The sequence below is a fragment of the Williamsia sterculiae genome (assembly GCF_900156495.1).
Classification (GTDB): domain Bacteria; phylum Actinomycetota; class Actinomycetes; order Mycobacteriales; family Mycobacteriaceae; genus Williamsia_B; species Williamsia_B sterculiae.
In genome coordinates this window covers 1-112671 of the sequence record NZ_FTNT01000006.1, presented here as the reverse complement: position 1 = coordinate 112671, position 112671 = coordinate 1, and the positions used below count along the sequence as shown (strand labels likewise).

Genomic DNA, 112671 nt, shown 5'->3' with positions numbered 1-112671 from the left:
CGGGCAATGGACCGACGTGGCCCTGTCGTTCGGTCTGACCCCCGTGGGTTACTACGACGGGCTCGAGCAGCAGGGTACGGGCACGCCGCCCTGGTACGGCGACAAGCTGAAGAAGTCCGTTCCGGTCGACCCTTCGGGTGATCTCGTCGCGTCCGTCGCCAAGCTGAAACCCGACCTGATACTGGCACCCGGGTTCGCCTCGATGGCGGGTGGTTTCGATGCGTTGACCAAGCTCGCCCCCACCATCGACAAGATCAGTGGACAACAGGTCGACCCCTGGCAGGACATGGTCGCGCTGATGGGCACCATCCTCCATCGACCGGATGAGGCAACACGGATCACCGCCGGAGTCGACCGCACCATCACCGACGTCGCGCGCAGGTTCCCGGGATTGCGTGGCAAGACCTACACCTTCGCGTTTGCCTACGGTTCCGATCAGATGTCGGTGTTGGCGGACCCTTCCGACGGCGCGGGCAAGCTGTTCGGCCAACTGGGCCTACGCATCTCGAAGCAACTGACGCACGAGGCCGCCGAGTCCGGTCAACCGCGGGTACAGGTGAGTACCGAGAACTTCTCCCTGCTCGATTCTGATCTGCTTGTGCTGGCAGCGCAGACGCCACAGCTGCAGAAGCGTGTGGAGGGGTTGGGTGGATTTCGAGGTCTGGGTTCGGTGCGACGCGGGGCTGTGGCCATGCTGAACACGGTGCAGATCACCGGTTTGAACGAGCCCTCACCCAATTCGATCCCGTATGCATTCGGCCAGATGACGTCGGCACTGGCGGCCGTGTCGCGCGGGTGAGGTCACCTATTGTGGCCGTGTCATGTCGAAGTGTCCCTCGTCGGAGATGGTGTAGTAGCTCGACGCACCGCCGGCGCGGAGGACGGGGTCGGCAAGCGCGGTCTGATAGACGCCGTCGACCAGCAGCGTTCGATCGATGTGCACACCCACCACCTCACCGAAGACCATCGTGGTGACGGTCGGGTCACCGGAGGCGCTCCGCAACGGCACGATCTGACTGGTGCGGCACTCGAAGACCACACGTGCCTGCGCGACATGCGGTGCGTCGATGATTGTCGACTCCGCCGGGGTCAAGCCCGCCAGCGCGAACTCGTCGACGTCGGCGGGCACAGTCGCGGACGTCGCGTTCATCGCTCCTGCGAGTTCTCGGGTGACGAGATTCCAGCAGAAGTCGCCGGTCGCCCCAGAGTTGCCGAGGGAATCCTTGTCACCGTTGCTGGCGAATCCGATGATCGGGGGGATGTAGTTGAACGCGTTGAAGAAGCTGTACGGTGCCAGGTTCAACACTCCGTCGGCCGAACGACTCGAGATCCAGCCGATCGGTCGCGGCGCGATGATCGCGTTGAACGGTGAGTGTGGCAGGCCGCTGTCACCCGCGGGTTCGAAGAAGTGAAAGTCCCGGTCTGCCGCATCGTCGTAGCTCATCCCTCCATTGTGCGGGGTACCCGCAGGCGGCCGTCTCCCACGGCACGATTCGCAGTGAGGTACATGGGAACGACGAGGTCACCGGCGGCCGAGACGACGTCGACGGGGAAAGAAACGAGAGAACTCGTCGGGCGTCACGAATTCGTGGCAGCGGTGGTCCGTGGAGAATCAGTGCGCTTCTTCGAAAGCCTCGATCACTTTCAACGGGATGCGACCACGATCACTCACCTCGATACCGTTCGCGTTGGCCCAGTCGCGAATAGCTTGAGTCTGTTCTTTGGAGCGGGTGCCGGACCCATTGGACTGTACTTTCTTGGCCGCCCGTGATCCCCCCGAGCGCGAGATCTCGACGTACCGTGTCAACGAGTCACGGAACTGCGCCGCATGCTTCGGCGATGTGTCGAACTCATAGTGCTTTCCGTCCAACGACCACTTGACGGTCTCGAATTCGTCGAGAATCTTTCCGTCGAGGTCGTCGATGAATTGAACAACCTGCTTCTTGGCCACTGTTGGTCCTTCCTCGCTGAATGTCCACAAGTGCGGCGTTCCCAGACGGGCACACCACCGATGAGAAACACGACGCCTCCGTCTGTGATGGCGTCTTCAATGTTTGTCTTTCGACCGAACTATCGTCGGCTTGCGTGACGTTTTGCGGTAATCATACATGCACCTATTAGTGCCGTTCCGGCGAACACGCGGTGCCCCGTCACGATATCCAAGGTCGTATCATCGGTTGCCCCGGTGGTCCGAGATAACTTATCTGCGCTCGATTATCGAGTAGCAGCGAGAACATAAATACAGTTACCGTCGTCAGGTCATGGTGTTGCAACCCACAGTGGGGCTGCGGACGGAGCAAGGTACAGTTGAGGCAATTGGCGGACGGCCCCGCGGCGCGGAGCCTGCTGGAAACCGAGCGCGTGAGCGCGCCCGAACAGTGTCCCGGCCCGCCAGCGTCGATGAACGCTTCTTCGCACTGCGCACTCGCGCGAACTGTGGAACGCCCTCATGCGGCGAAACGGCGTGCGTACCCGCCCGCCGCCATTGTCATGCCGAGTATGCGGACATCCCGTGATTCCGGTGTGACAGTCACGAAAGGCTTTGACCCCTTGTCCACCGACATCAACATCACCGCTGCCGCCACCGCGGACGCGACCGACAGCCCGACCACGAAGACCTTCGCCGCGCTGGGCGTCCCGTCCGCGTTGGTCGCAGCGCTGGCCGCCGACGGTAAAGAACACGCATTCCCGATCCAGGAATCGACCCTGGCGGACACCTTGGCCGGGCGCGACGTCCTCGGCCGCGGTCGTACCGGCTCCGGCAAGACCCTGGCGTTCGCCATCCCGGTGGTCGCCAAGGTGGCCGCGACCGGTGCCGCACGACCGGAGCACCCCGCCGCGTTGATCCTGGCACCCACCCGGGAGCTCGCCACCCAGATCGCCGCTGCGGTGGAGCCGTTGGCCCGCGCGGTCGGCATGACCGTCAGCACCGTCTTCGGCGGGGTCAACCAGCGCCGTCAGGTCGACGCACTGCGCCGTGGGGTCGACATCCTGGTCGCCTGCCCCGGTCGTCTCGAGGACCTGATGGGACAGGGCCATGTGCGCCTCGACCGGGTCTGCATCACCGTGCTCGACGAAGCGGATCACATGGCCGACCTCGGGTTCCTGCCCGGCGTCACCCGGATTCTCGCCGCCACACCGCCCAATGCGCAGCGGTTGCTGTTCTCGGCCACCCTGGACAACGGCGTGGACAAGCTGGTCAAGCGCTTCCTGACCGATCACCGCACACACGCCGTCGACTCGGCCAGTTCTCCGGTCACCGCGATGACCCACCACGTGTTCTCGGTTGCCGACCAGGCGGGTAAGAACGAGGTCCTCGACGCGCTGGCGTCCGGGTCGGGCCGCCGCATCCTGTTCACCCGCACCAAACATCAGGCCAAGAAGTTGGCCAAGAAGATGACCGCGTCGGGAATCCCGGCGGTCGATCTGCACGGCAATCTGTCGCAAGCCCAGCGCGACCGCAACCTCGCCGCGTTCTCCGACGGCGGCGTGCGCGTGCTGGTCGCCACCGACGTGGCTGCCCGTGGCGTGCACGTCGACGAGGTCGAGCTGGTGGTGCACGTGGACCCGCCCGCCGAGCACAAGGCCTACCTGCACCGCTCGGGTCGCACCGCTCGGGCAGGCAGTGCCGGCGACGTGGTCACCCTGTGCCTGCCGGACCAGCGTCGCGACCTGACGTCGCTACTGCGCCGAGCCGGGGTGAAGGCCACGCCCACCCCCGTGACCGCCACGTCCGTGGAGGTGTCCGACCTGGTCGGCGAGGTCGCCGAGCGCGTGACGCCGGCACCGGTCGCCGCCACCCCGCAGCAGAGCCGCCCGCGGCGTGGCTCGGGTAATGCCTCGGGATCCGGGGCGCGGCGCGGAGGTCGCGGGGGTCAGGGTGCTCGTAGCCAGGGCGGACGGTCGCAGGGCGGACGCGGCGGCGCCGGGCACGGACGCGGCGGCCCGGCACGACGTGCGGAGCGTCATCGCGCCAACTGATCGGCGCGAGCGGATCGTCAGTGCGATCCGGCGACCACCAGCACGATGAAGCCCACCACGAGCAGCACGCCGACCACCATGATGGCGACCTGGATCCAGCCGAGGATCCGACCGGCGACGGCGAGTCCGTCGCCGGTCTGCGTTCCACCGGCACGGACGATCTCCCGTGACGCCATGCGTCCCAGGACCACCGCGGGTATGCCCAGGATCAGGAAACCGGTGACGAATCCGGCGATACCGCAGATCAGTGCGGCGATGGCCTTCCCGTTGGTGGTGACCACCGCCGGCGGGGCATAGGCGTACACCGGCGGTTGATACCCGACCGGGCCGTAGGCCGACTGTTCACCCGGATATGGATGGGTCTGCCAGTCCGCCGCATCCGGCGGCGCCCACTGGTCGGCGGACGGCTTCTGCAGTGGATCGCTCATGGCACGATGCTATGTGTCCGGCGCCGGTTTCGGATCCCGCGCCCGCAATCCTGCTTCTGGGGGATGACTCGATCAGTCACCAGGGGCGGGGTCGGTGCCGTCCACGGTGACGACCCGGCCGCCGGAGACCGCGAACCCCGTCTGTGGCCGGCTGGCCATGCAGGTCAGCCCGCGTTCGGAGTTCAGGCAGGTGAACGTGTCCACCGAGATCGACTTGCCCTGGGGCAGCCGGGTCGCGGTCGCGTAGACGGTGTCAGACGACGAGCATGCCTGGGGTCGCGCGCCTGCCCCGTCCAAGACCAGCTGGGTGCGCGCTTTGGTGCACGTCGACGGGGGACTGGCGGTCAGGTTTCTCACCCCGCTCACCGAGCACACCAACCGGGGTGAGTCACCCGACTGGGTGGCGCAGGTGAGACCGTCGGCGGTGAACGCGAACTCGGAAATGGTCCGCGACGTGCCACCGTCTTCGGTGGCACCGCGGTGATAGTCGCCGTTGTCGACCCGCTTGGAGCTCGACAGCAGCGCACCCAGCGAACCCGCCCGCGGGGTCCGTGCCTGCAACGTCTGTTGCGGCGGGGTGGTGGTGTCCTCGGGTGCGGTCTCGCTCGACAGAGCGTCCTGCCCCGGGATGTCGATGCTCTTGGGTCCGTTGTTGCCGCCGCATCCGGCGAGCATCAGGATCGCCAGCAGCACGCCCGCCACTCCTGCGGTCCGTCGCTGCATGCCCGACGGTCGCCGCCAGATGTTCACCCGCATGTCCCCCCGTACCCTTGCATCTGTGTCGACACCCAAGATCGTCCTGTTCTACGTCTTCACACCCCTCGCCGATCCCGAGGCGATCCGACTGTGGCAGCACGCACTGTGTGAATCGCTCGGTCTGCGGGGGCGCATCATCGTCGCACCCCACGGCATCAACGCCACGGTCGGCGGCGACATCCGACCGGTGAAACGGTACGTCAAGGCGACCAGGTCCTATCCTGCCTTTGCCGGAATGGATGTCACATGGTCCGACGGCGGCGGGGACGACTTCCCGCGGTTGTCGGTGCGCACCCGGCCCGAGATCGTCAGTTTCGGCAGGCCCGACGAGATCAGTGTCGACGAGCGTGGCGTGGTGGACGGCGGGAACCGGTTGCAGCCGACGCAGCTGCACGAGTTGATGGCGGATCGCGACGACGTGGTCCTGTTCGACGGCCGCAACGCGATCGAATCCGCGGTCGGGCGAATGCGGGGTGCGGTGCGTCCCGACGCCACCACCACCGCGGACTTCGTCGACATCCTCGACAGTGGTCGCTACGACCACCTCAAGGATCGACCGGTGGTGACCTACTGCACCGGTGGTGTGCGATGCGAAGTGCTCTCGGCATTGATGACCGCGCGGGGGTTCCGTGACGTGTACCAACTCGACGGCGGCATCGTCCGCTACGGCGAACAGTTCGGCGACCGCGGCCTGTGGGAGGGCGCCCTCTATGTCTTCGACGGCCGGATGACCACCCGGTTCGGTGAGGGTGGTGCGACGGTGGGCCGTTGTCGGGTGTGTGCGTCACCGACCGACAATGTCGCGAACTTTCCCGACGAGCTGGGCCGCGAACTCGCGGTGGTGTGCGCGGACTGTCTGGCTCGGGCCGCGTCGTGACCGCTGGTGTGCCGTCGAGTGCGCCGACTCCGGTACTGGTGGTCGCGGGCTTTCTCGGCGCCGGAAAGACCACGCTGCTCAACCATCTGTTGCGCACCGCGGACGGCACCCGGATCGGCGTGGTGGTCAACGACTTCGGAGCCATCAACATCGACGCGCTGTTGGTCGCCGGACAGTCCGAGTCGACGTTGAGCCTCGGCAACGGGTGCATCTGCTGCAGCGTGGACGATTCCGAGTTGGCCGACGCCCTCAGCGACCTGGCCCGCCCCGCGCTCGCGCTCGACCTCATCGTCATCGAGGCCAGCGGGTTGGCCGAACCACGGAATCTGGTGCGTATGGTGCTCGGTCTCGACGACCGGCGGTTGCGCTACGGCGGTCTGGTCTACGTGGTCGACGCGGCCAACGTGGTCGCGACGCTCGCCGAGCATCGCGGTCTCGGGGCGCACCTCGCACTCGCCGACCTGATCGTGGTGAACAAGGCGGACCTCACCCGCGATGTGGACGGCGTGCGGTCGCAGATCCGGCGGTTCAACCCGACCGCCGCGCTGTTGCGGACCGTCGGTGCCCGGGTACCCACCGAACTGCTGGTCGATCCGTCGCCGCGCGCCCCGTCGTCGGGACCCGAGCAACTCGGCTTGGACGCGTTGATGCGGGAGTTGGAGACGGACGACTGCGCTCGGGACGACGACCACTCCCATGACCACCTGCACGACGCATACCAGTCGGTCTCCTTCGCCACCCGTCAGCCGCTGCGCCCTCGGGCACTGGCACGGTTCCTGGAGCGACCGCCGGACGGGGCGTACCGGATCAAGGGCGTCGCCGACTTCGACATCCCCGGCCACCGTGATCGCTACGAGGTGCACGCGGTGGGCGGACACGTCGGCATCCGCGCCCGTCGATGGCGTCCCGACGAGGATCGCCGGACGCGGCTGGTGGTGATCGGTGCGGGACTGGACGAGGCGGTGGCTAGGCACGCGCTGGCCGAGTTGCAGCGGCCCGACGACGAGCCCGTCGACCGGCAGTCGATGGTGACGATCACCCGCTATCTACCCGCGGCGGGAACCGCCGAACCGTGGATCGCGCCGGATGCGGCCGACGCGGAGCCGTTGTGACGCCGACACCGGTGTCCGACAAGCGCATCGCCGACACCCTCCTGGACCTGCTCGATCGACGTTCCCCGGCATCGTCCATTTGTCCGTCCGACGTGGCCCGCGCGCTCCGCGACGACGACTGGCGCGCGTTGATGCCCGCTGTCCGTCGCGTGGCCGACCGGCTCGCTGCCGACGGTCGATGTGAGGTGACGCAGCGCGGCGAGGTCGTCGAAGCGGAATCCGCGCGTGGTCCGATCCGGATCCGACGGCCACGCCAGTAACGAGGCATGCACCGTCTGATCACGGCGACCTAACGAAAGCCGGGGGAGTCGGCAGAGATTTCCCAAAAGTCTCGATCGCTGGTTCACTGTTGTCGATGTGACTGATGAGACCTTTGTGCCTTGTGTGACTGAAGTGTCGCATGAGATTCGACTCGACCAGTCGCGACACGTCGACCAGGAAGGAGAAGCCGTGCGCCACGCCGCGCGGTGACCACCATGAGCAAAGCCCCCCGCACTCGTGTGACAGTTCTCGCCGGTTCCGCCTGCCTGGCCGCGGTCGCACCATTGCTGATCGCGCCGGGTTCGGCGTCGGCGGCCCCTACGACCTCGACTCCCAGTGCACCGGCCACCGCCGCCCCCGCTGCGAAGGGCACCGCACTGACCGGCAAGACCGTCTTCCTCGATCCCGGCCACCAGGGTGGTTCGGCGGGTCAAAAGCTCGACAAGAAGGTCCCCGACGGTCGCGGCGGCACCAAGGACTGCCAGACAACCGGCGCGACCAGCGTCAACGGTGTGCCCGAGCACACGGTGAACTGGGATGTCACCCAGCTGGTCAAGGCAGGTCTGGAGAGCCAGGGCGCCAAGGTGTTGCTGAGTCGGCAGAACGACACCGGGTGGGGTGGCTGTGTGGACGAGCGGGCCAAGGCGGCCACAGCCTCCAAGGCCGACGTCGCGGTGAACATCCACGCGGACTCGACGTCGGCCTCCGCGGATCCGAGCAAGAGCGGGTTCCACGTCATCGTGCCGCAGCTGCCGATTCCCGATGCAAACGTCAACAAGGTCCAGTCGACCACCGGGCTCGCCGCGTCGAAGGTGATGCGCGATGCGTTCAAGAAGACCGGGTTCACCCCGGCGAACTACGCCGGTGTGGTGGACGGCCTGCAGACTCGCTCGGACATCGCGGCCGTCAACCTGACCGGTGTGCCCGACGTCTTCATCGAGATGGGCAACCTCGCGAACCCCACCGAGGCCGCGCAGCTGACCGGTAAGGACGGGCAGCTGAAGTACGCGCTCGCGATCACCGACGGCATCGTGCAGCAGGTGGTCGGGCAGAAGGCCACCGCGTCGACGACCGCGCCCACGACGACCACGCCGTCGACGAGCAGCCCGAGCCTGCCGCAGGGGCAGAGCGTGCCGGGAACCACCGGAACCACGGGCACCACCACTGCGCCGAGCACGGGTACCTCGCAGAGCGGTATCGACGTGACCGGTCTGAAGTCGGTGATCCCCCTGGTGCAGGAGCTGATGAAGAGCAAGAACCCCAACGCGATCGCCGGAGTGCTCGCCGGTGAGGGACAGGACACCTCGTCACAGGTGCTCAAGGCCATGCTCTCGGTGCTGTACTCGGCATTCGGTGGCAAGCTCCCGATCTGATGTGAGGTCGCCCGTAGGGTTGGGCCATGAGTCTTCGTGACCTGCTGACCATGCGACCACCGGTGCCGTCCCTGCGCGGCCGTCGGGTGCTGATCACCGGCGCCGCGGGCGGTATCGGTCGGGCGACCGCCGCGGCCGCGGCCGCCGAGGGTGCGCAGCTGATCCTGACCGACATCGCCGCCGACGCGCTCGACGTGGCGGTCGCCGAGTTGGTGGCCGATGGCGGCGAGGTCGCGTTCCATCGAGCCGGGGACGTCGCCGACCACGCGTGGGTGCAACGGTTCGCCGATCAGGTGACCGCTGAGGTCGGCGTGCTGGACGTGGTGATGAACGTTGCGGGTGTCTCGGCCTGGGGCACCGTGGAGAACCTGGACCACGAGCGTTGGCGTCGGATGATCGACATCAATCTGATGGGGCCCATCCACATCATCGAGTGCTTCGTGCCGCAGATGGTGCGGGGCGGCCGCGGTGGGCAACTGGTCAACGTCTCCTCGGCGGCCGGTTTGTTGGCCTTCCCGTGGCATGCGGCGTACAGCGCGAGCAAGTTCGGCGTCCGGGGACTGTCGGAGGTGTTGCGCTACGACCTGCGCAGGCACCGGATCGGGGTGTCACTGGTCTGCCCGGGCGCGGTCGCCACCCCGTTGGTGGAGACCGTCGACATCGCGGGTATCGATCGCGACAACCCCAAGATCCGGCGCGCCGTCGGGCGGTTCCATGATCGCGCCGTCAGTTCCGAACAGGCCGCGGAGGCCATACTGAACGGGGTTCGTAGGAACCACTTCCTGGTCTTCACCTCGCCCGACGTCCGGTTCGGTTACTGGGTGTCTCGAAAATGGGCCCTGCCCTACGAGATCGCGATGCGCGCGGCGAACGACCAGTTCGACCGGTTGGCCAGGGCCGTGACCGCATCGGAGACCGTGTGAGCGCAGGCGACGCGTTCCGCAAGGATCGTCGCAACGCGCCCGACGACTTCTTCGCGGCCGAGGCGGCATCGTTGCGATGGTTGCGCGACGCGGGCGCGCCGGTGGTCGGCGTGGCGTCGGTCGGTGACGACCACATCGAGCTGACGCGACTGGCGTCAGCGGCGCCGAGTGCGTCCGCCGCCGAACACTTCGGTGCCGCACTGGCCGACATGCACGCCGCCGGCGCACCCGCATTCGGCAGTCCGCCGGAGGGCTTCACCGGGCAGCAGTACATCGGAAATCAGCCGCTGAGCTCCACGACCCACTCCTCCTGGGGTGTTTTCTACGCCGAGGAGCGGATACTGCCGTTTCTCGACGTCGCGGTGTCACGGCGCAATGTGTCCGGCGCGGACGCGGAGGTGGTTCGCGCCGTCTGCGCGGACCTGTCGGCGGGCGACTTCGACGACGATGAGCCACCTGCCCGCATCCACGGTGATCTGTGGACCGGGAACGTGATGTGGACTCCGGATGGTGTGGTGATGATCGATCCGGCTGCTCACGGCGCGCACCGGGAGACCGATCTGGCGATGCTCGCGTTGTTCGGTTGCCCGCATCTGGAGTCGGTGTTCGCCGGCTACGCGGGTCGGTGGCCGTTGCGTGGGGGCTGGCGCCGACGGATCCCGCTGCACCAATTGCATCCGTTGGCCGTCCACGCGGCGAGCCACGGACCCTCGTACGGCCGTGAACTCGGCCGTGCCGCGCGCCAGGTACGGGCGCCCGAGGCGTGAGGGGTCAGGGTTCGCGGCGGTGAGGTCGCCTGCTCGCGGGCTGCACCCACAGATCGTCGTGGTCGTCGACCGGCGGGGCCGCGCGGCGTCGGCGCGGCTGTTCCCGGGGCTCATCGATCGGTCGCTCACCGCGCGCACGGCGGGCACGCGGCGGCGCGGCGCGGCGCGGGTCCGACGGCTCGGTGGCCAACACTGTGGTGGGACTGTCGTCCGGGGTGCCGGTGGAGGTTGCGCGGCGGGCCGGGGGAGCGCCGCGACTCGGCCGGCCGGTTGGTTGTGGGTCGCGTCGCGCGGGCGCGGTGGTCCGGCCATCGGCTCCGCGCCGTTCGACGCGGTCACGCTGTTCGGTGGTGCGGGCACGCTCGTCGGACGAGGCGCGCCCGTTCGCCCGGACCCGCTCGCCGCGACGTGCTTGGGTCGCAGTGGTTCGCTCGGCACCCTGGCGGTCGGAGGCGGACCGGCGTGGGGTGGTTCGACCGGTGCCCGCGCGCGAGGTGGCGCGGGATCTGGTGGCGGTGGCCCCGCCGGTCGGTCGGGTGGTGAACCAGCGCGCCCCGGCGAGCGCGACGACCAGCACGAAGGTCCAGCCCATCAGCGGGAACAGCTTCGCGATGGGCAGCAGAACGTTGATGATCAGACCCTTGACGCCCTCGGTGGTGCCCGCATTGGCGGCGTAGAGCGCGATCAACGCGATTCCGAAGAGCAACAGCGGTGGTTGTGCCGCGGCGGTGAACAGCGCGCGACGCCGGACGGCGAGTACCGCGGCCACGCAGCCCAGGAAATAGAGGACTTTGAAGGTCGCCCCCAGCGAACCGCTCGGCGCGTCGATGGCTGCTCCGACGGCACTGGGTACGACGGCGATGAGCACCGCACCCCACCACGGGACGCCACGATAGGCGGGCAGCACCGACTGCTGATCCCGGGAGACTCCCGGACCGGAACGCTGGGCTGATCGCACGCTTAGACGGTACCGGGTGAACATCGGAAAACCCGTACCGGTTGTCCGGCTAGTCGCGTGCTGTGGGCGGCGCCACCCCGGTCTCGCCGTTCGTCACGACGGTCCGCGTACGGCGTTCGACGGTCTGCAATCGCGAGCCCTCGTCCTCGTTGATCAGGCCCAATGCCTCCAGTTCACCGAGCTTGCGCGCGGTCACCGTGACGCGGCTGTCGATGGTCCCGACGGCGGAGTTGAACGACTCGACCGCCTTGTCGAGCGATGATCCGAGCCGGTTCAGGTGGCCGCCGACCGTGTTGATGCGATGATGCAGTTCGCGACCCAGACCGAGGATGTGTGCGGCGTCGCGGGACAGGGCGTCGTGTCGCCACCCCAGTGCGACGGTCCGGAGCAACGCGACCAGGCTCGACGGCGTGGCGATCACCACGTTCCGTGCGAAGCCGAACTCCAACAGGTCGGGGTCGTGACGGCAGGCGGCCTCGAGAATCGGATCGGCGGGAACGAACATCACCACCAGATCGGGACTCACCCCTGTCCGGGTGGAGACCGCCGACCAGTACTTCTTGTGGGCCAGCGCGGAGACATGCGCTCGCATGGCCCGAGCGTGCCGCCCCAGCTCCTGTCGCTCGATGCCGGGATCGTCGGTGGCGACCGCGTCGAGGTAGGCCGCCAGTGGCACCTTCGCGTCCACCACCACCGTGCCGTCGTCGGGTAACCGGACCACGAGATCGGGTCGTACCCCGGCCTCGTCACTGCCGGCACCGTTGACCTGCTCGTCGAAATCACAGTGTTCGCTCAACCCGGCCAGCTCCACCACCCGCCGCAGGTGGAGCTCACCCCACCGGCCGCGCAGCTGCGGTGCGTGCAGGGCGTTGGTGAGGCGATGTGTCTGCGAACCCAGCTGGGTGGTCGCCATCCGCATCTCGCCGACCTGCTGGCTGAGACCTGCGTAGGCGCCGATCCGGTTGTGTTCGGTGCGGCGTACCTCGTTCGCGAGCTGATCGAGAGTGGTCAACAACGGTTCGACGATGTGCGAGACCTGTGAACCGATCGCACCGGACTGGCGACGTGCGGCGTCCTCACTGGCCGACGCCAGTGATCGGACCAGCAGCTCGTGATTCGACGCCCCGGCGTCGATTTCAGCCCGAGCGGCGGCCACCCGCGCCGACGCCCGGGACTGCACGGCCAGACCACCGATCACCAGCCCGATCACCAGACCCAGCAGCAGTCCGAGCCCGACATGCGCATCCATGCCCGGCATGATGCCGGTCGGGTCCGACAGCGTCGGTCAGGACACGGTGGCCGTGTCCCGGTCTCGGGCGGGGTGTGCCTCCCTGGCCAGCAACGACGACTTGATGTCGGTGCCGTAGCGGAACCCTCCCAGGGAACCGTCGGTGCGCAGCACCCGATGACACGGCACGAACAGCGCCGTCGCGTTGCGGGCGCACGCGCTTGCCGCCGCACGGACGGCGGGTGGCCGTCCGGCGCGGTCTGCGAACTCCTGATAACTGACCGGATCACCCGGGGCCACGGTCCGCAGCACCTTCCAGGCGTGCAGCAGGAACTCCCCACTGTGCTGGCGGACTGGGATCTCGTCGATGGCGTCGAGCTGTCCGGCGTAGTACCGGCTCACCGCTGCGCCGGCCGGGCCGGCGTCCGAGCTCGCGGTCACCGTGGCCGGTCGCAGAGAGGGGTGGATCAGGGCGCGGAGTTCCTCGACGACGTCGGTCCAGCCGGACGCGAGGACCGCACCATCAAGGTCACGGATCAGCGTGAACGGGCCGTCGGGGGTGGTCAGCGTGGTCCACGTCGGGGTTGTGGTGGTCACGGCAGGAGCGGTCATCGGGAGGTCCTCTCATCGGGAGACAGCATGGGTTCGGACGTGTGGAGATGGCGGTGCCACAGATGCATGGACGCATACGACCGCCACGGTGACCAGTGATCGGTGTGGCGTAGGTCCAACCCCGCCGCGTCGGCGGAGCGTCGGATCACCAGGTCGGTGTCGAGCAGGATGTCGGGATCGCCCAGCGTGCGCATGGTCACGTAGTCGGCGGTCCACGGACCCACGCCGGGCAGGGTCAGCAAAGCGCTGCGGAGGTCGTCGCGTCGCATCCCGGGGTGGATCGCCAGGCCACCGTCGGCGATCGTGCGTGCGGTGGCGATGATCGAGTCGACTCGCCGTCGTGGCCCGGTGAGCACCTCCGCGCCGCGGTCGGCGACGGCGACTGCTGTGGGAAACACGTGGGTCACCGCACCCGACGGTTCCGCCAGCGGTTCGCCCAGCGCGCCGACCAGCCGGGCACCGTGCGTGCGAGCCGCCTTGAGACTGATCTGCTGGCCGATCATCACCCGCAACAACAATTCGGTGGACCCCACCGATCCGGGCACCCGGATGCCGGGCAGCGCCGCGACCGACTCCGCCAACGCAGGCGTCGCGGCCAGCACCTCGTCGGCCGCGGCGACATCGGCGTCGAGATCCAACAACCGTCGCACCCGGTTCACCGCGGTGCCCATGTCCCGCAGATCGAGTCGCGAGAACGTCGCGGTGATCTGCGTCGACGACAACGTCAACTCGACCACGGCGGGCCCGTGCGGCAGGTCGAGACTGCGTCGGTAGGAGGTCCCGTCGAACTCCTCGACCCCGTCGATCACATGTGCCGCCAGGAACCATTCCAGCCAACGCGGGGTGAACGGTTGGCGCACCGGCAGATTCACTGTCACCGACCCCACGCCCGCGTCGGATGCGCCGTGTGCCGCCGCCGCGCGCGTTCGGCGTAGGTCGGAGGGATTCATCGCGAACACCTCGCGAATGGTGTCGTTGAACTGACGGATGCTGCGAAATCCCGAGGCAAAGGCGACGTCGGACATCGGCATCGTGGTCCGTTGGATGAGTATTCGGGCGTTGGTGGCGCGTTGCGCCCGCGACAACGCCAGTGGCCCCGCCCCGAGTTGCGCGGTCAGGATGCGGGTCAGATGCCGCCCCGAGTAGCCGAGTCGTGAGGCCAGACCGTCCACCCCGTCCCGGTCGACCACTCCGTCGGTGATCAACCGCATGGCACGGGCAGCGAGGTCATCGGACAGATTCCACCGAGGGGAACCGGGGACGGCGTCGGGCAGGCACCGGCGGCAGGCGCGGTAACCGGCCTGCTGTGCGGCGGCCGCGGTGAGCACGAAATCGACATTCTGCGGCTTCGGGGTGATGGCGGGGCAGGACGGGCGGCAGTAGATCCCGGTGGTCGCGACCGCGACGAAGAACTGGCCGTCGAACCTGTTGTCGCGGGCGCGCACGGCGCGGTAACAGCTGTCGAAGTCGAGCAGACCGATGGTGGTCGGGTCGGTCCTCGCCAGCTCCGCTCGGGTGATCGTCATGGCACCAGCCTCCCAGTCAGGCGCCGACTGTACTAGCGGAAATCAGCCATCACGATGGAGCCGAACTCCCGCGGTGTCCCGATGAGTTCATCCCGCGTTTTACTGGGCCTACGGGTCGATGCGTGCCAGACTGGAAACATGCACGTAACACGACGGAGGCGCAAGGAGAAGCCGCTCTCGGAATTCCCGGGATGGGGTCTGGAGATCATGATCGGCCTCTGCGGCGAGAATCAGATCCGCTCGGTCATCGAGTCCGAGCGACATTCCCCTCGTGAGGAGAACCCGGTCGAACAGTCCGCAACACATCCGATCGACGGCGCGACCGCCGACCTCGACGCCGTCAGCGGCCTCGTCGGCTTCATCGGCCGTTTCCGCAGGCACTGACGCCGTAGCGGTCAACCGGTCGTCGCCGGGCGTACGACCAGCACCTTGTCGTCGTCGCCGTTGTCGGTGGTGATCAGTAATGATCCGTCCGGGGCCCGGGTAATGGAACGTAGTCGTCCGTACTGGCCGACCAGGACGTCCGCACGCGCCGTTGTCCTCATCGAGTCGTCGGACAGTCTCAACAGCACCAATCGCTCACCCTTCAACGCCGCGGTGACCACCGCACCCGACCACGACCCCCACTGCGGTCCCAGAAAGTCCATGTCAGAGATCGCCAGCGTGGTGGGCCCGGTTGTCCACACCGGCAGGACGGCATCGGGATGCCGGGTGGTGTCGGTCATCGGTGTGGATTCGTCGTAGTTCGAGGTGCCGTTGTTCGGATCCCATCCGTAGTTCGCCCGGGGCACAAGCCGATTCAGTTCGTCGTCGAAGGTGGGCCCGTGTTCGGTGCTCCACAGTTGGTCGGTGTCGGGACGGAAGGCCAGACCCTGCGGGTTGCGGTGACCGAGCGACTGGATCGGCGTGCCCGGGAAGTCGTCGGCGGTGGGCGTCCCGGTGGTCGTGATGTGCAAGATCTTGCCACCCAGTACTTTCGGGTCCTGCGCGACCGTCGGTTCCGCGGTGTCCCCGGCGCCGACGAACAGCGTCGAGTCGGGCGCCTGCAGCAGCCGGCATCCGCTGTGGCGTCCGGACGGGTTCAGCGGTAAGCCGGTGATGACATCTCCCGCGCGGGTCATCGACGACCAATCGTCGGCCGCGGTCCAGCGCCGCACCCGGATGTCGAGCGTCGAGCCGTCGCGGTGCGTCTGGCAGGTGAACACGGTGCGATTGCCTGCGAAGTCGCGATCGAGCACCAACGACATGAGACCACCCTCACCCATGACGGCGAGGTCGCCCAGGTCGGCGCGCACATCGTGGACACGTCCGTCGGCGTCGCGGGCGACCACCCGGCCACCGCGTTCCCCGGTGATCATCGTGCCCGCAGGATCCAGGGCGACATCCCAGGGATGGCTGAGACCGGCGATCGCGGTCTCCACCCGGACTGCCGGCCCCGGCGTGGTCGATGGTGCGGCACCGGGTGTAGCGGTCGAATCACGCTGTCCGCAAGCGCACATCAGAAGAAGCAACCCACTGACGAGGTTGAGGAGAGGTGCCGTGCGAGGCCGAAGCGATGAGATCTCGATGACCCCACCGTAGGCGACCGCACACGATCGCACGCGTACATTGGAAAGCGTATGGGTCGTTCGCCCGATGACGGGTCGACGGCCATCGTGAGTCCAGTCGGCGGCTCGTCACGACAGGAGTTCGCATGGCAGACAAGCTGACCGGACGTACCGTGGCCTTTCTGGTCGCACCCGAGGGTGTGGAACAGGTGGAGCTGACCGAACCGTGGAAGGCTGTGGAGAACGCCGGTGGGGTGCCTACTCTGGTGTCCACCGATTCGGGGACACTGCAGGGTTTCAACCATCTCGACAAGGCGGACACCTTCACCGTGGACACCACGGTGGACGCGGTGACCGCGGCCGATTTCGACGCATTGGTGCTGCCCGGCGGAGTGGCCAACCCCGACTACCTGCGCACCGTGTCGGACGCGGTGGACTTCGTCAAGGGATTCTTCGAGGCGGGCAAACCGGTCGCGGTCATCTGCCACGGACCGTGGACCCTCGTGGAGGCCGACGTGCTGCGTGGCCGTCGGATCACGTCGTGGCCCAGTGTGCGCACCGACATCACCAACGCCGGCGGCAACTGGGTGGATGAAGAGGTGGTCACCTGCACGGCGGGACCGAACACCTTGGTGTCCAGCAGGAATCCGGACGATCTGCCCGCTTTCTGCGAGCAGTTGGTCGGTGTGATCGCCGAGTCGGGCGACCCCGTGGTCCCGAGTCCCTCATGAGCGGGTCCATCAAAGTCGGCTACAAGCTGATGGCGGAGATCTTCGACCCCAAGGAGATCGTTAGGCAGGCGGTCGCGGCCGAACGGGCCGGTTTCGATTTCGTCGAGGTCAGCGACCATTACCACCCGTGGTTGTACAGCCACAAACACTCCGGGTTCGCCTGGTCCATGCTGGCCGCGATCGCGGTACAGACCGAGCGGATCGAGCTCGCGACCGGGGTCACCTGTCCGTTCATGCGCTATCACCCGGCGATCATCGCGCAGGCGGCGGCGACCACCGCGGTGCTCTCCGACGGGCGGTTCGTCCTCGGGGTGGGATCCGGTGAGCGATTGAACGAGCATGTCACCGGCCAGGGATGGCCATCGGTGCGGGTGCGCCACGAGATGCTCCGTGAGGCACTCGAGGTCATCCGATTGCTGTGGGAGCCCGGCTATCACAGTTATGAGGGCAAGTACGTGACCGTCGACGACGCACGTGTCTTCGACCTGCCGGATCGGTCACCACAAATCGTCGTCGCCGCGGGTGGTGACCGGTCCGCGGCCCTCGCCGCGGACCTCGGCGACGGATTGTTCGTCACCGAGCCGCTCTCGGAGTTGGTGCAGGGTTACCGGGATGCAGGTGGCAGCGGCCCGCTGTACGCCGAGGTACCCATGTCCTATTCGTCGGACCGGCAGGCGGCCATCACGTCGGCGCATGAGAAGTTCCGCTTCGGCTTGACCGGGTGGAAGGTGCAGGCCGAGTTGCCCAATCCGATCAACTTCGAGGCCGCGACCAGTGCGATCCGCGAGTCCGACATCGCCGAGGCCATGCCCTGCGGGGATGACCAGTCGGCGATGGTGCAGGCCGCGCAACAGTTCTCCGACGCGGGATTCGACCACCTGACCCTGCTCAACGCCGGTCCCGACGTCGACGGCTTTCTCGAACTCGCCGCGGGCGGGTTGATCGACGAGGTCCGCGCGCTCGGTTGACCCGGGTCCGGGCTCGGCGGATATGACACGATCGGGGTATGGCGAACCCCGGCGACACAACGGATCCTGAGTCCCGTGGCACGGTGACCCGGGCCTCGGTCTTCCTGTCGGGGTTGCGTGGCACCGCGACGGTGAGTCTCCAGGTGATCCTCGTCGCGGGCGGGGCCGCTGTACTGCTCTGGGTGATCGGTGAGCTGTGGGTTGCGGTGTTACCGGTCCTGCTGTCGCTGGTGGTGTGCACGGTGCTGTGGCCGCCGACGCGGTGGTTGCGCAACCGCGGTCTGCCCCCGGCGGCCGCGGCCCTGTTGACCCTGCTGTTGGCCATGCTCGTGGTGGCCGGTGTGATCGCGGCGATCGCGCCGTCGGTGGTTCAGCAGTCGAGTGAACTCGCCGACCAGGCGTCCGATGGCATCACGAAGGTCCAGGAGTGGGCGCAGGGTCCGCCACTGAACATCACCGACGACCAGCTGAACTCAGCGGTCACGTCGCTGACCCAACGTCTGCAGAGCAGTAGCGCCACCATCGCATCGGGTTTCTTCACCGGGATCAGTGCCACCACCTCGGCGCTGGTGACGATCTTCTCGGCGTTGGTGATCACGTTCTTCCTACTCAAAGACGGAACCCGATTCCTGCCCTGGCTGCGTCGCAACACCGGCCAACCGGTCGCCGGACACCTCGGTGAGGTGCTCAGCAGGGTGTGGGCAACTCTCGGGGGCTTCATCCGCACGCAGGCGTTGGTCAGCCTGGTCGACGCCTTCTTCATCGGACTGGGTCTGGTGATCCTGGGCGTGCCGCTGGCCTACGCGCTCGCGATCGTCACCTTCATCGGCGGGTTCGTCCCCATCGTCGGGGCGTTCGTGGCCGGTGCCCTGGCGGTGTTGGTGGCGCTGGTGTCCAAGGGCGTCGTCACGGCGCTGATCGTGCTGGCCATCATTCTCGCGGTGCAGCAGTTGGAGGGGAACGTCCTGCAGCCGTGGTTGCAGTCGAAGTCGATGAACCTGCACGCGGTGATCGTGCTGTTGGCGGTGACCGTGGGGTCGTCGCTGTTCGGGATCGTGGGGGCGTTCCTGGCCGTGCCCGCAGCCGCGTCGGGCGCGGTGGTGATCCGGTATCTCAATGAACAGATCGCGCTGCGCGCGGGGGAGCCGCTGCCCGAACCCGACGACGAACCACCGCCCAAGGCCGGGTGGTGGGCCGCGGCGAAGTCGCGCCTGGGTCTGGCGTCGCGTGGGGACTCGGCCTCGGATGGTGGTGGAGAGACCGAGCAGCCAGTCTGACCGGCAGTCGATTCGGGCGGGCCGGTGATGATCACTAGACTGGTCGTCCGTGAGCCTCACCCTCGGAATCGTCGGACTTCCCAACGTCGGCAAGTCGACCTTGTTCAACGCACTGACCCGCAACGATGTGTTGGCGGCGAATTACCCCTTCGCCACCATCGAGCCCAACGTCGGTGTGGTGGAGCTGCCCGACGCCCGGCTCGACCGACTGTCCGCGATCTTCGACAGCGCCCGGATCCTGCCCGCGACGGTGTCGTTCGTCGACATCGCGGGCATCGTGAAGGGCGCCTCCGAGGGCGAGGGGATGGGCAACCAGTTCCTGGCCAACATCCGTGAGGCCGACGCCATCTGTCAGGTGGTCCGGGTCTTCGCCGACGACGACGTGGTGCACGTCGACGGTCGGGTGGACCCGGCGTCGGACATCGAGGTCATCGAGACCGAGCTGATCCTCGCCGATCTGCAGACGCTGGAGAAGGCGTTGCCACGGTTGGAGAAGGACGCCAAGAAGAACAAGGACCTCGCCGACACCGTCGCCGCCGCACAGGCCGCGCAACAGGTGCTGGATTCGGGCAAGACGCTGTTCTCCCAGCGTGATTCGCTGGATCTGGCGGCCGTACGCGATCTCCATCTGATGACCACGAAGCCGTTTCTGTACGTGTTCAACAGCGACGAGTCGGTGCTGACCGACGAGGCTCGTAAGCAGGAGTTGCGCGATGCGGTGGCGCCTGCGGACGCGGTGTTCCTGGACGCGAAGGTGGAGAGCGAACTGCTCGAACTCGACGACGAGGACGCCTCCGAGCTGTTGGAGTCGATTGGACAGACCGAGCCGGGGCTGCACTCGTTGGCACGCGCCGGTTTTCACACCCTGGGCCTGCAGACCTACCTGACCGCGGGACCCAAGGAGTCGCGGGCCTGGACGATCCACCGCGGCGACACCGCACCCAAGGCGGCCGGGGTGATCCACACCGACTTCGAGAAGGGCTTCATCAAGGCGGAGATCGTCTCCTTCGACGACCTCGACACCGCCGGTTCGATGGCCGCGGCCAAGGCCGCGGGCAAGGTGCGCATGGAGGGCAAGGACTACGTCATGCAGGACGGTGACGTGGTGGAGTTCCGGTTCGGATCAACGTCTACGTCAAAGGGCTGACGTCCGCTTCCACGAGGGCGATGCGCGATGGACTTCGACGAGTATCCACCGGAGCTGGTGCGCGCCGTGGGCCTGGTGGTCATGTCCGCAGCGTGGGCCGAGGACAAAGCGGGCGAGCTGGTTCAGTTCAGCCACCAACGGTCGACCGGCACCTGGGGACCGGCGAGAGGCTGGGCTGCATCAGGTCGCCAGCTGGTGGAGGCGTTCGAAAAGGTGGTTGGCCCGGTGCTTGCGAAGCGCCTGCAGCACTTTCTCGACTACCGCAATGAGGTCGTCCACGGCGTCTTCATCCGCGGTGAGTTCGTCCCGCTGTGGGACGGCGAGGTCAACCCCGAGTGGGTGTCGATGAAGCGCCAGATGGGGAAGGACGACCCGGCCAGCATCGCCTCGGTGCCGTGGACCGTCGACAGCCTGCTCGAACTGGCACGCGACCTCTCCACGTTGGAGCTCGAGATCGACAACGAGATCAGCTACGCGATGGGCCTGAGAACGAGGCCGTCCGAGGAGTGACGCGGCCCTACTCTCGAACGTCTCGGCCGCCGCCCTCGGGCAGGTCGCCTCGGTAGGTGAGCGCCTCGCAGTTGCGACAGACCCAGGTGCGGCACGGGACCGGGCGCTGATTGGCCCAGCCGACGAGGTGCGTTCGGGGCGGTCGCCAGTCGGCGCCGCAGACAGGGCAGCGGCGCGGCTTTCACTCGATCAGGCGGGACACGGGCGACCTCCCTCGGCCCGCGACGAGTGAGTCCCACCGTAGCGGCGGCGCCCGACACCTTGCCGAGCTATCGGTCCCGCTGCCAGGGGGGCGTGTGAACGTCCTCGCCTCGCGCCAGCTGGCTGGAAAAGCGCCACGGCAAGTGCCCCATCTCGGGCCAGGCAAACCCCAGCGCCTTCCAGTTCTGAAACCCGGCGCGATCGAAATGTATTGCGGCAGGTCGGTAGATAGCCCGGTTGGCGGGACGTTCGAGCAGAACCGCGAACTCGATCCCCGCGCAACGGACAATTCCTCCGAAGCATTCGGGTCCGTCCTGTAGCACGCGCACGGCTATGGAGCGCGTCTTGACGCCCTCGGCTGTTGTCCGCGGAGGGGCGAGGTACATGCCTGCGCCGCTTGGCCACGGCTCTCCGCGCCAGAGTATTTCCGCCAGCTGCGAGCGGGGATACCGCAGGCCGAACCGATAAGCCGGAGAACCATCGGCGAGCGGCATCGTTTCCGTTGACAGCACCCCCCAGATCACTTTGAGCAACCAGAGTTCGATCGCTTGCCCGTGAACGAGCGTGAATGAACAGGGGAACTCGCCGTCCGGCCCGTAGTCAGCGACGAGGCTCAGCTGGTCGGCCACCAGCGCCCGGAAAAAGTGGGACGCGATCTTGTCGAGCGGGCTGAGTGCGTTGTTGTGGCGTCGACACAGGATCCGTGATGCGAGAGCCCCCACACCGACGGTTCGCGCCTCGCCTCGCGGAACCCAGGTTGTGCCCCCAATCGTGACGCCAGTGTCTTCATGGCGGATTTGCTCGAGGATGTCCTCGGTGATGTAGTGCTCGCGCGAGAGGTCTCGCGAGCAGTCGTTCGAAACGTTCCCGTAGCAGCTGGGGTGGGCGTAGCCCGTGCGCTCGTCCGTGAGCAGTGGCGGGAGCGGGTTAGCTACCCACGATAGGTCCGCGGCGCGGTGACAGCTGCGGGCTCTGCGGCCCGAGCCGCACACGCACGGATCGTCCGGCCGAGGTCCGTAGCCCCAGTCATTCCGCTCGAACTCGTCTATGCGGATTGACTCTCGTAGGTCACGCACGGCAACACCTCGGCCTCGGCTGCGCGCAGAAGTTGCCTGCACGTTCTGTTGCTTAAGTGTCAGGTATGACGACACCGAACCCCTGTACGACGCCCACCCGACACGCCGACCCGCGCTGCCGGCCTGTGCAGGGGTGGCGCGCACGCAAGGGCGTGCTGGCCTCGCGCGGCGAGGTTGAAGGGCCCCGGGTCGCTGAGGCCGACGCCGCCCTGGCGTTCTGGGCTGTGCACAAGCGCCTGACGGCCGCGGTCGAGGCCGGGACGATGCCCGCCGAGAACGTCGAGAACGTCGAGAAGGTCCTCGACCAGCTCGCCGAGGTCCCGCCTCGCAGCTAGCGGCCTAGCAGGGGATCACAGCCCCGAGACACCAGGAGCCACCGATGGCGACGACACTCGTTCCCACCACCCCCAGCCCGCGCATGCTCGTGCGCAAGTTCGTGGGCCCTCCGTGGCCGGACTTACAACCTGACGCCGAAGCTGCGGCGGTGTACGCCGCCCTCGACCAGCTGCCGGTTATCTGCCGGTGGGAGCAGCTGGAGGCGCTGTGGGCCTACCACACAGTCGATCTCGCCCAACAGGCGCGGCAGCAAGCCATCGTTCTTCGCGGTGCTCGGGTCCGGCTGACCGGGTCGACTGACGACGTGCGGCGGCTCGTGACTCAGCCGTGCGTGACTATCGACCGCTGCCTGCACCCCAGCTCGGTCGGCAGGGACGCCGGCGTCGGTCAGCAGGCGCCCGGCGACCTCGCGCTCGACCGTGACAGGTTCGAGCATCGCGAGATTGTGGGCGGCGCGGGCGTGGGTCTCGGTGCGGCTGGCCGCGGTCAGGTCGCACTCGTCGTAGCCCCACACGGTCACCGGGTCGAACGGGTCCAGCGACGTCGGCCGCGTGCCGGTCTTAATCTCGTCGCCGGGGTCACCGCATCAGTCGGCGCCCCAGATGCCGACGGAGTCGCCGAGGCCGTAGTTGCGGCGGCGCACAGCCAGACCCGCTGTGAGCCAGCGAGGTACGGCGTCGTCCTGCGGCCAGTCGGTCGCGGCGTAGAGCGCGCCCCGGCCGGGGGTGACCAGGGGAGCGGCGTAGTCGACCGGCAGCGGCTCGGTGGTGCGGGTCGGTTCGGGGAACGTGGTCGTCATGAGTCGGTCCTCATCTTCTCGACGCGGCGCCGCAATGCGGTCGAGTTTCGCTTCAACGTGTAGTCGAGTCGGCTGCAAGACTGGAACACCTCATGCAGGCGTGAGGTCCGTCTCGGAGAAGTCCGCACCGACGAAGAGCAGCGGCTCGCCGGATTGACTGGCGAGCGCGTACGCGAAGCAATCGCCGAAGTTGAGACGGGCTGAATGACCTGAGCCGCGCCCGAAGTCGCGATAGGCGTTGCGTGCGACCCGGGCGAGGTCCGCGGTGACCGGTTCTATCACCACCCCCCAACTGTCGAGCAGCTGATCGAGTTGGCGGCTGAGGGCGGGATCACGGGCCTGATCGACCACGATCGTCAGCTCTTGATATGTGCCGGCAGACATGCGCGGCGCATCGCTGTGGGCGAGAGTGTTGTCGAGCGCCTCCCACCCCGGTTCGGCCTTGATGACGGCCACCACAGCAGAGGTGTCGACGATCACCGTGGCAGCCCGGCCGTGTCGTAGAGAGTCTCGGTGTCGAGATCTATACCGATCGCGGCCCGCTGCATCAATCGGATCAGACTCAGACGCGTGGTCTGGTCGTCCTCGCGCCGCAATTCGGCGAGCAGCCGCTCGAGTGCCAACTCGATGGCGCTCGTCTGGTTGCGACCCGTGCGGCGAGCCACCTCACGGGCCAGCTCGTGCACGTGCTCGTTCTTGATGTTCAAGCCCATGGTAGAACTCTACCCGCTCACGGTAGAAGTTGATCGTTCTAGGCCATCGACGGACGATGACCGCACCCAACCTAGGAGGTGACCCAGGCCTTCGCGATGTCGAGACGCTGCCAGCCGCCGTTGGCGCCGGTCTTGTCCAGCGGGTAGCCCGAGGGCAGGGCGGTCTTGGCCAGGATCGCGCGTAGCTGAGCGTCGCTCAGACCCGGATGCGCGGCCCGGATCAGGGTCTCCGCACCTGCCGGTACCTGGACCGGGCGGCGGGTGTCACCGGTGGCGCCGAAGGAGTAGGTCTCGCGCTGCCGGTACGACCCCAGCGCTGTACTGGTGGAGACGTAGGGCTGCTGGCAGCGGACCACCGTGCCGATGGGTGCGCCGACCTTCGCGGCGAGCACCGTACGTGCCTGCTGCTTGGCCTCCGACAACAGGGCGCTGAACTTCTTGTCGCCCAACAGCTCCGTGACGACCGACTCGGACAGCATGCGTCCGCCGATCACGTCGAGCGGGTAGTGCACGCCCAACACCACACGGTGGTAGCCGTACTCGGCACCGCGGTACAGGACCTGCGGGCCGACCTCGGGGAACAACGTGGCGATCAGGAAGGCCTCGGCGAAGCCCCAGGTGGTGTGACCCGACGGGTAGGAACCGCTGCCGCGCACCGCCTCGTAGAGGTCGGGACGACCGTCACTGTAGTGACGGATCAGCTGCGGGGCGACCTCGAACGGGCGCGGGTTCTGGAAGTACTTCTTCTCTGCCGACGTCCCCACGCGCGCTTCGACGATCGCCTCCTCGCCGACGAGGAGCTGCGACACCTTCGGCAGCTGTCCTGCCGCGAGCGCCTGGCTGAAAGCGGTGCCGAGCCGCGACCCGAGTGAGTTGAAGATCGTCGCGGTGCCGATGTCGTAGTTGTCGCGGACGGCATACTGTGCCGTCGCGGGCGAGGCGGTGTTGTTGATGACGACCGTCTCCGCGAGGTTCTGGGCACGAACAACGGGGGAGATGCGCGAGAAGGCGTCGAGGACACCGATGTGGTCCTTGGGCTTCGCGGTGGCGAACGGATCGGCCAACTGTGCGGCGGTGTAACCACTGACACCGGGGATCGCCGTGGGGGCGAAGGTGCACGGCGCCGGCGCAGCTCCTGCACTCGCAGGCGTCAGTAGACCGACACCTGCCGCCACCGATACGGCCAGTGCCGCAAGCCGAACGCGCATCCTCATCGCTCCTGTCTCGCCCATGTGAACCGATCCCCGACGGAGCGGCCCGACTGTATGGCTCGGATGAGCATCACAGCGGCGAGCAACGGAGAGTCGTCATCGAGATGAATTTCAGATGACGGGCATGATGATCCTGCGGTTCGTGAGCTCCGAAGTGTGCTGAGCGGTGTGCCGACCATCCGCGCCGCCGAGATGTGGCGAATGAACACGCGTGGTGCGTGGATGTCCGATACTGCATCCGTGACGTCCGTGCGCTCGTGGTCATCAACCGTGTGGGTGGTACTGCTCGCCGTCGTGGGGATGTCGGTCGCATCCCCCACGAACAGCACTGCCGCGCCGTCGTCCGGGTGGATGTACACGATGGTGGCGTTCAGCAACGCCAGCGACCGCGACATGGATGTCTACCAATCGTCCGACGGCACCCACTTCGACGTCGTTCAGAAGTCTGCGTACCGACCGTCTGCAGGTCATGTTCGGGACGCCAGCATCTTCCGGAACACCGACGGCCTCTACTACGTCACCTACACCACCGCTTCGGGCGCGAATATCGGGTTCGCCCGCAGCAGTGACCGGGTGCACTGGACGCCGATCGGCGACCATCCGGTTCCGTTCTGTTGTCTGCTGTTGCCGGGAACGGGTGACGGCAAGGGTTTCGGTTCGTCGAGCGGGTGGCCGTCGCTGTCGCCGTTCACCGCCAAGGCATGGGCGCCGGATTGGTTTGTGGAAGGTGGCCGGGTGAGCGTCATCCTGTCGATGTCCACCGGTGGCGGGTTCGTACCATACGTGATGCACGCGCTGGAACCGACCCTGCGACAGTGGAGTGCACCGGTTCCCATCATCGGGATCGGCGCCGACCACATCGACACCACCGTGGTCAAACTGGGTGGGGTCTACCACGCGTTCACCAAGAACGAGACGAAGAAGGTCGTCGAGCATGCGGTTGCGCAATCGCTCGGTGGCCCGTATCGGTTCGTGGCGCCGGGTGCCTGGGGCCCGTATGTGGAGGGTCCCGCCGTGGTGAAACTGCCGAACGGGAACTGGCGGATGTACCTGGACGCCTACACGCGCGGGAAGCTGCTGTACAGCGACAGCACCGACGGATTGCGTACCTGGTCACCGACAACTGAACTCCCCGGCCTCTCCGGCACCGCCCGACATGTAGGCGTGATGCGCGAGCCGGCCTGACGCGACTACGCCGCGAGATCAGCTCCCCAGTGCGAGCTTCCACAGTGCGTCGCGCGCAGCGGAGTCGTCCTTGCGCCACGGTGGGTAGTGCGTCGGTCTCACCTGGCGGTCGTGCCAGAATGCGCCCGGTGTGGCGAGCGCGGCGTCGGACGCGGCCAACCAGACGATGGTGTCGGCCCCCTCGGCGGGTGTGCGCAGGATCGGTCCCATCACCCTGCCGAAACCCGGGATCGAATCGGTGATCCCGGGGGTGTCTGCCCAGCCGGGATGCATACTGCACACTGTCGGATCGTCGGGTCCGGACATTGCCTCGGCCAATTGCTCGGCGATCACCACCTGCATCCGTTTGGTGCGGGCGTAGGCGGTCAACCCGGAATACGTTCCGTCGACGTACTCGAAGTCGGTGAAGCGCAGCGGGACCGGGTACATCCCGCCACTGGACACGAAGATCACCCGGGAATGACCGTCGAGGAGCGGGCGCAATCCCTGGGTCAGCGCGACCGGTCCGAGAACGTGCGTCGCGAGTGCCAGCTCATGCCGCTGTGCGGATTCCGACCGTTCGGGTGGCATCACCCCGGCGCAATGGATCAACGCATGCACCCGGGTCAGCTGGGTGGTCAATGCGGTCACGAGTTCAGTGACGGAATCGAGGTCGCTGACGTCGCATTCATGGACCGCGACCTCCGCGTCGGCAACCTGCTGACGGACGTTGTCCGCCGATGACGCGAGACGGTCGAGTGACCGGCCGACGAGATGCACGCGGGCACCGAGTCGGGCCAACCCGATCGCGGTGGCGGCACCGAGACCGGAACTGCCTCCGGTGATCACGATGTCGACCGGATCGGCGAACGGCGCCGGGTCGGCGGGCCAGAAACGACGTCGGACGGCACAGCCGATCGCGGAGTAACCGGGTACGACGGCAAGATCCAGTGCGCGGTCGACCACGGTGGCGAGGGGATTCACGGTTCAGTCGACGGTCATCTCGCCGAGCTGCGACCAGTCGTCCTGGTCGATCTCGGCGTTGATGACGTCCGGGGTGCGCTGCAAGTACTGTGGCAGGTCACGCTGCGCCTTGGCGAAGTGATCAGAGCCCACATGAGCCTCGGCGGCATCGTCCTCGAAGGCCTCGATGAGCACGTAGGTGTTCGGGTCGTCCAGGCCGCGTGACCAGTCGAACCACTTGTTGCCCGGTTCGGCACGGGTGGCGTCGGTGAACTCTTTGGCCAGTTCAGGCCACTGGTCCGCGAATTCGGGTTTGACCGGCCACTTGACCGTGATGAATATCATCACTCCACTGTAGGCATCACCGGTGGAGGTGGAGTCGCCGTCGCGGGTCATCCGCGTGGTCGAGCACTGGCTGCTCCGATCCTGACGGTCCGCTCAGAACGGTGGTGGGACACATTCGTCATCGTCGTCCCCGGCTCGGCGGTTGCATTCGCGTTCGTGGCGGCGTCGGGCGTGTTTGTCTTCCAGGCGGGGTCGGCGTCTGGTCGGTTGCTCCGGTGCCGGTGGTGGTGGCCCGTTGGGTGGGGCGGTGAACTCGATGTGGTCGAGTTGCGGGTGGAGGTCGTAACCGGTGTGGGCGGGGCCGTCGACGGTCAATCCTTCGGGGGTGGTGACCGTGGTCGCGGGGTGGCCGTGGTCGTCGATGGTTTGGTCGTCGAGGAACTCGGTGAACGTTTTCACCCCATGATGGAACGGGCATTTGGAGTTCATGTTGTCGGCGGTGGTCTGCCCACCCCGTTCGGGGTTGGTGTGGTCGTATTCGGTGACGTGATCGGCGTCGCACCGCATGGCGGGTTGGTCGCAGCCGGGCCACACACAGTACTGGTCGCGCATCCACATAAACCGGGCCAACGCGGTCGACGGCCGGTACGGGTCCGCGGGTTGGGCGGCCGGCGCGGACGTGGGGACGGGTCGGATGACCGTGTCCGGACGTTCGGCCAGGTCACGGATGTGGTCGGGTGACACGACCCCGTACCCGGGCAGGAATCCCGGCCGACCACCGTGGTCGGTGGTGAGTGTGGTCGGGTCGGTGACCACATGAATCATCGCAGTGGTGGCCTGCCCCGACGTGGTGGTGGTATCCCACCCTGTTGCGGCGGTGCAGTCGGGGTCACCGCACAAACATTCCCACGTCGCACCGGTGGTCAACGCGACCAACGCATCCGACCGCCGCGCCGCCTTCGTCCGCGGATCATTCACACAGACGTGGTCGGCGGCGGCATGCACCCGTTGCGCCAACAACAGGGTGTTCTCCGCAGTCATCGACGCACCCACCACACCCATACCGTCGGCGTCGTTCTCCGTCCAAAACGCGCGGGCGTCTTTCGCGGCCTCACGGCGCTGCCTGACCGCATCCGGGTCGTGGGTGTAGACGATGCGGTCGACCATGTCGCGTAACCGGTTCGTCGACCACGAACCCCGGCGTCGTAAACACTCCGAGATCTCGCGATCCACCGTGGCCGCGATCTGAGGGTCGGTGATCAGGTCGGTGCGGGACACGATCGTCCGTATGTGTTGCGGGGCGACCTTTCCGTCCCGCAGGCACAACAACACCTGCGGCAACCGATCACGTAGCGCGACCGCGCGTGCCAACAACCCTTCCGCGGACACCTGCCCGATCGACAACACCGTCGCGATACGGGTGGCACACAACGCGGTCGAATCGATCATCCGGTAGTCGGTGAGTATCTCCTCACCCACCAACTGGGTATCCAACTCCGCAGCGAGCCGATACCGCTGCCACTCCAGAAACGACTGCCCCTGGGTCGCATGAACCATCTCCGCGAGCAGATCGTTGACCGGGACACCGGACACATCACCGAGCAGCCCCAAGACTGCCGGTGACCCACCCGCCCAACGACTCTCGCTCATGTGTTCGATTGTAGAGACGGGGTCTGACAATCCCCGGCGCCGAGTCCGGACATCGGTGACAGTGTGAAATGGCGTCGATGGTGAGACTTAGATCGACGCGGGGTCGACGCTCTGTGTCGAGCGGGACGAATCCCGAAGGCCTTGTACGACTGGCGTCCGTGCGCGACAGCTGAGCGAGGTGGTGGCGCTCGAACTCGGGGCTCCTCAGATGAAGTCGAACCCGTCTCCCGTCTCAGTCAGCCCGTACCGGTGTGTCTACAACGTAGATGATCCGCAACACCTAGGGCGTGTCTCCTCATGTGTCTCGGTGTCCGCGGGACGATCTTTGAGTGAGTCGCGATGTGGTCGTATCGGATGTTCAATGGAAACGGATCACGTCGTCGACGGGTTGGCGCGGGCGTCCGTTCCGTGACGATCGCCGGGTGATCGAGGGCATCATCTGTCGCTATCGGGTAGGAACGCCTTGGCGTGACGTGCCGCATTCTTTCGGCGGCATCGCAAGCGTCGCAATGCCAGTGGCGGCCGCCCCGTCGGTTATGACCACGAAGACTACAATGGACGCAACGCCGTTGAGCGAGGATTCAACGAGATGAAGCAGTGGCGCGGACTCGCCACCCGGTACGACAGACTTGCCCTGACATATCGAGGCGGTGTCGTTCTCCGCGCAATCACGCTCTGGCTGCGCTACTCCGATGGTCTGCGACGATGAACAAGTGAGTAACGCGTCGCTTGACCCCGCCCTGGTGCCCGAGCTGCTGGTCGGTGACGTCATGAGAAGCATCGATTTCTGGTGTGGGCTCTGCGGGTTCAAGATCAACTACCAGCGTCCCGAGGAGGGCTTCGCCTACATCTCGTTGGGGTCGGCTCATGTCATGCTTGAGCAGCAAGGCATCGGCCGAAACTGGATCACTGCACCCCTGGAACCACCCCTCGGGCGAGGAATCAACTTCCAGATCAGCGTACGGGACCTCGCCCCAATCCTCACCGCCCTGCGAGACGCGGATTACGCGACTTTCATGGAGCCTGAGACGAAGTGGTACCGCATCGACGAACGCACCGAAACCGGCGTTCATCAGTTCCTCGTCACCGATCCTGACGGTTACCTCATCCGATTCCAAGCGTCAATTAGCGACCGACCGATCACTCATTAGGAGACACACCTAGGTCGGCCGTGACCCAACAACGATTCCACCCTCTTGACCTCAACCACGGTTGAGGGAGTTGACTGCAGCGATGGAGATGATCTCGGTACGACTGCCCACGCGCACTCTTGCCGAGACCGCCGACTACTTCGAGTCGTGGGGGTGCGTTATCACACCGGCGATGGCCGGGGAGGTCACCGTGCGAATCGGCCACAGTCGCATCACCTTTGTCGGCGACAGAGAATTCGTCGGTGACCATCACCTCGCGTTCACAGTCCCCACGGGAGCCTTCGATGCCGCCAAACACTTCATCTCGCAACGGGTGGCGTTGCTGCGGCGGAACGGGATTGAGGACTTCGAATGTCCGGTGTCGTGGAACGCGCGATCCGTGTACTTCGACGGCCCCGACGGACAGCTACTCGAATTCATCGAGCGGCGCGACCGTGCCGACCGTATCGATCACCCCTTCACGACCCGCGATCTGGTGTCGGTCAGCGAGATAGGTATCGCCGTCCCCGATGTGCTCGAGACTGTCTCGCAGTTGGAAGCCTCCGGTCTCAGCCCCTACGGCGACCCGCCCACACCGGGATTCGCCGCCGTTGGCGACGTGGACGGACTGCTCATCATCGTCCCGCACGGCCGCGTATGGCGGCCGACGGACAACCGAGTGGCCGCCCAGGCACACGTCGACGTCATCTCCGACGCCGGCGTCGTCTGGCCGCCTCAGTCGTCGCGATCCGCCACCGCAGCGTCGTAGAGCTCCTTGGACGTCGGTAGGTCGTCGGGATCACCCCAGCTCTCCGGATCCCACAACTTGGACGCGTGAAGGGCCTTCCCGCAGTGGACGAAGGTCTCCTCGATGTCGACGACGATCGCGACATCCACCCCACCGTCCCACAGGCCGAGGATCTCCGGGTCGGTGACCACCGTCGCGTGGCCGTTGACCCTGAGCACATGTGTCACCCGGGGCACGCAGAACAACAGTCCGACACCGCTGTGGTGCAGCAGGTTACGCATCGAGTCAACCCGCCGATTGCCGCGACGTTGCGGGAGAGCAAGCCGTCGACCGTCATCCAGGATACGTACCCCCGACCCCTGGTGATCCCCGCGCGGCGACACCGTCACCGCCCCACTGTTGCCGGTCGTTGCCATGAACACGATGGGCGCCGCCGCCAGGAATCGAGCGGCGACCGGATCGATCCGATCGGTGCCCTTGTCCATGATCGCCGGATGGGGTTCCGGCACCACATCGCGCAGCGCCCGCTCGTCGCGGATCCGGCTCGGATCGGTCGGCGAACCGTCAGGTGTCCGTCGCTGCGGTAACGGGTGGTGACGTCCGGCGGGCACCACCATCGGGCTCTGTGAGACCGGATCGGGGATCACCCGGGCGCGCATGCCGAACACCTCCGACACCAGGTCCTCGGTCATCACCTCGTCCGGTGCGCCTGCGGTGATCACGCGGCCCTCGTTCATCGCGATGAGGTGATCGGCGTACCGGCACGCCAGATTCAGGTCGTGCAACACCACGACGACGGTGGTCTGACGCTCGACGTTGCGATCCACCAACAGGTCCAACACCTCCACCGCGTGCGCCACGTCCAGGTACGTCGTCGGTTCGTCGAGCAGCAGGACGTCGGTGTCCTGGGCCAGCGCCATCGCGATCCACACTCGTTGCCGCTGACCGCCGGACAGTTCCGCCACCGGACGATCGGCCAGCGACAACACACCGGTCGACCGCATTGCCGACAGCACGGCATCGTCGTCGGCGGCATCACGACCGCCGAACCACCCCTGATGCGGTGAACGCCCACGCTCCACCAAATCAACCACGGTGATGCCGTCCGGAGCGATCGGTGACTGGGGGAGCAACCCGACCCGACGGGCGAACTGTCTGCGGGGCACGTCCCGGACGTCGGTGTCGTCGAGCCGCACCACGCCACCTGCAGGGGCGAGGATCCGGCCGAGTCCGCGCAGCAGCGTCGACTTGCCACACGCATTCGGACCGACCAGCGCGGTGATCCGTCCCGGCGGTATCCGCACCGACAGGCCGTCGATCACCACCCGATCGTCGTAACGCAACACCAGATCCGATGCCGACAGGTGCGATGACGTCATGGAGTACCTCCGGAGCGGGTGCGGGCGAGCAACCACAACATGTAGGGCGCACCGAGGGCGCCGGTGACCACGCCGACGGGTAACGCGACGTCGGCGATGAGATGACGAGCGACGAGATCGGACACCGAGATCAGCAGAGCGCCGATACCGGCGGCGTGCAGCACCGAACCGCGCCCCGGGCCGGCGATCCGCGCGGCGGTGGGCCCGGACATCAACGCCACGAAGGAAACCGGCCCCGCCGCGGCGACCGCGGTGGCGACCAGCAACACACCCACGACGATCAGGCCCACCCGCGCGCGAGCGACGCCCAGACCCAATCCGATGGCCAGGTCGTCGCCGAGCTCCAGCCGGGGAAGCACCACGGCGCAACCGATCGCGGCGGCCGGGATCAGGACCGCACACGACACGATCAACGGGACCGTGCTGGACCATGTCGCCTTGGCCACGCTGCCGGTCAGCCACACCAGGCTCTGCTGCGCCGACGTCAGCGACGCCCGGATCATCTGGTACGACACGATTGCCATCAGCACCGAACTGATGCCGACGCCGATGAGGACGAATCGCGAATCCTGCAATCCGTCCTTGCGGGCCAATCCCATGATGACCGCAGCCGCGACCACGGCGCCGACCACGGCGGACCCCGAGACCGCCGCTCCCGACAGTCCCAACGTGACACTGGCGGTGACCGCGCCGACGGCCGCACCCGCGCCGATGCCGACGACATCGGGGCTGGCCAGGGTGTTGCGCAACACCCGTTGGAAGACCGCACCGGCCAATCCCAGTGCGGCGCCGACGAACATCGACGTCAGCGCCCGTGGCATCCGCAGCCGCAGCACCACCAGGTCGGTTCTCGTGGTGCCCTGACCCACCAGTGTGGACACCACATCGCCGAACGTCATCCGCTGCGTACCGACTGACAGCGTCACCACGAACACCGCCACCAGCAGCAGGGCGATGATCAGACCCGACACGCACAACCGGCGGGCGCGCCTGCGTCGTGAGTCGGCCATCACCGAGATGGCACGATCGTCGGGCAGGTCGGTCATGACGGTGCTCATCGCATGAACCGTTGGCGTCGGATCAACACCACGAACAGCGGTACGCCGATCACCGCACTGACGATGCCTGCCTGTACCTCCCCGGGTGGGGCGATCACCCGGCCGATGACATCGGCGAGCAGTAGCAGCGTCGGCCCGGCCAGCGCGGCCAGCGGGAGCACACCTCGATGATCGGTGCCCGCCAACCGACGCACCAGGTGGGGGACGGCCAGACCCACGAAGGCGATCGGTCCGGCCGCGGCCGTCGCCGAGCCGGACAGGATCACCAGGGCCACACCGCAGACGGCCCGGTCGACGCCCACGCGGCGTCCGAACGACCGGGCGACCTCGTCACCGAGCACCAGTGCGTTGAGTCGTGTGCCGCAGGTCATGGCCACCACCAGACCAATGGCCACGAACGGTGCGACCTGCGTCGCCACCGAGAGGTCACGGCCGGCCACCGATCCGACCTGCCAGAACCGGTAGTCGTCGAACGACGTGGGGTCGGTCAGCAGCAACACGGTGGTCACCGAACCCGCTCCGGCGGCCAACGCCGCACCGGCCAGCGCAAGCGTCGCCGGGGTCACCGTGGCGCGCCGGCCCAGACCGGCGACACCGGCGACGATCAACGCGGCGACGGCGGCACCCGCGAAGCCGAACCACACGTACGCGTTCACCGAATCGAGGCCGAACGCGGCGATGGCCAACACCACCGCGAGCGACGCCCCACTGTTCAGGCCGAGAAGTCCGGGCTCGGCGATCGGATTGCGGGTGACACCTTGGGCGATCACCCCTGCCACCCCGAGCGCGCAACCCGCCAGGATCGCGATGAGGGTGCGAGGGACGCGCACCTCGGTGACGACGAGCGCCGCCGGACCGGCGGGATGCGCACCGCGCAGCACATCCCAGATGGTCGACGGTGGAACCGAACCGGCACCGACGGCCAGACTCAGCACCACCGCGACGGCCAGCAGGGCCACCGACACGACTGCGGTGGACCAGGTGTGGCGTCGACGTGGCGGCGACTCCGGGTGTGCCACCCGTGCCGTGTCAGCGAACTGCGTCGTCACCGCGCCTTCGCCGCGGCGTCGGCCAGGCGCTGCACGGTTCGCGCCAAGGCGTACTCCCAGCCGGCGACCGAGGCGCTGGAGAAGGCCTGCGACACGTTGCGATCGTCGAGCAGCACCCCACGGCCCGCCGCGACGGACGGGACCGCGCCCCACAACGGATCATCGGCGATGGCGGTGGCATCCGCGGAGATCGGCTGCATGACGGTCACGTCGGCGTCCAGGAGGTTCATCTTCTCCCGAGAGATGGGCACCGAGAAGCTCTTGGTCGGCTGGGACTCGATCTGCGGCGCGTTGACCATGCCCAGTTCCTTGAGAAACGCGAGACGACCGGAATCACCGGTGTAGGCGGCGTACTCGCCCAGTGTGTTACGCGCCCCGGACACCACCGTCGCCCCCTGCAACTGTGGATACTGTTGGCGGGCCCGCGCGAAACGGCCCTCCATCTCTGCCTGCTTCGCCGCCGCGGCCCGCGGGGCGCCGAGGGCCGCACCGATCATCTTCAGCTGTTGGCGCCAGGTGGTCTTGTAGTTGTCGCCGCCCGAGGGCATCTCCACCACCGGCACACCCAGCTCGGCCAGTTGGTCGTGACGCTGCTTGGAGCCCGACGACCGGGTGTCCAGGATGAGGTCGGGGTTCAGCGCCGCTATGGCCTCGGTGTCGGGTTCCAGGGTGCCGATCTTGGTGGGCGACGAGGTGTACTTCTCGGGTACCCAGGCACCCAGACCGTCGCCTCCGACGGCCAACCAGTCCGCCTCACCGACGGGTTGTACGCCGAGCGACAACGCGGTCTCGGCGTCGCTCCAGCCCAGGGCGACCACCCGCTGTGGGCGTTTGTCGATGGTGACATCGCCGAAGGCCGTCGGGATGGAGACCGGGAAAGCCCCGGGCTCGGCGGAACCCGAGGCCGACGGCGTGGGATTCTCGTCGGTGGCGGTGCCGCATCCGGCCAGCAGGGCCGCGCCCACGGTGGAGATGGACAGCACGGTGCAGAGACGTCGGAGCATGGGGGTCGACTCACCTTCACCTTCGATTGTGCGCACTCGGACCGCGATCTATGGATCCACTAGGTAGGTAAGGCTAACCGACAACGTGACGGTGTTCGGTCGGCGGGGGTGGCCGGCATCCTGGGCTGTGACCACGCCCGGACCCATGGACGTAGCCTGAACCCATGACGCAGCAGCCCGGCGACACCCCTGAATCCGACGACCTCTCCGCGGACGTCAAGCCCCGCAGTCGCGACGTCACCGACGGCCTGGAGAAGACCGCCGCCCGCGGCATGTTGCGGGCGGTCGGCATGGGTGACGACGACTGGCAGAAATCCCAGATCGGGGTGGCGTCGTCCTGGAACGAGATCACCCCGTGCAACCTGTCGTTGGAGCGTCTGGCCAAGGCGGTCAAGGTGGGGGTGCGCGACGCCGGTGGCTACCCGCTGGAGTTCGGCACCATCTCCGTCTCCGACGGCATCTCGATGGGCCATGAGGGCATGCACTTCTCACTGGTCTCCCGCGAGGTGATCGCCGACTCGGTGGAGACGGTGATGAGTGCCGAACGACTGGACGGGTCGGTGCTGCTCGCGGGATGCGACAAGTCACTGCCGGGAATGTTGATGGCGGCCGCACGCCTCGACCTGGCCAGCGTCTTCCTGTACGCGGGATCCACGTTGCCCGGGTACGCGACACTGTCCGACGGTTCGGAACATCAGGTCACCATCATCGATGCCTTCGAGGCGGTCGGCGCCTGCAGTCGGGGTCTGATGTCTCGCGACGACGTGGACACCATCGAACGCGCGATCTGTCCGGGCGAGGGTGCGTGCGGCGGCATGTACACCGCGAACACCATGGCCAGCGCCGCAGAGGCGCTGGGAATGTCGTTGCCGGGCAGCGCTTCCCCGCCGGCCCCTGATCGTCGACGCGACGGATTCGCGCAGGCGAGTGGGGTGGCGGTGGTGGAGTTGCTGCGCCGCGGCATCACCGCACGCGACATCCTCACCAAGGAGGCGTTCGAGAACGCCATTGCAGTGGTGATGGCGTTCGGGGGGTCCACCAATGCGGTGCTGCATCTGCTGGCCATCGCCAACGAGGCGGAGGTGGAACTCAGCCTCGACGACTTCACCCGGATCGGCTCGCGCGTCCCGCACCTCGCCGACGTCAAGCCGTTCGGCAAGCACGTGATGACCGACGTCGACGGCATCGGAGGCGTGCCCGTGGTGATGAAGGCACTGCTCGACGCCGGACTGCTGAACGGGGATTGTCTCACCGTCACCGGTCGGACCATGGCCGAGAACCTCGCGCACATCGCCCCGCCGGACCCCGACGGCAAGGTGCTGCGCGCGATGCAGGACCCGATCCACCCCACCGGCGGGATCACCATCCTCAAGGGCACGCTCGCGCCCGGTGGTGCGGTGGTCAAGTCGGCCGGATTCGATTCCGACGTCTTCGAGGGCACGGCACGGGTGTTCGAGCGCGAACGCGCCGCGATGGACGCGCTGGAGAACGGGACCATCACCCACGGAGACGTGGTGGTGATCCGGTACGAGGGGCCGAAGGGCGGTCCGGGGATGCGGGAGATGCTCGCCATCACCGGTGCCATCAAGGGCGCAGGCCTGGGTAAGGACGTGCTGCTGCTCACCGACGGTCGTTTCTCCGGTGGCACCACCGGTCTGTGCGTGGGTCACGTGGCGCCGGAAGCCGTCGATGCCGGTCCGATCGCCTTCGTCTCCGACGGTGACCGGATCCGTCTGGATGTCGGCAAGGGCACCCTCGACGTGCTGGTCGAGGAGGCCGAGCTCGAGCGTCGCCGCGAGGGCTGGACACCGTTGCCGCAGCGCTATTCCCGCGGAGTGCTGGCCAAGTACAGCAAGTTGGTGGGCTCGGCGTCCGGGGGAGCCGTACTGGCCTGACGGCGAATTGGGCTGACGCGGACCGGCGCCGCACGGGTGGTGCGGCGCCGGTCCTCTGCTCAGGTGCCCTTGACGTTCAAGATCTGCCGTAGCGTGTACTCGACCTCGACGAGGTCGACGGCATCGGCCATCACCTGATCGATGTCCTTGTAGGCGGCCGGGATCTCGTCGACCCAGGCGTCCCCGTGGCGGTACTCGATACCGGCCATGGCCTCCGCGAGATCGTCGGCGGTGAACCGGGCCCGCGCCTCGCGACGCGAGAACCTGCGACCCGCACCGTGCGGTGCCGAGCACAGACCCGCGGCGTTGCCCTTGCCGCGCACCACATACGACCGCGATCCCATCGAACCGGGGATCACCGCACGCACACCCTCGTGGGCGTCGACCGCACCCTTCCTGGTCAGCCACACATCCTTGCCTCCGTGGCGCTCGCGGACGGTGTAGTTGTGGTGGCAGTTCACCCGGTCGACCTCGAGCTCGTCGACCGTCCGACCCGACCAGTGCGCCAACGCCTGACGGAACCGGTCCATCATCTCGGCCCGGTTCTCGAACGCGAAGGCCTGCGCCCAGGCCAGATCCCGCAGGTACACCTCGAGATCGGGGGTACCCGTGGGCAGGTAGGCGAGGTCGTCGTTGGGCAGGGTGATGTGCCACTGTCTGCACAGCTTCTGAGCTCGCTTGATGTGCCGCTTGGCGATTCTGTTACCCACCCCACGGCTACCCGAGTGCAGGAACATCCAGACCGTGTCAGCCTCGTCGAGGCACAGCTCGATGAAGTGGTTGCCCCCGCCCAGCGATCCGAGCTGCTCACGCCACTTGGGTGAGTGACCCAGATCCACACCGCGTTCGGTGGCCATGGTCTCCAGGGCCGCCACCCGCCCCTGTGTGAAGGCGTACCGTCCCAGGTTGCTGTTGTAGTTGCCCGGTGACAGCGGGATCGCCGACTCGATCGACTTCCGCAGGGCGGCGAGATCGCGGTCGGCGATGTCGTTGTGGGTCAACGTGGTACGAGCCGCGATCATGCCGCATCCGATGTCGACCCCGACCGCGGCCGGGATCACCGCGTCGACGGTGGGGATGACGGTGCCGACCGCCGACCCGAGGCCGAAGTGGGCATCGGGCATCAGGGCGACGTGCGGGTGGACGAACGGCATCGACGCGGTCTCCAGCGCCTGGGCGATGGTGTTGTCGTCGACGCTGGAAGCGAAGCTCAGCAACTTGTGGTCGCCGACGCGGACGGGCATGACGGGTATCCTCTCGGAGTGGTCGGTTCAGGAACACCGATGAGTGTGCTCCTGGACCCGACCATCCGCCAACGGTTTTCCGTGCCGCGGTTCATCTCAGCGCCAGGCGCCCCGCGCGTACTGCGGTGGGTACGGGGCCCGGTCGGCCGGCACACCGAGTTCGTGTGCGGCACGCTGCGGCCACCCGGGTTCCCGTAGCGCCGCACGGGCCAGCAACACCGCCGCCACGTCGCCGCGGGCGACGATCTCCTCGGCCTGCTCCGGATCGGTGATCAGACCGACTGCGGCCGTGGGTAATCCGGATTCGCTGTGCACCGATTCGGCGAATTCGACCTGATAGCCGGGACCGACGGGAATATCGGCGAGCACGTTGCCGCCGGTGGACACGTCGATCAGATCGACCCCGTGGTCGGCCAGCACCGCGGCGAGTTTGCCGCTCTCGGCGGCCGACCATCCGTCGTCGACCCAGTCGGTGGCAGACAGGCGCACGAACAGCGGTTTCTCCGCCGGCCAGACCGCGCGGACCGCATCGGCGACCTCCACGACGATGCGCGTACGCCCGTCGAAGCCACCGCCGTAGGCGTCGTCGCGGGTGTTGGACAACGGCGAGAGGAACTCGTGCAGCAGATATCCGTGGGCCGCATGGATCTCCACCACGTCGAACCCCGCGGAGTCGGCGCGTCGGGCGGCGTCGGCGAATGCCGCCACCACCTCGGCGATCTGGTCGGTGCCGAGTGCGGTCGGGGTGTCGTACCCGTCGAACGCCACCGCCGACGGCGCATAGGCGGTCCAGCCGCCCTCGGACGCGGGAACACTGCCCTCGCGTCCGGCGAAGGGAGAGTAGGTGGACGCCTTGCGGCCGGCGTGGGCGAGCTGGACCGCGCTGACCGCACCCCTGTCGTGCACGAAGTCGGTGATCCGACGCCACGCGGCGGCCTGGTCGTCGTTCCAGATGCCGGCGTCCTGCGGGCTGATACGTCCGGCCGCGGTCACCGCCGCGGCTTCGGTCATCACCAGGCCGAAGCCACCGGTCGCGCGTGCACCGAGATGGACGAGATGCCAATCGGTGGGCACACCGTCCTCGGCGACACAGCTGTACTGACACATGGGTGACAACCAGATCCGGTTGGGCACGGTCAGCGAACGGAGTCGGAGCGGCTGGAAAACGTCAGGAATGGTCACGCTGCGCTGCAACGGGTGATGGCGTGATTCGATTCCGGGAACGCGTGCGCCGGGGGTGTGACGTGCGCATCAGTAGGGTCGGGGCATGGCACTGACACGGACCCGAGGACGACGAACAGCGGTGGCGGTGGCGGCGACCGGCGTCGCGGTGGTGACGGTCGTCGCGGGTTGCTCCGACGCGGGATCCGGTCCGTCCGCGCCGTCGTCACCCGCGTCACCCACGGCCGTTGCCGCGGAACCCGGGGTCGCGCCGGCGTTGGCCACCCCGCCCGCGGGCCGGGTCGTGAGGGTCGGCAACGAGCCGGAAGGGCTGGTCGTCGACGCGGACGGCAACGCCGTGGTCGGGGTGCGGCGCCCCGATGCGCTGGTGCTGTTCGACGCCGCCACCGGGACCGTTCGGAAGACCGTCCCCACCCAGGGCGCACCGCGTCACCTCGCGCTGGCCGGACCGAACGGTCCGGTGCTCGCGGGACTGGAACAGACCAACGAGGTGGTCGAGTTCTTGACCACCGACGGCACGATCGGCTCGCGGGTCGGCAACGTCGGCGAGACCCCGCACGACGTGATCCGCACCGCCGACGGCACCTCGGTGGTGACCAACGAGCACGGCGGTGGCGTCATCTTCCTGCGCGACGGGAAGGTGGTGAAGTCGCTGCCCGCCGGGCCGCCGCAGCCCGGTGGGGTGGCGCCGGTGGGCGACTATGCCGTCGTCGCCGACGTCCAGGGCAACGGTGTCTGGGTGTACGACGCCGCGAGGACGCAACAGGTCGCGCAACGCCGGATCGGGGATCGGCTGACCCATGTGGTCGCCACCGATCGCTCGATGGTCGCGCTGGCCGACACCGACGGCGACGCCGTCCTCATCGAGCGGATCACCCCGCAGATCGAGGACGTCGCGGCGATCCCGGTGGCCGGCAAACCCTACGGCCTGGCCTACGACCAGAAACGCAGGCGGCTCTACGTGGCGGGCAGCGCCGACAACCGACTCACCGTGATCGATCTGGCGGATCCGACCGCGCCGAAGGTGATCGGGCACCTGCCGACCGCGCGTCAGCCCAACTCGGTCGCAGTGGATCCGAAGAGTGGATCGGTGCTGGTCACCGGTAGTGCGGCCGGTGCAGACAGCGCCATCGAGATCATCCCGCCGGATCAGCTGCCGTGACCCGCGCGGGCGTAGGGTGGCGGCTGTGATGCACATGGGTGAACCCTCGGTCTGGGGTTCATGGACCCTCACCCCGATCGTCTGGGCGCTGATGGCGGTGGCGAGCGCGGGCTATCTCGGGGCCGCGACCCGACGGCCGGGATGGCCGGTTCTGCGGACCCTCAGCTGGGTCGCCGCGATGCTGTTCCTGGTGGTCGCGGTGAACTCCAGCCTCGCCATGTTCGGTCATCACCTGTTCTGGGCGCACATGGTCATCCATCTGGTGATGATCACGGTGGTGCCCTTGCCGCTGGTGCTGGCCCAACCCATCCGACTGGCACTGGAGGTGCTTCCCGACGCGGCGGCCGCACGGGTGCGCGCGGTGTTGACCGCCCGGCCCACCCGGCTGCTGACCTCGCCGGTGGTGGGTGTCCCGCTCTATGCGGCGGTGCTGGTCATGACGCACCTCACCGGGTTCCAGCAGGCCATGACCGCGCACATGTGGGTGCACGACCTGGAGTTGGTGCTGTACCTGGTCAGCGGTTACCTGCTGCTGTTGCCGCTGATCGGTGGCGAGTTCAGCGGACATGATCTGTCGTACCCGATCCGGTTCTTCGCACTGTTGCTGGCGATGGGACCCGACACGCTGGTCGGGGTCACCCTGATGATGACCGACCATCAGCAGGCACCGGGCTTCGCCGATTCCCGCATGGGATGGCCGCCGGGTGGATTGGCCAACCCGGACGCACTCGCCGATCAGAGCGCCGCCGGCGCGATCATGTGGTTCGGCGGTGACGGGCTGATGATGACGCTGCTGGTCATCGTGGCATGGCAGTGGATCAAGGCCGAGGGATCACGAGCGGACGACCGGCCCGCGCGGCGTGCGTCGTGGATCGAGTCCGCGCGACGTCAATCGCTCGGTGCCGGTGAGGGCGCGAGCGACGTCGACCTCGACGATGACGACGCGGCCCTGGAGCGGTACAACGCCATGTTGGCGCGGTTGAACGAACGTCAGTCGCGCTGAGGAGTTCCCGCTACGCGGCGAGGGCCTCGCCGATGGGGGTGTCGCCGTGGTTGAACGCGATGAATCGGTGCACGGTCGATGGCGTGTCGATGACGGCGGCGATCACCGCGGCCACGTCGTCGCGGCTGACCTGCGATGACGAGTCGGCGTGGACGTCGATAGTGCCGGTGCCCTCGTCGTCGGTGAGTGAACTCGGCGCCACGATCGTCCAGTCCAGAGCGGACTTGCGCAGGTGTTCGTCGGCTTCGGCCTTGGCCTCGGCGTACGCATAGAACGAGCTGTCCTCGGAGACGCCGTGGTTCAGCGAGGCCCCGAAGTACGACACCAGCACGTAGCGCCGCACCCCCGCCTCGGCTGCGGCGTCGATCGAGCGGATGGCCGCATCCCGATCCACGGCGTAGGTACGCGAGGCATCCCCGCCACCGGCGCCCGCCGACCAGACCACCGCATCGCTGCCCGAGAGCAGCGCCGACAATCCTGCGGTGTCGAGTTCGGAGACGTCGGCCACCCGGGCATTCGCACCCGTCGCGGTGACGTCGCCGGTCTGGTCGGGGTTGCGGATGATCGAGGTGACGTCGTGTCCGGCCTCGCTGAGCAGCCGCGCGAGCCGCAGGGCGATCTTGCCGTGTCCGCCGATGATCGAGATGTGCGCCATTGCTACCTCCCGGTTGATCTGAATGTCTGCACAGCACGAACATGCCGTCGGTGGGTTGCTATTCCTCGCGTGGTGAGGTCAGGCAGGACGATGCACGACCAGAGGGAGCACAGCGCGGGCTCCCGCCGACCGCAGCACCGAGGCCGCGACCGTCACCGACCATCCGGTCGACGAGCTGTCGACCAGCAGCAACACCGTCGCTCCCGCCACCTCCGGCGGGTCGGTGAGCAGGTCACGCCACAGCGCCGCCTCCTCGGCACCCGACGATTCGCGATCGGGGCGCGGGCGGTCGGCCACGGTCCAGGTCCGCTGCGGTAACCGACCCACGGCGGCGACGTGGTCGGCGACGGCGACGGTCAATGTCGGGTCGGTCACCCCCAGCGCGACGATCACGTCCGGACGCGCCGACCACTCGGAGCGCCACCCGGCCAGGGTGCTCACCGCCGCGTCGGCGATCTCCGACACCGCTTCGGGCCCACCCGCGTGCGCATCGCGCAGGGTCTCGGCCCACTCCGGTGCATCGGCATGGATGAGCACCCTGCCGGTCTCGGCGAGCTGCCCGGCCGGGATCCGACCCCGCGACCCGAACGCACCACCCGGCCACATCTTGCGCGGCTCCCACCGGTGCGCCGCGGTGCGTAGTTCCGCGGCGATCACCCGCGCGGTGGTCGGGTCCACGGAGTCGGTCAGGCCGGGTGACAGCTCGCCGCGGCACACCGAACAGCGTCCACACGGCGACGTGTCCGGATCGTCGAGTGATTCGGTGAGCAGCGCCATCAGACAGCGCTCGCCTCGGGTGTACGCCGACATGATGTCGGCTTCGCGCCGGCGGGTGGCGATGATGCCGTCGTAGTGGTCACCGTCGTAGGTCCACGGAATGCCGGTACCGTGCCATCCCGCTGTCGTGCGCTCCACCGCACCGTCCACCGCGAGTTGTTTGAGCATCAGCTCCACGCGGGTGCGGCGGATACCCGTGCGCGCCTCCAGATCCGGTACCGACATCGGGTCGTCGGGACCGCCGAGCGCCTCGAGCAGGGTGGACATCTGGCGCGGGTCGGGGATGGTGGCGGTCGCGAAGTAGTCCCACACGCCACGATCGGCGGTCGACGGCAGCAGCACGACCTCGGCGGTGTCGATGGCGCGGCCCGCGCGGCCCACCTGTTGGTAGTAGGCCACCGGTGACGGGGGCGATCCGACATGCACCACGAAACCCAGATCGGGCTTGTCGTAGCCCATCCCCAACGCCGATGTGGCGATCAACGCCTTGATCTCGTTGTCGCGCAGGGAGTCCTCCAGACGATGCCGGGTGTCGGCGTCCAGGGCACCCGTGTACGCGGCCACCGCGACGTCGTCTCCGTGCACGGCGCGCACGGCTTCGACGAGTCGGTCGGCGTCGGCGACGGTGAGTACATAGACGATCCCGGACCCGGTCAGCCGCTCGATGTTGTCGACAACCCAGCCGTATCGGTCCAGCGGTGTCATGTCGGGAAGCACGTTGAGTCGCAGGGACGTGCGGGCGAGCGGCCCGCGCAACACCAGGGTCGCCGACCCGAGCTGCGCGGCGACGTCGGCGGTCACGCGGGCATTGGCGGTCGCGGTGGTCGCCAACACGGGGGTGTCCGGGTTCAGCCGCTGCAGCACGTCGGCCACACGGCGGTAGTCGGGCCGGAAGTCGTGACCCCAGTCCGACACCGCGTGCGCCTCATCGACAACCAACAGTCCGAGATCGCCCCCGACGCTGTCCAGGACCCGGCGGCCGAAACCCGGGTTGGCCAGCCGTTCCGGCGAGACCAGGAGCACGTCGATGTCCCCGTCGCGCAACCGTCCCTCGATGGTCTCCCAGTCGCCGACGTTCGACGAGTTGACCGTCGCGGCCCGCAGGCCCGCCCGTTCTGCGGCGGCGACCTGGTCGCGCATGAGGGACAGCAGCGGCGAGACCACCAGCGTGGGTCCGGCGCCCTCGTGACGCCGGATGGCGGTCGCCGTCCAGTACACCGCCGACTTGCCCCATCCGGTGGCCTGGACCACCAGTACTCGCGAACCCGGGGTGACCAGGGCGGTGACGGCGCGCAGCTGGTCGTCCCGCAGCGCGGCGTCGTCACCGGCGAGCGCCGCGATGACGCGGTCGGCGACCTGCGTGCGGGTCGGGGAGAGGTCCATGGAAGCCACCGTAGAGGTCCCGTCGGACAGCGATCGGCGGGTGTGCCGCGGCGGTTAGGGTCGAGGTCATGGGCACTGATCCGACCCGGGCAGCGGGTCCGACCGACACATTTCTCCGCAACGATGCGCAGAGCTTCCTGTCGGATGCGGTGCGCGGGCTGGTGGCGGCGAATCCCGACATCGTGTGGCGCCGCGATCCCGGTTTCCTCATCCGCCGTACCCCGTTGCCCGACGGTCGGGTCGCTCTGGTCTCCGGTGGCGGCTCCGGACACGAGCCGTTGCACTCCGGTTTCATCGGCGACGGGATGCTCACCGCCGTCTGCCCCGGCCTCGTCTTCACCTCACCCAACGCCCTGCAGATCGCCGCGGCGACCCGCGCCGCCGACACCGGTGCCGGTGTACTGCACATCGTGAAGAACTACACCGGCGATGTGATGAACTTCCGGGTCGCGCGGCGGCTGGTGGCCGACGAGGGGATCCGCACCGCCACGGTCCTCGTCGCCGACGACGTCGCCACCGAGTCGGACACCGGTCCCGGTCGTCGTGGGACCGGCGCCACCGTCGTGGTGGAGAAGATCTGCGGGGCGGCCGCGGATCGCGGTGACAGCCTCGACGACGTCGCCGCCCTGGGGCAGCGGATCGCGGACGGTGCCCGCAGCATGGCGGTGGCCACCGCCGCGCCGACAGCCCCGGGTGCGCACCGACCGTCCTTCGACCTGGCGATCGGTGAGATGGAGGTCGGTATCGGTATCCACGGCGAGCCCGGGCTGGACCGGGTGCCGCGGCGTGACGCCACGGACACCGTCGCCGACCTGCTCGACCGGATCGTCACGTCGCTCGGTCTGCGGGCTGGTGAACGGGTGATCGTCGTGGTCAACGGCCTCGGTGCGGCCCATCCGCTGGAGTTGAACCTGGTGTTCGGTGAGGTCGCGGCGAACCTGGAACACCGCGGGGTCCGGGTGGACCGCTGTCTGGTGGGCACGCTGGTGACCGCCCTCGACATGTCGGGGGTGTCGATCACGGTGGCCCGGTCCGACGACGAGGTGAGCGAACTGTGGGATGCCCCGACCACCGCACCCGGGTGGCCGCGGACCGCGGTCGGGGTGGGCGCACTGGTCGACGGCACGATCGCCGAACCCGACGATTCCGCCGACACCGGCGCGGTGTGTCCGTGGGTGACGCGATTCGTCGAGCGGGTGCGGGATTCGGTGGAGGAGCTGACCGATCTCGACCGCCGGGCCGGCGACGGGGACTTCGGTACCAACCTGGCCGCGGCCCTCGGTCATTTCGCCGTGCCGCTGCGCGGCAGCGATCACGATGTCCTGCACGCCCTGAGCACGTCGTTCCTGGTCCGGGCGGGCGGTACCTCCGGGGCGGTGTTCGGCATCCTGTTCCGAGAGCTGGCCCGGGCGGCCGGGCAATCGGGCGATCGTACCGAGTACCTGCGTCCGGGTGCGGCTCGCGCACTCGCCGAGATCGTGGAACTCGGTGGGGCGCGGGTGGGCGACAACACTGTCGTCGATGCCTTGAGTCCGGCCGTCGACGCGCTCGACGATCACCTCGATCTGGCCGCGGCCGCGGACGCCGCGACCCGTGGGGCCGATTCGACGCGCGACCGCGCCGCGGGCAAGGGACGGGCGAGCTATCTGGGCGATGCCACGCGCGGGGTGGTCGACCCCGGCGCCCTGGTGATCGCCTGGTTGTTCGCCGCGGCTGCGGACACGCCATGAGGCCCCGACCGGGCTGGCGAGAGCGGGTGCTGGGTCGAGAGGTGCACGACACGGGGGTCCCGGTCGGCGCCACCGTCGACGTGGTCAGCCTGCGGGTCAACCCGCTGCTGCGGATAGCGATCCTCATCCTCGCCTGGGCCACGGTGTCACCGCTGGGCGTCACCGGTCACGCGCTCTATGGACTGATCCTGATGCTGGTCGCCACGGTGACCATGATGTCGGCAGCGATCCCGGACACCCGCCTGGGTCCGCTTCCCCGGACCGTGGTGCTGGCGGTCGCCGCTGTCGCCGGGGGTCTGCTGTTCGCCTGCTACCCGACGAGTGTTGCCACCGCGGTGCCGTTCTTCGTCTGCGGTAACGCCGGGTTCCGTCTGCCGCGACGACCGGCGATCGGTGTCGCACTGTTGGGCAGTACCGTCGCGGTGATCGCCACCGTCGTCACCTTCGGTTCCGAGCTGGTCATCGTCTCCCTGACCGTGGGGCTGCCGGTGTTGATCGGGATGAACCGTCGCGAACGTATCCGTGCCCTGGAGTTGGCGCACGAGATGGTCGAGCAGACCCGCCGGGCAGCGGCATCCGAGGCGCACGCGGCGGCCCTCGACGAGCGCGCGCGCATGGCCAGGGACCTGCACGACGTGCTCGCGCATTCGTTGTCGGGGGTCAACATGCAGCTCAACCTGGCCGATGCGCTGTTGGAGGACAAGCGGATCGACGACGCCCACCGCACCGTGCTGGAGGCGCAGACGATGGTGGCGCGAGGTCTGACCGAGGCGCGGGCGGCGGTCTACGCGCTGCGTGCGGAGACCCTGCACCTCATCCCGGCGGTCGAGGCGATGATGGTCGGGGACCACGAACACCTCGAGGTGGACGGTGAGGAACCGCGGCTGTCGGGAACGACCACGCAAGCCCTGATCCGGATCGTGCAGGAGGCGTTGACCAACGCCCGCCGCTACGCACCGGGGGCGCGGGTCGCGGTACGGATCGCGACGGTCACCGACGGTTCGCTGGTCGTCGAGGTCCACAACGAGGCGGGCACCGTGCCCGCGGACTCGACGGGCGGCGGCGGAATGGGGCTGGTGGGCATCCGGGAACGGGCCGGGGCCATCGGCGCCCACGCCACGGCCGGTCCCGACGGTGGACAGTCCGGGGGCGGATGGACGGTACGCGTCGACGTTCCGGTGTGAGGCGTTGGGATCAGGCCGCGCACAACGGTGGCGGGCGGGGGATACGTGCCCGACACTCGCCACGCATCCCGTCATCAGACACCTGTGATCTCCGTCAGAGAGGACTCACCGTGACGACCACTCCCGTCGCCCATGCCGCCACCGATGCCGAACTCGACGCCCGTTTCGGGCCGGTGTTCCAGCGGATCGCCGCGGGTGCGGTGGACCGGGAGGTCGATCGGACGCTGGCCTACGACGAAATCGGTTGGCTGCGTGAGGCCGGGTTCGGTGCGTTGCGGGTGCCGGTGGAGTTCGGGGGATTCGGGGTGTCGCTGCGGCAGCTGTTCCGGCTGCTCATCGACCTCGCCGCCGCCGAATCGAATCTGCCGCAAGCCCTGCGGGTGCACTGGAGCTTCGTCGAGGATCAACGGCTGGCCCGACCCGGTGCCGAGCGGGAGCGATGGCTGCGGGCAGCGGCCGACGGGCTGCTGGTCGGTAACGCCATCACCGAGCCGGGGGTGGGCGCGGTGGACCGTTACCGGACCACGCTCAAACGCGACGGTGAACGGTGGCTGCTCAACGGCACGAAGTACTACAGCACCGGCAGCCTGTACTCCGACCGGATCCTGGTCGCGGCCGACCGCGACGGTGAACGGGTGTCGGTGCTCGTCGATGCCGACGCGGACGGGGTGGTCCAGCACGATGACTGGAACGGATTCGGTCAGCGGTTGACGGCCAGCGGAACCACCGAATTCCACGACGTCGCGGTGGCCGACGACCGGGTTCTGGGTCCCGGATACGGGACGGCCGGACGGACATACGGCACCTCCCTGCTGCAGCTGGTGCAGCTCGCGGTGCTCGCCGGCATCGCCCAGCGCGCCACCTCCGACGCCGCCGAGTGGGTGCGGAGGCGCACCCGCAGCTACACCCACGCCGCTGCCGACCTGCCGCGGGAGGATCCGCTGGTGCAACAGGTGATCGGGAAGCTCTCCGCCGCAGCATATTCGGCCCGTGCCACGGTGTTGTCGGTGGCCGACGTGCTGGACCGGGTGCTCGATCAGGGCGCCACCGACGAGGCGTTGCTGGACGAGGCCGAGCTCGCGTCGGCCCAGGCGCAGGTCGCGGTGATCGGACTGGTGGTGCCTGCGACCAGCGAACTGTTCGAGGTGGGCGGCGCATCCATCACCTCCGAACAACTGCGACTGGACCGGCACTGGCGCAACGCCCGCACGATCTCGGTGCACAACCCGGTCATCTTCAAGGAGCGAGCCATCGGGGACCACGTGCTCAACGGTGCCGACCTGCCCTACGCGTGGAGCGCCGGCGCGCGTAGCTGACACTCGCCGCGCCTCCGGCGGTGTTACGGTCGCCCGGTGCAGCGGCTGACCGCCACCGACGCCCAGACCCTGTGGATGTCGGCGAGCATCCCCAATGACCAGTTCCTGCTGTACTGCTTCGCGGGTCGCGGCGCCGTCGACTCGGCTCTCACCGACGAGTTGTTGGCCAGGTCGGCCCGCATCGGTGAACTGGGACAGGTGGTCTGCGAGGTCCCCGGTGCCTGCGACCACCCGTGGTGGGTGGACCGGGTGCCGCAGCGGTCGCAGATCGTCGTGCACGCAACCGATCTCGGCTGGGACGAGTGCCTGCGGTCGGTGACCGGGATGATGGCCGACCAACTCGACGCCCGACGGCAGGTGTGGCGGCTGCACCTGTTCGCCGGAGTGATCGGCACCCCGACGGTGTCCGGTGCGGCAACGGTGGCGGTGCTGCAGATCTCGCATGCCGCGGCCGACGGGCGGGTGAGCGCGGACATCGCTCGAGCACTGTTCGGTGGTGACCTCACCGGCGTACCGGTGACCGACGAACGACTCGGGCGGTGGACGGCCGCGGCTCGCGGTCTCGGCCGTATGCCGGGGCAGGTGGTCCGGTTGTTCGCCGGTGGTCGGACGGTGGCCCGCGCCGACGCGCACTATCGGGACGATGTCGCCGCCGAACGGATCCCGACCCCGACGCCGGGGAGGCCGCGCAGTGGGTTCAATGCAGACCCGGGTTCGGTGCGGTGGGCGCACTGCATCGTGCGCGACGCCGCCCTGCTGCGGATGGGTGGACGACACGCGGTGACGGTGGGTGCGCTGACCGCGGTCGGCGCCGCGCTCTGCGACATCGCCGTCGAACCGGATACATTCGACTGGTCGGCAGAGGTGACCGTCGGAAAGCCCGGAGAGCGTTCGGCGCGCAACCACTTCCGCAACGTCGGCATCGATCTGCACACCGACGTCGGCGACGCCGACACACGAGCGGGATTGATCGCCGCCGACCTCGCCGGAGCCCGACGTCGCGGCGAGCATCCTGTCTTCGCCCGACAGGCCGCGGTGAACCGTGCGGTACCCGCCGCGCTGTTACGGCTCGGGGTGCGTCAGTTCGATCCGACGGTGGTTCCCCACACCGTCACCGGACACACCGTGGTGTCGTCGGTGAATCGCGGGGTGGCCGACCTGACGCTCGCGGGTGCCCCGGTCGCCTTCACCGCGGGTTTCCCGGCGCTCTCGCCGGTGCAGTCACTGACCCATGGGGTACACGGTCTCGGCGACACGGTCACCGTGTCGGTCCTCGGCGGGGCCGCGGCGCGACCGGTGTTCGCGCGATATGTCGCCGCACTGGAACGGGCCCTCGACAGTTTGGTGTGAGGGATCGGCCGTCAGTGTTCGTGGCGGTGCTCGTGTCCGTTGAGGGCGGGGTTCAGTTGCGGATCGGTGGATTGGCTCGGTGGTTTCGCTCGCACCAATCGCTTGGGCAGTCGGCCGGCCAGCTCGCCGAGGGGGGCCACGGCGCTGTTCAGCAGGTCGACCGCTTCGCCCAATTCATCCACGGTGTCACCCATCTTGACCAGGTTGGGGGCCAGATGGCTGATCACCTCGGTGAGCTCGGTGATCCGGTCCAACGGACCGTCCGGGGCGATGGCCCGCTCCACGGCACCGCCCTGCCCGAGAAGTTGGTCGAGCAGACCCTCCTCGACCACCAGACGATCGAGCAACCCGCCCTCGGCCGTGATCTTCTCCAACACCCCGTCACTCGCGGTGAGTTTGTCCACCACGCCGCCTTCGCTGGTCAGACGCTCCAGGATGCCCTCGTTCTCGGTGAACTGGTCGACCACGCCGCCGGGACGGGTCAGACGATCCAACGGACCCCCCTTGGCGGTGAGCCGGATGAGGATGCCCCCGTCCTCGGTGATCTGATCGAGGAGTCCCCCTTCCTCGGTCATCTTGTCGAGGATGCCGTCACGTGCGGTGAGCCGGTCGACGACGCCTCCGGGTGCCACCAACCGGTCGACGGCACCGCCACGGGCCAGCAGCAGACCCAGCGGACGGTCCTCGTTGAACAGCTCGGCGACGTAATTGAGCATGGACAGCGGGGACCGCGTGGCGACGACGTCGGAGTCGTATCCGCCCAGGGCCGCGGTGACCTCCCGCTCGACGTTGTCGACGGCGAGACGCGCGATGGTGATACCGGATTCGACGGTCGCCAACGCCACCCCGGTGATCGCGAAACCGATCCGAAAGGGCAGTCCGACGACTGCGCTGGTGTCCATGCCATCAGCCTAGGGCATGGACAGAGGCATGGATCACATCTCGGCAGGATGGCCGTCGGCCGGAATCACTTCGTGACGGGGCTCCTGGGTCACTTCGTGACGGGAGCCTTGGCCTTCGCCTTCTGCGCCTTCTTGAACTCGCGCACCTTGGTCAGCGACTCGCTATCGACCACGTCGGCGACGGAACGAAACCCCTTCTTGCCGTAGTCGCCGACCGCGGACTGCCATCCCCTGGGGGTGATGTCGCGCTGTTTGGCCAGCAGTGCCGCGAAGATCTTCGCCTTCGCGTCGCCGAAACCGGGGAGTGCCTTCAACCGCGCGACCAGGTCGGCACCCGAGGTGGCCTCGGTCCAGATCCGTTCGGTGTCTCCCTCGTACTGATCGACGACCACCGAAGCCAGGGCCTGTAACCGGCCGGCCATCGAGCGTCCGTAGCGGTGGATGGCCGGTGGGGTGGAGCACACATCGGCAAAGGAGTCCGGGTCGGCGGTGGCGATGGCCGCCGGGTCGAGGGTGCCGAATCGGTCGAGCACCTTCAACGGGCCTGCGAACGCACGCTCCATCGGGAACTGCTGGTCGAGGAGCATGCCCGCCAACAGCGCGAACGGATCGCTCGACAGCAACTCGTCGGCGCGGGGTTCCTGAGCGATGTGCAGCGGTCCGGGCATGGGAGAAGTCTAGAGCGCGGCGCGCGGGTCGGAGGTGGACCGATCCACCAGGTTCGCGTCGGCAGACGTCGAGGCGCTGATCCGGGCGGGGACGTCGGTGAAACCACCGCTGTCCAGCGCGGCGAGGAGTTGGTCGAGAAGCCATTCGAGGCCCGCCTGGTCCGGGCTCAGGCTGGTCTGCTCGTGGCCGATCAGCAAATACATCGCCCATTCGGCCACCAGTTCGGCCTGCCGCGCGTCGCCGAGGACCTGCTGCGCGGCGGACCGCAGGATCTCCTGACGCGCCTCGTCCACCTGTGTCTGGGTTTCGCGAATCCGCGGGTCGATCTGACTCCACACCCGGATGGCGCCGTCGGTACCGGACGGTTGGCGGAGACTCACCGCGATCATCCGGCCGATCCGCGCTCGCGGATCCGATTCGGGGCGAACGTCGTCGTCCAGGGCGGCGACCCGACGGGCCCGCCAGAACTCCACGAGGCCGGCGGTGTAGGCCGACCAGTTCCGGAAGTAGTGATAGAAGGACCCCGTGGTGACCTCGAGTCGGCGACACACCTCGGCCAGCTTGAAACCCCCGAAACCCAGCTCGGAGAGGACGACGAGTCCGGTCTCGTAGTAGGCGTCGCGAGACACGGTAGACGGCATGTCCACACGATAGGTCCCGCCCGTCCGATTCGGCGTATCCACCGGGGAGACTGTGTCGCGCGTGGCGGAGATGACGCGACGACCCGCGTGGTGATCCGACGGGATGGCGAACTGACGGGAGAGTAAGGTCACGCGCGACATCGCAGGTGGGGGAGAGGCGGAGGTAGGCCATGACCGAGCGTTCCGTGCCACATGACGCGGATGGACCACGAGACCCGGATGGGTCGGGAGGTCCGGGATCCCCCCGGCAGGCGAACTCCGCGGCGAACGCCGACGCACACCTGGGAAAGGTGTTGGGGGTCACGGTCGCCGCCGCGGTCGGCGGTTTCCTCTTCGGCTTCGACAGCTCCGTGGTCAACGGTGCGGTGGACTCGATCAAGGGCCACTTCGCCCTCTCCGAGTTCGTCACCGGATTCGCGGTCGCCATCGCGCTGCTCGGGTGCGCGGTCGGCGCGTGGTTCGCCGGCCGGTTGGCCGACGTGTGGGGGCGCAAGCGGGTGATGCTGCTGGGTTCCCTGCTGTTCGTCGCCTCGTCGATCGGCACCGCCTTCTGCTTCTCGCTCGGCGACCTTCTGTTCTGGCGCGTTCTCGGTGGCTTGGGCATCGGTATCGCGTCGGTGATCGCGCCCGCCTACATCGCCGAGATCGCGCCGGCCAGGTTCCGTGGAGCGCTGGGTTCACTGCAGCAGCTGGCCATCACGATCGGTATCTTCATCGCGCTGCTGTCCGACAGCCTGCTGCAGGACAGTGCGGGTGCGGCGGCGAACACGTTGTGGCTGGGCGTGGAAGCCTGGCGGTGGATGTTCCTGGTCGGGGTCATCCCGGCGGTCATCTACGGTGTGCTGGCCCTCCTGATCCCCGAGTCACCTCGGTACCTGGTGGGCAACCACCTCGACGAGGAGGCCGCGCGCATCCTCACCGAGGTGACCGGTGAGCAGAACCCGCTGGAGCGGGTCAAGGAGATCCGGCTGACCCTGGTCCGCGAATCCAAGGCCTCGATCCGCGACATCCGCGGGCCCTCGTTCGGTCTGCACCCGTTCGTCTGGGTGGGCATCTGGCTGGCCGTGTTCCAACAGTTCGTCGGCATCAACGCGATCTTCTACTACTCGACGACCCTGTGGTCGTCGGTGGGCTTCTCCGAATCCGACTCGTTCAAGACCTCGGTGATCACCGCGGTCATCAACGTGGTCATGACGTTCGGGTCGATCCTCTTCGTCGACCGTTTCGGACGGCGGCGGATGTTGCTCATCGGTTCCGTCGGGATGTTCGTCGGTCTGCTGCTGGCCTGCGTCGCGTTCACCCAGCAGATCGGCTCGGGCGACAAGATCACCCTCCCGGATCCGTGGGGTGTGATCGCCCTGATCGGTGCCAACCTGTTCGTCATCGCGTTCGCGGCGACCTGGGGACCGATCCTCTGGGTCATGCTCGGTGAGATGTTCCCCAACCGGCTGCGCGGCGTCGCCCTCGGTGTCTGTACCGCCGCCAACTGGGTCGCGAACTTCGCCATCACCCTCCTGTTCCCAGAGCTGAACAGTTCGATCGGTCTGGCCTGGATCTATGGATTCTTCGCGTTCTGCGCCGCCGCGTCGTTCCTGTTCGTGCAGTTCAAGGTGCCGGAGACGAAGGGGATGGAACTCGAGGCGATGGACGACCTGCAGGCTCCCGTCCGTAGGGCCGCGGGCTAGACGGACCACCCCGGGCACGCGGGGTCGAGGCCGGTCGCCAACCACCATTGCGCGGCGCAGTAGGTACTCAGCACCACCGCCTCGGCCGCGCCGCGGGCGCGGCGTCCCCGCAGCAGATGACGCCGGTTGATGAGGACCGCGTCCGAAACGAGGAACAGGGCACCTCCCGGTCGGCAGGCAGGGACGGTCGCGGCCATCGCCGACATCGATGCCAGTGTCGGCCCGTACCCGCTGAGCACCGGCAGGATCTCGGGGCGGCGGACGGCGACCACGGCGGACGTCTCGATCAGCACGGGTGCGCGCCGCAGGAGCCCGGAACGGGTGACCCGTCCGCCGCGGCGTCGGGCCAGCGTCAGGTAGCAGAGGTGTGCGGCGGTGAAGGCGAGCGCGCCGTCGCGGAGGCGTCGGTCGGCGACCTCGGGATCGGACGCGAACTCCTCCGCGTACATCATCCGGTCACCGGTCATCGAGAACGCGACGGCGCCGATCAGCAGCGCGGTGTCGACCGGGCGCCGACGTCGTAGCCCGTGGACCACCCGGGCACCCAGGATCAGCATCGGGATCGGTTTCACCAGGGCCACCGCGGCACGACGGTGCGCCGCGCCGGCCAGCACCAGCACCGCGGACGCGGCGGTGAACACCGCCGCGCCAGTGGTCACGCGACGTCGGTGCGGGCGGCGGGATGGCATGCGGGAGATGCTGTCACAGCTGATCACCGACCGGGCCCGGACGGCGCCCGACGACTAGGCTGTGGGTCATGTCGGAGCGCCACGACCTCGGTGATCCCGGCCCGCCGTCGCATGGGCAACCGTCGTTGACCGCGCTGACCTCGGACTTCATCCGGCAGAGCGTGATGGTGGGGATGGAGACGACCAACCAGCTGGTGGGCCTGCCGTTGCGGATGCTGCGGTTGCTGGAGCAGTTGGAGTTGGTGCTCGGCGGTGTGCGCGAGGTGGCCGACAACGTCAACGGTCTCGCCGATCGCGCGAATTACCTGCTCGATCGCGCGGAGGCGGTCGTCGACGACGCACAGGGCGCCACGTCGACGATGACCCCGCTGGTCGACGTGTTGCGACCCACCGTGCAGCAGTTGACGGCTGAACTGGATGACGACGAGGTGCGGGCCGCACTCGAGCACCTCATCGATCAACTGCCGGATCTGATCGCGCTGACCGCCGAGCACTCGGTGCCGGTGATGAACACCCTGCAGAACCTCGGTCCCAACATCGCCGAACTGGTCGGCGTCACCAAAGACGTTCGTCGCGCGTTGATCGGGGTGCCGGGGATGAAGCGGCTGCGCAATCGCGCCGGTGCGCGTCGGACGACCGGTCGGCCACCCGGTGCGGGTGCGGCCATCGATCCGCCGCCCACCCGCACCGAGTGACCTGGGTTCAGCGCATCACCCGGTTGACGAACGCGGTGGCGGCGGACTGCAGATCGCCGGGGGTGGAGTCGTGTCCGCCGGCGAACGTGTTCACCGTGACCTGCCGGTTCATCCGGATCACGTTGAGATAGCCCAGGGTGAACGGCAGCACCACGGTGGTGTCGGTCAGACCCTGGCCGACCAGTACCGGCTTGTCGAAACCGCCACTCGGGACCGCGACGTACTGCGACAGCAGCGTCGGTAGTCCCTGCACCGTCGACAACGGGTCGGAGACGAGGGTGCCCAACGGCAGCCCGGCGACCTCGCGCTGGAGCTGGTCGCCACACTCGGTGGTGGCGCGGTCGAGCCACGCCTTGCCACTGTCGGTCAGGGCGGCGTCCACCTTGAGGTCCGGATGCCCCGCGCGGACCGCGGCCAGCAGGAAGAGCGCGTTGGCGGTCATCCCCGCGGGCAGCGCGAGCGGCAGGCCGGGAACGATGTTCAACAACAGTTGGTCGAAGTGGGCGGGGACGCCGGTGGCGACGGTGCCGCGGTAGTCCAGACCCCCGGCGGCCCAGTCGTCGTGGTGCGCCGCGAGGTTCATCGCCACGGTGGCGCCCTGCGACTGCCCGACCATCACGTACTTCGACGACAGGGACGGGGAGATGTCGTGGGCGGCACGCAGCCCGTCGACCACGGTGCGCGCCGCGGTGCGACCGTCGACGAACTTCGGTGCGCCGGTACCCACCCCGGCGTAGTCGGTGGAGACCACCGCGTAACCGGCCTGCAGCCAGTGCGACAGCAGCGGTGCGTCGCCCTGAGGGCCGGACAGCGATGGCGCGCACTTGTCGGCGATACCGTCGGCGCCTTTGCTCCACGAGATCACCGGGAAACCACCCGCGGGTGCGTTGCCGTCGGGCAGGAACACGGTCCCGCTGCTCAGGTGGTCCGCCTTGTCGGAGTCCTTGCTCCAGAAGGTGTACCGGTATGCGCTGCTCGCACCCTGGATCTGCTTGTCCTGGGTGAGCTGTTGATTCGCGAAGACGGTTCCCGAGGTGTCCGTCGGGGCCGCCGAGGCGGTCCCGGTCGGGAGGGCCACCGCGGCGACCAGCAAGGTGCCGGCCGCCGCGAGGGTGAATCGGGTGGTGCGAAGCGTCACGCCTTCACCAGTCCGACCATCGGGAAGAAGAAGCAGCTGCGGTTGCCGTTCTGCACGGTGCCGTAGACCGCGGACAACACGGTTCCGTGGCCGGTGTCGACCGGTGCGAGCCGGACGCCGGGGGTCACGTCGACCTTGGTGACCAGCGACGACAGTGCAGCCTTGATCTGATCCCGGAAGGGGAGGTTGGCGGGCACCTTGGCCAGCCACGCGTCGACCAGGGTGGTCCCGACCTTGCCCATGTCGGCGAAGCCACCCTTGAAGGTGTTCACGTTGAACCAGGCGACCTGCATCCCCTTGGCCGTGCCGTCGGTCGTGATGCCCGCGGGGACGAAGCCGTAGAGCGTCTGGCCGTCCTTGACCACGTTGGGATCGATACCCGCCACGGTCGGCAGTGCGACACCCGGCGCCGACCACGGACCCGGGACGGCGCCCGACACCGCGGGGACCAGGCCGAACGGGTTGTCGGCGGTGGGGGCGGTGCAGTTGAGAGCGGCCGACGGGTTGAGCATCGGCTGGATGCCCAGGGCGCGCAGGGTGGTGTTCGCGGTGTTCAGCAGGCCGATCAGATCGGTCGGCGACGCGGCCGGGGTGGCCCCGGCAGCGGTGTCCGCGGTGGTGGCGACCGGCACCTGGCCCGCCTGACCCAGCAGTGCGCGGGCGGCGGCGATGGCGGCTTTGTCACCCCCGCCAGAGGTGAGCTCGGCCAGCGCCGACACCAGGGCCGAGGTGGCCGGTGTCGCGGCGAACGTGGAACCGGTGGCCGGTGATGGTGCGGTGGGTGCGGCGCTCGCCTGGGCGGTGCCCAGCGCGAGGCAGCTCGCGGCCGTGACCGCGAGTGCTGCTGTGGCGGTCCGCATACGCGCACCGGTGCCCCGGCGTGAGCGTGCCCGACCCGATCGCTCGGTCCACTGTGTGCCTGTCATGTCTCTCCTCGACGCCGCCGCCACCGAGTGGTCGCGACGGCTCACCCCGAGCGGGATGTCCGATTTGGGACACAGGTGGCAAAAGTGACTGATGTGGTCAATACATAAGCACGCAGCTCGTCGCGGGCACAACTCGCGGAGGCGGTCGTGACGAATTTGGGATCAGAAGAGCGAGAGGCTGTTACGGATCCGGCCCGGGTGCGAGCAAAAGCAGAAGCCGCGCCCGACGAGGGGGCACGGCTTCTGGGGTCGGGCTACCGGGGGCGGGGCCCGGTTCTCGGGTCAGGCGTTCGCCAGACCCACGGTCGGGACGATGGTGCAGCTCAGCGGCTTGCCCTTGTTGTCGGTCGTGACGTCGCCGTAGATCACCGAGATCACCCGGCCCTTACCGGTGGTGGCGATACCGGTGAAGGTGCCGGGGCCGGTCGCGGCGTTGATGCGATCGTTGCGCCGCAGCTGCAACTGCCCGGTACGGCCGTTGTCGATGTTGATCCAGTTGGCCAACAGTTGTCGGCGCTGGTTGTTCAGGGCCGGGCCGGTGCCCAGGCTGGTGTAGACGTAGCCCAGCTGGCCCGCCTTGGGGCCGGGGGCAGGCGCCTGCTGCGGGCCGGCGGTCACCAGTGCGGTGCCCACCGAGTTCCCGTTGGGCAGGCAGCCCACACCGATCGTGGGGTAGAGGAATTGCTGGATGACCGGCTTGTTGGGCCCGGTGGGGATCTCGGGGCCTGCGGCCGGCCGTTTGGCGACCTGTGGGCTGGTCCCGTTGAGGAAGCCGACCACCTTGTCCCAGGTGGCGCGGACCTGCGGCGGCAGATCGTTCTGCCGGACGATGCTGGTGGCCTCGTTGATGAGCTGCGCGTTCACCTTGCCGTCGGGACCGGGTGTGCTCACCGACCCGATGAGCGCCGGGACGAAGGCGCCGAACGAGTCGAGCATCTGCTGATCGACCTTGGGAACGGCTGGTGTGGTGGCCGGTGCGGCCTCTGCGGTCCCCGCTCCGGCGAGGAATGCGCCCGCGGCGACGGCGAGGGCCGCGACCGTCGTGGTCCCCCCGCGCAGGCGTCGCGCCGACCGTGCGGACCCGTTCGGTCGTCGCGCTCCGTCCGGTCGTCCAGTGAGGTCGGTTCCGCCAAAACGCACTGTGATTCCCATCATTCGTTGTCCGGTCCGCCGACGTGCCGGCGCGATCCACCGCATCACTCTCGCACGAAGGCAGGCCACGGCGCGAGGTCGACGAGCGTGGGTCTCACCCGCCGACGCCGCTCTGGGACCGTAGCCTGTTGCGCATGTGACAGATGTGACACGTGATGTAATTGTTACGAGACTGTTCCGGGGGAAGGGTCATCAGGCGGCATACTGCGCGGCGATCCCGTCGATCGTGGCCGCGAGTTCGACGTCGGCCGACGTCACCCCGCCCTCGGAGTGGGTGCTGAGGTGGAAGGTCACGTCCCGCCAGCGGATGTCGATGTCGGGATGGTGGTCACGGTCCTCCGCCTCCCGCCCCACGGCGACCACCAGCTCGAGCGCGGCGGGGAACGATTCGGCCGACACCGTCCGGTGTAGCGCGTCGTCGGCCAGTGTCCAGTCCGGACCGCCTCGTGCGTTCAGGGTCTGCAGAGCGTCGTCGATCTCGTCGGGTGTCAACACCGTCGCCATCCCGCCATGCTGTCACCGCCCGGCACCCACCGCGCCGATTCCGCGCCATCTGCTCGAGAACACCCGGGTGTGCGGCTGGTTAGATCGCCAGTGACCGTGCACCGCGACTAGAGGACACACCGTGCTGTCTCGTCACCGGAACCAACGAACCCGCTCGCTCCCGGTTCGCGCCGTCGTCGTCGGGCTGGCGGCGGTCCTGGCCGCGGCCGCCGCCTCGGGCTGCGGGGAGACCGATACCGCCACCGACACCAAGGTCACCCTGCTCACCCATGACTCGTTCGTGCTCCCGCAGCCGGTGCTGGACGAGTTCACCAAACAGACCGGCCTGACCCTGCAGCTGGTGACCTCCGGCGACGCCGGACAGCTGGCCTCGGCCATCTCGTTGACTCCCGGCAAACCCAAGGCCGACGCGGTGTACGGCATCGACAACACCTTCGCGTCCCGCCCGATCAAGGCCGGGGCGCTGGACCCGTACACCCCGGCCACCGCGACCACGGGCGCGGCGGATTACACGTACGGAAACGGCGGTGAACTGACCGCGATCGACCACTCGGACGTCTGCGTCAACGTGGATCCGGCCTGGTACCGGCAACGCGGTCAGACCCCGCCGACGACCATCGAACAGCTCACCGACCCTCGCTACAGGGGTCAGATGGTGGCCCTCGACCCGGCAACCTCGTCACCGGGTCTCGCCTTCCTGTTCGCGACCATCGCCGCCCACCCCGGCGACTGGCAGGCGTACTGGGGCAAGCTGCGGGCCAACGACGTGCAGATCGTCTCCGGGTGGGAGACCGCGTACAACCAGGAATTCTCCGGTGCCGAGGGCAAGGGTCCCAAGCCGATAGTGGTGTCGTACTCGTCGTCACCCGCGGACAACACCGCCACCACCGCGCTACTCGACGGTTGCTTCCGGCAGGTCGAATACGCCGGTGTGTTGCGCGGGGCGGGCAACACCGCGGGTGCCCGGAAGGCCGTCGACTTCCTGCTCAGCGACGCCGTGCAGCGTGCGTTACCCGAGAACGACTACGTGTACCCCGTCCAGGACGGCGTGCCGCTGCCCGACAGTTGGGCGAAGTTCGCCCCGGCACCGCAGAAACCGCTGAGCCTGCCCGAGCAGCAGATCAGTGACAACCGGGAACAGTGGCAGCAGCAGTGGCGAACGGTGATGGGCCGCTGACCACGGCGCACCCCGGCCGACGCGCCCCGGTGCTGCGCCGACACACCGGTCTGCCGCTGCTCGGCGCGGTGCCGGCCGTCTTCCTCGCGGTGTTCTTCGGCTGGCCGGTGGTGGCGCTGGTCGCGCGGGCCTTCGGCTCGGCGGGCGGTCCCCGTGGTCATCTCGGCGAACTGCTGGACCGCGACGACGCGTGGTCGCTGCTCGGTGCCACCCTCGGCCAGGCGGCGGCGTCCACGGTGGTCACCGTGGTCGTGGCCGCACCCATCGTGTGGTTGGTCGCCCGGGTGGACGTCCCCGGTTCGCGCGTGTTGATGATCGTGGTGACCGTGCCGTTCGTGCTGCCCACCGTGGTGGTCGGCATCGCGTTCCGGGCGCTGCTCGGGGTGGGCGGTCCGTTGGGCTTCCTGCACCTCGACGGCACCCTGCTCGCGATCCTGGCCGCGCACGCCTTCCTCAACGTCGCGGTGGTGGTGCGGGTGGTCGCGGCGACCTGGGCGTCGCTCGACCCACGGGCCGAACAGGCCGCGCGTACGTCGGGTGCCTCCCCGATGCGGGCCTTCGTCACCGTCGTCGCACCGCGGCTGCTGCCCGCGCTGGCGTCATCGGCGGCGTTGGTGTTCCTGTTCTGCTCGACCAGTTTCGGCGTGGTGTTGGTTCTCGGCGACGGTCGGGTGCGGACGCTGGAGACAGAGATCTACACGCAGGCCATCAGCTACTTCGACCTACCGGCCGCGGTCGCCGTCTCGATGTTGCAGATCCTGGTGGTGTTCGCGGTGGTGCTGCTCATCCGTCTCCTGGTCCCGGCGCGTCCGACGTCGCGAACCGCGCGAGCGGCAGGCAGGGTCCGTCCCCACGGTCGTGGTTGGCTGCCGGTGATCGCGGCCGGGTTGTGGGCGGGGGCGGTGCTGCTGGGTCCGCCGGTGGTGCTGGTGCTGCGGTCGCTGCGACCGACGGTCGGTGGTGAGTGGACGCTGGTCGGATACCGTGCGCTCGACGTCGCGGTGAACGGGCAGACACCCCTGCAGTCGATGCGGTATTCGCTGGTCAGTGCCTGCTGGGCAGCGCTGTTGGCGCTGGTGGTGGGACTGCTGACCGCCCTGGTGCTGACCCGATCGCCGCGCTGGGTGGCCGGGGTCGGCGGGGTGGTGACCCTGCTGCCGCTCGGCGTCAGCGCGGTGACGGTGGGCTTCGGTTATCTGATCGTGTTGGCCGGTGTGCCGTCGGTGGTGTCGCGGTCACCGGCGATCATCCCCGTGGTGCAGGCGCTGATCGCGATCCCGGTGGTCTACCGGATGCTGGTGCCGGCGATCGGACTGGTGCCCGACGAACTGCGCGCCGCGGCGGCGACGTTGGGTGCCGGGCCGCTCCGCGTCTGGTGCACCGTCGACCTGCCGCTGATCCGCCGGGCCCTGGGCGTGGCGACCGGTTTCGCATTCGTCATGGCCCTCGGTGAGTTCGGCGCCACCGGGTTCCTGACCCGTCCGGGAACGGTGACCGTCCCGGTGCTGATCGGGTCGGCGTTGGGTAAACCCGGCGCCGCCAACCTGGCCACGGCGATGGCGTGTTCGGTGCTGCTGGGGGCGGTGACCTTCGCGGTGGTGGCGATGGTCGAGATGTTGCGCTCGGTGGGGGAGCCGGACCTGTGATGGCCGAGCGGAACGGACTCGACATCGACGGTGTGCGGGTCGACTACGGATCCCAGACCGTCCTGCACGATCTCACCCTCCACGTGCCGGTCGGCGTCCCGGCGACGGGTGCGGCCTCGGCGACGGCGCTCCTCGGGCCGTCGGGCTGCGGCAAGTCCACTCTCATCCGGGCCATCGCGGGCCTGGAGACCCTGCACACCGGTCGGATCCGGTTCGACGGTCAGGATGTGAGCCGCGTGCCGCCGCACCGCCGTGATTTCGGTGTGGTGTTCCAGACCGGACAGCTCTTCGAGTCGCAGACGGTGTCCCGCAACATCGCCTACGGCCTGCGAGCCCGGCGGTGGTCGCGACGCGACATCGCCGCTCGGGTGGACGAACTGTTGACCCTCACCCGCCTGACCGTGTTGCGCGACCGACCCGCGACCGCCCTGTCGGGTGGTCAAGCCCAGCGGGTGGCGCTGGCCAGGGCGCTCGCGCCGCGACCGCGACTGCTGCTGCTCGACGAACCGTTGTCGGCCCTGGATCGGCGGTTGCGCGATGAGCTCGCCGCGGAGATCCGCGACATCCTGCAGGCGACCGGTACCCCCACCGTCCTCGTCACCCACGACCACTCCGAGGCGGCGGCGATGGCGGACCGCATCGCGGTGATGCGCGACGGAGGCATCGTGCAGGTGTTGCCGCCCGACGAGCTGTGGCGACGCCCACGCGACCCGTGGGTTGCGGAGTTCCTGGGGTGCACCGCCATCGTCGATGCCGACGTCCGCGACGGGCTGGCGACCACTCGATTCGGTGCGCTGCCGGTCGACCGGGCGGACGGCCCGGTTCAGCTGGGTCTGCGGCCGGAGTCGCTACGGGTGGTCGCCGCGAGCGGTGCCGACCCGGCCGGTGTCCTCGCCGAGGTGATCCGCGTGGTGTCGCTGCCGACCGGGTTCCGGTTGCGGGTGCGCCTCGTCGGGGTGGGAGCAACCGACGGGGCGGGGGAGTGCACCGAGGTCGATGCGGTGGCCGACGGGCCGGTGGGCGCGCGGGTGCGGGTGGGACTCGACGCCGAGCGGGTGGCGGTGATCGGCGGATGAGGGTGGTCGTCGCGGGGGCGGTGATGGTCGACGGTCGGTTGTTGCTCGCCCAGCGGGACCGTCCGGCACCGGTCGCCGGACTGTGGGAACTGCCCGGCGGAAAGGTCGAGACGGGTGAGACGCCGGTGCAGGCCCTGGTCCGCGAGTTGCGCGAGGAGCTCGGGGTGGAGGTAGCGCCCGGGGCGCCGCTCACCGCGCGGGTACCGCTCACCGCCGACCTCATCCTCGTCGCCCTGCGGGCCGAGCTCGTCACGGGAACCCCGCGACCGCTGGATCATCGTGCCCTGTGCTGGGTCGATGGCGACGACCTGCGTCGCCTCGCCGACGCCGGCGAGGTGGTACCGGCCGACACGGCATGGCTGCCCGAACTGTGTGACCTGCTGGACGGCGGCGAGGTGAACCGGACAGGAGACGTTCACCGCCCGTGACGGTGGTCTCACCGGCTCACGGGATACCCTTGTCGGCGTCGGTACGGCGGACGCGTCGGCCCGGCGCTTTTGTGTTGCCCTCGATATCAGCCGACCGGAGACGCTCAGTGACACCTGTTCCCAACTTCCGCAACGTCGCGATCGTCGCGCACGTCGACCACGGCAAGACCACCCTGGTCGACGCGATGCTGCGTCAATCCGGTGTCTTCGGCGAACGCGCGGAACTCGTCGACCGCGTCATGGACTCCGGTGATCTCGAGCGCGAGAAGGGCATCACCATCCTCGCCAAGAACACCGCCGTGCACCGTCGCCAGCCCGACGGCACCGAGGTGATCATCAACGTCATCGACACCCCCGGTCACGCCGACTTCGGTGGTGAGGTGGAGCGCGGCCTGTCGATGGTCGATGGTGTGGTGCTGCTCGTCGACGCGTCCGAGGGCCCGCTGCCGCAGACCCGGTTCGTGCTGCGCAAGGCGCTGGCCGCGTCACTGCCGGTGATCCTGGTGGTCAACAAGACCGACCGTCCCGACGCCCGCATCGAGGAGGTGGTCTCCGACAGTCAGGACCTGCTGCTCGACCTGGCCTCCGACCTCGACGACGCCGCCGCCGAGGCCGCGGAACTGGCCCTGGACCTGCCGGTGCTGTACGCCTCCGGTCGCGCCGGGGTGGCCGCCACGGCCCAGCCCGCCGACGGTGAGGTCCCCGGGGGCGAGAACCTCGATCCGTTCTTCGACGTCCTGCTCGACTATGTGCCCGCACCCAAGGGTGATCCCGAGGCGCCGCTGCAGGCGCACGTGACCAACCTCGACGCATCGGCGTTCCTCGGTCGGTTGGCCCTGGTCCGCATCCACAACGGCACCCTGCGCAAGGGGCAGAGCGTGGCCTGGATGCGTGAGGTCGACGGTGAATCCGTCGTCGAGCGGGCCAAGATCACCGAACTGCTGGCCACCGTCGGCGTGGACCGTGTCCCGGCGGAGTCGGCCGTGGCCGGCGACATCGTCGCCGTGGCGGGTATGGCCGACATCATGATCGGCGACACCCTGGCCGACCCGGAGAACCCGGTGGCCCTGCCCCGGATCACCGTCGACGAACCGGCGATCTCGGTGACCGTCGGCACCAACACCTCGCCGCTGGCCGGTCGGGTCAGCGGACACAAACTGACCGCCCGCATGGTCAAGAGCCGCCTCGACAGCGAACTGATCGGCAACGTGTCGCTGCGGGTCCTCGACATCGGCCGCCCCGACGCCTGGGAGGTGCAGGGCCGCGGTGAGCTGGCCCTGGCGATCCTCGTCGAGCAGATGCGCCGCGAGGGCTTCGAACTGACCGTCGGCAAGCCGCAGGTGGTGACGCGTCAGGTCGACGGCAAACTGCACGAACCCTTCGAGAACCTCACCGTCGACGTACCCGAGGAGTACCTCGGTGCGGTCACCCAGCTGCTGGCCGCGCGCAAGGGCCGGATGGAGCAGATGAACAACCACGGCACCGGCTGGGTGCGGATGGAGTTCGTGGTGCCGTCGCGTGGCCTGATCGGCTTCCGTACCGACTTCCTCACCGAGACCCGCGGCACCGGCATCGCCAACGCGGTGTTCGAGGGGTACGGGCCATGGTCCGGTGAGATCCGGGCACGACACACCGGGTCGCTGGTCAGCGACCGTTCCGGCACCGTCACCCCGTTCGCGATGATCCAGCTCGCCGACCGCGGCACCTTCTTCGTCGAACCGGGTGCCGACACCTACGAGGGCATGGTGGTGGGTATCAACCCGCGCGCCGAGGATCTCGACATCAACGTCACCCGCGAGAAGAAGCTCACCAACATGCGGCAGTCGTCGGCGGATGTGATGGAGACGCTGGCCAAGCCGATGCAGCTCGACCTCGAGGCCGCGATGGAGTTCTGTGCCGCCGACGAATGCGTCGAGGTCACCCCCGAGGTGGTGCGCGTGCGCAAGGTGCACCTCGAGGCCACCGTGCGTGTTCGGGAGCGGTCCCGCGCGAAGGCCCGCAACCAGTCGGTGAGTTAGGCCCGGTGTCGGGTGGGGACGACTCATTCGGGACGTGGCGGCGGCGGTGAGGAGCGCACGATCGGCGAGACGGTGAGGACGGCGGCCCGGGCGGTGTCGGGAGCCGTGGTGTTCGCGGTGGTGCTGGTGCTCGCGGGCTGTTCGGCCGACCCGCCGCCCCCCCAACAGCAGCGCAGCGAACCGGTCGAGGCCACCCCCAACGAACCGCAGGGTGAGCAGATCACCGTGGCCGTCGACACCGTGGGTGTCGGGTTCAACCCGCATCTGGTCGCCGACCAGGGTCCGGTGACCACCGCCCTCGCGACGATGACGCTGCCCAGCCCGTTCCGGTCGGTTCAGACCCCCACCGGGGTGACCCGACAGCCCGACCCGGCGGTCGTGGCCGGCGTGGACGTGAGCGACCAGGCACCGTTCACGGTGACCTATCGGCTGCAGCAGGACGCCCAGTGGTCCGACGGCCTGCCGGTCACCGCCGAGGACTTCATCTACCTCTGGCAGCAGATGACCCGTCAACCCGGCGTCATCGGTGGTGCCGGGTATCGGCTCATCGACGGCATCGAGTCGCGGTCCGGGGGCAAGGTCGCGGTGGTCCGGTTCACCCGCGCGTACCCCGGTTGGCGTGATCTGTTCAGCGGCCTGTTGCCGTCCCACGCGTTGCGCGGATCGCCGTCGGCGTTCCAGACCGGCATGGACACGGGGTTGCCCCTCTCCGCGGGCCCGTTCACCATCGCCAACATCGACCGCAGCCGCGACGAGGTCCGGTTGATCCGCAACGACCGGTACTGGAAGACCCCCGCGGTCCCCGGCCGTCTGGTGCTGCGTCGTGCGGGTACCGACGCCCAGCTCGCCGCGTCGGTGCGTTCCGGTGACTCCGGGGTGGCCGTGTTACCCGCGAGTCCGGCCGTCCAGTCGCAGCTGACCGCCATCCCGGGTGTCCGCACCGGCCGTACCTCCGACAGCCGTGCGTTCGGGGTCACCGCCAACACCCGCACCCCGGCGATGTCGGACCCGAACGTCCGCAAGGCGGTGATGGGTCTGATCGATCCGCAGCTCCTGTCCTTCGCCAGCGCGGGCGACGACGTGGTCACCCCGTTCGCCAACCCGGTGCTCGCGCCGTCACAACCCGGGTACTTCCCGGTCGACCGTCGCACCCTCGACCCCGGTGACGTGGACAGCCTGCTCGGGGCCGCCGGATTCCACCACACGCCACCGCGCAGCGACACCGCGACGACCACGGGACCGGCCCCCACCGCGACGACCACCGAGGAACCCACTCCGTCGGTGACCCCGACCACCACGCCGGACACCACCGTGGCGCCGTCGTCGACGGCCCTGCCGCGTGGTGTGCAACCGCTGTCCCGTGGCGACGACGAGCTCTCGCTGCAGGTCGGCGTGGTCACCGGTGATCAGCGCGCCGGGGCGGGTGCGGCCGCGCTGGTCGATCAGCTCCACAAGGCGGGCATCGCCGCCTCGGTGACCGCCCTGACGCCCGCGGAACTGTACGGCAGCGCGTTGACCGGCGGCAGGGTCGACCTCGTCGTCGGATGGTCGGCGACGGCAGTGGCGCCCGCCACCGACCTGGCGTCCCGGGTCGACTGCCGACCGGTCGAACCCACCGGCTCCACCGCCTCGGAGTCGTCGACCCCGACCGCCTCGGCCACACCGACGAACTCGCCCACACCGACAACACCCGGCGGGTCCGCGTCGACGGCGCCGTCGGCAGAGGAGGTGTCCTACACCGGCAACGTGTCCGGACTCTGCGATCCGCAGTTGAGCGCGATCGCCGACCGCGCCATCGGCGCGGTCGATCCCGCCGACGATCTGCGCGCCGCCGCGTCGATCCTCGCCGACCGCGATGTCTACCTGCCGGTATACGAGGACTCCCTGTTCACCCTGGCCGGCCCCGGCACCACCGGGGTACCGCAGACCGGGCCCGCGGGGTCGGCGATCTTCGGGTCCGCACCGACGTGGGGTACCGACTCGTGATCCGAGACGCGGGGTCGAGCCGTCGCCTGCTGGTGCTGCACGCGCACCCCGACGACGAGTCGATCATGACCGGCGGCACCATTGCCCGGTACCTCGACGCGGGCGTCGACGTCACCGTGGTCACCTTCACCCTGGGCGAGGAGGGTGAGGTCATCGGGGACACCTGGGCGCAGCTCGTCGCCGACGGCGGGGCCGATCAGCTCGGCGGGTACCGGATCGGTGAGTTGGCCTCGGCTCTGGACGTACTCGCCGGGGCCGGTGCCCTACGACCGCGGTTCCTCGGTGGGGCCGGCCACTGGCGCGACTCCGGGATGGCCGGATCCCCGGCCGCCGAGCATCCCCGGGCGCTGGTCAACGCGTCCCCGGACGAGCCGGTGACCGCGTTGGCCGACATCATCGCCGAACTGCGACCCCAGGTGGTGATCGGGTACGACCCGGCGGGTACCTACGGCCATCCCGACCACCGGCAGGTCTACCGCATCTCCACAGAGGCCGTCGCGGCCGCGGCCGACCGCTGGCGGGTGGACAAGCACTACTGGTCGGTCACCGCGCGGACGCCGTTGATCGACGGCATCGGCGCGGCGCGGTCGCTGCCCGCCGGCTGGCGGATGCCGGCGGACGGCGAGCTGCCCAGTTACCCCGACGACGAGGTGAGTACCGCCGTCGACGTGTCCGCAGTGTACGACCGCAAGGTCGAGGCGCTGCGGCGGCACGCCACCCAGGTGACCGTGGCACCGTCCGGGACCGAATACGCACTGTCGAACAACATCCTGCAACCCATCCTGGCCGAGGAGCACTTCATCCTGGTCGAGGGTGAGCGCGGCGAGACCGACGCCACGGGTCGCGAACGAGACCTGTTCGCCGGCGTGACCGGAGCGCGAGGGCGATGAGTCGCGAACAGTGGGTCGGGCGGGGGCTCCTGGTGGCGCTCGGGGTAGACGGCTTCGTGGTCGGGTTGTTGTCGGTGGTGTTCCTGGGGACCCACGTGGGCTCGGTTCCGGTCCCGTTGTCGGCGATCGTCGGGGGACTGGTCACCGGGGGTCTGGTCTACCTGGCGGCCCTGTATACCGCCGGCCCCGCGCGTTGGGCGCCGCTGGTCGGTTGGGTGATCGCGGTCGGGATCGGTCTGCTCGGCGGCCCCGGGGGTGATGTACTGACCGTCGGCGACTGGCGGGTGTTGGTGCTCATCGTCTGTGGTGCCGGATTCCCGGCGCTGCTGACCTGGACCGACCGGCTGCCGAACCCGGGATCGTCCTGACCGATACAGTCGAGAACATGGTTGGCAGGGCATCGCGCCGCGCGCACTGGGGGCAGGAACAGCTCGCGCCGGTCGACGACGTGCGGTCCGCCCTGGTCGCGGTGCGGGACGACGCCACCCAGGTCGGCGACGACCAGTGGGCCGCGCTGCTCGGTGCCGACGGCCCCGAACTCGAGGAACTGGCCGTGGTCGCCGACGCCGTCCGTCGGGACCGGGTCGGTGACGACCTGACCGTGGTGGTGAACCGAAATCTCGACACCGCCGCGGTCGTCGGATTCGACGATCCGCGTCGGTTGGAGGACCTGGTCGGCGAGGCGGTCGCGGCGGGTGCCACCGAGATCTGCATGCAGGGCGGGGTTCCCGCCGACGCCGATCCGGCGCTCTACCTGGACATCCCGCGCCGCATCGTGACCGCCGCACCCGGCCTGCATCTGCACGCCTACCGCCCCCCGGAGCTGCTCGACGCGGCCCGGCGGCTCCACCTGCCGCTGGACGAGGTGCTCGGCGAACTGTGCGCTGCCGGCGTCGCCTCGGTGCCCGGGACCGCGGCACAGATCCTCGACGACGACATCCGTTCAGCGTTGACCGGTGTCGGCGCGGTGTTTCCGACGGCCGATTGGGTGCGGACGATCAGCGCGGCCCACGGCGCGGGTCTGCGGTCCACCGCGACGCTGGTCTACGGACACCTCGAGACCCGTACCCAGCAGGTCGCCCACCTGCGCACCCTGGCCGGGATCCAGGCCCGCACCGGTGGGTTCACCGAGCTGATCCCGATGCCGGTACAGCAGGCGATGGCCCCCCCGGAGCTGCGCGATCAGGCCGGGGCCGGTCCCGGTGCGCGCGAGACCCGCGCCGTGCACGCCGTGGCGCGGTTGCTGCTGGCCGGGTCGATCGACCACATACAGGTGGCCTGGACCAAACTCGACCGGGAGGTGGTGCTCGACGTGTTGCGCGGTGGCGTCGACGACCTCGGTGGGCTGCTGCTCGACGGTGTCCTGATGCCCGAGGCCGGTGCCGAGGCCGGGCGTGTCCTCACCCCGGCTGACGTCGCGCAAATCGCCGCCGAACTGGGGCGTCCCGTTCGTCAGCGCACCACCCTGTACGACGACCCGCCCGCCGACGCGGTGACGGTGACCGCCGCGGAGCGCGTGTGACCGCGGGTGTGGCCACCGCCGAGGTGGCGGTGGCACGACGCGAGGTCGACGTCGTGATCGCCGGCGCCGGTTTCGCGGGCATCGGGATGGGGATCCGGTTGCGCCGACGGGGTCGCGAATCGTTCGTGATCCTCGAGCGCGCCGACGAGGTCGGCGGCACCTGGCGCGACAACAGCTATCCCGGGGTCGGTAGCGACGTCCCCGCCCACGTGTACTCGTTCAGCTTCCGGCCGCCGGGGGACTGGGCGTCGGTCTTCGCCACGGGGACCGAGATCCGGCAGTACCTGCAACGTGCCGTCGACGACGAAGACCTCGCCGATCACCTCCGGCTGGGGTGTGAGCTGATCGACGCACGGTGGTCGGCGCAGCGGCAGCGCTGGCTCGTCGAGACCGGTGACGGACCGATCGTCGCCCGCGTGCTGATCACCGCGTTCGGTCGACTCACCGAACCCCACACACCCGATGTCCCCGGTCTGGAGTCGTTCGCCGGCGAACGGTTCCACACCTCCCGCTGGCGACACGACAGCGATCTCGACGGCGCCAGGATCGGTGTGGTCGGCACCGGTGCGTCCGCCGTGCAGGTGGTGCCCCACCTGGCCGGACGAGCTCACGAGCTGGTGGTGTTCTCGCGGAGTGCGCCGTATGTGTTGCCGCGCAACGACCGTCGCTACACCGACGCCGAGCGTGCCGAGCTGCGGACCGGTGCGGCCGCGTCCGCGTTACGGGAGCAGATCTTCGCCGACGCCGACACCGCCTTCGTGCAACGTCGCAGCGGCCGGCCCGAGATCGCCGAGATCCGTTCGCGGGCCCTGGGGCATCTCGCGGCAGAGGTGACCGACGACCGGTTGCGTGCACAACTCACCCCCGACTACGAGATCGGCTGCAAACGCATCGTCTTCAGTGACGACTGGTATCGCACGCTGCAGGCCCGGCACGTCACCGTGGAACCGTCCGCGCTGCAGGAGGTCCGGGGTTCCGAGGCGGTCGCCGCGTCGGGGTCGCGGTACCGACTGGACGCGCTGATCCTGGCCACCGGATTCGATGCCGCGCGACCGACCTTCGCGCGCCGGATCACCGGCCGAGGGGATGTCACCCTCTACGAGCACTGGTCGGCGGGCATGGTCTCCTATGCTTCCACCACGGTGCACGGATTCCCCAACATGTTCGTCCTCGACGGTCCCAACGCGGCGCTCGGGCACAATTCGGCGATCTTCATGATCGAGACCCAGATCGATTACGTCCTCGGCGCTGTGGACCACCTCGCCGCGACCGGCACCGCGGTCATCGAGGTGACCGCGGCGGCCGAGGACGGCTACACCCGGGAGATCGAGCGACGCAGCGCCGGAACGGTCTGGATGCAGGGATGCCGCAACTGGTACGTCGATGCCGGCACCGGTCGGCTCACCCTGCTCTGGCCCGGGACCGGGGCCTCGTTCCGTGAGCTCAACGGCACCTTCGACCCCGGGCCGTACACCCGCCAACCGCACCGACGGAGGAGTCACGTCTGTGTCTGACGAACGCGTCGACCTACCCACCCCCGCCATCCCCGACCGCCATGTGGTGTCCGAGGGCCTGCCGTCTCCGGAACGGATGCGCGCCGCCCTGGACCGGATGACCACACCCGGCGGGACGGGTCCGTCCGATACCCCAGATGTCTCCGATGTCGAGGTGCTGTTGGCCGCGCGCGGCGACGAGTTGGTCCGGTTGCGGGCCGCCGCGGCGGACATGCGCGACGCCGGGTTGGTCGCGGCCGGTCGGCCGGGCCAGATCACCTACTCGCGCAAGGTGTTCATCCCGCTGACCCGACTGTGCCGCGACCGCTGCCACTACTGCACGTTCGTCACCGTCCCCGGCCGCCTTGCCCGGGCGGGCCAGGGCGCCTACCTGGAGATCGACGAGGTGGTCGAGATCGCCCGGCAGGGTGCGCGTCTCGGATGCAAGGAAGCACTGTTCACCCTGGGTGACCGCCCCGAGGACCGGTGGCCCGCGGCGCGGGAATGGCTCGACGCGCGGGGTTACACCTCCACCATCGACTACGTCCGGGCCGCGGCGGCGGCGGTGCTCGCGCAGACAGGTCTGCTGCCACACGCCAACCCCGGTGTGATGACGGTCGAGGAGATGCGCACGCTGAAGACCGTCGCCCCGTCGATGGGGATGATGTTGGAGACCACGTCCCGGCGGTTGTTCGAGGAGAAGGGGCAGGCGCATTTCGGCAGCCCCGACAAGGACCCCGCGGTCCGGTTGCGCGTGCTGGACGACGCCGGACGCGTACGGATCCCGTTCACCACCGGCATCCTGGTCGGTATCGGCGAGACCCGCCGCGACCGGGCCGAATCGATTCTCGCCATCGGTGCGGTGCACCGGCGCCACGGCCACATCCAGGAGGTGATCGTGCAGAACTTCCGGGCCAAGCCGGACACCGCGATGCGCGGGACCCCGGATGCGGAACTCGACGAGTTCCTGGCCGCCATCGCGGTCAGCAGACTGGTGCTCGGACCCGACATGCGAGTGCAGGCACCGCCGAACCTGGTGTCCGAGCAGGAATGCCGCGACCTGATCGATTCGGGCGTCGACGACTGGGGTGGGGTGTCACCGCTGACCCCCGACCACGTGAACCCCGAACGGCCGTGGCCCAACCTCGACGTACTCGCCGAGATCACGGCCGCCTGCGGGCACACCCTCACCGAACGCATCACCGCGCAACCGCCCTACGTGCTCGCCGGTCCACCCTGGATCGACGATGGGCTGCTCGACGACGTCGCGGCCCTGGCCGACCCGCTGACCGGGTTGGCCGGCGCGGGGACCCGGGTGCACGCGTGATGAGCCCCGGTCTGGTGGGCAAGGCCGTCGAGAAGACCGGCGTACCGAGCGCCGACCACCCGGTGATCGACGACCGCCGGATCGCCGAAGCCCTGTACACCGCAACCGGTCTGATCAACCCGATACTGGGGACCCTCGCCTACGCGGACCCGACCGGGCTGAAACGGCACATCCTGGCCGAGGCCGTGCACTCCTGGCACCCTCGGGGTGCGTTCGCGATCCCCGGGACCGTCGTCACCAAGGTCGTCGACGGACTGACCTGGGCCGTCGACGCCGCCGAACTGCCGGGTACGCCCACCTGGCGTGAACTGCCGGTGCAGGACCGGGCCGACTGGTGGCTTAATCGGGTCGGCACGTTCACCACCGCGCTGGTTGCCTACCCGGGGGTCCTCGGTGCACTGGCCAATCGGTTGCCGCTGCAGGACTTCCTGGGCTTCCTCCAGCAGGCGGTACTGCTGTGTGCCGTACAGCGCGAATACGGCATCCACGACCGGTACCGGCAGGCCGATCTGTTGGCGGAGGTGCTGTGCGATCGGCATATCGACTCCGCCCGATTGCTCGCCGCCCCGGCGCCCGCCGACGAGTCGGCGGTCTCGGGCTCGCGGCTCTCGCCGCGTGGACTGCTCGACGCCGTCCGGACCCTGCGGTCGAGCTACGGCGAGATCGTCGACGAACTGCGCAAGCGGCCCGCGCCGCGTCAGCCGTGGCGGCTGCTCAGCGAGCTACCGGTGATCGGTGCGCCCGCCGACTACGTGGGGGAGCGCCTGGCTCTGCGCGAGGCCGGTCGTGAACTGCTCCGGGCCGTCGAGGCGCGCTGAGCCGCACCGTCGTCGGCGGTGTGGGTCCGGAGGAACGTCGTCGCCAGGGCGCCGATGTCGTCGCGAGTGGGTTGCCGTCCGGTGAGGACGAGGTAGAGCACGGGGCCGACGAGTTCCGCGACCGCCCGCGGCCCGGGTTCGGCGCCGGTCGCGGTGCGGATGACGCGAGAAGCGCTGGCGGCGAACAGGTCGTGCTGGTGCACCAGGGTCGCCACCTGCTGGTCGTGCTGCGCCTCACCGAGCAGGGCGCGGTAGGCGAGCCCGGCAGTCGACGAGGTGAGAAAACAGACCAACGCGTCGAGGTAGGCGGGCAGGTCGGCATACGCGTCCGTGCCGTCGTCCAGCCCGAGTTCCTCGCGCGCGTCGTCGACACACGCCTCGATGAGGATGTGTGCCTTCGTCGGCCACCATCGGTACAGGGTCATCCGCCCGACTCCGGCCCGGTCGGCGATCCCCTTCATCGTCATCGCCGAGTAACCGATCTCGACCAACAGGTCGTCGACGGCGTGCAACACCGCGGTTCGCGCGTCCTCGCTGCGCGGGCGGCCGCGAGCGGAGCGCTGGTCCGATGTCACCTCAGCAGTGTAACTAGGCACCGTGTTCTGCAAAGAAGTCGTACGGAGGCGCGCGGTGCCGATTCACATGGCGCTAGACGCGTGGCGCCCCGCGCCGTGCGGGAACCGACGGTCGGGGGCCGAGGACGTCGGTGAGGGCGTGGTAGCCGCCGACGACATCGGTGGCGCGATGCAGACCCAGCTGGTGCAGGGCCGCCGCGGCCAGGCTGGAGGTGTAACCCTCCGAACACAACACGATCCACCGCACGTCGTGATCGACGGCCTCCGGAATGCGTGCGTCGCTGGACGGGTCGCAGCGCCACTCCAATACGTTGCGTTCGATCACCAGAGCACCGTCCACGTCGCCTTCGGCGGCGCGCTGCGCGGCGGGCCGGATGTCCACCAGGACGGCGCCACCGGCGACCTCACCGGTCACCGCGGCCGCGTCGAGTCGCTCGTACTGGTCACGCGCCGTTTGCAGGACGTCGTCGATGGTGGTCATGAGGGCTCCGAACGGTGTGGTCATTCCGGTACGTCCGTCAGGACGGTGCTGGTCCGCCGCAACGACTGGTGATCGGTCACCTCGTAGTACGACATCGCCGTCAGCGGCGGCGAGTAGGCGTGCACGCTCAGCGTCGGTTCCGAGGTGATCGGACTGGCGGGGTTGCGCATCACATCGTGCACCCACCCCAGCCCGAACGCACCCTGATCACCCTCGTCGAGGGTCCGGGCGCGCAGATCCTCACCGGTCCACCGATACTCCACCAACGACCCGGAGAGGACGGTCAGCGCGCCCAACGACCCGGCATGATCGTGCAGTTCGGTCGATTCGTCGGGAGTCCAGCTGATCAACCACAGGTCGAGATCGTCATCGGAGTGCAGACGCGTCGACCACCGCGTCTCCCGATCCCAGTGGTCGGGGAGCAGACGGTCGTAGTGACCGTCTATCACGTCGGCCGCACCCTGGTCGGTGATGCGGAGCAGGTCGGGGAGTCGGAAGCGCGTGGGCAGCGCACCCCGCGAACGGGTGTCCAGACGGGGCCGGGTGGGAGCGGTGGTGGTCGGGCGACTCAGCGTCGAGGTCATGTGGGAACTCCGGGACGAAGGGGTGGGGTCGGGTCAGATCCGCCGACAACAACTCCCCGCCGGTCCCCGTTCGACCGTCATCGCCTGCTCGGCTCCATCGCAAGATGTGCTCACCCGGTCCACTGTGGTGAACAGCGATGGATCGGTCGAGGATTACGGTCACCCCGATCCGAAACCCCTCTCTGCGCAGGTCAGAGAGTCAGCTGATCAGCCCGACGATGGTCGCACTGATGAAACTGACCAGGGTGGCGCCGTAGAGCAGCCGCAGACCGAAACGTGCGACCGCCCGACCCTGCATCCCGTCCAGGCTGCGGACGGCGCCCGCGATGATGCCGATCGACGAGAAGTTGGCGAACGACACCAGGAAGGTGGACACGATCGCCGTGGTGCGTGGCGAGAGATCCGAGGCGGATCGCAACTGCGTCATGGCAACCACCTCGTTGGTGACGAGCTTGGTCGCCATGAACTCACCCGCCCGCACACACTCGTGCCACGGGATGCCCGTGAGATACGCCAGCGGCGAGAACACGTGCCCCAGGACGTCCTGGAACGTCGTGCCATGGAACAGGCCGGAGAAGATTCCGTTGAGCAGGGAGATCAGCGCGATGAAACCGATCAGCATCGCCGCGACCGTGATGGCGACCTTGAAGCCGTCCAAGATGTACTCCGCCAACATCTCGAAGAACGACTGCCGCTTCCCTGTGCGGGCGGAGGCGGGTAATCGCAGCAGCCGCGTCCAGCGGTCGTACAGTGTCGGCCGGCCGAGCTCCTCGTCCGCCACCGGCACCGCCGCGACCTGCTGCGCCGGTCCCGTCACCGGGCCGTCGCCCTGCTGCTCGGCTGCCGTCACCGTCTCGGCGCCCGCGGCGAGCAGGGCCGCGTCCTCCTCCCTGGTCACCGTGTACGGATTGAGCAACGACACCACGATGAACGCGCCGAACAGGTTGAGCAGGATCGCCGCGATCACGTACCGCGGTTCGATCAGCTGGATGTAGGCACCCAGGATCGACGCCGACACCGTCGACATGGCGGACGCGGCGAGGGTGTACATGCGCTGCGGGGGGATGTGCGGGAGCAGCTTCTTCACCGAGATGAAGACCTCGGACTGACCGAGCAGGGCCGAGGCCACCGCGTTGTACGACTCCAGTTCCCCCAGCCCGTTGACCTTGGACAGCAGCAGGCCGAGGTACTTGATGATCAGCGGCAGTACCCCGATGTACTGCAGGATGCCGATCAACGCCGAGATGAACACGATCGGCATCAACACGGTGAGCAGGAACGGGGCACCGGTGTCGCTGTCGGCGCCGACCGTCATCAGATCGCCGAAGACGAACTTCGTGCCGTCGCCGGCATACTGGAGGAGCCGGGTGAACGCGCTGCTGATGCCGTTCACGATGCTCTCGCCCACCCCGGTCTTCAGCATCACCAGCGCCAGCACGAACTCGATGGCGAGCAACAGCGCCACCCACGGCAGTTTCGCGAGCAACAACGCGCGGTTGGTGCTGGGTGCCCAGGCGAGGACCAGGAAGACCACGAGACCGATGACGCCGATGAGGATGTGCATCCCCGCATGGTCTCCCGAGGGGGCGCACTCCGCAGGCCGACGTCGAGACCCGACACCCCGATTTCGTCCGACGGCGACAGGGCGGGATACTGGGCTGGTCGAAGTGGGTGCCCTGCGGGGTGTCCGTCCGCGTCGTGTGCTCAGCCCGCATCGCGACGCGGAAGCCAACGTGCCGACGGGCGCGTGCGGAATCGAAGGAGTGGTTGGTGACCTACATCATCGCCGAGCCCTGTGTGGACGTGCTGGACAAGGCTTGTGTGGAGGAATGCCCGGTCGACTGCATTTACGAGGGCGAGCGGATGCTCTACATCCAGCCCGACGAATGCGTCGACTGTGGTGCCTGCGAGCCGGTGTGCCCGGTCGAGGCGATCTTCTACGAGGATGATGTGCCCGACGAGTGGGAACCCTATGTTGCCGCCAACGTCGACTTCTTCGACGACCTCGGGTCGCCAGGAGGTGCAAGCAAGGTCGGCACCACCGCGGCCGACCCCGCGTTCATCAAGGGGCTGCCGCCCATGAACACCGAAGAGTGACAGCACGCGCGCGGGGGACGGGTCGTCGCGTCAGCGCCTCGCTGCCCGACTTCCCGTGGGATTCGTTGGCCGACGACAAGCGTCGGGCCGCCGGGCACCCGGACGGGATCGTCGACCTGTCGGTGGGCACCCCGGTCGACGAGGTGGACCCGCTGATCCGTGACGCGCTGTACGCCGCGTCCGGATTTCCCGGTTACCCGACCACCCTGGGCACTGCCGAACTGCGTTCCGCAGCGGCGGCTGCGCTGAGTCGCCGATACGGCGTCGCGGGCGTCGACGAACACGCGATCCTGCCGGTCATCGGCACCAAGGAGGCCATCGCCGGGATCGTCGGCGAACTGGGTCTCGGCCCCGGTGACACGGTGGTCATCCCGGAGATCGCCTACCCGACCTACGAGGTCGCGGCGCTGTTGGCGGGGGCCACCGCGGTCCGTGCCGATTCGGTGGGCGCGCTCGGGTCGACCAACCCGCGGTTGATCTTCCTGAACTCGCCGTCGAATCCCACCGGGACGGTGCTCGGCATCGACCACCTGCGCACGGTGATCACGTGGGCTCGAGAGCGTGGTGTGATCGTGGTGTCCGACGAGTGCTACCTGGGGCTGACCTGGGAGGGCGAGGCAGCGTCGATCCTCGACCCGCGCGTCACCGACGGCGACCTCACCGGTCTGCTGGCGGTGCACTCATTGTCCAAGATCTCCAACCTGGCCTCCTACCGCGCCGGCTTCCTGGCCGGTGACCCCGCACTCGTCGCCGAATTGCTGGCCGTACGCAAACACGCGGGTCACATCGTGCCGTACCCGGTCCAGGCGGCCATGACCGCGGCGCTCGCCGACGACGAGCACGTCGACGTGCAGCGGGAGCGCTACCGATCGCGCCGGGTGGTGCTGCACACCGCCCTGCGGCACGCCGGATTCCGGGTGGATCGGTCGGAAGCGGGGCTCTATCTGTGGGCGACGCGCGGCGAACCCTGCCGCGACACCGTCGCGTGGCTTGCCGACCTGGGCATCCTGGTGGCACCGGGCGACTTCTACGGCCCGACCGCCGGACAGCACGTGCGTTTCGCCCTCACCGCCACCGACGAGCGGATCGCGGCCGCCGCGGCCCGACTGGCCGCGGCCGCCCCGGACTGACGGCGCGGACCGGTCAGTCGTTCGCGTGCAGGGCGGCGTTCAGTTCCACGCCTCCGCCCTTCCAGGGGACCACCTCGACGGCCCCGCTGATGCTGTTGCGGCGGAACAGCAGGTTCGACGTGCCCGACAGCGTCCCCGCCTTGGCGGTGGTGCCGTCCGGACCGGTGACCTTGGTGCCCGCGGTCACGTAGAGGCCTGCCTCGATCACGCAGTCGTCGCCGAGGGAGATCCCGCAGCCGGAGTTCGCGCCCAGCAGGCAGCGTTCGCCCAGGGAGATGACCTCTTTGCCTCCACCGGACAGGGTGCCCATGATCGACGCGCCGCCGCCGACGTCGGTGCCGTCGCCCACCACCACGCCTGCGGAGACCCGGCCCTCGACCATCGACGTCCCCAGCGTGCCGGCGTTGTAGTTCACGAAGCCCTCGTGCATCACCGTGGTGCCCGCGGCCAGGTGGGCACCCAGTCGTACCCGGTCGGCGTCGGCGATGCGGACTCCGGTGGGAACCACGTAGTCGACCATCCGCGGAAACTTGTCCACCCCGAACACGGTCACGGGTCCACGAGCGCGCAACCGGATCCGGGTGGTCTCGAAGTCCTCGATCGCACACGGCCCGGCGCTGGTCCAGACCACGTTGGCCAACAGGCCGAAGACGCCCTCGAGGTTCAGCGCGTGCGGAGCCGCGTACCGATGCGACAACAGATGTAGCCGCAGGTAGACGTCGTGGGTGTCGACCGGCTGTGCCGACAGGTCGGAGATGGTGGTGCGCACCGCGACCACCCGGACCCCACGGTCGGCATCGGATCCCACCGCCACGCGGAACTGTTCGGGAACGTCGTCGTCGTGGAGCTCCACGGTCCCGGAATCGTCGGCCACGCCGACCTCCGGGTTCGGGTACCAGGTGTCGAGGACCTGACCGCCGTCGGAGATGGTGGCCAGCCCGGTCGCGAAAGCGCCTGTCGTCTCTGTCACGCGGGTGAGTCTACGCAGCGGTCCCGGCGCACCCTACGGTTGATGCGTGCACATCACCCCGACCCTCGATCTGCGTTCCGATCCCATCGAACTGACCGCCGCGCTGATCGACATCCCGAGCGAATCACGTGACGAGATGGTGATCGCCGACGCCGTGGAGACCGCACTGCGTGCTCAGGTGCCCCACCTCGAGGTGCTGCGTCACGGTAATCGGGTGCTGGCCCGCACCGACCTCGGGCGACCCAGCCGGGTGATCCTGGCCGGTCACCTCGACACGGTTCCCATCGCCGACAACGTCCCCGGTCGTCGCGAGCCGGACGGGCCGGAGGGCGACGTGTTGCACGGCTGCGGCACCGTCGACATGAAATCCGGTGACGCGGTGTTCCTGCACCTCATCGCGTCCACGGACCCCACCGATCTGACCCACGACGTCACCCTGGTTTTTTATGACTGCGAGGAGATCACCGCCGACGCGAATGGGCTCGGGTTCGTCGAGCGCGAGCTGCCGGACTGGTTGCGCGGCGACGTCGCGATCCTGGGAGAACCCACCGCGGCGCAGATCGAGGCCGGGTGTCAGGGCACGCTGCGGGTACGCCTGTCCGCATCGGGTGTCCGATCGCATTCGGCGCGGTCCTGGATGGGTGACAACGCCGTGCACAAACTCTCCCGTGTGCTCGCCGCTCTGACCGCCTACACGCCTCGCGACGTCGACATCGACGGCTGCGTGTACCGGGAGGGGCTCTCGGCGGTGCGCATCGACGGCGGGGTTGCCGGCAATGTCATCCCGGACGCCGCCTCGGTGGACGTCAACTTCCGCTTCGCCCCGGACCGCAGCGTCGAGCAGGCGATCGATCACGTGCGGGACGTGTTCGCCGGGCCCGTCGGTGACGGTTCGGTGACCCTCGAGGTCACCGACGCCGCCCCGGGTGCCCTGCCCGGTCTCGGCGATCCGGCTGCCGCGCAACTCGTCTCGGCGGCAGGGGGGCGGTTCCGGGCCAAGTACGGCTGGACGGACGTGTCCCGGTTCTCCGCGCTGGGGATCCCGGCGGTGAACCTCGGCCCCGGTGACCCCAACCTGGCGCACCGCCGTGACGAACGGGTGCCCGTCGCCCAGATCACCGAGGTCGCCGACATCCTGCGTCGTTACCTGTCGGGTACCGCGTGAAGCCCCTCGTCGGAGCGCCGTTGCTAGCGTGGCCGACATGGCCAGCACACCCCGTCCCGACCACGACGACGTTCGCTATGTGGGCGCGACCCGGGTGTCGGGGAGATCGGAGCTGACCACCGACCGCAGCCTGCTCGACACCGTCGAGCAGTCCGACGAGGCTCGAAAACAGAACCGGTTGCAGCGCGACCCGTGGCGGGTGCTGCGCATCCAGTCGGAGTTCGTCGCCGGATTCGAGGCCCTCACCGATGTGTCGCGGGCGGTGACGGTGTTCGGGTCCGCGCGCAGCGCACCCGACAGCGCCGAATACCGGCTGGGCGTCGAACTGGGCGCCGCGTTGGCCGACGCCGGCTACGCGGTGATCACCGGGGGCGGACCGGGCCTGATGGAGGCCACCAACCGGGGCGCGCACGAGGCGGGTGGTCAGTCGATCGGTCTGGGGATCGAACTGCCGGTCGAGAACTCGCTCAACGACTGGGTGGACCTCGGCATCAACTTCCGTTACTTCTTCGCGCGTAAGACGATGTTCGTGAAGTACGCGCAGGCTTTCGTCTGCCTGCCCGGTGGCTTCGGGTCGCTCGACGAATTGTTCGAGGCGTTGACCCTGGTCCAGACCCGCAAGGTGACCCGGTTCCCGATCGTGCTGCTGGGATCCGACTTCTGGGCCGGGTTGATCGACTGGATGCGCGATCGGCTGGCGGGCACCGGCAAGATCGCGTCGACCGACCTCGATCTGCTACACGTCACCGACTCGGTGGCGGAGACCTTGCGCATCATCACGGCCACCGGGCGTTCGGCCGTTCCCCCGTCCGGGATCGCGGACGAGTCCGAGACCGCGCGGTGACCGCCATCTGCGTGTACTGCGCATCGGGCGTATCCGATCCACGCCATCTCGACCTCGCCGCCGAGGTGGGCTCCGCGATCGCCCGGGCCGGGCATCAGCTCGTCTCCGGTGGTGGAAACGTGTCGATGATGGGTGCGGTGGCCAGGGCGACGCGGGCCGCGGGTGGTCACACCGTCGGTGTGATCCCGAAAGCGCTCGTGCACAGAGAGGTCGCCGACACCGACGCCGACGAGCTGGTGGTGACCGACACCATGCGCGAACGCAAACAACTGATGGACGACCGCGCCGACGCCTTCATCGCCCTGCCGGGTGGACTGGGGACACTCGAGGAGCTCTTCGAGACCTGGACCGGCGCAGTGCTCGGGATGCACCAGAAACCCGTTGTGCTGCTGGACCCGTTCGGCTTCTACACCCCGCTCTTGACCTGGTTGGAGGGATTGCGTGAGTCGGGTTTCGTCTCCGCACAAGGGCTGTCGATGCTGCGGCGGACCGAATCGGTGACCGACGCCATATCGCTCTGCGAATCCCGGTAGCATGCGCCCGTACCCCGAGGTGAAAGCGACGGAGCTGTTGGTGAGTAACGAATCCGCATCCAAGATCGGCCTGCTGGACATGGCTCGGGGCGTGGTCCAGATGGCGCCCGACGCCGCGACGATGGTGCGTAACGCGCCGGGTCTGGTACTGCGCAAACCGGACTCCGCGGAGACGATCGGGCTGATGTTCCAGCGGGCGGCGGGTCGCCACCCCGAGCGGCCGTTCCTGCGATTCGAGGGCACCTCGATCAGCTACGGGGAGTGCAACCGGATGGTCAACCGGCAGGCCGCGCTGCTGTCGCGACTCGGCGTGGGCGTCGGCGACGTCGTCGGCATCCTCGCCAAGAACTCGCCTGGCGCGGTGATCGCGATGCTGGCCGTGGTCAAGCTCGGCGCGGTGGCGGGCATGCTGAACTACAACCAGCGCGGCGAGGTGCTCGACCACAGCGTCGCCCTGCTCGAGGCCAAGGCGTTGCTGCTCGACCCCGATTGTCGGGAAGGACTCGACACCGTCGAGGAGTCGAGCCTGCCGCCGGAGGTGCGCGACTTCGATCAACTCGCCGAGCAGTCGGCCGGGCTCGACGACTCCGACCCCGCGGTCACCGCGACCTTGCCCGCCAAGACCAAGGCGTTCTACATCTTCACCTCCGGTACCACCGGTCTGCCCAAGGCCAGTGTGATGAGCCACTTCCGGTGGATGAAATCGATGTCGGGTATCGGTGGGATGGGTGTGCGCCTCCATTCCCACGACACCATGTACGTCGCGCTGCCGCTGTATCACAACAACGCGCTGACGGTCTCCCTGTCGTCGGTGCTGGCCGGTGGCGCGTGTATGGCGATCGGTCGCAAGTTCTCCGCGTCGAAGTTCTGGGACGACGTGATCCTCAACCGCGCCACCGCGTTCTGCTACATCGGCGAGCTCTGCCGTTACCTGGTCGCGCAGCCGGAGAAGGACACCGACCGTGCCCATGACGTGCGGCTGGTGGTCGGCAACGGGATGCGCGCGGAGATCTGGGACACCTTCAGCGACCGCTTCGGCATCGACCGCATCATCGAGTTCTACGGGGCCAGCGAACTCAACCTGGTCTTCATCAACGTGTTCAACGCCAAGCGCACCGCCGGCTTCTGCCCGTTGCCGTACAAGGTGGTTCGGTACACCGAGGACGGTGAACCCCAACGCGACGACCACGGACGACTGACCGAGGCGCGTAAGGGTGAGGCAGGGCTGCTGATCTCCGAGATCACCGATCGCAACCCCTACGACGGGTACACCGACCCGGAGGCCAGCGAGAAGAAGGTCATCCGCGACGCCTTCAAGGACGGTGACACCTACTTCAACACCGGTGACCTGGTCCGCGATCAGGGGTTCTGGCACGTGGCGTTCGTCGATCGGCTCGGCGACACCTTCCGGTGGAAGGGCGAGAACGTCGCCACCACCCAGGTCGAGGGGGCGCTGGACGCCGGTGACCAGGTCTCCCAGTCGGTGGTCTACGGCGTGGGGGTGGAGGGCAGCGACGGCAAGGCCGGGATGGCCGCCGTGACCGTCGGTGACAACTTCGATCCGAAGAAGCTGGCCGCCGAGTTGTACGATTCGCTCCCCGGCTACGCGATCCCACTGTTCGTCCGCATCGTCGACGAGCTCGAGCAGACGTCCACCTTCAAGTCCCGCAAGGTGGAGCTGCGCGACCAGGGTTACTCCGACGTCGGCGACGACAAGCTCTACGTCCTGGCGGGCCGCCAAGACGGTTACGTCGACTTCTACGACGGTTACGTCGACGACGTGGCCAAGGCAAAGGCGCCGCGTGGCTGACGGCGCATCCGCGCCTTTCTCGTCCACGTTCTGCGGTCGGCCGGTTCCCGCCGACCGGGCGCTGGTGATGGCCATCGTCAACCGCACCCCGGACTCCTTCTACTCACACACCGCCTCCGACGACGCGGCGATGGCCCGGGTCGACCAGGCCGTCGCCGAGGGCGCCGACGTCGTCGACATCGGCGGGGTGAAGGCCGGGCCGGGGGACCCGGTCGACGCGGCGCAGGAGCGCGATCGGGTGGTACCACTCATCGGACGGGTCCGCGTGGCCCATCCCGACCTGGTGATCAGCATCGACACCTGGCGCAGCGAGGTCGCCGAGGCGGCCGTCGCCGCCGGGGCCGACCTGATCAACGACACCTGGGCCGGCGCCGACGCCGCGCTGGTCTCCACGGCGGCCCGGATGGGGGCGGGCGTGGTGTGCTCGCACACCGGCGGGGCGGTCCCGCGGACCCGACCGCACCGGGTCCGATACGACGACGTGGTGGCCGATGTGACCGCCGATCTCGTCGCCCGCGCCGATACAGCGCTGCGGGCAGGGGTGAGTCGTGACTCCATCGTCATCGACCCGACACACGATTTCGGCAAGAACACCCACCACGGGCTCGCGTTGTTACGCCACGTGAACATTCTCGTTAATACCGGCTGGCCAGTGCTTATGGCGCTGAGCAACAAGGATTTTGTGGGGGAGACTCTGGGTGTACGCCTGGAAGAACGGTTGGAGGGAACCTTGGCCGCCACAGCACTCGCAGCTTCCTCGGGAGCTCGGGTGTTCCGTGTGCACGAGGTTGCCGCCACCCGCCGGGTGGTCGATATGGTTGCCGCCATCGACGGCTCCCGGCCACCCGCCCGAACAGTCAGGGGACTCGCATGACAGGTAAGGCCGCCCGTACCACCAAGGGCTCGAACGCTCGATACAAGACCGCTCTCTGGCCCGCCCCGGCGCGGGAATCCGGTGGCGACCAGAAATGGTCGGCGACCCACACCTGGGAACGTCCGGACTGGACCGTCGAGGAACTGGTGGCGGCCAAGAACGGGCGCACCGTGTCGGTGGTGCTGCCTGCGTTGAACGAGGAGGAGACGGTCGCCGACGTCATCGCGACGATCCGACCGCTGCTGGGGACGCTCGTCGACGAACTGATCGTGTTGGACTCCGGGTCCACCGACGCCACCGTGGAGCGGTCTCGGGAAGCGGGCGCGCAGGTGGTCGGTCGTGAGGAGGTCGTACCGGAGCTCGAGCCGGTTCGCGGCAAGGGCGAGGTGTTGTGGCGGTCCATCGCCGCCACCACCGGTGACCTCATAGCCTTCGTCGACTCCGACCTCATCGATCCGGACCCGATGTTCGTGCCCAAGCTGCTCGGGCCGCTGTTGGTCAACCCCGAGATCCAGCTGGTGAAGGGTTACTACCGGCGCCCGCTGCGCACCGGCGAGTCGCAGGATCACAACGGCGGTGGACGGGTGACCGAACTCGTCGCCCGCCCGTTGCTCGCGTCTCTCAAACCCGATCTCACCGCGGTGCTGCAGCCGCTCGGCGGCGAGTACGCGGGCACCCGTGAGCTGTTGGCCTCGGTACCCTTCGCGCCCGGATACGGTGTCGAGATCGGCCTGTTGGTCGACACCTACGACGCCTACGGGCTGGCCGGTATCGGCCAGGTCAACCTGGGGGTGCGAACCCACCGCAACCGCCCGTTGATCGAACTGGGCGTGATGAGCAGGCAGATCGTCGGAACGCTGATGCGTCGCTGCGGCGTCCCGGACTCGGGGGTCGGCCTCACCCAGTTCACCGCCGAGAACGACGGTTCGTTCACCCCGCACACCACCGACGTGTACCTGGAGGACCGGCCGGCGATGAACAGCGTGCACACGGCGGTCCCCACCGCCGTCCGGGCCTCCTGACCCGACGATCCGAGGCGCGCGCCGACCGCCGTGGCGGTCGACCCTGGAATACTGGGGTCGATGCAGACCCTCTTGCTCTACCTGCTGGTGATGGCCGCGGCGGTCATCGTCGTCTTCGCCGTCGTGTGGTTCGTGTTCGGACGTGGGGAAGAACTGCCCCCGTTGGAACCGGACACCACGCTGACCACGCTTCCTCGGGCCGGGATCGCCGGCAGCGACGTCCGTGAACTGCGCTTCGCGCAGACTTTTCGTGGGTACAAGCAGTCCGAGGTCGACTGGGCACTGGAAAAACTCGCCCGCGAACTCGATGAGTTGCGGGCGGTGGTGGTGACCCTGCAGGGTCGCGAGGCCAACGACTTCTCCGCCGACACCCGATCGCCGTCGCCGCCTGCGCCCGTCGAGGTCTCGCGATCCGTGGACGCCCCCGACTCGCCCACCGGTCGTTCCCCGGAGCGGTGAGCGCCCGGGAGGGGCGCGGTCGACCGGCTCACCTGCGCGACCCCGTATCATGATGCAGACCCACCAGCGGTTGAGCCCGACCCAGGGAAGTCCGTCCACCACGACGGATCACCCGTCCGATGACAACACGATCTGCAGCAGGCGCGAGTGAACGGTCTGCTGGAGAAGGGAGTATGTGAGATGGCGGCGATGAAGCCACGGACCGGAGACGGGCCCCTGGAGGCAGCCAAGGAAGGACGAGGAATCGTCGTCCGGATCCCCATCGAAGGCGGCGGGCGGCTGGTCGTCGAACTCAGCGCGGACGAGGCCGCGGCACTCGGAGAAGAACTGCGCGGCGTCACCGGCTGACCCGCGATCGCGAAGCTCACCCGTGTGATGGCGCCCGGCGCCATGTCGTTGGCGCAGGTCTACGACCTGCTCCGCTGCCCGGTCTGCGCCGACCTCTTCGACCTCGACGACCGCACGCTGCTCTGCGCGCGCGGGCACGCCTTCGACATCGCCAGACAGGGTTACGTCTCGCTGCTGTCGGGGCGGCAGGTGGTCGGTCTGCGGGCCGACACCGCCGACATGCTCGACGCTCGCGACCGGGTGATGCGTGCGGGTCTGCTCGACCCGATCCGGGATCGGGTGGCCGCGTCGTGCGTCGGCACCACGACACTCGAGGTGGGAGCGGGAACCGGCCACTATCTCGCCGGTTGTGTCCAGGCCGGACCGGACGGATCGCGAGGGGTGGGAATCGACCTCTCCAAGGTGAGCGCCCGCCGGGTGGCCCGGATTCATCCGGACGTTGGTGCGGTGGTCGCCGACGCCTGGAAACCCTGGCCGATAGGTGATCATGTGGTGCACACCGTGTTGTCGGTGTTCTCACCGCGCAACACCGAGCAGTGTCGGCGCGTGCTCACCGATGACGGGGCGCTGGTGATGGTGACGCCGACCGATCGTCATCTGCACGAACTGATCGAGCCGATGGGCATGATCGGGGTGGACGAGGAGAAGACTCAGCGCATCGACAGCGCGGTGCACGGGGTGTTCGACCGTTGGGAGCGCAATCGGGTGGAGTACACCGTCGCGGTGCCCCGATCCGGGGTGATCGACCTGGTCCGGATGGGTCCCTCGGCGTTCCATCGCTCCGACGCCGAGATCGTGGGCCGCGCCGCACGGTTACCCGACGTCGTCGACGTCACCTTCTCGGTGGTGCACAGCGTGTTCGTCCCCGCGCCGGCGCCTGCCGAGCCGAACGCTGTTCAGCGCACCGAATCGTAGACGGCGATCGTCTGCTCGGCGATGCTGTCCCAGGAGAACTCGGCGATGGTGCGTTCGCGGCCGGCGACACCCATGGCCGCGGCCCTCTGCGGATCACGGACCAGGGTGTTCACGGCGGCGGCCAGATCGCGTTCGAAGTCCTCGTCGCGGTCCGCGTCGTAGTGCACCAGCAACCCGGTGACACCGTCGTCGACGACCTCCGGGATGCCACCGACATCGGAGGCGACCACCGCGGTGCCGCAGGCCATCGCCTCCAGGTTCACGATTCCCAGCGGCTCGTAGATGGACGGGCATACGAACACTGTTGCCGCCGAGAGTATCTCGTCGATACGCGGCTGCGGCAACATCTCCTGGATCCAGTGCACACCGGCACGATCGGTGGACAACTGCTCCACCGCGGCGGCGATCTCCGCACCGATCTCCGGGGTGTCGGGCGCCCCGGCGCACAACACCAGCTGGATGTCGGGGTCGAACGCGTGGGCGGCGGCGACCAGGTGGCGTACGCCCTTCTGCCGGGTGATCCGACCGACGAACGCGACGATCGGCCGGTCCGGGTCGATGCCGAGCGCACGCAGCGTGGACTCCTCGGTGAACGGTTCGGTGACCGGATGCCACGTCCCGGTGTCGATGCCGTTGCGCACCACATGCACTCGCGCCGGATCCAGCCGTGGGTAGGCATCCAGCACATCGGCCCCCATACCGGAACTGACCGCGATCACCGCGTCGGCGTACTCCACCGCATTGCGTTCCACCCAGGACGAGATGCGGTAGCCGCCGCCGAGTTGTTCTGCCTTCCAGGGCCGTCGCGGTTCCAGCGAGTGTGCGGTGAGCACGTGGGGGACCCCGTACAGTTCGCCGGCCAGATGGCCCGCGAGTCCGGTGTACCAGGTGTGCGAGTGCACCACGTCGGCTCCCGCCGCACCGACCACCATCCGCAGATCTGCCGACAGCGTGGTGAGCGCCGCGTTTGCACCCTCCAGGGCCGGGTCGATCCCGAACACCTCGGCGGTCTCGCGGGGCGCGCCCATGCACAACACGTCCACGGTGGCGAGTTGTCTGAGGTGACGGACCAGTTCGGTGACGTGGACTCCCGCACCCCCGTAGACCTCGGGCGGATACTCACGGGTCATCATCGCCACTCGCATGGAGATGACGCTAACGCGCCACTGCCCCGGACGCCATCGGTCGATCGGATCCGCGCCCGGTTGTCCCGCAGGTTCGTCTCGACCCTGGCCCGAGCGGTGGAATAGCAGATAGGTTGGACGATGTGAGATCACAGCCGAACGTGCTCGGGATAGTGCTCGCGGGCGGAGAGGGCAAGCGCCTGTACCCCCTGACCGCCGACCGCGCCAAGCCTGCGGTCCCCTTCGGCGGCGCGTACCGCCTCATCGACTTCGTGTTGTCGAATCTGGTGAACGCCGGGTACAACCGGCTGTGCGTGCTGACCCAGTACAAGTCGCACTCGCTGGATCGACACATCTCGCAGACCTGGCGCATGTCCGGTTTCAACGGTGAGTACATCACCCCGGTGCCCGCACAGCAGCGACTCGGTCCGCGCTGGTACACCGGTAGCGCCGACGCCATCTTCCAGTCGCTGAACCTGGTGTACGACGAGAACCCCGAGTACATCGTGGTGTTCGGTGCCGACCACGTCTATCGGATGGACCCGGAACAGATGGTGGACGCGCACATCGCCTCAGGAGCCGACTGCACCGTCGCGGGGATCCGGGTCCCGCGGTCGGAAGCGTTCGCGTTCGGCTGTATCGACGCCGATGCCGACGGACTCATCACCCAGTTCCTGGAGAAGCCCGCCGACCCGCCGGGCACCCCGGACGATCCGGACGCGACCTTCGCCTCCATGGGCAATTACGTCTTCACCACGGAGGCGTTGCTGGACATGATCGTCAGCGATGCCGACGACAACGACTCCGATCACGACATGGGCGGCAACATCATCCCGTCCTTCGTCGACCGCGGCACCGCCTTCGTCTACGACTTCAAGGACAACCAGGTACCCGGTGCGACCGACCGGGACAAAGGCTACTGGCGCGACGTCGGGACATTGGACGCGTTCTACGACGCGCATATGGACCTGGTGTCGGTGCATCCCATCTTCAACCTGTACAACCGACGCTGGCCCATTCGCGGGGAGACCGAGAACCTGGCGCCGGCGAAGTTCGTGCACGGTGGTCTCGCCCAGGAGTCGATGGTGGGTGCCGGCAGCATCATCTCCGCGGCGACGGTACGGAATTCGGTGCTCAGTTCCAACGTCATCATCGAGGACGGAGCCACCGTCGAGGGGTCGGTGCTGATGCCGGGGGTGCGGGTGTGCCGCGGTGCGGTGGTCCGACGGGCGATCCTGGACAAGAACGTCGTGGTCGGCCCGGGCGAGATCATCGGCGTCGACACCGAACGCGACCGCGAACGCTTCGCGATCAGCGCGGGCGGGGTGGTCGCGGTGGGCAAGGGCGTCCGCGTCTGACTTCTCGTCGCCCCGGTCTGGTCAGACGGGTTGGCCCGCGAGCGCGATGAGCCGTGGGATGTGCGGGTATTCGGTGTTCTCCGGGAGCGCGTCCACCGGCCACCAGCGCAGGTCCACCGATTCGCCGCTGCGGCTGATCGGCGGCAGTCCTTCGGCGGGCGCGGCGGTGACCAGGAAGCGCAGGTCCAGGTGACGGGTCGGTACACCCAGCGAGCAGGTGATCGGATGCGTGTGCAGCGCCAGCAGTCCCGATGCCGACAGCTGCAGGTCCGGGATGCCCGATTCCTCACGTGCCTCGCGAACGGCCGCCGCGGAGATGGACTCGTCCTCGGGCTCGCAGTGCCCGCCGAGTTGGATCCACTTGCCCACCCGTGGATGCAGGGTCAGCAACACGTGTCGGTGTTCGGCGTCGAGGACCAGGGTCGACGCGGTGATGTGCCCGGGCACGCTGCGACGCAGACACCCCTCCGGTGCGGCCCCGAGAAAGGCGAGCACTGTGTGCCGCAACGAATCCTGGTCGGAATCCGGTGCCTGCCACGTGGTCAGCAGCGCCACGGTGGAGGCGTGCAGCGACTCCGTGCTCACAACTCCACCACCAGATCACCCAACGCGGCGAGCGGTCGCGGTGACGTCTCGTCGACCGGATGGCCGATGGCGATGGCGCCCAGCGGTTCCCAGTCCGCAGGTCGGCCGAGCTCGGTACGGGCCACTTCCGGCGCGAAGATGGTCGATCCGATCCAACAGCTGCCCACCCCGCGTACCGCCAGCGCCACCAGCAACGCCTGCACGGCCGCACCGGCGGCCACGGTGAACATCGTGTGTTCGGCGCGCCGACGACGCTCGTCGGGGTAGTCGTGTGCGCCGTCGGGGACGAGGAACGGGATCACGAGTTCCGGGGCGTCGTAGAGCAATCGGCCGCGGGCCACCCGCCGGTTCGTGGCCTCGGGCGTGCGGCCGTCCCCGGTCAGATCGGTGCGCCACGCCGCGGTCATCGCCTCCAGCAGGGCGTGTCTGCGATCGGGATCGCGGATCCATACGAAGCGCACCGGGTGGGTGTGATGCGGCGCGGGCGCGGTGAGCGCCTCGCCGAGCGCCGTGCGGATGATGACCTCGTCCACCGGCGCATCGGCGAACGTCCGCACCGAGCGACGCAACAGCTGCGCCTGCGTCCGCCCCAACTCGATCGCCTCCGCGGTACCCAGTCCGAACAGGTCGTCCTCACCACTGCGGATCAGTGCCCGGGCGGTGGAGCCGTCGTCGAGGACGGGCATCCCACGGACCACCGCGACCGGCACACCGCCCAGCTTGCCTTTCACCAGGTCGGCGGCGGCGGCGATCTCGTCGGCGACCGCGATCTCGGTGACGACCAGCGGGTTGCCGTATTCGTCCACCCCACCCTCGTACGGCCAGAGCGCGGCCACCCCGCTGGAACCGATCGCGGCGTCGATCTGGCCGGTGCGCCACGCCCGCCCCATGGTGTCGGTGATGACCACCGCGACCCGTATTCCCGTGGCCGCGGTGACCGCTGACCGCAGTTCCCTGGCGCTGCGATCGGGGTCGACCGGTAACAGCGCGAGCTCGTCGGTGGCCACGTTGGATCCGTCCACTCCGGCGGCCGCCTGCACCAGGCCGTAGGCGTTCTCGGTGATCAGGGTACGATTCCGCCGCGCCAGAACCCGAACCGTCTCGTCGTCGATGAGTTTGCGACGCAACGTATCCCGCTCGTCGGGGTCGGTGGGTGCGGGCACCACCCGACCCTCGGTCTTGGACACGATCTTGCTCGTCACCACCAGGATGTCGCCGTCGCGCAACCATGGTGCTGCCGCGGTGATCGCCGCCGCGAGGTCGTCGCCTGCTCGGAACCGCGGCAGTCCGGGCACCGGGATGATCTCCAGGCGGTCGGCCGCGTGATCGGTCACCGTCCGGGTCATCGCCGGTCTCCGGGCACCGGCACCCCGACGAGGTCGCAGCCCTGCCGGATCATCTCCGCAGTCGCCGCCGGGTCGGTCATCAACAGCGGTACCGAGCGCACCGCGACACCCGGGATGTCGGCGTGCTCGCCCTCGGCGATCAGCCAACCGTCGAGCAGTCCGGTGCCGGAGCGGGCACCGTAGTGTCCACCGACCGCCTCGGCGGTGGTCGGGACACCGATCACCGAGAGGCACTCGTCGGCCATCCCGCGCAGCGGCCGGTCGCCGATGATCGGGGAGATGCCGACCACGGGTGCGCGTGCGGTGCGCAGCGCCCCGCGTATCCCGGGCACGCTGGTGATCGCACCCACGCTGACCACCGGGTTGCTGGGGGCGAGGAAGATGATGTCCGCCTCCTCGATGGCCGCGAGGACACCGGGTGCGGGAGCGGCGCCGTCGGAACCGACCTGCGCGAAACCGTGGGTGGGTATCTGGGCGCGATGGCGCACCCACCACTCCTGGAAATGGATCGCGACCTGCTCACCGTCGGCGCGGGTCACCACCACGTGGGTCTCGTGTCGGTCATCGGTGGCCGGCAGCAGCCGTACCCCGGGCGCCCAGCGTCGGCACAGCGCGGCGGTGACCTCGGACAGTCGATAGCCTGCCGAGAGCATCTGGGTACGCAGCAGATGGGTGGCCAGATCGCGGTCGCCGAGGCCGAACCAGTCGGGGTCGGCGGAGTAGGCGGCGAGTTCCTCCTTGGCGTGCCAGGTCTCCGCGGCGCGGCCCCAGCCGCGCTCGGTGTCGATTCCACCGCCCAGGGTGTACATGCAGGTGTCCAGATCGGGACAGATGCGGACGCCGTGCATCCAGGCGTCGTCACCCACGTTCACGATCGCGGTGACCGTGTCCGCGTCGGGTGCGGGGTCGTCCGGGAAGGGCGTCGCACCGAAGAGTTCGCGGGCACCGAGCAGGAATCGGGCGCCACCGACGCCGCCGACGAGAACCGTGACTTTCACGGGGTTCCACTCTAAGGCCCGTGTCGAGACGCGTATTTCGCGGGAGGAGATGGTAAGAAATTCTCTCTTCGGCTTGACCCCGACCGGACCCGACGTGTCTAATTACAGCAGTGTCATTCCAGGTTCGACATCGAGAATTGTTGAGCGCCACGCTTTTCGATCAGGTGTTCGAAGAGAACCGATGGGTGAGACGACCGACACGGCAAGAAGTGCAGCACGACGGTTTGGAGTCACGGCATCACCCGGTGACGGCGGATGTGGTCCGACAGGCTCATACGACAGCGTGACACGGCAGTGATCGCGTGCGAGCGGCCTCGGACGGGGTCGAACTTCGAATCGCAAGACGCAGACCCCATGAGGGATCCAGTTCGACGAGGAGGCGGGCGATGGCATTCGAGCCCATGACCGGGAACGGCCTGCAACCAGTACACGATGTCCATCCATCCGGAGTCGAACCCCTCGGGGACGGACCGTCGGCAGACGCGGAGATCGGTGACCAGGCGCCGGTGGTCGACACTCCGGATGTGTTCGAGGCGGCCGCGGTGACGGCCACCGAGCCCATGGTGTCGGCGAAGCCGAATCATCTGAGCCTGGTGCAGAACGACTTCGAGGACCTCTTCGACGCGGTCGAAGAGGAGTGGCAGGACCGCGCGCTGTGCGCGCAGACCGACCCCGAGGCGTTTTTCCCGGAGAAGGGTGGCTCCACCCGCGAGGCGAAGCGGATCTGCCAGGGTTGCGAAGTACGTTCCGACTGCCTGGAATACGCGCTGCACAAAGACGAACGATTCGGCATCTGGGGCGGGCTCTCCGAGCGGGAACGTCGCCGCCTCAAGCGCGGGATCGTCTGACACCTACGCTCACCGCTGGTCGGGGTCGATGGTGTCCTCGTCCACGCCGAGGTGGGTCGCCACCTGCTGCACCAACACCTCGTGTACCAGGTCGAGCAGTTCGACACTGCGTTTCGCCCGGCTCTCCAACGGTCGACGAAAGACCACGATCCGCGCCCGCGTCGGACGTCCGCGGGTGTCCATCCCCGCCGGGATCAATCGGGCCAGCGGGATCGGCCCGTCGGCGGTCACCTCGTCCGGCCACTGCACCGTGTCCGGGTCGTGCGGCAACATCCGCGGGATGTCGTCGACGGCGATGTCGAGATCGGTGAGGCGATCGTGCCAGCGGGCGTCGATCTCGGAGAAGGCCTCGAGCACCACCGCGTCGAAGGACTCCGACCGGGTGTTCCAGGCGGGCACGTTCTGCGGCAGCAGCGTCGAGCGCAACCCGCGACCCCGCCGATCCCGCATCCGGCGGGCACGGTGGGACACGTGGCCACCGCGACGTCCGCGGGCATCGGTCGAGTGGGGCACCCGTGGATTCTAACGCCGGTGTCCAGCCTCGCGACGGTGCCGGACACCGGGAGGTCGCCCACGGATCAGCGTGTCACGTGCGCCGCGATCCGACCGTCGGGATAGCCTCTGTAGCTGTGAGGCTTCCCCGTCAGTGCTGCAGACCCGGCTGTGCGCTGCCCGCCGTGGCCACGCTGACCTTCGTCTATGCCGACTCGATCGCCGTGATCGGACCGCTGGCCACCTCGCGCGAGCCGCACTCCTGGGATCTCTGCGAACAGCACGCCGCCGGCATCACGGTGCCGCGCGGCTGGGAGATGATCCGCAGCGAGAGCGGGTTCACCAGAACGCGCCCCGAGGACGACGACCTGGTCGCCCTCGCCGATGCCGTCCGCGAGAACACCCGTGCGTCCGGTGGTGACGTGGCCATGGCGCGCCCGACCACCCGGCGGGCCGTCGACCCCACGAGCGGGTTTCGCGGCGAACGGACACCGCAGTCCGAGCCGCACCGCACCGGTGGCGGTCAACGTCCGCGTAGGCGGGGCCACCTGCGGGTCCTGCCCGACCCCGACTGACCGCCGGTCGACAACCCCCGCGTCGTCCGTCCGGGCGGGCACGAACCGCCGTAACCGCAATTCGGCGCTGACTGGTCACGGTGCACACGTGGTCGATAGTCTGATGCCATGCTCACCGGCACATCTGATCTCGACGATGTCGAGGCCCTGCAGGCCGCCGACGCCGACGGTCTGCTGCACGGGGTGGCGATGGCAGGCGCGCAGGCCCGGGCGGTCCATTCGACGGTGGCCGAGGGGGTACTGAGCGCCCTGGAGGGTCTGCGTCCCCGATCGGTGGTCGTGGTGGCCGCTGCGGGCACGGCCGAGCGGGCGATGGAGTTCGCGATCGCGGTGGCCGGCCCCCGGCTGGACGTGCCCGTCGTCGGTGTGACGGCGCTGCCCGGTTGGGTGGGTCCGTTGGATGTGGTGGTGCTCTGCGGCGATGATGCCGGTGATCCGATCCTCATCGACGCGGGCGATCGGGCGAGCCGTCGTGGCGCGGAGGTGGTCCTGTTGGCACCCGACGAGGGACCCCTTGCCGAGGCACTCGGTGGTCGGGCACTGGATCTGTCGCCGCGAATGCGGGTGCTGCCGCACTTTCGGTTCACCGGATATGTCGCGGGCGTGTTGGCGGTGTTCGGTGCCCTGTCGTCGGTCCGGTTCACCGGCACCCGGGTGGACGTGGCACGACTGGCCGACGCGCTCGACGAGGAGGCGGCCGCGGACGGTCCCGGAGCCGAGATCTTCCACAACGCCGCCAAGCTGTTGGCGGCGCGACTGGGGGAGCAGCCCGTGATCTGGGTCGGGGACACACCGGCCGCTCGCGCGGTCGCGGCGCATGCCGCCACCACCGTCTTGACGGTGGCGGGGACGCTCGGGGCTGTCGCGTCGGTGTCCGAAGCGCTGTCGGCATCGGTGGAGACGACCAGACGAACCGGTGTGAGCGCCGACGACATCTTCCACGACCCGCAGATCGACGGCCCTCGTGTGTCGCCGCCTCGGCTGCAGGTCATCACCGTGCCCGGCAGGGAGTGGTTCGTCCGGCACGGTCTCGGCCCCGCTGTCGAGATGGACGTGCTGACCGCCGGGGACGAGACGCCGCCGCCCACCCAGCCCACCCAGGCATTCACCGACGACCCAGGGGATGTGATCGCTCTGCTCACCGTGGCCCTTCGCATCGAGATGGCGTCGGTGTACCTGCGACTGTCGGCGGCGGCCTGATGCGCGTCATCGAGGGCATCGTCCGTCCGTACGCGTGGGGTTCGCGCACCGCGTTGGCCGACATCCGTGGTCTGCCGACGCCCACCTCACATCCCGAGGCCGAGCTGTGGTTCGGAGCGCATCCGGCGGCGCCGTCACCGACCGTCGGTACCGGGGAGGACCTCCTCGAGGTGGTCACCGCCGACCCGGTGGGCCAGCTGGGTTCGGCCTGTGTGGACGAGTTCGGCACCGATCTGCCGTTCCTGCTGAAGGTGCTGGCCGCGGAGGAACCGCTCTCGCTGCAGGCGCACCCCAGCAGTGCGCAGGCGCGTGAGGGCTTCTCGCGGGAGAACGCACTCGGTATCTCCGTCGACGCCTCGGACCGCAATTACCGCGACCCGCATCACAAGCCGGAGCTCATCGTCGCGCTCACCGATTTCGAGGCCTTGGCCGGGTTTCGGGATCCCTTGCGCACCATCGAGGTGATGCGTGCCCTGCAGGTGCCCGAGCTGGACGGTTTCCTGGGCATGCTGGTCGGACAGCCCGACTCGGGTGGCCTGCGTGCGTTGTTCACCACCTGGATCACGCTGCCGGAGAGTGCATTGGCCACGGTCATCCCCGCGGTGTTGCAGGGAGCGATCAATTATCTCGGTGCCGGACGCAAGGAGTTCGCACGCGAGATGCGGACCGTGTGCGAACTCGGTGAGCAGTACCCGGGCGACCCGGGAGTGCTCGGCGCGATGCTGCTCAATCGGATCCATCTGGACCCGGGAGAGGGGTTGTACCTCGCGGCGGGCAATCTGCACGCGTATCTGCACGGTACCGGCGTCGAGGTGATGGCCAACTCCGACAACGTCTTACGTGGTGGATTGACGCCCAAACACATGGATGTACCGGAGCTGCTGCGGGTACTGGACTTCAGCCCGGTGAACGTCTCGGAGCTGAAACCGCAGATCCGGTCGCTGAACGCGGAACGGATCTACCTCACCCCGGCACCGGAGTTCCGGCTCTCGCGGGTGGAACTCGACGGCACCGGGCTCAGGCACGCGTCATCGATCTCGTTCGACATGCCCGGCCCACAGGTGCTCGCGGTGATCTCGGGTGCGATCGAGGTGCGACCCGATGCCGGCGAACGACTCGTGGTCCCTGCCGGACAGGCGATATGGCTCGGCGACGACGACCCCGATGTGATCGTGCACGCGGCGTCGTCCAGGTCGGTCTTCTTCCGGGCGTTGGTACCGGGGGTCGTGGGCAACCAGCGCTGAGACGGCGCACGCGCCCCGTCAGTGCATCGGTGCCGCGTGCCGGGCGGGCGTCGACTCCGGCGCCGATCGCGTGGCGGTCGACGGATCGGTGTACACCCACTCGTCGGGGGTCGCCACGATGGTGACGTGTACGGTCCCCGCCGCGGTCCGGATCTCCACGTCCTGAGGTGTCCGGTCGTTCTGGGCCAGCAACAGTTGTGCTTGCGGCGGTTCCGCACCCGGCGCCATGACCTGCAGCGTCGTCGACATCGGTGGGGTGGGGCCCACGGTGACGCCGTCGTAGACCGTCAGGGTGACGTCGTTCTCGTGGCCCTCCCACTCATGCTGCAGACACAGCAGCCGGTGGTCGCCGACGGTGGTCACCAGGTGACGCCACCGCTCGGGTCGCGTGGTGCGCACCACGGTGCGGGCACCGATGGCCACCGCGCGCAGCACCACCTGTTGGGCCAGATGCAGCCCGCCGGAGATCACCACGGTCTCGACCCCCGGTCCGACCACCGGGACCGCGACCGCGCGGCCGGTCCGATCGGCACCGATGAGCTGTCCGCAGCCGGTACCCGCGAGACGCAGCGCGTCCAGCACGTCGTCGGCGGTGGCGCCGCGGACCGCTGGCAGGTCGTCGATGGCGCCGATGGCCGAGGTACCGATGGGTAGACCGGCGGCCAGTGCGGCGAACTGGGCACCGGGCAGGGGCAGCAGATACGCGGGGGTCGGCGGCTCGTCGGCGGTTTGCCGGTTCCGGTCGAAGCGGACCAACCCGCTCACCGCGAGCGTTCCGTCGATCCGCGACAGTCGTACCGTCAGCGTGGTGGACACGGCGGCGTCGGTCCACACCCGTTGGGCCACCGCGGGCAGTTGGCCGGGATCCACCGCGAAGGTCTGCATCGACAGCCCACCGGCATCGATCTGGTCCCAGTTCTCCTCGACGGAGTCCAACGACGACCCGTCGAGGAGTTGGGTGGTGGCGCCGGTGATCTCCCTGGCGCTCATGATGTGTGCCGAGAGACCGTGTTCGGCCAGGCGGGTGGCCACGCGGCGGGTCGCGACCGACACCGTCCGCAGTGCTCCGGTGGATCCCCCGCCGCGCCGTGCCACCGCCTCCGGACAGTCCGCGGGCCGGAGTCGCAGCACCACCGACACCGAACGGTGCGCGGTCGCGGCCAACGGGCCCAGCGTGCGTCCGTAGGTCGTCGCGGGCGCGCTGTCACCGTGGATGCGCAGACCCTGGCTGACCACATCCACCGCGGCGAGGGCGATGTCGAACTGATCGAGGCATTCGGCCAGCGCGGACATGGGGAGCAGATAGTCGGTGAGTGATTCCTGCGGTACGAGATAGGTGGCCCGAGGGACAGCCGGCGGGAGGATGCGCACCACGGTGACCAGGCAGTCACCATCCCAGCGGGCGCCGATGGTGGTCGTATCGGGTCCGGGGATGTCGAAGGGGGCCGGGGCCAGATCCGTTCCTCGCCTGCGGGCCCGCGACATCATGAAGGCCGAACGACGGACACCGCGTCCGGCGATCGATCGACCCGCCGCGAGGGGTAACAGCAGTGCCGAGACCACCACCGCGGCGCCCACGGCCAGCCACCACCAGAGTCCCGCCCCGCGCCAGATCAGCAGTGCCGCGCAGATCAGAGCCTCGATGGTCACCAGTGTTCGCAGTGGTAGGACCCGGTGCACCACCCCGTCACGCGGTGCTCCGGCGGTCTGGATGTCCATCGTTCCCCTCGTCCTGGGCGCTCGTAGTCTCGGTTACGCTACCCGAGTCCGACGAGCACTCATCCGTGCTCATGAACGCATGGAGGTGGCTGTCATCACTCGGCCTCGCCGGTACGCACGGGGGTTGCGGTGCCCGCACCACTGACGACGCGGGCACAGGTCAACGGCTACCGATTCCTGTTGCGTCGGTTGGAACACGCGTTGGTCCGGCGCGACGTACGGATGTTGCACGACCCCATGCGATCCCAGCTGCGAGCGCTGCTGGTGGGAACCGTCCTCGGCATTCTCGTCCTCGGCGGTTGTGGGGTCTACGGGATCATCAAACCCCAAGGCACGGTCGGGGATGCGAAGATCGTCCTGGGCAAGGGATCCGGTGCGTTGTTCGTCGTCCTGGGTGACACCCTGCACCCGGTGTTGAATCTCGCGTCCGCGCGACTGATCACCGGATCCGACGAAGCGCCGAAATCGGTCGCGGAGAACAAACTCTCGAACTACCCACGCGGGCCGCTGCTCGGGATCCCCGGTGCCCCGGCCTCGTTGCCGGGCCCGAGGTCGGGCGTGGATTCCACCTGGTCGGTATGCGACACCACCAGCGGTGACACCGTGACCCAGACGGTCTCGACCGCGCCCGCCGAGCTCGGCGCCGGGATCCGCGCCGCCGGTCCCGCCGACGCCGCGCTCGTCCGGCCCGACGGGTCGGAACAGACCTATCTGATCTACGACGGCAAGCGGGCGCGCGTCGACACCGGCAGCGTTCCGGTGCAACGTGGTCTGGGCCTGGAAGGTCAGACGCCCCGCCCGATCAGCGCCGGCTTGTTCAACACGTTCACCGAGGTGGATCCGCTGACCGTGCCGGTCATCGCCGGTCGCGGAGCCCCTGGCCCACTCGGTCGCGGCGATGCCCCGGTGGGTTCGGTCATCAAGGTTCCCGGCCTCGACGGTGCGGTGTCCTACTACGTGGTGCTCTCCGGCGGAGTGCAACGGATCAGCCAGGTGGTCGCCGACATCGTGCGCCTCGCCGACCCCTCCGGTTCGGCCGAGGTCGTGTCGGTGGCACCCGGCGCGTTGTCGGGAGTGCGGACCGTGCAGTCCCTGCCGGTGGCCGACTTCCCGCAGTCCACCCCGCAGCCTGCCGATCCCACAGCTGATCCGGTGCTCTGCTCGAGTTGGTCGCGGGAGCGCGACGCGGATGCCTCGACCAGGTTCCTGATCGGACGTGGCCTCCCGCTGGCCTCCGGCGCCACGCCGGTGACGCTGACCACGGCCGACGGCGGGGGTGAGGGGACCGACCAGGTGTACGTGCCTCCCGGAACCGGCCAGTTCGTGCAGCTGACGGGGTCGGAGCCGGACAGCACCCGGGCCGAGTCGCTGTTCTACGTCTCCGATGCGGGGGTTCGCTACGGGATCGCCGATGCCGACACCGCCAAGGTGCTGGGACTGGGCGACAAGCCGGTGCGCGCGCCCTGGGCCATGGTGTCGTTGCTGGCCGCGGGTCCGTCGCTGTCCCGGAACGGAGCTCTGGTCAGCCACGACGGGATGGGGCCCGACCCGGACGGCCGGGTCGCCACGCTGCCACCGCAGGGCAACTGAGCGGCGTGATCAGACCACGGCGTCGGGTATCAACGCCCGGACCAGATGCTCCCACTGAGCGGTGATCTCCTCGAAGCCGACATGGATGTCGTCGGTGAGGTATTCGTAGGCGGCCGGTTGTAGTGGGGCGAGGACGGCGAGAGCCAGCACCTCGAGTCCCTCGCGGAATCCCATCTCGTGCAACAGCAGTCGAACGTGGGCCGTGGACAGTGAGCTGACCGGGTGGCTGAACCGGGCGGCGCCTGTCGACTCCGCCTCGAGCAGCAATTCCAGATGGGCGGCGGTCATCTTCAGGCGCGCTCGCCCGTAGGCGAGCAGTCGGTCCAGTGGCGGCGCCCCCGGCCCCAGGGGGGCCGGTCCGCTCAGGAAGGCCTGTTGCAGCTCCGACTCGGAGTGATTGAGCAGCGCGTGCATCAACCCGGTGCGGCTGCCGAAGCGACGGAAGACCGTGCCCTTGCCGACGCCGGCCTGCCTGGCCACCGCGTCCATGGTGACCGCCGCCGCCCCCTGGTTGTCGATCAGCTGCTGGGCCGCGTCGAGCAACAGTTGTCGGTTGCGCATCGCGTCGGCACGCATCGTCTCCGAGACCGGGCTCAGGTCGAACCGTGGCAGCGGTCCGCGGCCCGGGCGCGTGTCCGGAGGCTGATCGGTGGGCATCGGTCGAGCCTAACCGGAGGTGCGGACGAGGGCCGCGCCGACGGGAATAATTCCGGACTGCGGTCCGGTTAGTTGTCGTGACGACGTCCGATGCGGTGTGGCGGTGCCGCCGACATGCGCTGAACCGACAGAACGCCGAACCGAGAGAGCGGAGAGAAGATGACCACGATCGTCGCGCTGGTGGGGAGCCTGCGGAGCAATTTGATCAATCGGCAGCTCGCCGAGATCGCCCGGGAGGCTGTCGCCCCGGACGTGGCCGTGGAGATCCACGACGGCCTCGCCGAACTGCCGTTCTACAACGAGGACGTGGACACGGGTGACGTACCGGCGGCCGCGGTCCGACTGCGGACGGCGGTCGCGGCGGCCGACGCCGTGCTGCTGATCACCCCGGAGTACAACGGCACCATCCCCGCGGTACTGAAGAACGCCATCGACTGGCTGTCGCGGCCCTACGGGTCGGGGGCGCTGGTCGACAAGCCGATCGGGGTCATCGGCGCGGCCCTGGGCCGTCACGGTGGCAAGTGGTCGCAGGACGACACGCGCCGAGCGGTCGGTATCGCCGGTGGCCGGGTCGTCGAGGAGGTCGAACTCCGCCTGGGGCCGACCGACGTCGCCACCGATCCACGCCGGAACGCCACGGTCGTCGACCGGGTGGAGGCGGCGGTGCGCATACTGCTGGACCAGACCCCGGTTCGCGTCTGAACGACCCGCTCCGACGCGCCCGCGACACGCCTGCGACACGCCCGGGGTGGCCTCCCGACCTGCGAATACCACGATTGTTATTCGCAACCTGTTGTGTCGCCACCATATGTCAGCCACTAGGTGTAGTGTTTTGCCTACCGACAGGACGAGAGCACAAAGCTCTCGGAGACGTCGGTGAATCACGATCTGACGTGACCGGATGTGGTCGGTTGTCCGTCCTCCCGAAGCCCTCGGGAACGGCGGTGGACCGGCTGTCGCGGGACCGACAAGCGAGGAAGCCTGTCAGACCCACACGGCAGAGTGCGCACCATGCGTCCTCCTCGAACCCGGGCGGCCCCGACGGTCGTGATGCACGGGGTGCCCACGCCGTCCGCGATGTCGGGGAGGTGCCCGCAGCCGCATCTGTCGTCTGCACCGCATGTATCGCCTGAAACCGCATTCGCTAAGGAGCGCCCCAGTGAGCATCACCGTCTACACCAAGCCCGCCTGCGTCCAGTGCAATGCGACCTACAAAGCCTTGGACAAGCAGGGACTGAGCTACGAGGTCATCGACATCAGCGAGGATGCGGATGCCCGCGACTACGTGATGGCGCTCGGGCATCTGCAGGCGCCGGTCGTCGTGGTCGGCGACGAGCACTGGTCGGGTTTCCGTCCCGACCGCATCAAGGCGCTCGCCACCGCCGCAGCCTGACCAGCGGTACCGCGTCCGTCGCACGGCGGATCAGTTCTCTTTCGTCATCCCCGTTCGGAGGTCCGTTCTCCATGACCTCATCCGTGGTCGAGCCGTCCCGGCGGAGTGCGGCGCAACCGACGTTGGTGTACTTCTCCAGCGTCTCGGAGAACACCCACCGCTTCGTCGCGAAGCTGGGACTGCCCGCCGTGCGGATCCCGGTCACCGGTGATGCGCGGGCGCTCACCGTCGACGGTCCGTTCGTGCTGATCACCCCCACCTACGGTGGCGGGAGCAGGCGCCCGGGTGCCGCCGGGTCGGTGCCCCGACAGGTCGTCACCTTCCTCAACAACCCCGACAACCGGGCGATGATGCGTGCCGTCATCGCGGCCGGTAACACCAATTTCGGCGAGGACTACTGCCTCGCCGGTGACATCATCTCGGCCAAGTGTCAGGTCCCGTACCTGTACCGGTTCGAGTTGATGGGCACCGTGGACGACGTCGAACGAGTTCGCATCGGACTCGACCAATTCTGGACCGCACAGGAGCAAACACAGTGTCGCCAACCGCAACCCCAGTGACCGAAGTGCGTGTGGAGAATTCCGCCAGCAAGTCCGGTCAGCACTCCGATCCGGCCGGTCACGTCCCGGGTGAGCTGGACTACCACGCGCTCAACGCGATGCTCAACCTGTACGACGCGGACGGCAGGATCCAGTTCGAGAAGGACCGCGAGGCGGCCAACCAGTACTTCCTGCAACACGTCAACCAGAACACGGTCTTCTTCCACGACCTCGACGAGAAGCTCGACTACCTCGTGGAGGAGAACTACTACGAGGACGACGTCTTCGACCGGTACGACCGTGACTTCGTCCGCGACCTGTTCGCGCACGCCTACCGCAAGAAGTTCCGGTTCCCGACGTTCCTGGGGGCGTTCAAGTACTACACCTCGTACACGCTGAAGACCTTCGACGGGAAGCGCTACCTCGAACGGTTCGAGGACCGGGTCTGCATGGTCGCACTGACGCTGGCCGCCGGGGACACCGCACTCGCCCGCCACCTGGTCGACGAGATCATCTCCGGCCGCTTCCAGCCGGCCACCCCCACCTTCCTCAACTCGGGCAAGAAGCAACGCGGCGAACCGGTCTCGTGTTTCCTGCTGCGTATCGAGGACAACATGGAGTCGATCGGTCGATCGATCAACTCCGCGCTACAGCTGTCCAAACGCGGCGGCGGAGTGGCCTTGTTGCTGTCCAACATCCGTGAGCACGGGGCGCCGATCAAGAAGATCGAGAACCAGAGCTCCGGGGTCATCCCGATCATGAAGCTGCTCGAGGACTCGTTCAGCTACGCCAACCAGCTCGGCGCGCGTCAGGGAGCCGGTGCGGTGTACCTGCACGCCCATCACCCCGACATCTATCGGTTCCTCGACACCAAGCGGGAGAACGCCGACGAGAAGATCCGCATCAAGACGCTGTCGCTGGGTGTGGTGATCCCCGACATCACCTTCGAGCTGGCCAAGCGCAACGACGACATGTACCTGTTCTCGCCCTACGACGTGGAACGCATCTACGGCGTGCCGTTCGCCGACATCAACGTCACCGAGAAGTACGACGAGATGGTGGAGGACAAGCGGATCCGCAAGTCCAAGATCAAGGCCAGGGAGTTCTTCCAGACGCTGGCGGAGTTGCAGTTCGAGTCCGGGTACCCGTACATCATGTTCGAGGACACCGTGAACCGCGCCAACCCGGTCGCGGGCAAGATCACCCACTCCAACCTGTGCTCGGAGATCCTGCAGGTGTCCACCCCGTCGCGATTCAACGACGATCTGTCGTATTCGCACGTGGGTAAGGACATCTCGTGCAACCTCGGATCGTTGAACATCGCCAAGACGATGGACTCACCCGATTTCGGGCACACCATCGAGACCGCGATCCGCGGGCTGACCGCGGTGAGCGATCAGACCGCGATCACCTCGGTGCCCTCGATCGAGCAGGGCAACAACGATTCCCACGCCATCGGCCTCGGTCAGATGAATCTGCACGGGTATCTCGCCCGCGAACGGATCCACTACGGCAGTGACGAGGGTGTCGACTTCACGAACATCTACTTCTACACCGTGTTGTTCCATGCGCTACGGGCGTCGAACCGGATCGCCGCCGAACGCGGTCGGGCGTTCGCCGGCTTCGAGAAGTCGAAGTACGCCTCCGGCGAGTTCTTCGACAAATACCTCGAGCGCGAGTGGCTGCCGGAGACCGAGCGTGTCCGGGAGTTGTTCGCGCACGCGGACATCGACGTTCCCACCCGCGACGACTGGCATGAGCTGAAGGAGGCCGTCCAGCGCGACGGCATCTACAACCAGAACTTGCAGGCGGTGCCGCCGACCGGGTCGATCAGCTACATCAACCACTCGACCAGCTCGATCCACCCGGTGGCCGCGAAGATCGAGATCCGCAAAGAGGGCAAGATCGGTCGGGTCTACTACCCGGCGCCGTACATGACCAACGAGAACCTCGACTACTACCAGGACGCGTACGAGATCGGCTACGAGAAGATCATCGACACCTACGCGGCGGCCACGCAGCACGTCGACCAGGGGTTGAGTCTCACCCTGTTCTTCAAGGACACCGCCACCACGCGCGACGTCAACCGCGCGCAGATCTACGCGTGGCGCAAGGGGATCAAGACGCTGTATTACATCCGGCTGCGCCAGCTGGCCCTGGAGGGCACCGAGGTCGAGGGCTGTGTCTCGTGCATGTTGTGACCACCCGGTGACGGATGCGATGACCACACCGATGACCGTCGAACGGTGGTCGGCGGCGATCGAGGACGACGGTTCCGCGCTCGCCGCCACCGCCGTCGATGCACTGGGGCTCGACGTTCCCACCTGCCCGGAGTGGACCGTGCACGATCTGCTCGGGCACGTCGGTGCCGTGCACCGGTGGGCGGCCGACTGCGTGAGCGGAGCCGACCGCCGACGCGGCCTGTCTGCCATCGAGGTGCCGACCGGGGCCGAGGTGCTGACGTGGTACGTCGCCGGACGCGACGAACTGCTCGCCGCACTGGCTGATCGCTCGCCCGACGACCTGGTGAAGACCTTCGTCGGTGAGCGGCCGGCGACGTTCTGGTACCGCAGGCAGGCCAACGAACTCGCAATCCATCGCTGGGATCTGGAGTCGGCCACCCGACCGGGGGAGCAGCGGACCATCGACGTGGAGCAGGCCGCCGACATCGTCGACGAGTGGTTGGCGCTGTTCGTGCCCCGGTTCGTCGAACTCGGACCCGGGGTCCCATCGGAGCTCGTCGGACGCACACTGCATCTGCACGGCACCGACGACGACGTGACCCACGACACCGAGTGGTTCTGGACGGTCACACCCACCGGCTTCGAATACCGCCGCGAGCACGCCAAGGCGGACGCGGCGGTGCGCGCTGCGGCATCGGACCTCGCGCTGGCGGTGTATCACCGGCGCTCCCTCGCCGACCTCGACGTCGTCGGTGACACGGACACCGCCGCCGCGATCCTCGACCTGATCCACATCTCATGAACACCGCCCAACCCGCGCCCGACATCCCTGTCACCACCGACATCCGCGTCACCACCGACATCTCTGTCAGCACGGACCGACCGCACCACCTCGCTCCAGGAGGCGACCACCCATGACCGCAGGTACGCACAGCCCCGCCGACGGCGCGCCCATCAAACTCGTCAGCCGGGTGTCGGCGATCAACTGGAACCGCGTCCCCGACGAGAAGGACGCCGAGGTGTGGGATCGCCTCACCGGCAACTTCTGGCTGCCCGAGAAGGTGCCGGTGTCCAACGACATCCCCTCGTGGAACACGTTGACCGAGGTCGAGAAGCAGCTGACCATGCGGGTGTTCACCGGGCTCACGTTGCTCGACACCATCCAGGGCACCGTCGGTGCGGTGTCGCTGATTCCGGACGCCACCACCCCGCACGAGGAGGCGGTGTTGACCAACATCGCGTTCATGGAGTCGGTGCACGCCAAGAGCTACAGCTCGATCTTCTCGACCCTCTGCTCCACCAGGGACATCGATGAGGCGTTCCGCTGGTCGGAAGAGAACGAGGAACTCCAGCGCAAGGCGCGCATCGTGATGGACTACTACCGCGGCGAGGACCCACTCAAGCGCAAGGTCGCCTCCACGCTGCTGGAGTCGTTCCTCTTCTACTCCGGCTTCTACCTGCCGATGTACTGGTCGAGCCGCGCCAAGCTGACCAACACCGCCGACCTGATCCGGCTGATCATCCGCGACGAGGCGGTGCACGGGTACTACATCGGTTACAAGTACCAGCGCGGTCTCGAGGTGCAGTCCCCGCAGCGGCGTCAGGAACTCAAGGACTACACCTTCGAGTTGCTCTTCGAGTTGTACGACAACGAGACCGACTACACCGAGACCCTCTACGACGAGGTCGGGCTGAGCGAGGATGTCAAGAAGTTCCTCCGCTACAACGCCAACAAGGCGCTGATGAACCTCGGGTACGAGGCGATGTTCCCACGGGACGAGACCGACGTGAACCCGGCGATCCTGTCGGCGTTGTCACCCAACGCGGACGAGAACCACGACTTCTTCTCCGGCTCGGGCAGTTCGTATGTCATCGGCAAAGCGGTCAACACCGAGGACGAGGACTGGGACTTCTGACCGGGCCGCGCGTGCCGGGTGTCACGCCGCACCGCCGTTGACGCGGATGACCTGCCCGCTGATCCAACTCGCCTCGGGTGCGACGAGCAGGGCGACGGCGTCGGCCACCTCGCCCACCTCGCCGAGTCGCGCGGCCGGCGCAGCTTTCTCGATCGCGGCCAGTTGTTCGGGTGTCTTGCCGTCGGCGAACATCGCCGATCGGATCAGTCCCGGCGCCACCGCGTTGACGGTGATCCCGCGCGGGGCGAGCTCCTTGGCCGCCACCCGGGTGAAGGTCTCCACCGCGGCCTTGGCGGCCAGGTAGACACCCATCCGTGGTGTGGCCACCGCGACGGCCGTACTCGACAGGTTGACGATGCGACCACGGTCGGCGAGATGTGCGGCGGCAGCGCGTAGGCCGTTGTAGGTGCCGCGCGCGCTGACGTCGAAGACCCGGTCGTAGTCGTCCGCGGCCATCTCGTCCAGTTCGCCGAGAATGCTGACCCCGGCATTGTTCACCAGGATGCCGACCTGCCCGTAGGTCGACGCGGCCGCACCGAACAACCGCTCCATGTCCGTCGCCGATGCGACATCGGCCCGCACGGATGTCGCCCTGCCGCCTGCATCGACGATGGTGCGGACCGTCTCGGCTGCCGCATCGGCGCCGTTGGCGTAATTGACCACCACCGGATGTCCTTCGGCGGCAAGGCGTTGCGCGATCGCACGGCCGATTGATCGAGATCCTCCGGTCACGATGGCGGCCGTGGAACTGTCGACTGTGCCTGTGGTTGTCATGACAACCACAGTACTCGCGATGGTTGTCGTGACAACCCGCACTCCCTAGACTGGGTCGATGGCGACCGACCAAGCCCTCACACCGGCGGAACTCGAGCTCTGGCATGCGTTCAAGCTCGCAGGCGAGGCGGTCAACGCGGGGGTGGAACGGGATATCCACATGGCGTCGGAACTCACCGGACCCGAGTTCGGCGTGCTGACCCGGCTGGTGGACCTCGGCGGGGGAACGCTTCGCCAGATGGAGCTGACGCAGTCGATGCGGTGGAACAAGAGCAGGCTGTCGCACCAGATCACCCGGATGGAGAAGCGCGGTCTGGTGGCCCGGAAGGCCACGGATGCGGTGGTGACCGTACAGATCACCGACGCGGGTCGGGCGGCTCTGCGACCGGCGCGACCCGCCCATGCCCTGTCGATCCGAGCGCATCTCATGGACAAACTGGACGCGGCCCAGCGAATCGCCCTCGCGCAGGCGTTGTCCGCGCTGGTGGAACGTCGATCCGACGGTTCGACTACTTCCGGGTGAACTGCTCCGGTCGCAGGTTCAGGATCACCCGGTCCGCCGAATCGGCGGGCGGCTCGGTGTCGGGGTTGCCGTACCGCTGACCCAGCAGCACGAAGAATGCGCCCGCGGGATCCTCCTCGACGGACTCGAGCTGCCCGTGCGCCTCCAGGTAGCGGTACGGGTTGTCCGGATCGGTGACCACGAAGGAGAAGTTGGGGTTCGCCTGTAGATTCCGGTATTTCTTCCGGGTGCTGGTGTGGGTGAACCGGAGCAACCCGTCCTGCCAGATGAACCACATCGGGCTCGCGTTCGGAACACCGTCGGGGGAGACCGTGGCCAGCACTCCCACCACCGGACGCTCGAACAGGTCGGAGTAACCGTCGGGAATCGTCGTCGCCATGCGACTCATCGTAGAGGGAGCGCGCGGTCGGTGATCGCGTGCGGTGAGCAACCCTCAGCCGTCACGGTCGGGACGGCTGGTGGCTCCGTGTCGGCCCGCACCGCCGACGAAAGCCGTTGCGCCGCTCACTGCATCGGCGGACAACGAGATCATGCCGTGTTCGTGTTCGACCGCCAGCGCCTGCTCTTCGGTGAGGCCCGCGCTGTCCATGGTCGAGAGTCGGTCGTGACGCAGGCAGGTCTGCGGGAATCCCGCGATCTGCTCGCCCAGGGCGATGGCCGCGTCGAGTGCGGTGCCGCGCGGGACCACCCGGTCGGCCAATCCCATCGACAACGCCTCGTCCGCGTCGACCGCGCGTCCGGTGAGGATGAGGTCGAGTGCACGACCTTCGCCGATGAGTCGGGGCAGTCGGACGGTTCCGCCGTCGATCAGCGGGACGCCCCAGCGGCGACAGAACACGCCGAACACCGCGTCGTCGGAGCAGACCCTCAGGTCCGCCCAGACGGCCAACTCCAGGCCGCCGGCCACCGCATACCCCGACACCGCCGCGATCACCGGTTTGCCGAGACGCAACCGCGTCGGACCCATCGGACCGTCACCGTCGGGCGCGACGCGGTTGGGGGTGCCGGTGGCGACAGCCGTGAGGTCGGCGCCCGCGCAGAACGTGTCGCCGTGTCCGAACAGCACCGCCACCGATGCGTTCGGGTCGTCGTCGAAGGTACGAAAGGCCTCCGCCAGTGCCTCGGCGGTGGGTCGGTCGACGGCGTTGCGCACCGAGGGTCGGTTGATTCCGATGGCGGTGACCGGTCCATGGCGCTCGACGGTCACCGTCTCCAAGTCGACTGTCACGCTCACAGGTCTACCGCAGGTCCGGCCGACTCGGACCGCGTGTCGACCGATTCGACCGTCGATCAGGCGGTGACCTCGTTCAGGCGTCCGGTGGCGACGTCGAACACGAACCCGCGCAGTGAGGTGGTCTTGGTGACGAACGGACTGTTCTCTATGCGTCTGATGGACTGCCGGACGTCGTCGTCGAGGTCGCTGAACGACTCCGCCGACCACGCCGGTTTGACGCCGATCTCCTTCTGCAGGTCCGCCTTGAAGCCGTCGTCGGTGAAGGTGAGCATCCCGCAGTCGGTGTGGTGTATCAGGATGATCTCGGTGGTGCCGAGCAGTTGCTGGCTGATGGCCAACGAGCGGATCTCGTCGTCGGTGATGACCCCGCCGGCGTTGCGGATCACGTGGGCCTCGCCGTCGTGCAGACCCAGGATGCGATAGACGTCGAGTCGGGCGTCCATGCAGGCGACCACGGCGACGTGCTTGCTCGGCGGCAGCGGCAGCGGTCCGTCGAAAGTGCTCGCGTAGTCGGCGTTGTTGGCGAGGAGTTCATCGGTGACAGTCATGCCCTCGATGCTCCGGTGCGCATCTGTGCATGAGAACCGTTGAGGTCAGGGCGGGTTTAACCCATTCGTTCGTCGTGATCCACGCCGGCCTCGGTCGGCGACGGCGCAGGTCAGCCCGAGAAACCGTTGAGGGACTGCTGCACGTCGAGCATCACCCAGCGCGCCGCCGTCGGGCCCGATGCGGTGAACCAGATCGGGTCGTCGACGACGAAGGTGCGTTGCCACGACGGTGCACCCATGTCGAGCCAGCGGTCGCTACGCATCACCGAGGTCCCGTGCTTCTCACCTGCGGGGCTGTCGAAGGCGATGTAGATGATGTCGGCGTCGGCGCCGTCGAAGGTGTCGGGGGTGACCACGGCGTCGCCGGGTGCGCGCTGGGTGGCGGGTCGTTGAACACCCATCAGGGCCAGGATCTGCCCGGCGAAGGACGACGTGCCCATCAGGGTCTCGGAGTCGGTGCCGAATCGCACCAACGAGGCCTGGCTGTGGGTGGCGTCGATGCCCTTACCGATCGACTTCGCCTTGGCGGTGAAGTCGGCCAGTAGTTGATCCGCGGCGCCGCGACGACCCAGACCCTCGGCGACCGCACGGAAGCGGTCCTGCCACGAAGCGTTCGGATCCACCGACACCGTGCGCGCCGATCCGAAGGGGGATGCCGCACCCTCGTCGCCCACCACCACGTCGGGGCGGGCGGCCGCGGCGCGGATGGCGTCGGCGGGTGACCCGATGGTCGGCAGCGAACTCACCGACCGGCCCAGATAGGTGGGGATGGCCCCGGGTTTTGCGACCACGGCGACCACTTTGCTCTGCAACCCGAGGGCGCAGATATCGTCGAGCAGCCGTGGATCGGTCACCGCGATACGCGCGGGGTCGACGGCGTCCTCCACCGGGGCGGGCGCGAGGCAACTCGAGTCGACATCACGAGCGGGGGCCACGTAGTTCGCGCCGGCGATCTTGGTGGGGGTGATCGATATGGACTCCTCACCCGCCGGTCGCGCGGAGTCGGCTCCGCACGCGGTACCGGTGACCAGCAGCAGTGCGACGAGACCGGACAGCGCCGCCATCCCGGTCCGGCTGCGTGACGACGACGACTTCACCTGAGTGTTCTCTCGACCTGTTGTTCTCTCGGCCGCCGGGTTCGCTCGGAACTCCGACGGGCTCTGACCTGCATGGACCCCGGTCCGAGGGATGGCGGCGGGGCGATGACGACCCGACAACGCTAACACCTGAGATCGCGCTCACCGAGGTGCCCACGCCCTCGCCGCGGTCTTACGACGCTGTGTAGGACCCACGCGGTCGGAGGTCGGCCGAGGGGCTACCATCGCACTCGACGAAGGTTCACACGTGGCCCCAGCTCGGGCCGCTGCGGCAGGAGGATTCGTGACAGCTGTTGAGCAGCCGGTGTCGGTGGTGCCGGAGCGGCCGTTTCCGGCGCGGTCGGGGGCCAAGGGTTCGTTTGTGTACAAGATGGTCACGACGACGGATCACAAGACGTTGGGGATCATGTATTTGGTCGCGTGTTTTGTGTTCTTTTTGATCGGTGGGTTGATGGCCTTGTTGATGCGTGCGGAGTTGGCGCATCCGGGGATGCAGTTTTTGTCGACGGAGCAGTTCAATCAGTTGTTCACCATGCATGGCACGGTGATGTTGTTGATGTATGCGACGCCGATCGTGATCGGGTTCGCGAATGTGGTGTTGCCGTTGCAGATCGGGGCGCCGGATGTGGCGTTTCCGCGGTTGAATGCGTTCAGTTTTTGGTTGTTCGTGTTCGGGTCGACGATTGTGATCTCGGGGTTCATCACGCCGGGTGGGGCGGCGGATTTCGGGTGGACGGCGTATACGCCGTTGACGGATGCGGTGCATTCGCCGGGGGCGGGTGCGGATTTGTGGATTCTGGGGTTGGCGGTGTCGGGGTTGGGCACCATTTTGGGTGCGGTGAACATGGTGACGACGGTGGTGTGTTTGCGGGCGCCGGGTATGACGATGTTCCGGATGCCGATTTTCACG

116 protein-coding genes (1 of these 116 only partly in view) are annotated in these 112671 nt (G+C 68.3%); 65 read left to right on the top strand and 51 right to left on the bottom strand.

What is annotated here, in order from left to right:
- Window positions 1-799: the 3' portion of an ABC transporter substrate-binding protein gene (locus BW971_RS11370; protein ID WP_076479597.1), read on the top strand. The gene continues 152 nt to the left of window position 1, outside the view; 799 of the gene's 951 nt are visible here — the last part of the coding sequence; its start codon lies beyond the left edge, outside the window; it ends in the stop codon at window positions 797-799.
- Between the two features lie 6 nt (window positions 800-805).
- Here BW971_RS11370 and BW971_RS11365 read toward each other — a convergent pair whose 3' ends face one another.
- Together BW971_RS11365 and BW971_RS11360 are read right to left on the bottom strand one after the other, a co-directional pair.
- Window positions 806-1444, bottom strand: coding sequence for a flavin reductase family protein (locus BW971_RS11365; protein ID WP_076479595.1), 639 nt, complete (start codon window positions 1442-1444; stop codon window positions 806-808).
- Between the two features lie 168 nt (window positions 1445-1612).
- Window positions 1613-1951 (bottom strand): histone-like nucleoid-structuring protein Lsr2, encoded by a 339-nt coding sequence (locus BW971_RS11360; protein ID WP_076479592.1) that lies wholly within the window; start codon window positions 1949-1951, stop codon window positions 1613-1615.
- Window positions 1952-2562: 611 nt separating this feature from the next.
- Between BW971_RS11360 and BW971_RS11355 the strand changes: the two genes are divergently transcribed.
- Window positions 2563-3981, top strand: coding sequence for a DEAD/DEAH box helicase (locus BW971_RS11355; protein ID WP_407701216.1), 1419 nt, complete (start codon window positions 2563-2565; stop codon window positions 3979-3981).
- Between the two features lie 17 nt (window positions 3982-3998).
- On the opposite strand, the gene BW971_RS11350 is transcribed toward BW971_RS11355, so the two are convergent.
- Together BW971_RS11350 and BW971_RS11345 are read right to left on the bottom strand one after the other, a co-directional pair.
- On the bottom strand, window positions 3999-4409 hold the full coding sequence (locus BW971_RS11350; RefSeq protein WP_076479589.1) for a DUF4190 domain-containing protein: 411 nt from the start codon (window positions 4407-4409) through the stop codon (window positions 3999-4001).
- A gap of 72 nt (window positions 4410-4481) precedes the next feature.
- The gene (locus BW971_RS11345; RefSeq protein WP_159441852.1) at window positions 4482-5159 is read right to left on the bottom strand and encodes a hypothetical protein; all 678 of its coding nucleotides are present in this window, start codon (window positions 5157-5159) and stop codon (window positions 4482-4484) included.
- Window positions 5160-5187: 28 nt separating this feature from the next.
- On the opposite strand from BW971_RS11345, the gene trhO reads away from it, so the two are divergent.
- The 6 genes from trhO to BW971_RS11315 all read left to right on the top strand — a co-directional run bounded on the left by trhO (window position 5188) and on the right by BW971_RS11315 (window position 10478).
- Window positions 5188-6042, top strand: a complete 855-nt coding sequence (gene trhO, locus BW971_RS11340; protein ID WP_076479583.1) for an oxygen-dependent tRNA uridine(34) hydroxylase TrhO — start codon at window positions 5188-5190, stop codon at window positions 6040-6042.
- Window positions 6039-7154 (top strand): CobW family GTP-binding protein, encoded by a 1116-nt coding sequence (locus tag BW971_RS11335; protein ID WP_234974360.1) that lies wholly within the window; start codon window positions 6039-6041, stop codon window positions 7152-7154. Before trhO ends, BW971_RS11335 begins: the two co-directional genes overlap by 4 nt.
- Window positions 7151-7414: a DUF3253 domain-containing protein gene (locus BW971_RS11330; protein ID WP_083709791.1), complete on the top strand. Its 264-nt coding sequence runs from the start codon at window positions 7151-7153 to the stop codon at window positions 7412-7414. Before BW971_RS11335 ends, BW971_RS11330 begins: the two co-directional genes overlap by 4 nt.
- A gap of 216 nt (window positions 7415-7630) precedes the next feature.
- Window positions 7631-8788 carry an N-acetylmuramoyl-L-alanine amidase gene (locus tag BW971_RS11325; protein ID WP_083709842.1) on the top strand — a complete coding sequence of 386 codons (1158 nt, stop codon included), beginning with the start codon at window positions 7631-7633 and terminating at the stop codon, window positions 8786-8788.
- A gap of 26 nt (window positions 8789-8814) precedes the next feature.
- Complete coding sequence (locus BW971_RS11320; RefSeq protein WP_076479578.1) at window positions 8815-9711, top strand: SDR family oxidoreductase; 897 nt, start codon at window positions 8815-8817, stop codon at window positions 9709-9711.
- Window positions 9708-10478 (top strand): fructosamine kinase family protein, encoded by a 771-nt coding sequence (locus tag BW971_RS11315; RefSeq protein ID WP_076479575.1) that lies wholly within the window; start codon window positions 9708-9710, stop codon window positions 10476-10478. Before BW971_RS11320 ends, BW971_RS11315 begins: the two co-directional genes overlap by 4 nt.
- A gap of 4 nt (window positions 10479-10482) precedes the next feature.
- On the opposite strand, the gene BW971_RS11310 is transcribed toward BW971_RS11315, so the two are convergent.
- Genes BW971_RS11310 through BW971_RS11295 form a run of 4 tightly spaced genes read right to left on the bottom strand, consistent with a single transcriptional unit; the run spans window position 10483 to window position 14802 of the window.
- The gene (locus BW971_RS11310) at window positions 10483-11436 is read right to left on the bottom strand and encodes a DUF6542 domain-containing protein (protein ID WP_143690314.1); all 954 of its coding nucleotides are present in this window, start codon (window positions 11434-11436) and stop codon (window positions 10483-10485) included.
- Between the two features lie 49 nt (window positions 11437-11485).
- Window positions 11486-12685 carry a DNA recombination protein RmuC gene (locus BW971_RS11305; RefSeq protein ID WP_076479570.1) on the bottom strand — a complete coding sequence of 400 codons (1200 nt, stop codon included), beginning with the start codon at window positions 12683-12685 and terminating at the stop codon, window positions 11486-11488.
- Between the two features lie 36 nt (window positions 12686-12721).
- Complete coding sequence (locus BW971_RS11300) at window positions 12722-13276, bottom strand: methylated-DNA--[protein]-cysteine S-methyltransferase (RefSeq protein WP_076479568.1); 555 nt, start codon at window positions 13274-13276, stop codon at window positions 12722-12724.
- Window positions 13273-14802: a DNA-3-methyladenine glycosylase 2 family protein gene (locus tag BW971_RS11295; RefSeq protein ID WP_083709782.1), complete on the bottom strand. Its 1530-nt coding sequence runs from the start codon at window positions 14800-14802 to the stop codon at window positions 13273-13275. The genes BW971_RS11300 and BW971_RS11295 overlap by 4 nt, the downstream gene beginning before the upstream one ends.
- A 138-nt stretch (window positions 14803-14940) precedes the next feature.
- Between BW971_RS11295 and BW971_RS21140 the strand changes: the two genes are divergently transcribed.
- Window positions 14941-15186: a hypothetical protein gene (locus BW971_RS21140; protein WP_143690313.1), complete on the top strand. Its 246-nt coding sequence runs from the start codon at window positions 14941-14943 to the stop codon at window positions 15184-15186.
- A gap of 11 nt (window positions 15187-15197) precedes the next feature.
- Here BW971_RS21140 and BW971_RS11290 read toward each other — a convergent pair whose 3' ends face one another.
- The gene (locus BW971_RS11290) at window positions 15198-16223 is read right to left on the bottom strand and encodes a PQQ-dependent sugar dehydrogenase (RefSeq protein WP_159441851.1); all 1026 of its coding nucleotides are present in this window, start codon (window positions 16221-16223) and stop codon (window positions 15198-15200) included.
- Between the two features lie 272 nt (window positions 16224-16495).
- On the opposite strand from BW971_RS11290, the gene BW971_RS11285 reads away from it, so the two are divergent.
- The 5 genes from BW971_RS11285 to BW971_RS11265 are packed head-to-tail and all read left to right on the top strand — an operon-like array spanning window position 16496 to window position 20982.
- Entirely contained in the window at window positions 16496-17080 is a 585-nt protein-coding gene (locus BW971_RS11285; protein WP_076479566.1) for a type 1 glutamine amidotransferase domain-containing protein, read from the top strand.
- An 8-nt stretch (window positions 17081-17088) separates the two neighbouring features.
- The gene (locus tag BW971_RS11280; RefSeq protein WP_076479842.1) at window positions 17089-18048 is read left to right on the top strand and encodes a TIGR03557 family F420-dependent LLM class oxidoreductase; all 960 of its coding nucleotides are present in this window, start codon (window positions 17089-17091) and stop codon (window positions 18046-18048) included.
- 38 nt (window positions 18049-18086) lie between these two features.
- A complete protein-coding gene (locus BW971_RS11275) occupies window positions 18087-19325 on the top strand; it encodes an AI-2E family transporter (RefSeq protein ID WP_083709779.1) in 1239 nt (412 codons plus the stop codon).
- 49 nt (window positions 19326-19374) lie between these two features.
- Window positions 19375-20472 (top strand): redox-regulated ATPase YchF, encoded by a 1098-nt coding sequence (gene ychF, locus BW971_RS11270; protein WP_076479564.1) that lies wholly within the window; start codon window positions 19375-19377, stop codon window positions 20470-20472.
- A 27-nt stretch (window positions 20473-20499) separates the two neighbouring features.
- Window positions 20500-20982 carry a hypothetical protein gene (locus BW971_RS11265; protein ID WP_076479562.1) on the top strand — a complete coding sequence of 161 codons (483 nt, stop codon included), beginning with the start codon at window positions 20500-20502 and terminating at the stop codon, window positions 20980-20982.
- 269 nt (window positions 20983-21251) lie between these two features.
- On the opposite strand, the gene BW971_RS11260 is transcribed toward BW971_RS11265, so the two are convergent.
- The gene (locus tag BW971_RS11260; RefSeq protein ID WP_143690312.1) at window positions 21252-22259 is read right to left on the bottom strand and encodes a hypothetical protein; all 1008 of its coding nucleotides are present in this window, start codon (window positions 22257-22259) and stop codon (window positions 21252-21254) included.
- Between the two features lie 65 nt (window positions 22260-22324).
- Between BW971_RS11260 and BW971_RS11255 the strand changes: the two genes are divergently transcribed.
- On the top strand, window positions 22325-22594 hold the full coding sequence (locus BW971_RS11255; RefSeq protein WP_076479559.1) for a hypothetical protein: 270 nt from the start codon (window positions 22325-22327) through the stop codon (window positions 22592-22594).
- Window positions 22595-22716: 122 nt separating this feature from the next.
- Here the strand turns inward: BW971_RS11255 and BW971_RS11250 are convergent, their stop codons facing one another.
- From BW971_RS11250 to BW971_RS11230, 5 genes are all read right to left on the bottom strand, one after another.
- Window positions 22717-23115, bottom strand: a complete 399-nt coding sequence (locus BW971_RS11250) for a hypothetical protein (protein ID WP_076479557.1) — start codon at window positions 23113-23115, stop codon at window positions 22717-22719.
- Window positions 23116-23181: 66 nt separating this feature from the next.
- Entirely contained in the window at window positions 23182-23394 is a 213-nt protein-coding gene (locus BW971_RS11245; protein ID WP_076479555.1) for a hypothetical protein, read from the bottom strand.
- 90 nt (window positions 23395-23484) lie between these two features.
- On the bottom strand, window positions 23485-23874 hold the full coding sequence (locus tag BW971_RS11240) for a type II toxin-antitoxin system VapC family toxin (protein WP_076479554.1): 390 nt from the start codon (window positions 23872-23874) through the stop codon (window positions 23485-23487).
- The gene (locus BW971_RS11235) at window positions 23871-24107 is read right to left on the bottom strand and encodes a type II toxin-antitoxin system VapB family antitoxin (protein WP_076479552.1); all 237 of its coding nucleotides are present in this window, start codon (window positions 24105-24107) and stop codon (window positions 23871-23873) included. Before BW971_RS11235 ends, BW971_RS11240 begins: the two co-directional genes overlap by 4 nt.
- A gap of 71 nt (window positions 24108-24178) precedes the next feature.
- Window positions 24179-25315, bottom strand: coding sequence for an acid phosphatase (locus BW971_RS11230; protein WP_143690311.1), 1137 nt, complete (start codon window positions 25313-25315; stop codon window positions 24179-24181).
- Window positions 25316-25540: 225 nt separating this feature from the next.
- On the opposite strand from BW971_RS11230, the gene BW971_RS11225 reads away from it, so the two are divergent.
- The gene (locus BW971_RS11225) at window positions 25541-26503 is read left to right on the top strand and encodes a glycoside hydrolase family protein (RefSeq protein WP_076479840.1); all 963 of its coding nucleotides are present in this window, start codon (window positions 25541-25543) and stop codon (window positions 26501-26503) included.
- Window positions 26504-26521: 18 nt separating this feature from the next.
- On the opposite strand, the gene BW971_RS11220 is transcribed toward BW971_RS11225, so the two are convergent.
- From BW971_RS11220 to BW971_RS11210, 3 genes are all read right to left on the bottom strand, one after another.
- A complete protein-coding gene (locus BW971_RS11220; RefSeq protein ID WP_076479548.1) occupies window positions 26522-27466 on the bottom strand; it encodes an SDR family NAD(P)-dependent oxidoreductase in 945 nt (314 codons plus the stop codon).
- A gap of 3 nt (window positions 27467-27469) precedes the next feature.
- Window positions 27470-27790 (bottom strand): putative quinol monooxygenase, encoded by a 321-nt coding sequence (locus BW971_RS11215; protein ID WP_076479838.1) that lies wholly within the window; start codon window positions 27788-27790, stop codon window positions 27470-27472.
- A gap of 93 nt (window positions 27791-27883) precedes the next feature.
- Window positions 27884-29380 carry an HNH endonuclease signature motif containing protein gene (locus BW971_RS11210; RefSeq protein ID WP_076479546.1) on the bottom strand — a complete coding sequence of 499 codons (1497 nt, stop codon included), beginning with the start codon at window positions 29378-29380 and terminating at the stop codon, window positions 27884-27886.
- A 329-nt stretch (window positions 29381-29709) separates the two neighbouring features.
- Here BW971_RS11210 and BW971_RS22230 point away from each other — a divergent pair, with 329 nt between their 5' ends.
- The 3 genes from BW971_RS22230 to BW971_RS11190 all read left to right on the top strand — a co-directional run bounded on the left by BW971_RS22230 (window position 29710) and on the right by BW971_RS11190 (window position 31279).
- Window positions 29710-29973 (top strand): transposase, encoded by a 264-nt coding sequence (locus BW971_RS22230; protein WP_083709776.1) that lies wholly within the window; start codon window positions 29710-29712, stop codon window positions 29971-29973.
- Between the two features lie 120 nt (window positions 29974-30093).
- The gene (locus BW971_RS11195; protein WP_200799416.1) at window positions 30094-30531 is read left to right on the top strand and encodes a bleomycin resistance protein; all 438 of its coding nucleotides are present in this window, start codon (window positions 30094-30096) and stop codon (window positions 30529-30531) included.
- Between the two features lie 82 nt (window positions 30532-30613).
- Window positions 30614-31279, top strand: coding sequence for a VOC family protein (locus BW971_RS11190; protein ID WP_076479540.1), 666 nt, complete (start codon window positions 30614-30616; stop codon window positions 31277-31279).
- On the opposite strand, the gene BW971_RS22150 is transcribed toward BW971_RS11190, so the two are convergent.
- The 4 genes from BW971_RS22150 to BW971_RS11170 are packed head-to-tail and all read right to left on the bottom strand — an operon-like array spanning window position 31246 to window position 35748.
- Window positions 31246-32637: an ATP-binding cassette domain-containing protein gene (locus BW971_RS22150; protein ID WP_076479538.1), complete on the bottom strand. Its 1392-nt coding sequence runs from the start codon at window positions 32635-32637 to the stop codon at window positions 31246-31248. The genes BW971_RS11190 and BW971_RS22150 overlap by 34 nt on opposite strands.
- Window positions 32634-33695: a FecCD family ABC transporter permease gene (locus BW971_RS11180; protein ID WP_143690310.1), complete on the bottom strand. Its 1062-nt coding sequence runs from the start codon at window positions 33693-33695 to the stop codon at window positions 32634-32636. The genes BW971_RS22150 and BW971_RS11180 overlap by 4 nt, the downstream gene beginning before the upstream one ends.
- Entirely contained in the window at window positions 33692-34744 is a 1053-nt protein-coding gene (locus tag BW971_RS11175) for a FecCD family ABC transporter permease (protein WP_200799415.1), read from the bottom strand. Before BW971_RS11175 ends, BW971_RS11180 begins: the two co-directional genes overlap by 4 nt.
- Window positions 34741-35748, bottom strand: a complete 1008-nt coding sequence (locus BW971_RS11170) for an ABC transporter substrate-binding protein (protein WP_076479536.1) — start codon at window positions 35746-35748, stop codon at window positions 34741-34743. The genes BW971_RS11175 and BW971_RS11170 overlap by 4 nt, the downstream gene beginning before the upstream one ends.
- Before the next feature lie 164 nt (window positions 35749-35912).
- Here BW971_RS11170 and ilvD point away from each other — a divergent pair, with 164 nt between their 5' ends.
- Window positions 35913-37643 (top strand): dihydroxy-acid dehydratase, encoded by a 1731-nt coding sequence (ilvD, locus tag BW971_RS11165; protein WP_076479535.1) that lies wholly within the window; start codon window positions 35913-35915, stop codon window positions 37641-37643.
- Between the two features lie 59 nt (window positions 37644-37702).
- On the opposite strand, the gene BW971_RS11160 is transcribed toward ilvD, so the two are convergent.
- Both BW971_RS11160 and BW971_RS11155 read right to left on the bottom strand, forming a co-directional pair.
- A complete protein-coding gene (locus BW971_RS11160) occupies window positions 37703-38887 on the bottom strand; it encodes an RtcB family protein (protein ID WP_076479533.1) in 1185 nt (394 codons plus the stop codon).
- Between the two features lie 96 nt (window positions 38888-38983).
- The gene (locus tag BW971_RS11155) at window positions 38984-40069 is read right to left on the bottom strand and encodes an NADH:flavin oxidoreductase/NADH oxidase (protein WP_076479531.1); all 1086 of its coding nucleotides are present in this window, start codon (window positions 40067-40069) and stop codon (window positions 38984-38986) included.
- 85 nt (window positions 40070-40154) lie between these two features.
- On the opposite strand from BW971_RS11155, the gene BW971_RS11150 reads away from it, so the two are divergent.
- Both BW971_RS11150 and BW971_RS11145 read left to right on the top strand, forming a co-directional pair.
- Entirely contained in the window at window positions 40155-41231 is a 1077-nt protein-coding gene (locus BW971_RS11150) for an NHL repeat-containing protein (protein WP_234974359.1), read from the top strand.
- A 34-nt stretch (window positions 41232-41265) separates the two neighbouring features.
- Window positions 41266-42234, top strand: a complete 969-nt coding sequence (locus tag BW971_RS11145) for a cytochrome c oxidase assembly protein (protein ID WP_083709837.1) — start codon at window positions 41266-41268, stop codon at window positions 42232-42234.
- A gap of 10 nt (window positions 42235-42244) precedes the next feature.
- Here the strand turns inward: BW971_RS11145 and BW971_RS11140 are convergent, their stop codons facing one another.
- Window positions 42245-42889 carry an SDR family oxidoreductase gene (locus tag BW971_RS11140; protein ID WP_076479525.1) on the bottom strand — a complete coding sequence of 215 codons (645 nt, stop codon included), beginning with the start codon at window positions 42887-42889 and terminating at the stop codon, window positions 42245-42247.
- Window positions 42890-42967: 78 nt separating this feature from the next.
- Window positions 42968-45049 (bottom strand): RecQ family ATP-dependent DNA helicase, encoded by a 2082-nt coding sequence (locus tag BW971_RS11135; RefSeq protein ID WP_076479524.1) that lies wholly within the window; start codon window positions 45047-45049, stop codon window positions 42968-42970.
- 68 nt (window positions 45050-45117) lie between these two features.
- On the opposite strand from BW971_RS11135, the gene BW971_RS11130 reads away from it, so the two are divergent.
- The 4 genes from BW971_RS11130 to BW971_RS11115 all read left to right on the top strand — a co-directional run bounded on the left by BW971_RS11130 (window position 45118) and on the right by BW971_RS11115 (window position 50629).
- Entirely contained in the window at window positions 45118-46779 is a 1662-nt protein-coding gene (locus BW971_RS11130) for a dihydroxyacetone kinase family protein (RefSeq protein ID WP_076479522.1), read from the top strand.
- The gene (locus BW971_RS11125; protein WP_083709770.1) at window positions 46776-47963 is read left to right on the top strand and encodes a sensor histidine kinase; all 1188 of its coding nucleotides are present in this window, start codon (window positions 46776-46778) and stop codon (window positions 47961-47963) included. The genes BW971_RS11130 and BW971_RS11125 overlap by 4 nt, the downstream gene beginning before the upstream one ends.
- Window positions 47964-48073: 110 nt before the next feature.
- A complete protein-coding gene (locus BW971_RS11120) occupies window positions 48074-49279 on the top strand; it encodes an acyl-CoA dehydrogenase family protein (protein ID WP_076479521.1) in 1206 nt (401 codons plus the stop codon).
- Between the two features lie 36 nt (window positions 49280-49315).
- Entirely contained in the window at window positions 49316-50629 is a 1314-nt protein-coding gene (locus BW971_RS11115; protein ID WP_083709764.1) for a WS/DGAT domain-containing protein, read from the top strand.
- Window positions 50630-50640: 11 nt separating this feature from the next.
- Here BW971_RS11115 and BW971_RS11110 read toward each other — a convergent pair whose 3' ends face one another.
- The 3 genes from BW971_RS11110 to BW971_RS11100 form a co-directional block, all read right to left on the bottom strand.
- On the bottom strand, window positions 50641-51531 hold the full coding sequence (locus BW971_RS11110; protein ID WP_076479519.1) for a hypothetical protein: 891 nt from the start codon (window positions 51529-51531) through the stop codon (window positions 50641-50643).
- 89 nt (window positions 51532-51620) lie between these two features.
- On the bottom strand, window positions 51621-52199 hold the full coding sequence (locus BW971_RS11105) for an HhH-GPD-type base excision DNA repair protein (protein ID WP_076479518.1): 579 nt from the start codon (window positions 52197-52199) through the stop codon (window positions 51621-51623).
- Between the two features lie 9 nt (window positions 52200-52208).
- Complete coding sequence (locus BW971_RS11100) at window positions 52209-52841, bottom strand: TetR/AcrR family transcriptional regulator (protein WP_083709833.1); 633 nt, start codon at window positions 52839-52841, stop codon at window positions 52209-52211.
- 170 nt (window positions 52842-53011) lie between these two features.
- Between BW971_RS11100 and BW971_RS11095 the strand changes: the two genes are divergently transcribed.
- Window positions 53012-54526, top strand: coding sequence for a sugar porter family MFS transporter (locus BW971_RS11095; RefSeq protein WP_083709761.1), 1515 nt, complete (start codon window positions 53012-53014; stop codon window positions 54524-54526).
- Here BW971_RS11095 and BW971_RS11090 read toward each other — a convergent pair.
- Complete coding sequence (locus BW971_RS11090) at window positions 54523-55185, bottom strand: lysoplasmalogenase family protein (protein ID WP_234974358.1); 663 nt, start codon at window positions 55183-55185, stop codon at window positions 54523-54525. The genes BW971_RS11095 and BW971_RS11090 overlap by 4 nt on opposite strands.
- 98 nt (window positions 55186-55283) lie before the next feature.
- On the opposite strand from BW971_RS11090, the gene BW971_RS11085 reads away from it, so the two are divergent.
- Window positions 55284-55910 carry a hypothetical protein gene (locus tag BW971_RS11085; RefSeq protein ID WP_076479514.1) on the top strand — a complete coding sequence of 209 codons (627 nt, stop codon included), beginning with the start codon at window positions 55284-55286 and terminating at the stop codon, window positions 55908-55910.
- A 7-nt stretch (window positions 55911-55917) separates the two neighbouring features.
- On the opposite strand, the gene BW971_RS11080 is transcribed toward BW971_RS11085, so the two are convergent.
- The 4 genes from BW971_RS11080 to BW971_RS11065 all read right to left on the bottom strand — a co-directional run bounded on the left by BW971_RS11080 (window position 55918) and on the right by BW971_RS11065 (window position 59630).
- A complete protein-coding gene (locus tag BW971_RS11080; RefSeq protein WP_076479513.1) occupies window positions 55918-57048 on the bottom strand; it encodes an alpha/beta hydrolase in 1131 nt (376 codons plus the stop codon).
- Window positions 57045-57974 (bottom strand): hypothetical protein, encoded by a 930-nt coding sequence (locus BW971_RS11075; RefSeq protein ID WP_076479511.1) that lies wholly within the window; start codon window positions 57972-57974, stop codon window positions 57045-57047. The genes BW971_RS11080 and BW971_RS11075 overlap by 4 nt, the downstream gene beginning before the upstream one ends.
- A 282-nt stretch (window positions 57975-58256) precedes the next feature.
- Entirely contained in the window at window positions 58257-59033 is a 777-nt protein-coding gene (locus BW971_RS11070) for an Rv1157c family protein (protein WP_076479822.1), read from the bottom strand.
- A 285-nt stretch (window positions 59034-59318) separates the two neighbouring features.
- Window positions 59319-59630, bottom strand: a complete 312-nt coding sequence (locus BW971_RS11065; protein WP_076479509.1) for a 4a-hydroxytetrahydrobiopterin dehydratase — start codon at window positions 59628-59630, stop codon at window positions 59319-59321.
- Window positions 59631-59751: 121 nt separating this feature from the next.
- Here BW971_RS11065 and BW971_RS11060 point away from each other — a divergent pair, with 121 nt between their 5' ends.
- From BW971_RS11060 to BW971_RS11005, 12 genes are all read left to right on the top strand, one after another.
- Window positions 59752-60807 (top strand): thiamine ABC transporter substrate-binding protein, encoded by a 1056-nt coding sequence (locus BW971_RS11060; RefSeq protein ID WP_076479507.1) that lies wholly within the window; start codon window positions 59752-59754, stop codon window positions 60805-60807.
- A complete protein-coding gene (locus BW971_RS11055; protein WP_083709755.1) occupies window positions 60771-62453 on the top strand; it encodes an ABC transporter permease in 1683 nt (560 codons plus the stop codon). Before BW971_RS11060 ends, BW971_RS11055 begins: the two co-directional genes overlap by 37 nt.
- Window positions 62453-63529 carry an ABC transporter ATP-binding protein gene (locus BW971_RS11050; protein ID WP_076479505.1) on the top strand — a complete coding sequence of 359 codons (1077 nt, stop codon included), beginning with the start codon at window positions 62453-62455 and terminating at the stop codon, window positions 63527-63529. Before BW971_RS11055 ends, BW971_RS11050 begins: the two co-directional genes overlap by 1 nt.
- The gene (locus tag BW971_RS11045; protein WP_076479502.1) at window positions 63526-63957 is read left to right on the top strand and encodes a (deoxy)nucleoside triphosphate pyrophosphohydrolase; all 432 of its coding nucleotides are present in this window, start codon (window positions 63526-63528) and stop codon (window positions 63955-63957) included. The genes BW971_RS11050 and BW971_RS11045 overlap by 4 nt, the downstream gene beginning before the upstream one ends.
- A 107-nt stretch (window positions 63958-64064) precedes the next feature.
- Window positions 64065-65975 (top strand): translational GTPase TypA, encoded by a 1911-nt coding sequence (gene typA, locus BW971_RS11040; RefSeq protein WP_076479500.1) that lies wholly within the window; start codon window positions 64065-64067, stop codon window positions 65973-65975.
- A 12-nt stretch (window positions 65976-65987) separates the two neighbouring features.
- Window positions 65988-67961, top strand: a complete 1974-nt coding sequence (locus BW971_RS11035) for an ABC transporter family substrate-binding protein (RefSeq protein WP_083709752.1) — start codon at window positions 65988-65990, stop codon at window positions 67959-67961.
- A complete protein-coding gene (gene mshB / locus BW971_RS21130) occupies window positions 67961-68851 on the top strand; it encodes an N-acetyl-1-D-myo-inositol-2-amino-2-deoxy-alpha-D-glucopyranoside deacetylase (protein ID WP_076479815.1) in 891 nt (296 codons plus the stop codon). Before BW971_RS11035 ends, mshB begins: the two co-directional genes overlap by 1 nt.
- Complete coding sequence (locus BW971_RS11025; protein WP_076479498.1) at window positions 68848-69219, top strand: hypothetical protein; 372 nt, start codon at window positions 68848-68850, stop codon at window positions 69217-69219. The genes mshB and BW971_RS11025 overlap by 4 nt, the downstream gene beginning before the upstream one ends.
- A 17-nt stretch (window positions 69220-69236) precedes the next feature.
- Window positions 69237-70373 (top strand): FO synthase, encoded by a 1137-nt coding sequence (locus tag BW971_RS11020; RefSeq protein WP_076479496.1) that lies wholly within the window; start codon window positions 69237-69239, stop codon window positions 70371-70373.
- Window positions 70370-71887 carry a flavin-containing monooxygenase gene (locus BW971_RS11015; protein ID WP_143690308.1) on the top strand — a complete coding sequence of 506 codons (1518 nt, stop codon included), beginning with the start codon at window positions 70370-70372 and terminating at the stop codon, window positions 71885-71887. The genes BW971_RS11020 and BW971_RS11015 overlap by 4 nt, the downstream gene beginning before the upstream one ends.
- Window positions 71888-71984: 97 nt before the next feature.
- Window positions 71985-73193, top strand: coding sequence for a 7,8-didemethyl-8-hydroxy-5-deazariboflavin synthase CofG (cofG, locus tag BW971_RS11010; protein WP_076479811.1), 1209 nt, complete (start codon window positions 71985-71987; stop codon window positions 73191-73193).
- On the top strand, window positions 73193-74011 hold the full coding sequence (locus BW971_RS11005) for a hypothetical protein (protein ID WP_143690306.1): 819 nt from the start codon (window positions 73193-73195) through the stop codon (window positions 74009-74011). Before cofG ends, BW971_RS11005 begins: the two co-directional genes overlap by 1 nt.
- On the opposite strand, the gene BW971_RS11000 is transcribed toward BW971_RS11005, so the two are convergent.
- From BW971_RS11000 to BW971_RS20870, 4 genes are all read right to left on the bottom strand, one after another.
- Entirely contained in the window at window positions 73942-74586 is a 645-nt protein-coding gene (locus BW971_RS11000; RefSeq protein ID WP_076479494.1) for a TetR/AcrR family transcriptional regulator, read from the bottom strand. The genes BW971_RS11005 and BW971_RS11000 overlap by 70 nt on opposite strands.
- Window positions 74587-74659: 73 nt before the next feature.
- Window positions 74660-75091, bottom strand: a complete 432-nt coding sequence (locus BW971_RS10995) for a rhodanese-like domain-containing protein (protein ID WP_234974356.1) — start codon at window positions 75089-75091, stop codon at window positions 74660-74662.
- Window positions 75088-75651, bottom strand: coding sequence for a cysteine dioxygenase (locus BW971_RS10990; RefSeq protein ID WP_076479492.1), 564 nt, complete (start codon window positions 75649-75651; stop codon window positions 75088-75090). Before BW971_RS10990 ends, BW971_RS10995 begins: the two co-directional genes overlap by 4 nt.
- Window positions 75652-75850: 199 nt before the next feature.
- Complete coding sequence (locus tag BW971_RS20870; protein ID WP_083709745.1) at window positions 75851-77215, bottom strand: NupC/NupG family nucleoside CNT transporter; 1365 nt, start codon at window positions 77213-77215, stop codon at window positions 75851-75853.
- Between the two features lie 206 nt (window positions 77216-77421).
- Between BW971_RS20870 and fdxA the strand changes: the two genes are divergently transcribed.
- Both fdxA and dapC read left to right on the top strand, forming a co-directional pair.
- Window positions 77422-77748, top strand: coding sequence for a ferredoxin (gene fdxA / locus BW971_RS10970; protein ID WP_076479490.1), 327 nt, complete (start codon window positions 77422-77424; stop codon window positions 77746-77748).
- A complete protein-coding gene (gene dapC / locus BW971_RS10965) occupies window positions 77745-78878 on the top strand; it encodes a succinyldiaminopimelate transaminase (protein WP_076479488.1) in 1134 nt (377 codons plus the stop codon). Before fdxA ends, dapC begins: the two co-directional genes overlap by 4 nt.
- 13 nt (window positions 78879-78891) lie before the next feature.
- Here dapC and dapD read toward each other — a convergent pair whose 3' ends face one another.
- A complete protein-coding gene (dapD, locus tag BW971_RS10960; protein ID WP_076479486.1) occupies window positions 78892-79848 on the bottom strand; it encodes a 2,3,4,5-tetrahydropyridine-2,6-dicarboxylate N-succinyltransferase in 957 nt (318 codons plus the stop codon).
- Between the two features lie 52 nt (window positions 79849-79900).
- On the opposite strand from dapD, the gene dapE reads away from it, so the two are divergent.
- The 9 genes from dapE to BW971_RS10915 all read left to right on the top strand — a co-directional run bounded on the left by dapE (window position 79901) and on the right by BW971_RS10915 (window position 87818).
- A complete protein-coding gene (gene dapE / locus BW971_RS10955; protein ID WP_076479805.1) occupies window positions 79901-81013 on the top strand; it encodes a succinyl-diaminopimelate desuccinylase in 1113 nt (370 codons plus the stop codon).
- 37 nt (window positions 81014-81050) lie between these two features.
- Window positions 81051-81857: an LOG family protein gene (locus BW971_RS10950; RefSeq protein WP_076479803.1), complete on the top strand. Its 807-nt coding sequence runs from the start codon at window positions 81051-81053 to the stop codon at window positions 81855-81857.
- Window positions 81854-82390 carry an LOG family protein gene (locus tag BW971_RS10945; RefSeq protein ID WP_076479484.1) on the top strand — a complete coding sequence of 179 codons (537 nt, stop codon included), beginning with the start codon at window positions 81854-81856 and terminating at the stop codon, window positions 82388-82390. Before BW971_RS10950 ends, BW971_RS10945 begins: the two co-directional genes overlap by 4 nt.
- Window positions 82391-82469: 79 nt before the next feature.
- Window positions 82470-84200: a long-chain-acyl-CoA synthetase gene (locus BW971_RS10940; protein WP_234974377.1), complete on the top strand. Its 1731-nt coding sequence runs from the start codon at window positions 82470-82472 to the stop codon at window positions 84198-84200.
- 67 nt (window positions 84201-84267) lie between these two features.
- Window positions 84268-85074 carry a dihydropteroate synthase gene (gene folP / locus BW971_RS10935; RefSeq protein ID WP_083709819.1) on the top strand — a complete coding sequence of 269 codons (807 nt, stop codon included), beginning with the start codon at window positions 84268-84270 and terminating at the stop codon, window positions 85072-85074.
- On the top strand, window positions 85071-86096 hold the full coding sequence (locus BW971_RS10930) for a glucosyl-3-phosphoglycerate synthase (protein ID WP_076479479.1): 1026 nt from the start codon (window positions 85071-85073) through the stop codon (window positions 86094-86096). Before folP ends, BW971_RS10930 begins: the two co-directional genes overlap by 4 nt.
- Before the next feature lie 60 nt (window positions 86097-86156).
- Window positions 86157-86555 carry a DivIVA domain-containing protein gene (locus BW971_RS10925; RefSeq protein ID WP_076479799.1) on the top strand — a complete coding sequence of 133 codons (399 nt, stop codon included), beginning with the start codon at window positions 86157-86159 and terminating at the stop codon, window positions 86553-86555.
- Between the two features lie 180 nt (window positions 86556-86735).
- Window positions 86736-86903, top strand: a complete 168-nt coding sequence (locus BW971_RS10920; RefSeq protein ID WP_076479797.1) for a DUF3117 domain-containing protein — start codon at window positions 86736-86738, stop codon at window positions 86901-86903.
- Window positions 86904-86930: 27 nt separating this feature from the next.
- A complete protein-coding gene (locus tag BW971_RS10915) occupies window positions 86931-87818 on the top strand; it encodes a putative RNA methyltransferase (RefSeq protein WP_076479477.1) in 888 nt (295 codons plus the stop codon).
- On the opposite strand, the gene glgA is transcribed toward BW971_RS10915, so the two are convergent.
- On the bottom strand, window positions 87800-88963 hold the full coding sequence (gene glgA, locus BW971_RS10910) for a glycogen synthase (protein ID WP_200799414.1): 1164 nt from the start codon (window positions 88961-88963) through the stop codon (window positions 87800-87802). The two genes, BW971_RS10915 and glgA, sit on opposite strands and share 19 nt — an antisense overlap.
- 122 nt (window positions 88964-89085) lie before the next feature.
- Here glgA and glgC point away from each other — a divergent pair, with 122 nt between their 5' ends.
- The gene (gene glgC, locus BW971_RS10905; RefSeq protein WP_076479475.1) at window positions 89086-90300 is read left to right on the top strand and encodes a glucose-1-phosphate adenylyltransferase; all 1215 of its coding nucleotides are present in this window, start codon (window positions 89086-89088) and stop codon (window positions 90298-90300) included.
- A gap of 21 nt (window positions 90301-90321) precedes the next feature.
- Here glgC and BW971_RS10900 read toward each other — a convergent pair whose 3' ends face one another.
- From BW971_RS10900 to cofD, 3 genes are read right to left on the bottom strand one after another with little or no spacing between them, the layout of a single operon-like run.
- Window positions 90322-90885, bottom strand: a complete 564-nt coding sequence (locus tag BW971_RS10900; protein ID WP_076479473.1) for an NUDIX hydrolase — start codon at window positions 90883-90885, stop codon at window positions 90322-90324.
- Complete coding sequence (locus BW971_RS10895; RefSeq protein ID WP_143690305.1) at window positions 90882-92231, bottom strand: coenzyme F420-0:L-glutamate ligase; 1350 nt, start codon at window positions 92229-92231, stop codon at window positions 90882-90884. Before BW971_RS10895 ends, BW971_RS10900 begins: the two co-directional genes overlap by 4 nt.
- A complete protein-coding gene (gene cofD, locus BW971_RS10890) occupies window positions 92228-93229 on the bottom strand; it encodes a 2-phospho-L-lactate transferase (protein WP_076479471.1) in 1002 nt (333 codons plus the stop codon). Before cofD ends, BW971_RS10895 begins: the two co-directional genes overlap by 4 nt.
- A 584-nt stretch (window positions 93230-93813) precedes the next feature.
- Between cofD and BW971_RS21695 the strand changes: the two genes are divergently transcribed.
- Window positions 93814-94077 carry a WhiB family transcriptional regulator gene (locus BW971_RS21695; protein ID WP_200799420.1) on the top strand — a complete coding sequence of 88 codons (264 nt, stop codon included), beginning with the start codon at window positions 93814-93816 and terminating at the stop codon, window positions 94075-94077.
- A gap of 9 nt (window positions 94078-94086) precedes the next feature.
- Here BW971_RS21695 and BW971_RS10880 read toward each other — a convergent pair whose 3' ends face one another.
- Window positions 94087-94527: a metallopeptidase family protein gene (locus BW971_RS10880; protein WP_083709739.1), complete on the bottom strand. Its 441-nt coding sequence runs from the start codon at window positions 94525-94527 to the stop codon at window positions 94087-94089.
- Between the two features lie 179 nt (window positions 94528-94706).
- On the opposite strand from BW971_RS10880, the gene BW971_RS10875 reads away from it, so the two are divergent.
- The 3 genes from BW971_RS10875 (at window position 94707) to manA (ending at window position 97588) form a co-directional block, all read left to right on the top strand.
- Window positions 94707-95144, top strand: coding sequence for a DUF3499 domain-containing protein (locus BW971_RS10875; RefSeq protein ID WP_076479465.1), 438 nt, complete (start codon window positions 94707-94709; stop codon window positions 95142-95144).
- A 108-nt stretch (window positions 95145-95252) separates the two neighbouring features.
- A complete protein-coding gene (locus tag BW971_RS10870; protein ID WP_076479463.1) occupies window positions 95253-96344 on the top strand; it encodes a hypothetical protein in 1092 nt (363 codons plus the stop codon).
- A complete protein-coding gene (gene manA, locus BW971_RS10865; protein ID WP_076479461.1) occupies window positions 96344-97588 on the top strand; it encodes a mannose-6-phosphate isomerase, class I in 1245 nt (414 codons plus the stop codon). Before BW971_RS10870 ends, manA begins: the two co-directional genes overlap by 1 nt.
- Before the next feature lie 18 nt (window positions 97589-97606).
- Here the strand turns inward: manA and eccE are convergent, their stop codons facing one another.
- Window positions 97607-99307: a type VII secretion protein EccE gene (gene eccE / locus BW971_RS10860; protein ID WP_076479459.1), complete on the bottom strand. Its 1701-nt coding sequence runs from the start codon at window positions 99305-99307 to the stop codon at window positions 97607-97609.
- 129 nt (window positions 99308-99436) lie between these two features.
- Here eccE and eccB point away from each other — a divergent pair, with 129 nt between their 5' ends.
- Window positions 99437-100897, top strand: a complete 1461-nt coding sequence (gene eccB / locus BW971_RS10855; RefSeq protein WP_076479457.1) for a type VII secretion protein EccB — start codon at window positions 99437-99439, stop codon at window positions 100895-100897.
- Between the two features lie 9 nt (window positions 100898-100906).
- On the opposite strand, the gene BW971_RS10850 is transcribed toward eccB, so the two are convergent.
- A complete protein-coding gene (locus BW971_RS10850; RefSeq protein WP_083709734.1) occupies window positions 100907-101554 on the bottom strand; it encodes a TetR/AcrR family transcriptional regulator in 648 nt (215 codons plus the stop codon).
- Window positions 101555-101713: 159 nt separating this feature from the next.
- On the opposite strand from BW971_RS10850, the gene BW971_RS10845 reads away from it, so the two are divergent.
- From BW971_RS10845 to nrdF, 6 genes are all read left to right on the top strand, one after another.
- Complete coding sequence (locus tag BW971_RS10845) at window positions 101714-102256, top strand: NADPH-dependent FMN reductase (RefSeq protein WP_076479455.1); 543 nt, start codon at window positions 101714-101716, stop codon at window positions 102254-102256.
- A gap of 457 nt (window positions 102257-102713) precedes the next feature.
- Window positions 102714-102947: a redoxin NrdH gene (locus BW971_RS10840; RefSeq protein ID WP_076479453.1), complete on the top strand. Its 234-nt coding sequence runs from the start codon at window positions 102714-102716 to the stop codon at window positions 102945-102947.
- 71 nt (window positions 102948-103018) lie between these two features.
- A complete protein-coding gene (gene nrdI, locus BW971_RS10835; protein WP_076479451.1) occupies window positions 103019-103507 on the top strand; it encodes a class Ib ribonucleoside-diphosphate reductase assembly flavoprotein NrdI in 489 nt (162 codons plus the stop codon).
- Window positions 103483-105687 carry a class 1b ribonucleoside-diphosphate reductase subunit alpha gene (gene nrdE / locus BW971_RS10830; RefSeq protein ID WP_076479449.1) on the top strand — a complete coding sequence of 735 codons (2205 nt, stop codon included), beginning with the start codon at window positions 103483-103485 and terminating at the stop codon, window positions 105685-105687. Before nrdI ends, nrdE begins: the two co-directional genes overlap by 25 nt.
- Window positions 105688-105706: 19 nt before the next feature.
- Window positions 105707-106471 (top strand): maleylpyruvate isomerase family mycothiol-dependent enzyme, encoded by a 765-nt coding sequence (locus BW971_RS10825; RefSeq protein ID WP_234974355.1) that lies wholly within the window; start codon window positions 105707-105709, stop codon window positions 106469-106471.
- 112 nt (window positions 106472-106583) lie between these two features.
- A complete protein-coding gene (nrdF, locus tag BW971_RS10820; protein WP_076479447.1) occupies window positions 106584-107585 on the top strand; it encodes a class 1b ribonucleoside-diphosphate reductase subunit beta in 1002 nt (333 codons plus the stop codon).
- A gap of 21 nt (window positions 107586-107606) precedes the next feature.
- Here nrdF and BW971_RS10815 read toward each other — a convergent pair whose 3' ends face one another.
- Complete coding sequence (locus BW971_RS10815; RefSeq protein ID WP_076479445.1) at window positions 107607-108359, bottom strand: SDR family oxidoreductase; 753 nt, start codon at window positions 108357-108359, stop codon at window positions 107607-107609.
- Window positions 108360-108417: 58 nt separating this feature from the next.
- On the opposite strand from BW971_RS10815, the gene BW971_RS10810 reads away from it, so the two are divergent.
- The gene (locus tag BW971_RS10810; RefSeq protein WP_076479443.1) at window positions 108418-108882 is read left to right on the top strand and encodes a MarR family winged helix-turn-helix transcriptional regulator; all 465 of its coding nucleotides are present in this window, start codon (window positions 108418-108420) and stop codon (window positions 108880-108882) included.
- On the opposite strand, the gene BW971_RS10805 is transcribed toward BW971_RS10810, so the two are convergent.
- The 4 genes from BW971_RS10805 to BW971_RS10790 all read right to left on the bottom strand — a co-directional run bounded on the left by BW971_RS10805 (window position 108869) and on the right by BW971_RS10790 (window position 111761).
- Entirely contained in the window at window positions 108869-109261 is a 393-nt protein-coding gene (locus BW971_RS10805; protein WP_076479441.1) for a PPOX class F420-dependent oxidoreductase, read from the bottom strand. The two genes, BW971_RS10810 and BW971_RS10805, sit on opposite strands and share 14 nt — an antisense overlap.
- A 54-nt stretch (window positions 109262-109315) precedes the next feature.
- On the bottom strand, window positions 109316-110110 hold the full coding sequence (locus tag BW971_RS10800) for a crotonase/enoyl-CoA hydratase family protein (protein ID WP_407701213.1): 795 nt from the start codon (window positions 110108-110110) through the stop codon (window positions 109316-109318).
- Between the two features lie 62 nt (window positions 110111-110172).
- Entirely contained in the window at window positions 110173-110664 is a 492-nt protein-coding gene (locus BW971_RS10795) for a beta-class carbonic anhydrase (RefSeq protein WP_076479439.1), read from the bottom strand.
- A gap of 110 nt (window positions 110665-110774) precedes the next feature.
- On the bottom strand, window positions 110775-111761 hold the full coding sequence (locus tag BW971_RS10790; RefSeq protein ID WP_234974354.1) for an ABC transporter substrate-binding protein: 987 nt from the start codon (window positions 111759-111761) through the stop codon (window positions 110775-110777).
- Window positions 111762-112044: 283 nt separating this feature from the next.
- Here BW971_RS10790 and BW971_RS10785 point away from each other — a divergent pair.
- A partial coding sequence (locus tag BW971_RS10785) for a cbb3-type cytochrome c oxidase subunit I (protein ID WP_200799413.1) occupies window positions 112045-112671 on the top strand: 627 nt, incomplete at its 3' end.

What these genes read in the sequence shown, in the direction of transcription:
- BW971_RS11365 (WP_076479595.1), bottom strand. Translation starts at nt 1,444, where the DNA reads ATGAGCTACGACGATGCGGCAGACCGGGACTTTCACTTCTTCGAACCC.
- BW971_RS11350 (WP_076479589.1), bottom strand. Translation starts at nt 4,409, where the DNA reads ATGAGCGATCCACTGCAGAAGCCGTCCGCCGACCAGTGGGCGCCGCCG.
- BW971_RS11325 (WP_083709842.1), top strand. Translation starts at nt 7,631, where the DNA reads ATGAGCAAAGCCCCCCGCACTCGTGTGACAGTTCTCGCCGGTTCCGCC.
- BW971_RS11320 (WP_076479578.1), top strand. Translation starts at nt 8,815, where the DNA reads ATGAGTCTTCGTGACCTGCTGACCATGCGACCACCGGTGCCGTCCCTG.
- BW971_RS11305 (WP_076479570.1), bottom strand. Translation starts at nt 12,685, where the DNA reads ATGGATGCGCATGTCGGGCTCGGACTGCTGCTGGGTCTGGTGATCGGG.
- BW971_RS11300 (WP_076479568.1), bottom strand. Translation starts at nt 13,276, where the DNA reads ATGACCGCTCCTGCCGTGACCACCACAACCCCGACGTGGACCACGCTG.
- BW971_RS11295 (WP_083709782.1), bottom strand. Translation starts at nt 14,802, where the DNA reads ATGACGATCACCCGAGCGGAGCTGGCGAGGACCGACCCGACCACCATC.
- BW971_RS21140 (WP_143690313.1), top strand. Translation starts at nt 14,941, where the DNA reads ATGCACGTAACACGACGGAGGCGCAAGGAGAAGCCGCTCTCGGAATTC.
- BW971_RS11285 (WP_076479566.1), top strand. Translation starts at nt 16,496, where the DNA reads ATGGCAGACAAGCTGACCGGACGTACCGTGGCCTTTCTGGTCGCACCC.
- BW971_RS11275 (WP_083709779.1), top strand. Translation starts at nt 18,087, where the DNA reads ATGGCGAACCCCGGCGACACAACGGATCCTGAGTCCCGTGGCACGGTG.
- BW971_RS11265 (WP_076479562.1), top strand. Translation starts at nt 20,500, where the DNA reads ATGGACTTCGACGAGTATCCACCGGAGCTGGTGCGCGCCGTGGGCCTG.
- BW971_RS11255 (WP_076479559.1), top strand. Translation starts at nt 22,325, where the DNA reads ATGACGACACCGAACCCCTGTACGACGCCCACCCGACACGCCGACCCG.
- BW971_RS11245 (WP_076479555.1), bottom strand. Translation starts at nt 23,394, where the DNA reads ATGACGACCACGTTCCCCGAACCGACCCGCACCACCGAGCCGCTGCCG.
- BW971_RS11235 (WP_076479552.1), bottom strand. Translation starts at nt 24,107, where the DNA reads ATGGGCTTGAACATCAAGAACGAGCACGTGCACGAGCTGGCCCGTGAG.
- BW971_RS11230 (WP_143690311.1), bottom strand. Translation starts at nt 25,315, where the DNA reads ATGCGCGTTCGGCTTGCGGCACTGGCCGTATCGGTGGCGGCAGGTGTC.
- BW971_RS11225 (WP_076479840.1), top strand. Translation starts at nt 25,541, where the DNA reads ATGTCCGATACTGCATCCGTGACGTCCGTGCGCTCGTGGTCATCAACC.
- BW971_RS11215 (WP_076479838.1), bottom strand. Translation starts at nt 27,790, where the DNA reads ATGATATTCATCACGGTCAAGTGGCCGGTCAAACCCGAATTCGCGGAC.
- BW971_RS11210 (WP_076479546.1), bottom strand. Translation starts at nt 29,380, where the DNA reads ATGAGCGAGAGTCGTTGGGCGGGTGGGTCACCGGCAGTCTTGGGGCTG.
- BW971_RS11190 (WP_076479540.1), top strand. Translation starts at nt 30,614, where the DNA reads ATGGAGATGATCTCGGTACGACTGCCCACGCGCACTCTTGCCGAGACC.
- BW971_RS22150 (WP_076479538.1), bottom strand. Translation starts at nt 32,637, where the DNA reads ATGACGTCATCGCACCTGTCGGCATCGGATCTGGTGTTGCGTTACGAC.
- BW971_RS11180 (WP_143690310.1), bottom strand. Translation starts at nt 33,695, where the DNA reads ATGAGCACCGTCATGACCGACCTGCCCGACGATCGTGCCATCTCGGTG.
- BW971_RS11170 (WP_076479536.1), bottom strand. Translation starts at nt 35,748, where the DNA reads ATGCTCCGACGTCTCTGCACCGTGCTGTCCATCTCCACCGTGGGCGCG.
- ilvD (WP_076479535.1), top strand. Translation starts at nt 35,913, where the DNA reads ATGACGCAGCAGCCCGGCGACACCCCTGAATCCGACGACCTCTCCGCG.
- BW971_RS11160 (WP_076479533.1), bottom strand. Translation starts at nt 38,887, where the DNA reads ATGCCCGTCCGCGTCGGCGACCACAAGTTGCTGAGCTTCGCTTCCAGC.
- BW971_RS11150 (WP_234974359.1), top strand. Translation starts at nt 40,155, where the DNA reads ATGGCACTGACACGGACCCGAGGACGACGAACAGCGGTGGCGGTGGCG.
- BW971_RS11145 (WP_083709837.1), top strand. Translation starts at nt 41,266, where the DNA reads ATGGGTGAACCCTCGGTCTGGGGTTCATGGACCCTCACCCCGATCGTC.
- BW971_RS11140 (WP_076479525.1), bottom strand. Translation starts at nt 42,889, where the DNA reads ATGGCGCACATCTCGATCATCGGCGGACACGGCAAGATCGCCCTGCGG.
- BW971_RS11135 (WP_076479524.1), bottom strand. Translation starts at nt 45,049, where the DNA reads ATGGACCTCTCCCCGACCCGCACGCAGGTCGCCGACCGCGTCATCGCG.
- BW971_RS11130 (WP_076479522.1), top strand. Translation starts at nt 45,118, where the DNA reads ATGGGCACTGATCCGACCCGGGCAGCGGGTCCGACCGACACATTTCTC.
- BW971_RS11125 (WP_083709770.1), top strand. Translation starts at nt 46,776, where the DNA reads ATGAGGCCCCGACCGGGCTGGCGAGAGCGGGTGCTGGGTCGAGAGGTG.
- BW971_RS11110 (WP_076479519.1), bottom strand. Translation starts at nt 51,531, where the DNA reads ATGGACACCAGCGCAGTCGTCGGACTGCCCTTTCGGATCGGTTTCGCG.
- BW971_RS11105 (WP_076479518.1), bottom strand. Translation starts at nt 52,199, where the DNA reads ATGCCCGGACCGCTGCACATCGCTCAGGAACCCCGCGCCGACGAGTTG.
- BW971_RS11100 (WP_083709833.1), bottom strand. Translation starts at nt 52,841, where the DNA reads ATGCCGTCTACCGTGTCTCGCGACGCCTACTACGAGACCGGACTCGTC.
- BW971_RS11095 (WP_083709761.1), top strand. Translation starts at nt 53,012, where the DNA reads ATGACCGAGCGTTCCGTGCCACATGACGCGGATGGACCACGAGACCCG.
- BW971_RS11085 (WP_076479514.1), top strand. Translation starts at nt 55,284, where the DNA reads ATGTCGGAGCGCCACGACCTCGGTGATCCCGGCCCGCCGTCGCATGGG.
- BW971_RS11075 (WP_076479511.1), bottom strand. Translation starts at nt 57,974, where the DNA reads ATGACAGGCACACAGTGGACCGAGCGATCGGGTCGGGCACGCTCACGC.
- BW971_RS11065 (WP_076479509.1), bottom strand. Translation starts at nt 59,630, where the DNA reads ATGGCGACGGTGTTGACACCCGACGAGATCGACGACGCTCTGCAGACC.
- BW971_RS11050 (WP_076479505.1), top strand. Translation starts at nt 62,453, where the DNA reads ATGGCCGAGCGGAACGGACTCGACATCGACGGTGTGCGGGTCGACTAC.
- BW971_RS11045 (WP_076479502.1), top strand. Translation starts at nt 63,526, where the DNA reads ATGAGGGTGGTCGTCGCGGGGGCGGTGATGGTCGACGGTCGGTTGTTG.
- BW971_RS11025 (WP_076479498.1), top strand. Translation starts at nt 68,848, where the DNA reads ATGAGTCGCGAACAGTGGGTCGGGCGGGGGCTCCTGGTGGCGCTCGGG.
- BW971_RS11020 (WP_076479496.1), top strand. Translation starts at nt 69,237, where the DNA reads ATGGTTGGCAGGGCATCGCGCCGCGCGCACTGGGGGCAGGAACAGCTC.
- cofG (WP_076479811.1), top strand. Translation starts at nt 71,985, where the DNA reads ATGACCACACCCGGCGGGACGGGTCCGTCCGATACCCCAGATGTCTCC.
- BW971_RS11005 (WP_143690306.1), top strand. Translation starts at nt 73,193, where the DNA reads ATGAGCCCCGGTCTGGTGGGCAAGGCCGTCGAGAAGACCGGCGTACCG.
- BW971_RS10995 (WP_234974356.1), bottom strand. Translation starts at nt 75,091, where the DNA reads ATGACCACACCGTTCGGAGCCCTCATGACCACCATCGACGACGTCCTG.
- BW971_RS10990 (WP_076479492.1), bottom strand. Translation starts at nt 75,651, where the DNA reads ATGACCTCGACGCTGAGTCGCCCGACCACCACCGCTCCCACCCGGCCC.
- BW971_RS20870 (WP_083709745.1), bottom strand. Translation starts at nt 77,215, where the DNA reads ATGCACATCCTCATCGGCGTCATCGGTCTCGTGGTCTTCCTGGTCCTC.
- BW971_RS10950 (WP_076479803.1), top strand. Translation starts at nt 81,051, where the DNA reads ATGGCCAGCACACCCCGTCCCGACCACGACGACGTTCGCTATGTGGGC.
- BW971_RS10940 (WP_234974377.1), top strand. Translation starts at nt 82,470, where the DNA reads ATGGCTCGGGGCGTGGTCCAGATGGCGCCCGACGCCGCGACGATGGTG.
- folP (WP_083709819.1), top strand. Translation starts at nt 84,268, where the DNA reads ATGGCCATCGTCAACCGCACCCCGGACTCCTTCTACTCACACACCGCC.
- BW971_RS10930 (WP_076479479.1), top strand. Translation starts at nt 85,071, where the DNA reads ATGACAGGTAAGGCCGCCCGTACCACCAAGGGCTCGAACGCTCGATAC.
- BW971_RS10925 (WP_076479799.1), top strand. Translation starts at nt 86,157, where the DNA reads ATGCAGACCCTCTTGCTCTACCTGCTGGTGATGGCCGCGGCGGTCATC.
- BW971_RS10920 (WP_076479797.1), top strand. Translation starts at nt 86,736, where the DNA reads ATGGCGGCGATGAAGCCACGGACCGGAGACGGGCCCCTGGAGGCAGCC.
- BW971_RS10915 (WP_076479477.1), top strand. Translation starts at nt 86,931, where the DNA reads ATGGCGCCCGGCGCCATGTCGTTGGCGCAGGTCTACGACCTGCTCCGC.
- glgA (WP_200799414.1), bottom strand. Translation starts at nt 88,963, where the DNA reads ATGCGAGTGGCGATGATGACCCGTGAGTATCCGCCCGAGGTCTACGGG.
- BW971_RS10895 (WP_143690305.1), bottom strand. Translation starts at nt 92,231, where the DNA reads ATGACCCGGACGGTGACCGATCACGCGGCCGACCGCCTGGAGATCATC.
- BW971_RS10880 (WP_083709739.1), bottom strand. Translation starts at nt 94,527, where the DNA reads ATGCGGGATCGGCGGGGTCGCGGGTTGCGCTCGACGCTGCTGCCGCAG.
- BW971_RS10870 (WP_076479463.1), top strand. Translation starts at nt 95,253, where the DNA reads ATGCTCACCGGCACATCTGATCTCGACGATGTCGAGGCCCTGCAGGCC.
- manA (WP_076479461.1), top strand. Translation starts at nt 96,344, where the DNA reads ATGCGCGTCATCGAGGGCATCGTCCGTCCGTACGCGTGGGGTTCGCGC.
- eccE (WP_076479459.1), bottom strand. Translation starts at nt 99,307, where the DNA reads ATGGACATCCAGACCGCCGGAGCACCGCGTGACGGGGTGGTGCACCGG.
- BW971_RS10850 (WP_083709734.1), bottom strand. Translation starts at nt 101,554, where the DNA reads ATGCCCACCGATCAGCCTCCGGACACGCGCCCGGGCCGCGGACCGCTG.
- BW971_RS10845 (WP_076479455.1), top strand. Translation starts at nt 101,714, where the DNA reads ATGACCACGATCGTCGCGCTGGTGGGGAGCCTGCGGAGCAATTTGATC.
- nrdI (WP_076479451.1), top strand. Translation starts at nt 103,019, where the DNA reads ATGACCTCATCCGTGGTCGAGCCGTCCCGGCGGAGTGCGGCGCAACCG.
- BW971_RS10825 (WP_234974355.1), top strand. Translation starts at nt 105,707, where the DNA reads ATGACCACACCGATGACCGTCGAACGGTGGTCGGCGGCGATCGAGGAC.
- nrdF (WP_076479447.1), top strand. Translation starts at nt 106,584, where the DNA reads ATGACCGCAGGTACGCACAGCCCCGCCGACGGCGCGCCCATCAAACTC.
- BW971_RS10815 (WP_076479445.1), bottom strand. Translation starts at nt 108,359, where the DNA reads ATGACAACCACAGGCACAGTCGACAGTTCCACGGCCGCCATCGTGACC.
- BW971_RS10810 (WP_076479443.1), top strand. Translation starts at nt 108,418, where the DNA reads ATGGCGACCGACCAAGCCCTCACACCGGCGGAACTCGAGCTCTGGCAT.
- BW971_RS10805 (WP_076479441.1), bottom strand. Translation starts at nt 109,261, where the DNA reads ATGGCGACGACGATTCCCGACGGTTACTCCGACCTGTTCGAGCGTCCG.
- BW971_RS10795 (WP_076479439.1), bottom strand. Translation starts at nt 110,664, where the DNA reads ATGACTGTCACCGATGAACTCCTCGCCAACAACGCCGACTACGCGAGC.